Here is a 94,706-nt window from a genome sequence, read left to right as displayed (position 1 = left end):
CCGTACCGTTTGGTCAGCTGCCGTGCCTCGATCATGGGCGCTCTTCCTCTCGGACCCGGGCGCCCGTCGCGTCTGACGCCTCACCGGCCACGCTAAGTCCGCGACCGGCCGGATCCGGTGGTACCGAGGGCTGAACGGCGGCGGGCGGGTAGTACCGGGGTACTACACGCGGCGGTCGTGGCAGCGGCACCGGCAGCGGCTGGAGGGTCTTCTCCGTCGTCGGCTCCGCCGGCAGCGGCCTCGTCAGCCGACGATCGTCGGTTGGCTGAGCAGCGCGGGCTACGGCTTCATCTCCCCCGACGGCGCAGGCCCGGGCGTCTTCGCGCACTGCTCCGAGCTCCAGGGCAGCGACGGACAAGGCGGCCGCCGAGCGAGGCGGCCGCCTCCTCATGTCAGCCGGCTGATCACTCCTGCACCGGACCACGACGCTGCGAAGCAGAACGGGCCGGCGCCGGCGACGGTGACGTCCGGTGCTGTGGTCTCGTGACGCATGGTGCTCATCGACGGTACGCGGTGGCGGCGACGGCGGGCAGGAGGGCGAGGGAGAGGATGCCGCCGGTGAGGGCGAGGGCGGGGTAGCTCGTGGCGGCGGTCATGATGCCTGAGGCCATGCCGCCGGTGGCGCCGGCGATGGCTATGGAGACGTCGACCATGCCCTGGGTCCTGGCTCGGGTGGCGAGCGGCACGGTGTCCGTGATGATCGCGGTTCCGGATACGAGGCCGAAGTTCCAGCCGAGTCCCAGCAGGGCCAGGGCAAGCGCGAGGAGGGCGATGGAGTCACCGGGTGCCGTGGCGGCGAGGACGCCGGCGGCCAGCAGGGTGGTCGCGGAGGCGGCTGCGATCTTCATGCGGCCGTAGTGGTCGACGAGCCAGCCGGTCAGGGGGGAGGGCAGGTACATGGCGCCGATGTGGATGGCGATGACGAGGCCGGAGGCCGCGGTGCCGTGTCCATGGTCGTGCATGTGCACCGGCGTCATGGTCATGATCGCGACCATGACCAGCTGGGTGAGGATCATGACCAGCGCGCCCAGGACGACGCCTCCCCGGCCGTCCGTCGCGTCAGCGGCGTCGGAGGCGGCCGCGCGTGCAGGGGCAGCGGCTGCCTCGGCGCGGGCCACGGTGCGGGCCAGGAGCAGCGGGTCGGGGCGCAGCCGGAGAGCGAGGACGAGCGCGGCCAGCGCGTATGCGGCGCCGGAGAGCATGAAGGGGCCGGCGAGGTTCGGTAGGCCGAGGTGTTCCGCAAGGGTGCCGGTGGGAGCGGCGAGGTTCGGGCCGGCGACCCCGCCGAGGGTGGTGGCGACCAGGACGGTGGAGACGGACCGGGCCCGGTGGCCGGGTGCGGCGAGGTCGGCTCCGGCGTAGCGGGCCTGGAGGTTGGTGGCGGTGCCCGCGCCGTAGACGAACAGGGCGAGGAAGAGCAGGACCGGGTTGTCCAGGACGGCGGCGGTGATGACGCCGGCCGAGCCGACGGCACCGGTGAGGTATCCGGTGGCGAGACCGGGACGGCGGCCTCGGGCCTGGGAGATGCGGCCGACGGCGACAGCGGTCAGCGCTGAGCCGGCGGTGAAGAGGGCACTGGGCAGTCCGGCGAGGGTGGTTGAGCCGAGCATGTCCTGGGCGAGGAGGGCGCCGACGGTGACGCCTGCCGCGAGCCCCGCGCCGCTGAGGATCTGGGAGGCGACCAGGACGCGCAGGACACGGCGCTGTGCCTGTGCGGGGTCGGACATGTGGGTCGTCGCGTCGGCGGGTGCAGTGCTGGTCATGTCACTTCCCGGGCTGTGGGGCCGTGCACGGGAATCCGGGCACGGTGGAAGGGGCTTCCGGTATGTCGTACGCGTGCCGTGCGGCGGCCAACAGCCTTCGATGCCGGGCCTTGAACCCGCAGGCGGCACTCTCGGCCGGATCCGCTGCGCGCGCCCGACTCCTCGGCGCCGACAGCCGACGACGGCTGCATCGAAGTGGTGGTCGGTCCACGGAAGGGATTCTCATCCGGCGACGGTGGTGACGTCGATGCCGCATTCTGGGTGGCGCTGCGCGAAGGGGATCTGCACGTCCTCGTCCTGGGCCAGGCCGCGTGATGCCGGGTGCGGCCACGCGTGGTGAGGCGGCGAGCAGCCCCGTGCAGGCCGGCCGGTGTCTGTACCGCACCGGGTGCGCCCGCGGCGACGACGACGCGGGCGCCGAGCCGTCAGGCGGGGTGGACGGTGATGGTGCAGAGGCGCTTGGTGGCCCGGGTCAGGGCTACGTACAAGTCCCTTTCCCCACCGGGGCGGGCCGTGATGATTTCCTCGGGGTTCACGACGACGACCCCGTCGAATTCCAGGCCGCGTGCTTCGGACGCCGGCACGATGCGTGCGTGGTGAGCGATGCCCTGGCCCGTCAGCTCGCTCACCCTGGTGTCCGCGCAGATCACTCCCAGAAGTTCGCCCGGGTGCGCGGTGCTCTGGGCGCGGAGTTCCTGAAAGACGGCGGTGACCAACCCGTCCGGAGGTGTGGTCACGGTGCGAGGGCTCTCACCGCTTCGCAGTGACCGTGTGGGCTTCTGGTCCGGAGCGATCCGCGTGAGCAGGTCCCGGACGCTCTCCAGGATCTCCTGCGTGGTGCGGTAGCTGACGGTCAGGTTGTGCAGTTTGAACCGCGGTCCGACGTGGGGGCTCAGTGCTTCCTTCCAGTCGCGTGCTGTCGCGACCGGGCCTGCCTGGGCGAAGTCACCCACCAGCGTCATCGCCCTTGCCGGGCAGCGGCGGACGATCATCCGCCACTGCATGGCGGTCAGTTCCTGCGCCTCGTCGACGACGACGTGCCCGTACGTCCGCTCGGGGGGGCCGTCGACCAGGCTCGCCGCCTCGTCCAGCAACGGCACATCGGCATCGGTCCAGGGGTCGTCCGGACCGCGCAGCAGCAGGGACCGCTCCTGCGCGGTCAGGCGGGGCAGGCGCTCGGCGAGAGCGTCGGCGTTCGTCAGGAGCGCCTTCACGAGGTCACCGGGTAACAGCCGCGGCCACAGCACCTCGACCGCTCGGTCGACGCCGGCGTCGTCGAGGAGATCGGCTCGGATGGCGTCCAGGTCCAGTTCGTGGACCGGACCTGAGTCGGGCGCACCTTCGGCACGACGCTGGGCGGCTCCCGTGAACCGGTCGAGGTCGATGCCCGTCATCCTTTCGGCATCGGCGTCGATCTGCTCCAGGAGGTCACCCATGTCTCGTTGCATCGTGGCGGTGACGGCGTCGACCAAAAGCTCTTTGAACACCTGGCGCGCGGGGTTGTGCCCCGCTACGGCTGCCACGGCGGCGTCGCGCGCCGTGGCGACCTCCTCGCCGGAGAGGTGAACCAGTTCCTGTCCGACCCGGACGGTGAAGTCACCGGCGGGGGCTTGGTGGACGCGCAGCAGGCCGGCCAGGGCGTCGGCCAGGTCGGGGCTGCCCTTGAGACGCGCCGTGTCGAACGGCTCCACCGTGTCCGGGGCCACTCCGGCCAGCTCCGGGCAGGTCGCCAGAACGACGTCGTTCTCTCCGAGCGAGGGAAGGACATGGGAGATGTAGTCGAGGAACCGGGCGTTCGGGCCCACCACCAGGACACCTTCCTCCGCGGCGCGCGGGAACGCGTACAGGACATAGGCCGCCCGGTGCAGGGCGACCACCGTCTTGCCGGTGCCGGGCCCGCCCTGCACCACGCTCACCCCGCGGTGGGCGGAGCGGACGATCTCGTCCTGTTCGGCCTGCAGCGTCGCGACGGCCGCGCGCATCCTGCCCGTACGCCGTGCCGACAGAGCCTCGGTCAACGGGCCGTCCCCCACGACGTCCTCGTCGGTCGGGGCGGTCCCGTCCAGCAGTTCGTCGCTCACCGAGATGACCGTGCGCTCCTCGAGGCGCAGGTGCCGGCGCCGCCGCAGGCCCATCGGGTGGACCGGTGTCGCCTCGTAGAAGGGCCGCGCCGCGTTCGCGCGCCAGTCCACGAGCAGGGGCAGGTCATCCTCCTCCGTATGCAGTCCGATCCGTCCGATGCGCAGGGCCGTGCCGTCCGTCCAGTCGATACGCCCGAAGACCAGCCCCTTTTCGGCGCCCTCCAGCCGGCCTATTTCCTTGGCCAGACGCTCGGCGGCGATTTCTCTCTCGTATGCCTCACCGGCGCTGTGCGCCGGGGCCTTCAGCACGCTCGCCCGGTGGACTCGCGCCTCGGAAAGCCGCTCGGCGAGCAACTCGTACAGGGAGGACACATACTCCTGCTCCGATTCAACCGCACGCACAGCGGGATCAGTCATTTTCGACAACAGGGGGCTCCTTCGATTCGAGCCACACCATATGGTCAAGGTTCCTTAAAGGTAAGTCTTGACTTACTTGACGGAGCTATGCCCCCGCGACGGAATCCATGACGGCTGAGTGTATGGCGCATCATGCATTCCGTCGTGCCGTATATCGCTGATTGCACTCCCGATGCCCGCCTGCCTCATGGGCGAGCTCTGCTGACAGGCGTCCTGGGCCAGGGTGTATCGCTCGCCGGTCAGCGGAGGTGGGGCGCCGGCCTAGCCCTTCGAGTCCGGCTTCCAGTCCTGGACGAGGAGTCCGAGCACCACCTCGTCCAGGAACTCACCCAACACCCAGGCGGAGGAGCGCAGCACCCCTTCGCGGACGAAGCCGTTGCGCTCGGCGGAGCGCAACATCGCGGCGTTGTCCGACAGACCACGTCGTCGTAGAGCTCGGTCCGCAGGATCGGGATGTCTTCCTCATGGCGGGCCCTGAGCCCGACCCTTGCTGCCCTTCAGCATGCGAGCTCCCTGTCCGACCGCGTCGGTCGGCGGCAAACCGATAAGGAGGTCGTCCAAGACGTCCTGTCGGTCGGCCGGGGCGTCGTCGGGACCGAAGCGCGGGCGGACCGGCGGGACGCCCTCGAAGTGTGATGTCCACTCGTCACTGCCGCTGTTGAGCGGCACTGGGCCGCTTGAGAGGATCGGGGCATGGCGGACTCCCCCATGCACATCAACGCTCTCATCGTCGATGCCGCAGACCCCGAGCGGCTCGCCATGTTCTGGTCCGAACTGCTCGGCAGGCCGATCGTGGGCCGTATGGGCCCGTACGTCTGGCTGCGCCGGGAGAACGGCCTGGGTCTGGGCTTTCAGCAAACCGCCGAACCCAAGTCGGGCAAGAACCGGATGCACTTCGACATCACCTCTCCCGATCCCGCCGCCGAGCAGCAACGGATCGAGAGGCTCGGCGGGCGCAGGCTGACGCAGTACGCCGACGGCGGGTTCCTGGTGATGGCGGACCCCGAGGGCAATGAGTTCTGCATCATCCCGGAGGGTCCCTTCGAGCTCGACGACGAGGGGCGCGCCCACTACCTCGGCTGACGGTCGGGCTTCGACGACCCCTGCGGTCCTGCGTTTCCAGCCGGCGAATCCGGCCGAGGACCGGGATCCCGCCGGCCTCCGGCCGGCAGACCTGGACGCGCCGGCACCGCGCTGCTCGGATGCGTCGCGAGAGCACCGGATTCCCGGGCCGTACTGAGTGGCGGGCCTGCGGCGCCTTCGTTCCGAAGCAGCTCGGAACGGGGCTCTGCCGCAGGCCGACGTGGAGCTAAGCCGCCTTGGGCCGCGCCGCACGTATGCCCGAGGCGGACCCTTGTGCGTCTGCGTTCTCGGGAGGCCAGGTCTCGTCCTCCCCGAAGACAGGGGCCTGGAAGGGGTTGGTCGCCGGAGGCGGCGATGCCGCGGTGGAGAAGCGGGGTTGCACTTCCGGCGCGGAGAACAGCGACGTCGGGTCGATGGGGTAACTCTCTTTCGTTGCAGGCCCCTGAGGGGCCTGAGGGGCCTGGCGTGCCGTGACCGGGCAGCGGTCCTACAGCTTGGTCATCTTGGCGTACGGGCTCAAGATCCGCATTTGCGCCGAGCCGAAATCCACGAGCGCCGCGATTCCGTCCTCGATGCCGACCACTCGGCCGAGGCCGTACATGTCGTGTGTGACCTGGTCACCCACAGCGAAGTGCTTGGGAGCCGGTGTGACCGGGGCCTTGAAGGGGCTGGTGGGCAGATGACGCTTCGGCGCAGCGGGCTTTGTCATAGCTCAGTATGGGCCTACGCGAATCCGGTTTGCTGTGGCCATCGGCACAGATCCAGACGGAGCGCACCGCTTCACGCCGCTGACCTGGGGTTTCGAGTCCTGGTGAGCCGAAATTGGACCGCAGATCTCCTTCACTGATCGTGGTTGACCCCTGCATCCGGCAGGGCTGCGGAGCACACACCACGGCCGCACCTCTGATCAGTAGCCCTGGAGGAGGGCTGCCGGACCGACCGCCTACATGTCACGGCGGCCTCGCCAGAGTCCCGCGACGGGCGTCCTTCGGCATGAGCCTGCCACCCTGATAAATCGACCACATTTCCGCCAGAGTGTCCCGAAATGAATATGGCGCCGCACCATTTATTTCGGAGCGGCCCGAGTGACGATATTCGATTTTCCGGACAACTCACCTGACCGGAATTACAAGCCGCTGTTCGTCCGGACCGGCAAAGGATGCACCCCGCGGCCGAGCAGGCGGCTGAGTACGAATACTCATGTACGCCGCGACACCATCTGACAGGCTCCGCCACATGAATAGCGGGAGAGGGACACTCACGGCCCTGCATCTCTTCCTGGTCTGGGCCATGACGGCGACGATGGTGCCGACGCTGGGCTTCGAGCTGGTGGCATCGGCTTGGGGCGGTGGTGCGAAAGCGACGGTGCCGGTTCTCGCCTTGGGTGTGCCACTGGCAGTGGTCCTGCTGGGCATGGCGGGCATACCGGTGAAGACCCTCGTGCCGCTGTGCGGCTCCGCGCCGCGGCGTCTCGGCTGGGCGGTACTGGTCTTCGTCCTCGGCACGCTTGGCGTCCTGGCGGGTCTGGCGGCCTACAGCGGGGGCGTTGACCTGGGGAGCGCCACTACCAGGATCGCGCTGACGGGAGCACCGTACGCCGTGGCCGCGGCGCTCTTCGTGCCGAGCCGGTGGGTTCGGCTGGGGGCGCTGGCCGTGCCGGCGGCCGCTGTGGCCTACGGCGGCTTCGTCGGTCCGGCGCACGCCCAGCACCGTCGGCACGAGGCGCAGGTCGCGCGATACCGCGAGAGGCCGGAGTTGCTGTACCTGGGCACTGCGCCGCCCGGCATGCAGATTTCCCGTGCCGAGGTCGGCCCTGCGTCCTTCGCCGTCGACTACCGCTCCGTCCGGGAGGGGTACGAGACGGGGTACGTGGGACTCGTGGTGCGCCCGCCGGTCACGCCCGGACCCCGATGCCCCGAGCCCGTCGAGATGGGCGTGACCTGCACGGTGGACGCGCACGGTGAGATGGTCACGGTGCGCGACTTCCCCGGCGGGGCCCGCGAGGTCACCCTCACCCGCCGGCAGCGGAACGCGGAGGTCGAGGTCACCAGCCAGAGCATCGACGAGCTCGGGCTCCGCCGTCTCCTGGACACTCTGCACCCGCTGTCGGACACAGAGCTGGAGGAGCTGATGCGAGACAAGAAGATCGACCAGAGACTCTGAGCCGTGTCCGACGTGTCTCTCCGGCGCCGCCCCGACCGACACCCGCGACGGTCAGGTCGTGCGGGAAGGCAAGATCGATTGTCAGTGGTGCATGAGACGGTTGGAGCATCGAGTCGGAAAGAGGGGGAGCTGCCATGTCCGGAAGCCAGAACTACATCAATCACGTTGCTCTCGTGCTGGATGCCAGCTCGTCCATGTCGCACCTGCGCAGCAAGGTGGTCGAGGTCGCCGACCAGCAAATCGCGTATCTCGCCCGCCGATCGAGGGAGCTGGACCAGGAAACCCGGGTCACGGTGTACGTCTTCGCAGACGCAGTGGACTGCGTCATCTACGACAAGGACGTGCTGCGGATGCCCTCGCTGAAGCAGCTGTACCGGGTCGGGGGAATGACGGCTCTGCTGGCGGCGGCGCTGAAGTCACAGCGAGAGCTGGCGCAGACGGCTCAACTGTACGGCGACCACAGCTTCCTGACGTTCGTACTCACCGACGGGCAGGAGAACGCAAGTCATCGCTGCCCGGACGCCCCTGCCAGGCAACCGCGTGAACTGGTCGAGGCCGTGGCCGAGATGATCGCGACGCAGGAGGACAACTGGACGCTGGCGGTCCTCGTGCCGGACCAAATGGGGAGGCGCGAGGCCATGCAGTGCGGCTTCCCCAAGGACAACATCGCCATCTGGGATGCCACGAGCACGCAGGGTCTGGAGGAGGCCGGGCAGGTCATTCGGCAGGCCACCGAGAAGTTCATGGTGGGCCGCACCCGGGGCATCCGGGGATCACGGGCGGTGTTCTCCACCGGTGCTGAGGCAGTCAACAAGAACACCATCAAGGCGGCCGGCCTCACCCCGGTGCCTGCGTCGAAGTATCAGCTGATTCCGGTGGCTCGTGACGCGGCGATCCGGGACTGGGTCATCGAATGCGGGCACACCTACCGCACCGGCGGTGCGTTCTACCAGCTGAGCAAGTCGGAGAAGATCCAGGCCCAGAAGCAGATCGCGGTGCTGGAGAAGAAGACGGACCGGGTGTACACCGGCCCCGAGGCGCGGGCTCTACTGGGCCTGCCGAACGTCGAAGTTCGCGTCAAGCCCGACCACAACGACGACTTCACGATATTCGTGCAGAGCACCAGCGTGAACCGGAAGCTCGTCCCGAACACGCGTCTGCTGCTCATGCTCTGACACCTCGAACCCCTGGTGACATCCGGCCGTGAAAGTCCTGCGGTCTTCGGTCAGGTTCAGGGCGGCGGGCGTCGGGGTGGTGAGGGTCATGCCACGGCGCTCCCGCCGGAATCTCCCGGCTCGTGTTCGAGGAGGGGTCTACGGTACGCATATGCACCGCTGCCCGCGTCGGTCATGTGAGGAGGAGTCCTGTGCCATCACCCTGTGACCCCGAGTACGCTCCCGTCGGCGATGTCGGCGCAGCGCTCATGATGATCGACTCTCGGCTCAAAGCCGTCTACGACAGCAAGTCCGGGACCGACCCCGTACAGCAGCAGATGATGGAGCAGTTCGCCGCGTCCTTGGGCCCTGCGGGGATCGATGCGCTGCTGACCGGCACGTGCACGCTCATCTACATGCTCGTCAAGTGGCTGCGGACGGCCTGTGAGGAGCACGGCAAAGACGTCATCGAGTACGTGGTGCCCGCCCTCGTGGCCAGCATGCGCATGATGCCCAAGACCTTCCGTCCCGAGGTCATCCCCACCATGGCCGGCCTGCTCGTCGCCGCGGGCACCGGACTGAGCCCCAGTTTGTGGCGCGCGCAGCACGGACGCTGGACCGAGGCCGAGATGAACCCCCTGGAAGCCACGGCTGTCCTGCTCGCGGAACACATCAACCGGATCGCCGGCGACCACGACTTCGCCACCCGCCTGATCACCGAGGCTCTGTCCGACTCGGACGGGGAATGAGCCGCGGGGCTGCTCGTGCGAGAACGGAAGTCGTTCGCCGACGCTCAGGATGTCAGTTCCGTCTGGGCCGTTGCCGGGGCGACGGGAGTGTGCCGGATGTACCACTCGGTGGCGAACAGCCGCTCCCGCACTTCCGGCGGAAGGCGTGCGATCACGCCCGGTAGAGCACCCCGCTCCACCTCGGAACGGTGCGCCAGCACCGCGGCGATCTTCTGCCTCGTCCAAGGGCCGACGTCGACAGTTGCGGTGACCTGTTCGTCCGGAACGCTGTACACCGCCTTGCGCGCTCCGATCACTTCTCTCAGCGCCGGTACCGCCGAGTGCGGGTGTGTGGCCAGGTAGAGCGCGCTCGGCTGCCACGGGGCACCGGCGGCCGGGTGGAGACGTTCAAGCCCGGCGGCGTGAGCGGCGAGCAAGGTCACGCGATGGGTGTGCACGTGGTCGGGGTGACCGGGCAGGCCGCCATAGGCGTCATGGGTGACCATGATGTCCGGGCGGAATTCACGGATGTGCGCCACCAACCGCCCTACCGCCTCGTCGAGCGGCGCATCGCAGAACCGCAGGCAGCCTGGCGCCGACTGCGGTACGCGCTCATCGGCGTACCCGAGCATCCGCGGCTTGCCCGCCCCGAGGATCCGCAGCGCTTCGGCCAACTCCGCGGCCCGCTCGGTGTCAGCGGCCCAGGTTGTCGTGACTACTGCGGTACGTGCGCCCGCAGCCGCGTGACGAGCGAGCACTCCGCCGGCTGACAACGACTCGTCGTCCGGGTGGGCGAAAACCGCGAGCAGGCTCGGCACGGGCATGGGCATACCGCCTTCCAGCACGAAGGGAGCCCGATCGTATGCCACCCGATGCGGCGTGCCGCCGGCCCGGGCGGCCCTCGGCGATGGACGCGAGCCGGGCCATGGCGAGTTGAGGTGTCGTCGCCGGGTTGTGGCCCGAACACCCCGCTGCCGCAGGCGTTCTTCTCCGGCCACTTCTCCATCGGCCGTGGGCTTCCCGAGTATGACGCGGCCGCAGCCCAGCTGACACTCAGCTCCGCGGCCGGTCCCGTCCGCCTGCGCGCTCGAACCGAGACCGCTGAGGAACACCCACACACCGGGGTGTTCCGTGAATGGCGGCGTAACTGTGAACAAGCTGGGCCGTACCAGTGGGTATCCTGTGCGTTACAGCGACTGGTGGGTCCATGACCCGAACGGGGAGAGCCGCGTGAAAATTGCATTCCTCATCCATGACGTTTTCGGCTTGGGTGGGACAAACCGGACAACGATCAACCTGGCCTCGGCTCTGTCCGAACGCCACCAGGTAGAGATCGTCTCGGTGTTCCAGCCGAAGGATGCGCCGCTGTTCGCGATTGATCCGCGAGTCAAAGTCACCAGCCTGATCGACACGCGACAGATTCCCGAGGCCGAGCGGAACGAGCCGGCCCGAGTCTTCCCCGCGGCCGAGACCCGCTACCACCAGTACAGCACGGTGACCGACGAGCGGGCCGCCGACTACTTCCGCCAGAACCCCCCGGACGTGCTCATCGGAACACGCCCCGGCCTGAACGTGTATGTCGCGCGTTTCGCCGGCAAACGCACCCTGGGCATCGGCCAGGAGCACATCACCCTGGCGTCGCACCCGGAGGCGCTGCTGCCGGACATGAAGGAGAGCTACGCCCGCCTGGACGCCCTGGTCACGGTGTCCGAGGCCGACGCGGAGAACTACCGCAGGGACATGGCCATTCCTGGCCTGCGTGTCGTCTCCATACCCAACAGCATTCCGGCACCCTCGTTGCCCGCGGCCGACCCGACCGTCAAGACGGTCGTCGCGGCCGGGCGGCTCGCGGTCATCAAGCGGTACGACCTGCTCGTGCGGGCCTTCGGCAAGGTCGCCGCCAACCATCCCGACTGGCAGCTGCGGATCTACGGCGACGGCAGCCAGCGCGGCAAGCTGCGCACCTTGATCAACGACCTCGGCCTGTACAACCAGGTCCACCTGATGGGTCTGGCCTCCCCCATCGAGGCCGAGTGGGTCAAGGGTTCGATCGCCGCGGTGACTTCGGACAGCGAGTCCTTCGGCATGACCATCGTCGAGGCGATGCGCTGTGGCGTCCCGGTCGTGAGCACCGACTGCCCGCTCGGCCCGCGCGAGATCATCCACGACGGCGAGGACGGCCTGCTGGTCACACCGGGAGACGTCGATTCCATCGCCCAGGGTCTGCTGCGGCTGATCGACGACGACGAGGCGCGGGCCGCGATGGGGGCTGCGGCCCGTCGTAACTCCGAGCGGTTCGACCCCGCAGCAATCGCCCTGCGTTATGAGGACCTGTTCCGCGAGCTCGGCGCCCGCGACTCCACCGCGTCGCCGATGCGTGCCTCGTTCTTGAGCCGCCTGCTGCGGCCCCGATCCGGTCGGGCGGACGCGCTCCGCGCGGCGGAGGCAGCGTCGGCCCCGGTCACGGCGCCGATGAGCGGGGCCTTCCATGCCGACGCGGACGGCTCACTGCGCGTCGTGCTGTCGGCAACCGCTCCGGTCGACGACGGCGAACTGCTGCTGATCCGACGCGACGAGGACCGCACGACGCTGCGCGTGCCGCTGGGCCGCGACGACCGCGGCCGGGTCTGGGCCCCCGTCGAACGCACGCTGCCCCTGGGGAACGCGGTGTGGGACCTGTGGGTCGACCCGGCGAACGGGCCACGCAGGCGCCTGCACAGTGACCTGCTCGATCTGCGCGGCCTGACGACCTTCCGGCCCGACGCACAGCAGTCCCCGGTCCGAGCGCTCCTGCCGTACGAGACCGTGGACGGGTTCATCGCGCTGACCGCCCGAGAGGCCGACGTGCACGCGGAAGTCCAGCGCGTCGACATCTACACCGACAGCGACCAGATCGACGTGGCGGTACGGATGTTCGGACCCGCGGCCGACGTCGAGGGCTTCGAGTTGCGACACCGCGACCGCGCCGCCGACGCCGGTGCCCTGGAGCTGTCCTGGCACCGTGACGAGGACGGGGTGCTGCACGCGCGCGTGGTCTGCGCGGCCGTCGCTCGGCTCCACCACGCGGAGCAGGACCTGTGGGACCTGTGGGTGCGCATCGCCGACCGGGCCGAACCGGTGCGCGTCGGCGGCTGGTTCGGCGACGTCAAGGACCGTAAGAAGGTGTACGTGTATCCCGTGACCGTGTTCGAGGACACCCCGCGCGGGCGTGCCCGAGTACGGCCGTACTACACCGTGGACAACGACCTGTCCGTCAACGCCGTCGACCTGCCGTGAGAGTGCGGCGGGTGAGTCCTGCAGTCTGACTGTGGCGGTTGCTGCGTGCAGCGTCCGCGTCTTGGTTGCGGGGCGTCCGTGTAACCCATATGAGTGGTCACATGACATTGAGCTGGAAGCTGGTCATCGACAGCACGAACGCACCCGCCCTCGCGGACTTCTGGGCGGCGGCCCTGGGGTACGAGGTGGAAGACCCCAGCGCTCTCGTCGAACAGTTGCTGGCCGCCGGCCGGCTCGGCAAGGAGGCGGTCGCCGACCATCACGGCCGCAGGACCTTTCGCGGCTATGCCGCGATCCGCCACCCCGACGACCCGTTCGATCGGACCAGCGGCGTCGGTCGCGGCCGTCGACTGCTCTTCCAGGAGGTGCCCGAGGGCAAGACGGGCAAGAACCGCCTGCACCTGGACGTCCACAGCGAGCCTGGTGGCCTCGACAAACTGGTGACCCGGCTGGAAGACCTGGGGGCGACCCGCGTCCGCGAGGTCGACAAGGGCCCGGCCGGACACTGGTGGCTCATGCAGGACCCGGAAGGCAACGAATTCTGCGCGGCCTAGGTCCGGCCGCGGCCGGCGCGGAACATGGGGTCTCCGGTCCCGGGAGACCCCTCGTCCGCTGCTCAGTACGCCGATCCGACCGAGCCGTGGGGGTCGACTGCAAGGCTTTCGCGCCGGGCGCCGTGCGGCGGCCCCGGCAGTCGTCCTCCGGAGCATGAGCCCAGCGAGCTACCGAGCTGCTCAGCCCCGTGGGACACCGTCACGCGCCCACCCCCCTGCGGCCTTACCGGCCTTGACGCGAGTTCCGTGAGAGACAGGCGTGGTGATCTCCGGTTCACTCCGGCTTCGGGCGGGAGCGCAGGTGCCGCATCTGGGCGTGGCTGAGGTCGTGCGCCCGTCGCATGTGCCGGGTGATCACCTCGAGCTCGTCCTCGGTGTGGTCGTCGAGGAGCTCCTGCCAGGACCGGCCGAGGTCGTCCCACACCGCTGTGACACGGGCGATGCGCTCCGGCACGGGGGTGACCAGCACGCGGCGGCGGTCCTGCCGGTCGGGTGAGCGGACCACGTAGCCGTCACGTTCGAGCCGGTCGACGAGTCGCGTGGCGGAGCCCGTGGTCAGGCCCGTCATGTCGGCGATCTGCTTGACCGTGAGCGGCCCGGGCTCCGCTGTCAGCAGGCTCAGACACTGCACGTCGGTTGGATGCAGTCCGAGATGGTCGGCGATGGCCTGGTTGAACAGCACGTAGGCCGCCAGGTAGCGGCGCGACTCCCTCGACAACTCCTCGTACAGCCGGTCCCGACGCGAGTCTGTCATCTGGATCACACTCCAAATCACTGCACGACGCAGCGAATTCCCCTAATCTTCTGCGTGACGCAGTGAATGCGCCACGCAGTGATACTACCTTTTGGGGGACCCATGCTCACCGTCGCTGTCACCGGAGCCACCGGAGCCCAGGGCGGGGCCACCGCCCGAGCCCTGCTGGCCGCCGGTCATCAGGTGCGCGCGCTCACCCGCCGCCCCGACTCGCCCACCGCCGACGTCCTGCACCGCCTCGGCGCCGAGGTGCGCTACGCCGACTTCGACAACCGCCCTTCGCTCGAGGCAGCCCTCACCGGAGCGGACTCCCTGTTCGCGGTCACCAGCCCGTTCGACACCGACACCGCGACCGAAGTGCGACAGGGCAAGACCCTCGTCAGCGCCGCGGCAGAGGTGCGGCTGGGGCACATCGTGTTCACCTCCGCCGCCCACGCCGACCGGGGCACCGGCATCCCGCATTACGAGAGCAAGTACCTGGTCGAACAGCACCTCCGCGCTGTCGGGGTGCCCTGGACGGTGATCGCTCCGGCAGCGTTCATGGACAACTACGCCGGCGGCTGGGCCCTCGACGGGCTGCGCGACGGCACCTTCGCCTGGCCCATGCCTGCCGACCGGCCCCTCACTCTCATCCCCGCCTCGGACATCGGCGCGTTCGCCGCGCTGGTCCTCCGACGGCGTGAGGAGTTCGCCGGCCGCCGCATCGACATCGCCTCGGACGAACGCACGCCTGGCCAGATGGCGGAGATCCTCACGACCGCCATCGGCCGCCCGATCGCCCACCAGGAAGTACCCCTGTCCTACGTCCGGACTCGATCGGCCGACCTGGCGGCCATGTTCGAGTACTTCACCACCTTCGGCCTCGGCGTCGATGCCACCGCGTTGCGACGCGAGTACCCCGAAGTCGGCTGGCACAGCTTCACCGACTGGGCCGTCGCTCAGGAGTGGCCGGCACTCCTGTCCCGCACGCCCCCACATCACTGACAGCCTCCGTCCGCGCAGCCCCCGCCCTCATCACCACCACCGAAGGAGCACACGCATGAAGCCCATCGGTTACTGGCTCAACCGCACCGACAAGGCACTCACCCGCTACATGAACGACATGCTGGAGGGGTTCGGCCTCACACGAATCGCTTGGCAGGTTCTCAACCTCGTCCACGACGCTCCCGGAATCAGGGACAGCGCGGTCCTGTCGACCCTCGCCGCCAACGCCGACAGCGTTGTACTGACCGGCGCCATCGACACCGTTCTCGCCGACGGCTGGGCGGACCGTCCCGCACCGAACCGGCTCACCCTCACTCCTGGTGGCAGCCGCCGTCTGACCGACGTCACTGCGCGTGTCGACGCGTTTCGGGAGTTGTCCACGACCGGCATCTCCTCGGACGAGTACCGCACAACGGTGCGCGTCCTGGAGCGCATGAGCCGCAACCTGGAAACGGCGACGAGCATCGATCACTGATCACTGATCACGACGATCTTCAGGACGCGAGGAACACCCGCTCGCGGAGAAGGCCTGACTCGGCACGGCCGAACAACGAACACGACTCACCCCGAGGACACGGCTCACCCCGAGGGCCGGACCACCGCCGGGAGTTGAGACGCGTGGGCGGTGGCCCGACGACTGGTTCGGTAGCGGCCCGGGGTCGTTCCGATGATGTCGGTGAACGCTGCGATGAAGCTGCTGGGGTTGGCCCATCCGCAGGCGTAGGCGGTTCGGGTGGTGTCGTGTCCCTCGGCGAGGAGCACGAGCGCGTGGTGGATGCGTAGCTGCGTGCGCCACTCGTAGAAGGTCATGCCGAGTTCGTTGCGGAAGAGCCGGCTGAGGGTACGGGTGCTGGCTCCGATCGTCTTCCCGAGTTCGGCCAGCGTGGCGTTGTCCGCCGGCGTCTCGTGCAGTATCCGGGCAACGGCTCGCAGGCGGTCGTCCCGTGGCTCCGGCAGGTGCAGCGGCTGTTCGTGCGCTTCGCCGAGTTCATCGACGAGGACCCGAAGGAGGCGAGCGCGCGCGGAGCGGCTGTAGCCGGGCACGGCGTCGTCGTAGTTGCGGGGGCCGGTCAGGGCGAGCAGGACCTCGCGGGCGAGGTCGGAGGCCAGGAACACGACGGGATGGTCCGGTACGAGCCGGGCGAGGGACGGCTCGAGGAAGACGATCCGCATGTCGGTGTCGCCGTGGGCGCGGTGAAAGTGCGTGTACCCGGCGGGGGTCCAGGCGACCCGGTCGGCGGGAACGATCGACGTGCCGCGCTCCGTGTGAACTGCCAGAACGCCGCCGGCCGCGTACACCAGGTGTCCCCGTGCATGCGACTGCACCGCGCTGGTTGCGCCGGACGGCCAGAGGTGACGTCCGCCGGAGGGCCACACATGTGACGTCACACCGGCGATCGGGCGAGGTTGGCGGTGAACAGGCATCGGTTGGCACTCTAGCGGTGGCAAGCCACACCTTGCTCCGGTGAGACTTCCTTCCTGCGGAGTGGTCTTGAGTCGCGCGAAGCGCCTGACCGAACCACATGGCATCGAGCCGGCGTGCCTCGTACGCGGCTGGAGAGAAGGAGAAACGCATGGCGACGTTCGTTCTCGTGCCCGGAGGCTGGCACGGATCCTGGTCGTTCGAGGCGGTGGTTCCGCTGCTGGAGCGTGCCGGTCATGTCGTTCACGCCCTGACCCTGACCGGTCTGCGGCCGGACGACGACGACGCGACGGTCGCGACCGCCAACCTCGACACCCACGCCGACGACGTATTGCGGCTCCTCGATCGCACCCGCATCACCAGCGCGACGCTGGTCGGCCACAGCTACGGCGGGATGGTGATCGCCGCCGCCGCCGATCGCGCAGGCGGCCGGATCTCGCGACTGGTGCATCTCGACGCCTACGTACCAAGCGATGGCGAGTCGTGCTGGTCGTCGACGACCGAGCGCTACCGGGAAGCGTTCGCCGTCGGCGCCGCGGCCACCGGTTACGCCGTCCAGCCGCCGGAGGGCGGCGATCCCCGCCGCCGGCCCCATCCCCTCGCCTCGTTCCTGCAGACGATCCGGCTCACAGGCACGCTCGCCCAGGTCCCCCGTCGGGAGTTCATCTACTGCTCGGGATGGGAAGACCGGACGCCGTTCGCGGAACTCCGCACCCGGCTCCAAGCCGATCCCGAGTGGCAGGTCCACGACCTCCCGACCGGCCACGACGCGATGCATGAGGCCCCGGAGGCGGTCGCCGCACTGCTGCTCGGTGAATGCACCGCGGATGCGTCGGCGCTCAGACGACAGGCCTGCCCTTGAGGGCCGCACAAGCCCGGTCCATCCGGACCTCGATGGGGCTCGCCCGGGATCGTACGGTGCCGGTGTGCTGGTGTGCTGAGTCGTTGGGCCGGCCGGTGGTGCCGCCGGTGCGGCCCGAAGGACCGCCGCGCGACACGGCGCCCCGGCGGTCGGCGCACGAGCCGCTCGGCCGCGACCGGCTGATCGACCCTGGCACGTCCGCCGGACGCACCGAGGCCGTCAACGGCCGCCTCGAGCACCCGCGCGGCTCCGCCCGCGCCTCGACCACGCGCTCTTCGCGTCGTCAGGGGCGCGGCCAGGGATGGCCGAGACGCTCGGCAAACTCCTTCGAACCGCCGCAGACCTCGCCGACCTCGCGAGGGTCCTCGGCCGTGAGGTGCGCCTCAAGGTGCTCCGCTTGGTCGGTCGGGTCGCTCCCCTCCAGAATCCTGGCGACGGTGCGGGCCGGCCACTCCCAGCTGTGGTCCGTCGAAGCCCGGCGGACCTCCGCTTCGTACTGGTTGACGCCGAATCGAAGCTCCGGGAAATCGACATCATCCTCATCCGGGTTGCGCCAGCCGCTCCAGATGACGTGTTGCCTTTCGCGCCTGATGGTCACGTACAGGGCGCCGCAGCATCCTTCCGTGCACGCGGCCGCGGCGAGCCGAACCTCACGGGGCGTGTCTGTCGCGTGAAGCGGCGCATCCGGTCCCACGAGGTACCGAGGGTCAACTCCCGGGCCTTCGGCGAACACTTCGGCCAGGATGTCCCGTCCGTCGACGATCGGTCGGCATTCCACGGTGTCGTGTCGACTTCGCTGCGGTGGCACGACGATACGGAGGGACAGCAGATGCGATTCTGTGGCCACTGCCAGATGATCTCGGAGTCAGCGGCAGTTGTCCTGCGTGTTTCTCCTCCACCCGACCGCGGTCCAGGCGGCCGTCCCGGCCGAGCCCGCCAGTCGTAGGCGTGGCCGCCCGCGTTCGGACGGTCAGCCTGCCAGGGGCACGGCGGCCGCCATCACGTCCCGGTCCTTGCGGCTCACCAGCGGGAAGACGATCTTCAGGCCCTGCTCGTTCTCCGGTGAGGACACGACGAAGGACGAGTTGAGCAGGCGCTCCTTGATCTCCGTGCGCACGAGACCGGCGCGCGGGATCGTCATCAGATGCTCTTCCGGCCGGGCGAACGTGGGATTGGCCCGGAAGACGAAGACACGACGGTCGGTCATCGCCAGGTACATGGGCGTCGGCGCAGGGATCACGGTCATCCCACCACCGCTCATGATCGCCGACGCCGCCGCGAACGCGGCCGTCCGGCGCACCGAGACCGAACTCAGGTTCACGATGGTCGCCACTTCGACCTGCTCCCCGGGTTCGAGCATGGGGTCAACAGCGGCCAGCAGCAAGCGGCGGCGCTTTCCGTTCACGGGTGTACTCCTGCGATGTTGTGTGGAACCGGCCAGGGGGCTGCGCCCGCCCGGCCGGCAGCGGTCCGGATTCCGGGCCGCGATGTCAGCCCTTGAAAGAGGTCAGCCCTTGAGCTTCTCCGGGTCGATGACCTCGCCGGGCGGCGGAGGTGTGACGGTCACCGGCTCGTTGAACGCCGAGAAGTCGAACGAACCGGGCTCCTTGCCGCCCTCGGCTGTCAGCCGGAGCGCGTAGGGCTCGCCCTTGGCGGATATGAGGAGGGTCTGCGTCGCAGCGCCGTCCTTCCCCGTGAGCGTCACGGCGGGCGTGCCGTTGACCTCGGTGTCCGCTCCCCGGGTGAGGTGGCCTTCCTTCTCGTCCTTCTCGAACATCGTGTCGATGTCACAGAAGGGGAACTTGTCGTCCGCCTTCGCATCCTCCGCCGGCATCTTGAACCAGCGTCCCTTGAGCATCTCGGTGAGGGCGTCCGTCTCCTTGGACGACGAGCCCTCCCGGCTGCCCGTCTGCTGCCAGAACTTCTCGTCGCCCTTCATGAAGGTGTCGCCGCCGACCTGACGGATTTCGGCGGACGCACCCCCGGTGGTGAAGGTTCCGTGGCAGTTGCCCTTCGCGGCGACGGCGAAATCGAAGGTCATGTGCTCACCGTCGGTGGTCATGCCGCCCTTGACCTTGAACGAGTCCAGCTTCGTCATGGCGACTCGGGCCTTCTCGGAGATCTGAGCCGCAGTCAGCCCCTTGAAAGGCTCCACCGGCTTGGCGTCCGCCTTCTTGTCGTCTCCGCAGGCGGTGAGTGTCAGTACCGCCGTCACGCACAGGGCTGCGGTAGCCAGAAGAGTGCGATTGCCCATTTTGTTTCCCCTTTAACAAGACTGTTCGATGATCGGACTAGACGGCAGCACAAAGGGATGCAGGGACCGATACGTGATCTACCTCACACCTGACTCGGTTCACCTCACTTCCGCCGAGAGCAGTGGTGTGAGTACGTGCGCGTGTGCGCAGCTGAGTACGCGGCCCGATGCCCCGACCCGGGGGTGGTGATGGGGTGGTCGCATGCCTGACGACGACACGCAACCGAACGACGTACCGCCGCGCCTCGCCCACCGGACGTGGTGGAGGACGCCTGCCGTGGCGTCCCTGATCGGTCTGCCCTTCCTCGTGCTGGAATTCAGGTGGTTCCGGTCCGAGGACGGCCTCGGTGCCTTCGGAGGGGTGTTCTACTGGTCGTGCGGCCTGCTGGCCCTCTCCTGGGCGCTGCCGCACCGCCGGTCCCTACGGACACCACGCATGCTCGCCGCCGGCGCCGGACTCGGGTGCGTTCTCCTGCCGATGCTGTTCGCCCTCGCGCTGGGCGCCGCCCTGGCCGGCAGTTGAGCGGGCCGGGTACGGCCCCGCTCAGGCCGGCAGGGCCTCAGGCACTCGGCGCGCGGGCCCTGCCGGGAGGCGTTCGAGGAGTCCAGCCGGACGGTCGCCGGCCTCCCCGCCCACCGGGCCCGCCCACGGTGTGCGTCAACGGCAGCGGGTGGGCGGGCATCCGGGCCGCCCACCCACCCGCGCGGTTACTCCTGGCGGTCCGCTCCCGTGCATCCGAATCGGGCTGTGCCGTCGGCTTTCCCGGTGGGCGTGCTGTCGTACCGCTCGAAGCCGGCCTTCTCCAGGACGCGGGCAGAAGCCGGGTTCGCCGGATCCACGCCGGCGATCACGGTGTGGACGCCCTGCGCGGCGAGGGCGAACGCGGCGAGCTCCCGGGTGGCCTCGGTGGCGTAGCCCCGGCCACGCCGGGAGGCCACGACGCCGTAGCCGAGCTCGAGGACGCCCTCGCTGGGCGGCCGGAGAAGACCGATCGAGCCCACCACGAGGCCGCTGTCCCGTTCGACGATCAGCCGGTGGCCGTACGCGCCGAACCAGTCGGGGTGGTCATCGAAGAGGGCCGCGATGATGCGGTCGCCGTCGGCGGGGAAGTCGTCGGCCCAGTCGGCCGGCCGGAGTCCGTCGTCGGCGCGCACGGCGTCGGCCTCGGCCGTGGTCCACGGCCGCAGGGTGAGACGGTCGGTGATCAGTTCGCCGGTCAGCGATGAAGCGGAGGAATGCACGTGTGACTCCTGGTCGTCGGAACGACCCGGACCGCGTCGCGTCGCCGCGCCGGCCGGAAAAGGGCGTGCTGAGGACGGCCATCGACGGCCATATTCATCAACCGCCCTGTTCCGAGCCCCTGTTCATGCGCACCGTGCTCGATCGCGACGGTAGCAGGGACGGCGAGGACGAGAGCGGCTCGGCGCCGGCCGCTCCTGACAAAATGATCAATTGACGCGCGGTGTCAGGGCTGGGCCGTGTACGTTCAGTGCATGTTCGTTGTCACAGTGACCTACACGGCGCCGCTGAACGAAGTGGACCGGTGGAGACCGGCCCACGGCGATTGGCTGAACCAGGTCATCGCCCAGCGTCTGCTTCTCGTGGCGGGACGCCAAGTGCCCTTGACGGGCGGCGTCTACTTCGCCGCGGAGATGACGCCCGAGGAACTCGACCGCCTGCTCGCCACCGACCCTTACGTCGTCAACAACGTCGCCACGCACACCGTCGTGCGGTTCACGCCGCTGCTGGTCGCGCCCGGCCTGGAGGCGCTGAAGGACAGCTAGCGGGCCCGACCACCAGGGCGGTCGCCTCCACGGCAGGCCTGCACACTCGGGCTCAGGCATTCCTCCGCCCCTCGCGATCGGCTCGCCGATCCGACGAGCCGGAAGACCGGAAGACAGGAGTTGCCGCGCTTCTGCACGGGACGACACCGCGTGCCCGGGGCTTCCTCGGCGAAAACCGGGACTCCGAAGACGGAGACGCGATCTTCAAGTACGCGCTGCCCGAAGTGGATCTGTGGGCTATGACGGCCTGCTTGTGTGCTCACCGGTTCGCCTCCGCGCGACTTCCCGCCCGATGCCGATCCGGTCGCCGTCGTCCTGCGCGAGCCGGCGGTGCCCATACGTGACCGACTGCCCACTCTGCCACGCCGACTCGCCGCAGTCATCGACACTGCTCTCGTCGACGAGCCCCGTATCGCTCTCACGACCGCAGCCGAGTTGGCGGAAGCGATTGGACGAGCGGTTTGAGCGAGCGCCTCCCGACGGAGCGCCGTCGTCGTCAACGGGACCGAGGAGACAGGAACTAGGCGCCGCCGTCCGGGGTGGATGCCCGGGCGGTACGGCGGAAGGCGGCCCGGTAGGCGCTCGGGCGGTGGCCGGTGTGACGGGCGAAGAGAGCGGCGAAGGTGCCCGGGTCCTGGTAGCCGACGGCCGTGGCTACGGCGGCGACGGTGCGGTCGGTGGTCTCCAGGAGATGGCGGGCGCGGCGGACCCGGGAGGCCTGCAGATGGGCCAGCGGGCTGCGTCCGGTCTCTTCGGCGAAGCGGCGCAGCAGCGTACGGGTGCTGACCCGGAAGGCGTCCGCGAGCGAGGCGAGGTCGTACCGCTCGGCGAGGTTCTGGTCCAGCCGCCGCATGACCCGCTGGGAGAACTCCCGGCCGGGCTGCGGGAGGAGCCGTGTGTCGACGTACGGGGTCTGGGAGGTCCGCGCGTCGTCGACGAGCGTCAACCGTGCGGTGGTCCGTGCCACCCGGTCGCCGTCGTGTCGGCGAATCAGGTCCAGCGCGAAGTCGTACATGGCGCTGAAGGCGGCCGTGGTCGTCACGCCGGTGTCGGTGACGACCAGGTGCTCGGGCCGGATGTCGGCGACCGGGTAGCGCCTGGCCAGTTCGCCGGCGTGCAGCCAGGATGTGGTGGCCCGGCGCCGGTCGAGGAGCCCGGCCTCGGCGAGCAGGAAAGCGCCGACGCAGAGGGACACCACGGCGGTGCCGGCGGCGGCCTGCGCGCGGATCGCCGCGATCTCGGGGGCGAGCCGGGCCAGCCCCGCGTCCAGGTCGGTGTCCGGGCGTAGTTCGAAGCCGGGGACCACGAGGACGTCGACCTCGCGCAAGGGGCGTACGTCCAGAATGGCGCCGCCCGAGGCGGCGACCCGGCGGCGGGGCGAGACGACCGCCACCCGGTAGCCGGACGCCTCCGGTCCGGCGACATGTCCGGCCATTGTCAACAGGTCGGGGATGCCGAACACTTCGGACGCGAAGCAGCCCGGGTACGCCAGGACACCGACCCGCAGCGCACCCGGTCCTGCGCCAGGAACCACGCCGTGCTGCGCCTGCCGCGTCGTCACCGCCATCACGCCCCTGCCCCCTGGTGTCCCCGGCCCCGGGTCGCCGACCGCGTACCGCTCGCTGCCTCGCGTGTGGCGAGATTACCCTCTGTTTCGGCGATGCCGCCTCTCACCCGGTGGCCGGCCTCGAGGCCAGGCTGGTCCCATGAGCGACGACGATCCGATCACCGACTTCACCCGCCGGAGCGTGGCCGTGGAGGGGGTGGAGAAGACGGTGTATGTGGCCGGGGCCGGGCCCGCGGTCGTGGTGCTGCCCGAGATGCCGGGCATCAGTCCCGACGTCCTGCGGCTCGCGCGCTGGGTGCGGGACGCGGGCTTCACCGTCCACGTGCCCTCCCTTTTCGGGACGGACGGCGCCTTCCCCACGGTCGAGGGCGGCCGGGAGGTGGTCCGCCGCGCCTGTGTCAGCGCGGAGTTCCGCGCCTTCGCCGGAGGCGGCACCAGCCCGGTGACGCTCTGGCTGCGCGGCCTCGCGCGGCAGGCGCACACCGCGTGCGGTGGTTTGGGGGTGGGCGCCATCGGCCTGTGCTTCACCGGCAACTTCGCCCTCACCATGGCTCTGGAGCCGGCAGTGATCGCCCCGGTGGTCAACCATCCTTCGCTGCCGCTCGACGATCCCGGCGGGCTCGAACTCGACGCGGCGGACGCGCGTGCGGTGCGCGACCGGCTCGACCGCGACGGACTCACCGTGCTGGCCTACCGCTTCGAGGGCGACCGCTGGTGCACGGGGCAGCGCTTCGCCGCCTACCGCGCGCTGCTCGGCGATGCCTTCGACGGTCGCGTCCTGCCGGACAGCGCCGCCAACCCCGCCCCGCCGCCCTTCTTCGCCGACCTGGTCGGCACCCCGCACAGCGTCGTCACCGCCCATCTCGTCGACGAGGCCGGCCACCCGACGGTCCGGGCCCGCGACGAGATCCTCGCCTTCCTCACCGATCGCCTGCACCCGCACGGGAACCGACCGCTGCCCGCCGGCTGATGGGGCCCTGACCCTCCCGAATTCGAGTGATTTACTGTTTCTCCGGACAACCGGAGTCCCGTCAGCCAATGAAACGATCGGGAGCACGAGGGGGACCGAAGTGCCGTGGCGACCCAGCCGTCGACGCGAGGCGAGTGCAGGCGACGACCAGTCCTCCAGCACGGCCCCGCAGCCCGCCGGCCTCCTCGCGATGGAACTGTCGACGGTGGACTACCAGGCCCTCGTCCGGGTCATCGAGCACGCCCAGTCCTGTCTGGAAGCACACAGCGACAGCGATGCCGCCACCATTCGCAGTGCCGGCGGCGCCGAGTTGCTACCGCTTCTCTACCCACGTGCCGGCTTGGCCCTCGCCCGGGGAGTCGGAAACGTTCCCCTGCTCGAGTCCGAGATCCGGCACGTGGAGGCAGCCGTCATCAACTTGGAGTCCTACGGAGGGCACGAAACCGTGCTCTGCGAGGGCTACGGCCTCCTGCGACGGTTGACGGAACTCACCACGCGCGCCCGGGAGGCACATGTTCAGGACGGCGTACTGACCTTGTCCACGCCGTCCCAGCACGCGCCCTGCCGGCACTGCCACTAGTCGTTCTTCGCTACGCGGTGGAAACTGGTTCGGGTTGCGGTTCCGGACGATCCGCCGGTACTGCCTCCGGCTCCCACGTCTTGATGGCTCGTACGTAGCCGTAGACCACCGAGGTCATCGCCAGAACGAGCAGCGGGCCGAACACCCGCGGATGTTCGGCCATCTCCATCGGCAGGTAGCGGTACGACACCAGGAGCGCAGCGAAGATCGTCGTCCCGTAGCCGACCAGCTGGATTCCGGACCGGTCCCACCCACGGTCGATCGAGCGCAGCGCCGCCTCGACGGTGAGCGCGAACACCACGCCGGCGACGAGGTCCGCGCCGTAGTGGTAGCCGAATCCCAGCGTTGCGCCGAGCGTGGCGACGAGCCAGAACGCCCCTGCGAACCGAAGAAGCCGTGGGCCCTTGCGGGTATGGATGAAGATCGCGGTAGCCCACGCTGTGTGCAGACTGGGCATGCAATTGCGGGGGGTGATCTCGTCGTACGGCATCGGGTGCGGGGTGGTGATCGGTGGCGGCGTGTGGGGCCACAGGTTGGCGACCGCCCAGTGCACGCCGCCGGTGCCGGAGGCGCCGGGGCCGTAGGCGAAGACCGGACCGACCATCGGGAAGATCATGTAGATGGCGGGCCCGAGGAGGCCGATCATCAGGAAGGTGCGCACCAGATGGTGGCGTGGGAAACGGCCCTCGGCCGCCACGTTGCGCAGTTGGTACAGCGCGACGACCACCGCGGCCACCGCGAGCTGGGCGTAGACCAGGTGGAGAACATGGCCGCCGATCGGGCCGGTCGCGTCGAGAAACCGGCCCGCCACCCATGATGGATTCCCCAGCGCGTGATCGACGGTCGCCACATATTGGTCGAGCACCTGCGGGCGGGCCTTCGAGGTGATGAGCAGCCAGGTGTCGCCGGTTTTGCGGCCGGTCACCAACAGCAGACCCAGCCCGACGCCCTTCAGCAGCAGGACGCGTTCCTGGCCGGTACGGCGCGTGACAGCGATGACCGCACAGCCCAGCATCACCCACAACGCGCCGTTGCCGAAATAATGACCGTCGGCCACCTCGGCGTGCAGCGCCCAGCGCAGCAGCACGAAGACGGCGTCGATTCCGATCGCGACACCGACCGCGATGAACCGTTGCCGCCAGGTGAGCACCACCATCATCAACGCCAGACCGCCGTACAGCGGCCCCGGTTTGGGGGCGAATATCACCTCTCGTACCTGGCTGGTGATCGGCCCCGGCTGGCAGTAGTGACGTGCCACGATCTCCAGCGCGACGAGGAATCCGAGAGCCGTCGCACCGGCCAGGACCCACAGCTTCGCCCGTGGCCGACGCCACGCGGCGAACCCCTCTCCCCTGCTTGTCCGCGAGAACGCCCGCGCCGCTTTGGACATCAGCCGCTCGGCCGATGTGCTCGATCTGTATGAATGGGCGTCCCGGCGGGGCCACTGCTCGGAGACTGTCGGCGTCTCATCGGGCAGTCCGTTCGGGGATCGTCGGAAGAACCTTCTCAGCGATGTCGACGAGAACGTTGTCGTCCGGGAGGGCTCCGGACTTGCTCCACACGGTGATGTCGTAGGAACCACCCCGGTCCTTCTGGTCGAAGGCCACGGACAGCGTCCTGGCCAGGGGGCCCTGTTCCACCGGGCCACCGGATCCGCCACTTCCGAGATTGATCTCGAACTTCATGGTGTGGTCCGAGGAGAAAACCGCGGGCCGGCCGAGGACCGTGAGCGTCTTGACGTCCTTCTCGGCTCCGATCTTCAGCAGCTTCACGTACTGGGCGGTCGACAGCTTGTTGTAGGTGGCCGAGAGGTTCACGGTGTAGGTGTCGAACGAGATCTCGGCCTCCGGCTCGGCGACCTTCCCATCGGTCAGGGCAGCGGTGTTGCTGCTGCCGGAGGCCGTGGTCGCGGTCTCCCCGGGCGTTCCCAGGAGCTGGGCCAGGTCGGGCCGGTTGAGCGCCTCGCACAGCTCGTCACCGGTCACAGCCTCGGGCGTCTCCTCGTAGGCCTTCGGCAGCTTCTCGTGTTCCCCGTCCGAACACGAGGCGGACTGCGGCGTGCTGTCGTCGGACGGCAGCACGCGTGGGGCCAGCCACAGCGCGGCCGCGAGTGCCCCGAACACGGCCAGGGCCGCGACGGCCTGGCCCCATACGTTGGGCTCCTTCTCCTGGGGCTGAGCCTGAGCCGGTACCGGGGCCTGGGCGGGGGCTTGCGTCTGCACCTGGGCCGGGGCCTGGGTGCCGGCATCGACCGCCGTCGCCTCGGCGGAGGCCGCCAGGGCAGGGTTCCGGCGTGCGCGCAGGGCCCGGACCACCGTGTGGACGCGTATGGCAGTGAACACGAGGAACACCACGCCGAAACCAGCCGCTCCCCAGTCGTGATCGCGGACGGCGAGGTACATGAGGCGTACGCCGAGAACGGACCCGATCACGATGAACAGGGGCTCCCGCACCCAGAAGGGCAGGAGACGGAGGAGAAAACCGAGCATCCGGCGATCTCACCAGGAATAGATCACGTTCGCCGTGGTGGAGGTCACAGTTCCGGTCGGACCGTCGACAAGCCGACGTCACCTGCGGGCTTTAGGCCCGTTACGGGCCGTTTCCCGGCCCTCCTGTCCTGCGGCCTGTCGGGACGCTCCACAACACGCGACGCCGTGACTCCCGCGATCAGCGGTCGTTGCACACAGCACCGCGCCATGCAGGTCCGGTCCCCCGCGGACAGGCGGTGGACAATGCGAGTGGGGTTGCACGCGCTCGGCATCGGTGAGGGCGCCCGTCCCGACATCATCCGGGCGGTGGCCACAGCGGCAGAGGCGCACGGCTTCGCGAGACTCCGGTGCGGCGAGCATGTGGTGCTCGTGGACTCGCCCGCCTCCCGTTACCCGTACTCCGCGGACGGCCGGATCGCCGTGCCCGCGGACGCGGACTGGCTGGACCCACTGCCCGCCCTGAGCTTCGCGGCAGCGGTCACCAGCCGCATCGAGCTCGCCACCGGCGTGCTCCTGCTGCCCGAGCACAACCCCGTCGTGATCGCCAAGCAGGCCGCCACACTCGACGTGCTGTCCGCAGGACGGTTCACCCTCGGTGTCGGGGTCGGCTGGTCGGCTGGTCGGCTGGTCGGCTGGTCGGCTGGTCGGCCGAGGAGTTCACAGCGCTCCAAGTCCCCTTCGCCGGGCGCGGACGCCGCACCGAGGAGTACCTCGCCGCGATGCGTACGCTCTGGGCCGAGGACCCGGCCTCCTTCACGGGGGAGTTCACCCGCTTCGACGCGATCCGCGTCAACCCGAAGCCCCTGCGCGGCAGCCGGCTCCCGGTCGTGTTCGGTGGGAACAGTGACGCGGCCCTGCGCCGCGCGGTCACGCTCGCCGACGGCTGGTACGGCTTCAACGTCCCGGCGGCCGACGTCCCGGCGCGCGTCGCGGTCCTCGCCGACGAGTGCGCCCGCCATGGCCGCGACTTCGAGGAGCTCACGGTCGCCGTGGCGCTGAGCGACGGCACTCCGGAGCACCTCCCCGCACTCGGTGCGGCGGGCATCAGCGAACTCGTCGTCGGTGCGCCCCCGTCCGCTCCCGACGAGGCGGACACCTGGGCCGCCGAACTCGCCCGAACCTGGATTCGCCCGCGGAAGTGACCACGGCCCGCCGGGCAGCGGGCTCATGCTTCGCGGCCCAGGAGGGCGGGCCGCGACTGGTCGTCGCCCACCGGTGCCGCGACGACCCTGGACGCCCGGCCCTCGCCGTCTCGCGGGCGGGGCGGCGCACTCAGCCGGGAATCACCCAGCCCGGTGTCCAGGTGCCGGCCTCGTCGTGGCCGGGCGTCGTGGCGGCGAGGTGGGCACGGAGGGTGGCCAGTGCCGGGTGGGGGTTGTCGCGGTGCCAGAGCAGGCAGTGCGGGTAGACAGGAGTCGGGTCGGTCACCGGGATACGGCGCAGACCGTGGCCGGCGGGCCAGACGAGGCGGGTGTGCTCGCCCATGAAGGTGGCCAGGGCCGGGGTGTCGGCGACGGTGTCGAGGAGCGCGTCGGAGCCGAAGTTGGGACCGGTCGCCTCGATGGTGAGACCGAACCCGGCGACGAGGTCGTCGTAGTAGGCGGCCCACTCGGTGCCGGGGACGATGCCCGGCATCCAGATCCGGTGCCCGGCGAGCTGAGCGAGGGGGACCGACCGTGCGCCGGCCAACGCGTGGGCGGGGCCGGTGAGGAGCTGGAGCGGCTCGTCGAGCACCCGGACGGACTCGATGTCCTCGGGAAGGGGGCGCCCGGGCGCGGCGACGGCGCGGAAGGAGGCGTCGATCGCACCGGAGCGGATGGCGGTGACAGCCGTCTCGATGTCGAGCAGCATCACCACGTCGAGTTCGATCTCGGGGTGCGCGCGGTGGAAGCCGCGCATGAGGCCCGACGCCGCGCCGCGCGAGGCGATCACGTCGACACGCAGTGGACGGCGACCGGAACGGACGGACGCGACCGCGCGCTCGGCGACGCGTAGCAGCTCACGCGCGTGGGGCAGGAACGCCTGCCCGTCGATGGTGAGCTCGGCACCGCGCGCGGTGCGGGTGAACAGCCGCACGCCGAGGTTGCGCTCCAGCGTGGCGATGCGCTTGGAGACAGCCTGCTGGGTGACCGCCAGCCCGGCGGCGGCCTCTTGGAACCGCCCCGCGTCGGCGGCGGCGACGAAGGTTCGGACGGCGTCGAGATCCATATCCCGTTACCCTACGGGTACAACTGTCGGTTGTGACCGACGGCTCTGTAGTTGTTTGATCCCTGGTTGTGATGCTCGCTTTGATGCTTCCGGACGCGGATCGGTTGTGCGAGGGAAGGGCGAGGGGCGTCGGGCATGCGAAGCGGGCATCGACTGGGGCGGCGGTTCGGGTGGCTCTGGGGAGCGTACGGGACCAGCGCGCTCGGCACGTGGCTCGCCTTCGGCGCGTTCCCGCTGATCGCCATCCGGGTGCTGCACGCAGGACCGGCCGAGGTGGCCGCACTCTCCTCGGTGGGAGCTGCGGTGGGCGCGGCCGTCGCGGTGCCACTGGGCCCGTGGGTGGAGTTCCGCCGCAAGCGGCCCGTGCTGGTCGCGATGGACCTGGTGCGGTTCGCGGCGCTGCTGACGGTCCCCGCCGCGTTCGCGCTCGGCGTGCTCACCTTTCTTCAGCTCCTCCTGGTCTCGGTCGTCGTGGCGGCCGCCGACATCACCTTCCGCGCTGCGTCCGGCGCATACCTGAAGACACTGCTGCCGGCCGAGGACCTGCTCGTCGCCAACGCCCGGTTCGAGTCCACGACGTGGACGACGACGATCGTCGGACCGCCCCTGGGTGGCGTGGCGATCGGGCTCCTCGGTCCGGTGGCGACGGTGGTGGCCGACGCGGTCAGCTACCTGCTCTCGGCCCTGGGCATCCGGGCGACAGGCGGGCACGAGCCCCGGCCCGAGCGCCGAGAGGCCGCGCGCATGCGCGCCGGGGACCTGCTCGACGGTTGGCGGTACATCCTTGCCGACGCCACGCTGCGTCCGCTGTTCTTCAACACCGCCCTGTTCAACGGCCTGGTGATGGCCACCCAGCCGCTGCTGGCCGTCCTGATGCTCGGCCGACTCGGATTCGCACCCTGGGAGTACGGCCTCGCCTTCGCCGCACCCTCGATCGGCGGGCTGCTCGGCTCACGGCTGGCCCGACCTCTCGTCACCCGGTTCGGGCAGCACCGGGTCCTGGTCGTGACGGGGGCCCTGCGCGCCCTGTGGCCCATCGGCCTCGCCTTTCTGGGGCCGGGCACCGGGGGGCTGCTGCTGGTGATGGGCGTCGAGCTCGGGCTCATCTTCTGCTGCGCGGTCTTCAACCCCGTCTACACCACCTACCGCCTCGAGCGCACCGCGACCGAGCGGGTCACCCGCACGCTGTCCGCCTGGGCGGTGACGACCAAGGCTTCGGCCGCGCTCCTGACGGCCGTCTGGGGCATGCTGGGCGGCCTGCTCGGCCCTCGTACGGCCATCGGCCTGGCCGGCGTGCTGCTGCTGGCGACACCGCTGCTCCTCCCCCGACGCGCGGCGGCCCTCCCCTGCGAACCGGAGCCGGCACGGAGCCGCGCCTGACGGACCGCCACGGCCGCGTCGGTGGCGTCTTCGGCGTCGTCGGCGTCGGCGAACTCGCCGCCTCAGGTCCGAGTCCGACGGAATCCCTGCCGTCGGGCGTCCGGCCGATCCGTGGGGCGGGAGCCGGACGCAGCGGCCCCGCAGATTTAGGAGGAGCAGGGTTCCACTGCTGCTTCTGCGGGGCCGGTGCATGACTCACGTACCCTGCGATGCGTCCGATAAGCCCGATCTCTTCCAGCCACCTCAGTCGCAGTGTCCTCTCACACGGGTGGGGCCCGGTCGTCTCCGACCGGGCCCCACATCACATCCCGTGCGGGCGGCGTGCCGCTCGCAGTCAAGCGCCTTCGTCTACCAGCGGTACCAGCGGCCCTTGCGGCCTGCGCCGTCCGCGGACCGGACGACGAAGCCCAGCAGCCACACGATGAGCACGATCACGGCGATCCACCACAGCGCCTTGAGTGCGAATCCCGCACCGAAGAGGATCAGAGCCAGCAGAAGAACCAGAAGCAGGGGAACCATTGTTATCAACCTCCTGGCCATCGAATGCCCTTACTCCGGCCTTACAAGCACACAAAATATGAGTTACTTTCACGGGATGAAGGGCATGCGCGCGCCATGCACGGTTCCCCCTCCTCCGCATCTCACGCACCTCCGCCCTGCATGGATAGTCACTCAGCGCATTTCCTTGGCCTCTGGTTTACCGGCGTGGTGTGGGGTCATGCGCACCCCCAGCACCTGACACCGGAACCGAGGAGGGTGAGCAGCATGGCCGCCAGCGAGAAGGCCCGCGCCAAGGCCGAACAGGCAGTCGGCAAGGTCGCCCAGGCAGCCGGACGCGCCACCGGCAACGAGAAGCTGATCGCCAAGGGCCGCGCGGCCGAGGCCGCGGGTGACGCCCGCGAGGCCAAGGAGTCGCTCAAGGACACCGGCCGACCCTGACGGCGCACAGCACCTGCTCATGGGGGCGGTCCCGGCATCGGGGCCGCCCCCACGTCGTCCCGGGCCATCGGCACCGGAAGGACCGCCGCGTACTCTTCGTCACCGGGATCATCGTGAACGCCGGGATGCGACGACGGGCCGGTGCGACGACGCCAGGCCGTGCACGTACGCCATGGAACACGCCGAGCGCCCCGGAACAACCCTGGCCGTCACCACGAACCGGCCCCACGCCGGCAACTGGCTCGGGTTCTCGGGCGATCCGGTACTGCCCTCCGAAGTCGCCGACGCCATCGAGGCCGCCCTACGGCGACGGTGGGTGCCCACGCGTGCGGGCGCACCGTTCCACCTCGAGCAGTCCGCCCGCTTCTCTCCCCCCTCTGAACTGACCGGCGGCTCAGCATCGTCATGAAGTCGGCTCGTCCCGGTTGTCGGGGGCAGGCGCGAACATGGGGCCGGGGTTGTGCCACGTACAGCCTTCCTGCCGGTCGGGCTCGTCGAGCTTCGTGCATCACCGCGCGGCCACGGCCGTTCGCCGCCATCGGGATGAGGGCATGGTCACGACCGGGGCTGACAGTGGGCAGAGCACTGGTCCTCGGGCAGGGGGCGACCGTGCGGGACGGGCCGCCGTCGGCAGGCGTTGTTGTGATCGTCGCGCCTCATGGTCGTGCGGATTCAGGCAGGCCGGGCCAAGTCGGCCTCCTCGTCGAGCCGTTCCTCGATGAACCTCACCAGATCTGCGTTCATGGGGGGCATCATCGACGACGGACCGGCCGCGCTGCAGCTTTCTCGTTGCGGCGCCGGTGCGAGCAGGGCGTCGGAGCCGTCCCGGACGGGCCGCTCCGCCGGGCTCGCTCACCCCGTCGTACGGGAGCGGTTCTTCATCGTGCAGAACCTCGCCGTGTTCACCGGCTCTCGGGTTCCTGGGAGTCCTGGACGGCGAACGCGTTGACGCCGGTCAGTTCGGCCGACAGGTCCCACAGCCGCGCCGCCTGCCCCGGATCGATCGCCCAGTCCTTGACGCCGCTGCGCTCGTCGTCGTCCGTCGCCGGCTCGGCGATGTCACAGTCCTCCAGATAGACGCCGCCGAGCCCGTCCAGCTGCGGCGAGGTCGCCGCCCACACCTGGGTGGCCGCACCCTGCGGCGGAGTCTTGAAGCCCTCGGGGTTGAGCACGTTGCCGTCCTCGTCGATCCAGCCGCGCTCGATCATCTCCTCCTTGGGCAGGTGTCGTTGGAGCGGGGTGATGATGCCGCCGGGGTGCAGGGCGAAGGCACGGACGCCTGCGTCGCGGCCGAGCTTGTCGAGGTGGACGGCGAACAGGACGTTGGCGGTCTTGGCCTGGCCGTAGGCCTCCCACTTGTCGTAGCCGTGCCGCCAGTGGATGTCGTCCCAGCGCATGCCGGAGAAGTGATGGCCTCGGGAGGAGACGGAGACGACCCGGGCGCCGCCCGGTGCGATCGCGGGCCACAGACGGTTGACGAGGGCGAAGTGACCGAGGTGGTTGGTGGCGAACTGGGCCTCCCAGCCGGGCCCCACCCTCGTCTCCGGGCACGCCATGATCCCGGCGCTGTCGATCACTATGTCGATGGTGCGTCCGGAGGCGAGGAACCGCTCGGCGAAGCCGCGCACGCTCTCCAGGTCACCGAGGTCCAGCTCGTCCAGCTCGACGCCGGGGATGTCGGCCACCGCCTGTTCTGCGGTGACCGGGCGGCGCGCGGGCACGACCACGTGGGCGCCGGCCTTGACGAGCGAGCGGGTGGTCTCCAGGCCGATCCCCGAATAGCCGCCGGTGACCAGGGCGAGCTTTCCGGTCAGGTCGACGCCCTGCAGGACGTCGTCGGCGGTAGTGGTGGCGCCGAAACCGGAACCGATCTTGTGCTGTGCAGTCATACCCGGAACGCTACGAATTCGAGTGCTCTCCAAGTCAAGCGAGACCCCGCGCCGGACGGACCGGATTCCGTGGGCGTCGAGTAGCCGGAGGACGGTCGAGGCGTACAGCGGGGCCGGCGCGGCCGCCCGGGGTCACACCCCGACCGCTCCGTCGATGCGTTCGCGGATCAGGTCGGCGTGCCCGTTGTGACGGGCGTACTCCTCGATCATGTGGATGAGCACCCACCGCAGGGAGACCGTGCCCCGCCAGGAGTCGTGGCCCTCGATGTCGAGATGCGCGGCCTCGGCGACGAACGCCTGCGCGAAGGCGACTTCGGCGTGCCAGGCCGCCCAGGACGCCGCTACGACCTCGGGGTCGGGGCCGGCGCCGTCGAAGTCGCCCTCGGGAACGTCCGCGGAGGAGAAGCGCAGTTCGACGTCGTGCCCGGCGAGCACGGCCCGGAACCAGCGGCGCTCCACGTTGGTGAGGTGCCGTACGAGGCCGAGCAGGGAGAGCGAGGACGGGGACACGGACCGCAGGGCCAACTCGCCGCCCAGTCCTGAGCACTTCAGCTTCAGGGTGGCGCGCTGGGCGTCCAGCACAGCCACCAGCATGGTCCGTTCGTCGCCGGTCGCGGGGCCGCTGAACCGGTGCTCGCTGCCGGCGCCGGTGAACAGTTCGATCCGTCGGTCGGGAGTCTTCATGGCCACATCATGGGCTCCGGGTGACCGCCCCGGGAACCCGCCGCGGACGGTACGACGTGGTCAGTTCCAGACCAGGCGGCCGTCCCGGACCGCCCCGCACCCGTCTGCGTGGCCGGAGGAGACGGCTTCCATGTGGTCGGCTGTCTCGCCGAGGAACGCGGCCAGGGACGGGTACACGCCCTCGTCCGTGGACGACGCATGACCCCACCTGCCGATCTCGCCGGTACGGCCGTCGAGGAAGTGCCCGAAGAAGTAGTCGGACGTGGCGGCTGCGATGGGGATCCACTCCTTGCGCCAGAACGGATACGCGGGGTCGAGATCCGGGTTGTCCTCCTGAATCGCCCAGCGCCAGGCGTGCCAACGCTCGATGACGTGTATGCCGAGGTAGTCATGACCGTTGACATAGAACCCGTCGAGGCCGTACTCGTCCCCGGGGGTGTCGAGGCCGGACAGCGTCAAGAGCGTCCACAGCTCGGGCGGCAGGGCGGTGCCCATGCGCTCCTGAGCTTCGTCGATCACCTGCGGCGGCGCGGGCCGGTACAGGGTGGCCGCGGTCCGAGGGGCGTGGGCGTTCAGCCAGTCGGTGACGCGGGCCCACGTCTGTTCGATCTCTGGTACGGGCGTGAAGTCGCTGCGCACGGCTCTCTCCTTCGCTCAAAGGTCGCGCCGGTACGAAGGGTGCCAGGGGGTACTGACAACGCCCGATGAGGGTGCGGACCGCCCCCGCGCGGTGCTGATCGGTGTGGACGACCGGAGGCAGCCCGGTGCGTACCCTGGCGGCATGCGCATGCGCCCCACCCTCAGCTGGACCCCTGCGGAGGACCTGCCGCCGGGCACCACCGATCTGGAACCGGTCGCCGATGCGCTGGGCGCCGGCGGTGTGCTGGTGCTCAGCGGGGCGGGCATCTCCACCGACAGTGGGATTCCGTCAACGCATCCCGAGCACCCCGCGAGCATCGGCAGCGATGAGACGACTTCGGTGATGACCGGGCCTGGTGATCGCGAAGCGCTGTCTGCCGTAGGCGCAGTCAGTCGCTCGACGACGCGGAGCCAACCGGAGTACTCAGGGTAGATCGGCGATGTTGACGCCAGGGGGAGCTGTCAGCCGGGATGTGCTCCCTCTAGGTTCTGTCTCTTTGGTCAGCGTCGGGTCCAGATGAGGATGTTCGCGAGGTGGAGTGCGGCCTGGTAGGCGATCGCCAGCTTGTCGGTTCGTGTGGCCAGGCCGCGCCACTGCTTGAGGCGGTTGATGCACCGCTCGACGGTGTTCCGCTGTTTGTAGGCCTCGCTGTTGAAGCCAGGCGGACAGCCACCGAGTCGGCCTCGCCGCGGGCGGTGGCCCACCTGGTCTGACGGCTGTGGGACGACCGCACGGATGCCCCGACGCCGCAGGTGGGTGCGGATGGCACGTGAGGAATACGCGCGGTCGACCAGAACGGCCAGGGGCCGGGTCCTGGGCCTGCCCGGGCCGGTGCGAGGCACGCGGATGCGAGACATCACCGTTTCGAAGGCGGGTGCATCACCTGCCTGGCCTGCGGTGACGGTGAAGGCCAGGGGTCGAGAGCGGCCGTCCGCGGCCAAGTGGACCTTGGTGCTCAGCCCGCCGCGGGAGCGTCCCAGCGCATGCTCGGCGGGCTCTCCCAGGCGGGCCGCCCCCTTTTGCGTGCTCCGGCAGCGTGCTGATGGGCCCGCACAACGGTGGAGTCCACCGACACCGTCCAGTCGAGGTCGTCATCGGCGTCCGCTGCCGCCAGGACGGCGGCGAGGATCATCTCCCAGGTGCCGTCGACGGCCCATCGGATCAGCCGTTTGTGAGCGGTCTGGAACGAGCCCAGCTCGTCGGGAAGGTCTCGCCAGGGCGAATTGGTGCGGTACTTCCACGCGATGGCCTCGAGCGTGCGGCGGTGGTCGGCCCATCGCCGCCCGCGGACTGGATCGGCCGGCATCAGCGGCTCGATCCGGTCCCACATCGTATCGGTGATCACTAATCGGACGGACACATCCGATCAACTGACCAACCCATCAAGCAGACACGCTCTAGGCCGTGCTGGCAATGGCTGAAGCCGGCGGCCAGGCACCGGCCTCCTTGTTCCAGGCGGTGGCACCCCACACCGTCGCCCGGGTGTACCAGGTGACAGAGCCCTGCTCGTCGACGAGTTCGGTGGGGGCGCCGACCAGGTCGGTGATGATGGCGAAGAAACGGGAGTCCGTCTCCGTGTCGCCGAGGTGCTTGCGCTCGGTCTGGCACACCGGTCGCAACCCTCGGTGCTCCCAGGTCAGGGTGAGCGCCTGGTGACCGCTGCCCGGCGTCCGCGTCGTCTGTTCGGCGAGCGTGGTGCTGTCCCACAGGAAGTCGGTCTGCTCTGTGACGGTGCGGCCGTCCGGGGCAAGGTTCTGCTTGGCGATCCGTCGGCCCAGCGGGTCGTACCCGTATCGCCAGGTGATGCCGTCGGGCGTCACCACCTGTGTCAGTCGGTTCTCCACGTCCCAGGCGTAGCGCCACACTTCCGGCTTGCGAGACAGGCGGGTCCGGCGCCGTACGGTGATACGGCCCTCCGAGTCGTACTCGTACCGCACGTTGCCGGCGGTCCGGACCCGAGTGCCTTCATAGGTGCGACTGCCTGCGGCCTCCCGTCCGGGCATGCCCGTCGGCCACGTGGCCATGGTCTGGTTGCCCGCCGCGTCGTAGGCATATGCCTCGGTCCAGCCGTCGGCGTGTACAGCGGTGACGCGGCCGACCGGGTCGAGGTCGAACCGGCGGGCGCCTGAGCGGTGGTCATCGATGCCGGTCAGCAGGCCGTCGGACCGGTACACATAGCTGCGATCGAGCAGGCGCCGACTCCCGTGCCCTGTCAGTTCCTGCCGAGCCAACCGGCCGAGGGAGTCGTAGGCGCTGGTCAGAACCAGGGCGTCGCCGAGGCTGCGGGCAAGCTCCCGCCCGGCTCGATCGTGTGTGAAGGCGAGGGTACGCCCGGACGAGGTCAAGGAGACGGCGTTGCCGACCGCATCGTAGGACCAGGCAGAGGTGACCCCGGTAGGCGTGGTGCGGGTGAGGCGACGGCCAAGGGCGTCATAGGTGTAGTGCACAGTGCGCCCGTTCACGGTCTCGGCCCGCAGCCGCCCGGCCTCGTCCCAGTCGAGTATCAGTTCCGCATCGGGTCCCGTGGCACGGACGAGTTCGCCGACCGGCGAGTAGGTGAAGGACGTGACCGCTCCCGCTGCGTCCTTCCGTATCGTGCGTCCTCGGGCGTCCCGCTCGAAACGGATGGTGCCGCCGGCCGCCCCGGTTCGTGCGATCAACTGACCCGCAGCGTCGAGGTCATAGGTCACCCGCCGATCGTCGAAGTCGGTCTCGCTGATCAGACGGCCTGCCGCGTCGTACTCGTACTTCCAGGTCAGGCCGTGCGGGTCGGTGACCTTGGTCAACCGCCGCTCGGTGTCGTGCTCGAACTCGTAGCGGGCCCCGTCGGGGGCGACCCGGGCCGCGATCAGGTTGAAGTGGGTGAACTCGAAACCGGTGACAGCACCGGTGGCGTCGGTGTGCCGGATGCCGTTGCCCTCGCCGTCCCACTGCCACGTCTCGGTGCTGCCGTCCGGGACCGTGAGCCGTAGGGGCTTGCCCTCGGCCGACCATTCCATGGTCGTGGTGACGCCGAGCGGGTCGGTCAGGGCGGCGAGCCGGCCGAATGCATCACGGCTGTAAGTGGCGGTCGCTCCCAGCGGGTCCGTGACAGCGCGCGGAAGCCCGGCCGGGTTGTTCTGGATGGTGGTGGTGGGGCCCAGGGCATCGGTGAGCGTGGCCAGGGCCCCCGCCGCATCGTAGGTGTACCGGCTCGTGCTTCCGTCGGCCGCGGTCACCTCGATCAGATTGCCTTGCGCGTCGTGGGCCAGCCGAAGGGTGCTGCCGTCGGCCAGGGTGACCACGGAAGGAAGGTTGAGCGCGTCGTACGAGATGGTGGTGCGCGTCCCGTCCTCGTGCTCGGTCGTGAGGAGGTTTCCCTTCTCGTCGTAAGTGTGACGGAGGGTGTCGCCAAGGGGGTTGGTGCGGGACAGCAGACGGTCCTGGCGGTCCCAGGACTGCGTGGTGGTGTGGCCGAGCGGGTCGGTGATGGCAATGATCTGCCCGTGCCGGTTGGCTCGGTAACGGGTGGCATGGCCGAGGGAGTCGATGTACGTGACCGTCGTCGTGCCGTCGTCGTCCGGGCCGCCGTACTCCAGGCGGGACTCGAGGATGCCGCCGCTGCCGTGCGTGGCTACGACGCGATGCCGATCGTCGTAGGTGTAGGCGTAGGTGGTGCCGTTGGAATCGCGCCAGCCGGTGATGCGGTGGGCGTTGTCGTAGGTGAGGTGGAGGGAGGCCTCGACCGCGTTGCGTACTTCGGTCAAGTCCCCCGAGCCGTCGTAGCGGAACGTGCGGACACGGATCGCACCGTCGCCGGTGAGGACGTGGAGAGCGGTGACGCGCTTGACATCGGTATCGGCGTCGACGCGTACTCGGTAGCCGCCGGCGTGAGTGACCCCCGTCGGCACGTCGTCCTCACCACGCTCGATGGTGACGGTGTTGCCGTTGCCATCCTCGACAGCGGTCAGCCACCACACGCCGTTGCGCACCGTAGAGGATTCGAAATGACGCTTCACACCGGTGTGAGGGTCCTTCACGGTGAGGGTGTAGACGGTGCCCCGGGAGACGTAGGTGAGGGGCAGGCACGTGCCTGCCAGCGGTTCCACGCGATCGCCGACGAGGTCGGGCAGTCGGGGATAGACGAGGATCGAGCCGTCCTCTCGGTACCATCGCACGTCCCTCGACTCGCCGTTCTCTTCGAGACGTTCATCGAGGGTGGACGCCCATGACGGGCCGAAGAGGTTTCCCGATGCATAGCCGGACAGGTGAGTACGGCGCAGCGTCAGGGACAAGACGCCTGGCAGTTCGATGCGGGCATACCCGTCGACGCCCACGCGGCAGCCGGTTGAAGTCGTGCCGGCGGCGGGACGTCACCTGGAGTGGACCGCCCGCTCGGCACAGCTGTCCGGGAGGCGTCGGCGAGCGACCGCGCGGCCGTCGCCGCGCCGGCCGGCCCGTCCGCCCTGCGAATGTGATCGTTCCGCCGATGCAGCGGACCACCGGCGCGGCAGCCATGGTGGCGCGGCTGTCTGGCGCCCCCGCCGGTCAGACGCGCCCGCTGTCCGCGCTCGCACTCACGGATCCTCCGTTGCGCGGTTGTCCGGCTTTTCCCGCCGCCCGGACTGCTCGCCGGCCGCTGCCGCGGACTGTGCGGCGGCCAGCTGTGCGGCGGCGTCGTCCAGGAGGGTGTCCAGGACGACCGGGTAGGCGCTGTGGGGCATGCGGGCGGCCAGTAGGCGGGCGGTCGCCGCGATGTGGGGGTAGGACTCCGCGGGGAGCCGGGCGTAGGTGGAGGTCCACATCTCCTCGTCCGTCGCGCGGGCCTCTTCGGCGAGAGCGAGTGCGCCGGCGTCGAGGGCGGCGAAGGCGAGGCTCAGGTCGATGAAGGCGTGGTAGAGGCGGACCGCGGTGGTGTCCGGGAAGCCGGCGGTGCGCAGGATGCCGAGGATCGTCTCGTCGACCGCGATCTCCCGGGGCCGGCCGGTGACCCGGCTCGTGGTCAGGGCAGCGGCCTGCGGGTGGGCGAGGTACGAGGAGTGGATGGCGAGCCCCAGGGCGCGCAGGTCGGCCCGCCACTCGCCGGTGGCCGACCAGTTGTCCAGCGCTTGCCCCATCAGCTCCTCGCCGATGGCGCGGGTGAGGTCGTCCATGCCGGCGAAGTAGCGGTACAGCGTGCTGGGGTCCGCACCGAGGGCGGTGCCGAGCCGGCGCGCGGTCAGGCCGGTGACGCCGTGCTCCCGCAGTACCCGCAGGGCGGTGTGCACGATGAGCCTCTCGGACAGCACGGTGCCCGCTCGGGTCGGCCGTCGTCTGCGTCGTGCCCCTTCCGGCACCACTTGCTTGGCCACGCGGACCACTCCCCCTCCTGGCCGGGACCACACACGCGTCGCCGAGACGGCGAACCCCTCGGCGCCGTGTCGGGCGACCTTATGCCAACACGGTTGACTCTACATGGCGCGGTCCCGTTGCATCAGGGCGTCTCGTGAAGGTGTGCTCCAGGAGAAAGGTGTGTGACATGCGAGTACTGCTCGTGGGCGCGGGCGGGGTCGGGACCGCTGTGACCCGGATCGCGGCCCGTCGCGGTTTCCTGACCCACATGGTCGTGGCCGACTACGACCTGACCCGGGCCGAGGCGGCCGTCGCCGCGCTGAAGGAGGACGGGGACCGGTTCAGCGCGCGGCGCCTGGACGCCTCCGACGAGGACGGCGTGCGCCGGCTGCTCACCGAGGAGCGCTGTGACGTCCTGCTGAACGCCACCGACCCACGGTTCGTGATGTCCCTGTTCCGTGCGGCACTCGCGGCGGGTGCGCACTACGTGGACATGGCGATGTCCCTGTCCGCCCCGCACCCTGAGCGCCCGTACGAGGTGTGCGGCGTCAAGCTCGGCGACGGACAGTTCGAGCTGGCGGACCGCTGGGAGGCCTCAGGCCGGCTGGCCCTGGTCGGCATGGGGGTGGAACCCGGTCTGTCCGACGTCTTCGCCCGGTACGCCGCAGACGAACTCTTCGACGAGATCGAGGAGATCGGCGTCCGCGACGGCGCGAACCTGACCGTCGAGGGCTATGGCTTCGCCCCCTCCTTCAGCATCTGGACCACCATCGAGGAGTGCCTGAACCCTCCGGTGGTCTACGAGAGGGACCGGGGCTGGTTCACCACCGCGCCGTTCAGCGAGCCGGAGGTCTTCGACTTCCCCGAGGGCATCGGCCCGGTCGAGTGCGTGAACGTGGAACACGAGGAGGTGCTGCTGATACCGCGCTGGGTGGACGCCCGCCGGGTGACGTTCAAGTACGGGCTGGGCGACGACTTCATCGCCAAGCTCAAGGTCCTGCACGAGCTGGGCCTGGACTCCACGGCGAGGGTCACCGTCCCCGGCGACGGCGGGCCCGTCCGGGTCTCCCCGCGTGACGTGGTCGCCGCCTGCCTGCCCGACCCGGCCACCCTCGGCGAGCGGATGACCGGCAAGACGTGCGCGGGCACCTGGGTGAAGGGCACCAAGGACGGCGCTCCGCGTGAGGTGTACCTCTACCACGTGGTCGACAACCAGTGGTCGATGCGCGAGTACGACTCCCAGGCCGTGGTCTGGCAGACCGCCGTCAACCCGGTCGTCGCCCTCGAACTGCTCGCCACCGGCGTCTGGACCGGCCAGGGGGTCCTCGGCGCCGAGGCCCTTCCGCCCCGCCCCTTCCTCGACCTGCTCACCGAGTACGGCTCACCGTGGGGCCTGCGCGAACAGGGCTGACACCGGCCGGGCGGCACAGCGCCCGGTTCGAGGGGGAAGGGGCCGGGCGTCCGGTCGCCGCGGACCCCGAGCCGACCCGGCCGTCCGCTCGCCTCGCTCGTTGTCCCAGGTGGCGGGCGGCTCGTGTCACGATCGGTGGCTCACCGGCGTGACCGGGTGGAACCGGTCGTCGGCTCCTCCCCCAGCTTCTCCTTCTCCGCTTTGAGCTTGCGCCATACCGTGCCGAGGGCCGCGATGTCGTGCTCGTCGAGGAGGTCGGTGAAGACCGGCGCCAGGACCTCACGGCGGGTGGCGTCGGCCTGCTCGAAGAGGCGGCGGCCGTCGGCGGTGAGCGAGACCTCGACGGACCGGGCGTCGCGGACCGATGGCGTACGGGTCACCAGTCCCCGGTTCTGCAGGGCGTCCACGACCCGGGAGACCTGGCTGCGGCTGAGCATGGTGCTGTTGCCGAGGACGGAGGCAGGCACGGGTTCGGGGCTGGACGCCAGCCACAGCATCACCTCGAACCAGGAGACAGGCAGATCGTGCGCCTTGATCAGGGCTCGGTCCACGCGCTCGGTCATCACGGTGCCCGCCCAGACCAGCCCGTAGAAGGCGTAGTCCGCGGCGGGCATCTCGGCCTGGGGCAGCTTCTTCGGCATGGATCGAGTATAGGCGAGTTGCGTGCGCACACACATAAAGCTATGTTGTGTGTGCACGCACATAACCGGCTGTGAAAGGCTCCGCCATGTCCACCACCCCCCGCACCGTCCTGATCACCGGAACCTCCTCCGGCATCGGCCTCGCCGCCGCCGTTGCCGCCGCCCGGGCGGGCTGGCGCACGGTCGCCACGCTCCGCGACACCACCCGCGCCGGCGCTCTGCGCGAGGCTGCCGCCGCAGCAGGCGTGGAGCTCGACATCCGGCAGCTCGACGTGACCGACGAGGCGTCCGTCACCGCCGCCGTCGACGGCGTGATCGCCGACTACGGCCGCCTGGACGCCGTCGTCAACAACGCGGGCGCCGGCCACCTGGGCACCCTGGAGAACGACTCCGTGGAAGACATCCGCAACGTGATGGAGGTGAACTTCTTCGGCGTACTGAGCGTCTCCAAGGCGGCGCTGCCGCACCTGCGCGCCACCGGCGGACGCCTGATCACCGTCACCAGCGTCGGCGGCGTCGTCGGCCAGCCGTTCAACGAGGCCTACTGCGCGGCCAAGTTCGCGGTCGAGGGCTACATGGAGAGCCTGGCTCCCGTCGCGCGGAGTCTGGGCGTCAGCGTCACCGTCGTGGAACCCGGGGCCGTGGCCACCGAGTTCGTGAACAACATCGGCGTCGACCTCGCCGCCGACATCGACGCCGGCCCGTACACCGCCGCCCTGCGCCGGTACATCGACCGCACCGCCAAGCAGTTCCTGGACGGCAGTGCCCAGACCCCGGCCGGGGCGGCGGAGGCGGTCATGGAGGCTCTCGACGCCGAGCGGCCCGCCTTCCGCATCCAGACCACCGACTGGGCCCGCGCCTTCGTCGGCACCAAGCTGGCCGACGTCGACGGCTCCGCGGTCCAGGGCCTCACCGGCACCTGGGTCGCCTGAGCGACCCCGCGCCCCGCCCAGTCCCGCGACACCCCGAACCGAGCAGAACAGCAGGCACTTCGGGGCGCGCGGTCCGCCGCTGGGCCGCCGTCGTCGACGCCGGCCCAGCCGCCGCTCCCCCGGCCACGTCCCCGTCGCAGGGCGTCGGGACCGCGCCTCGGGACCGCGAGGCCCTGCCGGCCTGGTCGGCCGCGGCGACGCACCAGCTACGGGACGCGTCGCGCGAGGCCGGCCCGGACCGCGGTTGCCGGACGTGGTGCGGTCCGTCGGAGCCGCCGCAGACCTACGGGGCCGTCGCCCCGCACCAGGTGCAGGAGGCCATCGGGCTCAGCCTGCCGCCTTGACGGTCAAGTCACCGTTCGTCGTCGACAGATCCAGGCGGTACTTGCCCGACGGATCGTTCTTGAACGCCACCTTCTTGTCGCCGTGGGCGTCGCTCGCCGAGATCCGGTACCTGGCGGCCGGCGCCGTGACCGTGAGGCCGCCGCTGGTCGTGTGGGCCTCGATGTCCTGCGGGGTGGCCACCTGGATCGTCACCTCGCCGTTCGACGTCCGGGTGTCGATGCCGTCGCCCTCGACTCCCTCGACGTCGACGTCACCGTTGGACGTGCGTAGCTTCACCGGGCCCGAAGCGTTGTTCACCGCGATCTCACCGTTGGTCGTGTGCACATCGACCGCGCCGACATCGGTCAGGGCGAGGTCGCCGTTGGACGTGCCTCCCGTCACCGGAAGACCGGCGGGCACTTTGACGACGTAGTCGACGCCGCAGTCCCGGCCGCAGCCGGAGAGCATCAGAACGCCGTTCTCGACGTGGAAGGACGTGCCACTCGGCTTGTCACCGCGGTAGTTGACCTTGCGGTGCACGGAGATCGTGGAGGCGTCCGCCGAGGCGGTCACCTTCACCCCTCCGTTGCCGCTGTCGAGACGGATCGAGGTCACTTTCTGAGGGACTTTCGCGTCGTCCTGGAAGGTCTTGTGATCGACGACGGAGCACGCGGAGAGCCCGCCGACGGCAAGGGCAGCCGAGGCCGCTGCTGTAAGGACACGTGTCTGTGGGCGTCGCATTGAGGGTCCCCCGTGTTGTGAATCCAGTTGATCTTCAGTCACCGGGATCCTATCGAGCCGCAGTTCCGCTTCCGATGGGGAAAACCCCCATGCGGGGCCCGTAGCGCTCGCCGGTTGTCCGCAGCGAGCGGGCGTCGCAGGGGCGTGGCTGAGCTTTTCGGCGTACCGTCTCAAGGGCATTGATCACCACCGCACGCTGCACAGGGCAAAACGGTTCGCACGGCGACGCTGGATCACGAAGGAGCTGGACGCTGATGGCGCTGATCGACGTCACTCGGGTCCGTCAGGAGACGGCAGGGGTGGAGCGCGTGGCCCATCTCAACAACGCGGGGTCCGCGCTGCCGCCCCGCCAGGTGGTCGACGCGGTGGTCGAACACCTCCGCCTGGAGGAGCAGATCGGCGGTTACGAGGCGGCCGCGGCGCAGTCCGAGCGGATCGAGCACACCTACGACGCGCTGGCGCGCCTGCTGGGCGCCGGCCGGGACGACATCGCGGTGGTGGAGAATGCCACCCGCGCCTGGGACATGGCCTTCTACTCGCTGCCGTGGACGGCCGGCGACCGGGTTCTGACGGCCCGTGCCGAGTACGCGAGCAACGCGATCGCATTCTTGCAGGTGGCCCGCCGCCACGGCATCCGCGTCGATGTGGTGCCCGACGACGAGCACGGCCGGCTCGACGTGGACGCGCTGCGCTCCATGATCGACGATCGGGTCAGGCTGATCGCGATCACGCATGTGCCGACCCAGGGTGGTCTGGTCAATCCGGCTGCCGACATCGGCAAGGTGGCCCGCGAGGCCGGTGTGCCGTTCCTGCTGGACGCCTGCCAGTCGGTCGGGCAGATGCCCCTCGACGTGGAAGAGATCGGCTGCGACCTGCTCAGCGGAACCGGCCGCAAGTTCCTGCGGGGCCCTCGTGGCACCGGCTTCCTGTACTGCTCCCCGCGCATCCGTGAGCGGCTGGAGCCGCCTTTCCTGGATCTTCATGCCGCCACCTGGACGTCACCGGACACCTACCAGGTCCGCTCGGACGCCCGCCGGTTCGAGAACTGGGAGACCTCTGTCGCGGGCAAGATCGGCCTGGGTGTCGCCGTCGACCACGCCCTCGACCTCGGCCTGGAGGCGATCGAGGATCGCGTCACCCAGCTCGCCGCGGCCCTGCGCACACGCCTCCGCGACGTGCCCGGCGTCCAGATCCGCGACCGGGGGGTCCAGCAGTGCGGCATCGTGACCTTCACGGTCGACGGCCACGACAGCCACGACATCGCCCGCGCTCTGCGCGCCGGCGGAATCAACGTCTCGGTCTCGGTCGTGGACTCCGCACGCTGGGACTTCGAACCCCGCGCCCTCACCTCGGTGGTCCGCGCCTCCCCGCACTACTACAACACGGACGCCGAGATCGACCGACTGCTCAGCGCCCTTCCCGCACCCGGGCGCGGTCTCCGGTGATCCCGTCGAGTGGACCGCAAGCGGTTCGGAACTGTGGCTTCCACCACTGCATCAAAGGTACGGGCCTGCTCAGCTGGCTCGATGTTGATCAACGTGATTCTTCGTGTCCTGCCGTTCTGGATCCGTGAACCCCTGCTGATCGCCGTCAGCCTCTTCTTCGCCGGCCTCGGCCTCTACTGGTTCGCCGTTGTGGGTGGTTGGCAAAGAGTCGTCGTGGGTCTGGTGTTTCTCGGCGTCGCGGTCCTGCGGGTCTTCGTCCTGCGCCGGGAGTGGAGCTCTCGTCCAAGAGCAGGCCAAGGCGCATGACGCCGCACCCGGGTGCGGCGACGACGGCGCGGTGCTCGTCACCCTCGCTGGGAATCCACCCCGAGCGTCCGGGCGACGCGGCGACGGGTAATCGGGTTGTCAGGGGCGGCGATCGAGGTGATAGCTTGCAGTCGACCGTGACACCGGCCGAGGAGGTGAGACCCATGAACGCTGTATCGACGTGGGTGCTCCCCCTTCCCATCACGGCCGGCGATTGACGTAAGTGTCGCCGGGAGCGCCTCGACAACAAGGCACTCCCGAAAGGCAACACCGATGCACTCTCTGCAGTTCACTGCCGAATCTTCCTCGAACGGCGTGGTCGAACGCGACTTCACCGTGGGCGGTGTCCCCGGCGTTCTCTGGTCGCCGGCCTCCAGTAGGTCCGATCGCGCGCCCCTGGTCCTGCTGGCCCACGGCGGCGGCAACCACAAGAAGCATCCGGCGATGTCCGGCCGTGCGCGGCTCCTGGTGACGGGCTGCGGCTTCCACGTCGCCGTCATCGACGCGCCCGGTCACGGCGACCGGCCGCGCACGGCACACGACGAGGCGGAAATCGCCGAGTTGTTCCGGGCGCGGGCGGCGGGCGAGCCGGAAGGGCCGATCGTCGTCCGCTACAACGCCCACCTGGCGGATCTCGCCGTACCCGAGTACCGGGCGACCCTGGACGCCCTCCAGGAACTCCCGGAGATCGGCACCGACGGGCCGGTCGGCTTCTGGGGCCTCAACATGGGCACCGCGATCGGCATACCGTTCGTCGCGATCGAACCCAGGATCACCGCCGCTGTCTTCGGCCAGCACTGGCCCCACGTCCTGGCCGAGAAGGCGAAGCAGATCACCGTCCCGATCGAGTTCGACCTGCAGTGGGACGACGAGCACATCTCGCGCGAGGAGGGTCTCGCGCTGTTCGACGCCTTCGCCTCGAAGGAGAAGACGCTGCACGTGAACTCGGGCAGGCACAAGGAACTGCCCAGATTCGAGGCCGACAGCGCGGTCCGGTTCTTCGCCCGGCACTTCGGCCGGCCGGTCGCCTCACCGGCCTGATGTGAGCGGTTGCGGCGTCCGGCGGGGCGCCGCAGCCGTGGCTCGGGGCGAGCCGGCGTAACCCCTGCGCACCGTAAGGGGGCCGACCGGGTCGTGGCGACGGCCCGTCCGGGAAATACCCTCCTCGAGTCGAGTACATCCGGGACCATGAAGCATGCGCCCGGACGACTGGCACTTCACCGAAGACGTCGACGACTTGCTCGCCCGAGCCGGGGACTTCCTGCGTTCGCGCCCGGCCCTGCACAACACTCCGCTGACCACGATCGAGAGACTGCGGACACGCGGGGCGGACGCGTACGGCAGCGAAGCCACCGTCTTCGGCCTACTGGAGTCAGAGGGCGAGGTCCGCGCCGTCGGTTACCGCCTTCCGACCCACCGCCTGACCCTCACCACCTTCTCCCCCGAGCATGCCGACACCCTCGCCGCCCACCTGGCAGGTCTCGGCCACCCGCTCTCCGGCGTCACCGCGGACCACGACACCGCCACCGCCTTCGCCGAGGCGTGGCACCGGCACACGGGCTCTGCGCCGGTGGCCGACTGGCGGGGCCGTCTCCACCGTCTCGGCACGCTCACCCCACCGGAGCCACGCCCCGACGGCCGAGGTCGGGTCATGGACGTACAGGACCGTGAGCAAGTCATCGCCTGGTGCAACGAGTTCGCCGCCTCCGTCGGAGAGGCTTCCTCCATGGACGCCGAGGCGTGGACCCGGTCGCGCTTCGGCGACAAACACTTCACGTTCTGGGAGACCCCGGACGGTACTCCCGTCTCCATGGCGGGCTCGACGTCGATGGTCGGTGGCATGGTCCGGGTGGACCCCGTCTACACCCCGGCCCACCTCCGAGGTCGCGGCTACGCGGGCGCCGTGACGGTCGAGGTGAGCCGAGCCGCGCTGACCGCAGGCGCGACGGACGTGGTCCTGTTCACGAACCCCGCCAACCCCACCAGCAACGCCCTTTATCAGCGCATCGGATACGTCCCGGTCACGGACTTCTCCGGGTACCGCTTTTCCCACGACGCATCAAAGCCTCATCAGTCGCACGGGGAAGGCTGAGTCCGCGGAGCGGCTCCGAGCCGGGTGAGGGGAGAGGAACAGCGGCCACAGCAACGACGGATGTGGGGCCGTGGCTCCTCAGCGCAGTACGGCCGCCAGCAGGTCGGAGCCCAGCGCAGTCAGGTCGGGGAGGTTGAGGGTGTGACGGACGTATCGGCCCTGCCGCCGGGCCGTGAGCAGGCCCGCGCGGCGCAGGACAGCGAGGTGACGGGACACCTCCGGGGGTGAAAGTTCCCAGAAGTGGGCCAGTTCACCGGTGGTGTGCGGGCCGCGGGCCAGGGTGCGCAGCAGTCGCAGTCGTACCGGATGTGCGAGTGCTTCCAGCCGGAGGGTGACCGTCTCCAGCGACACCGGCTCCGACGGACTCGGCTCGGCCACGGGGTACTGCACCACCGGCTGCCACCCGGGCGCATGGACCGCCACCAGGTGCGGACGGCCGAAGACAGTGGGGATGAAGGTGACTCCGGCGCCGTGGGCGGTGGTCGCCTTGTCCTGCACCTTGTCCACGATGATGCAGTCGCCGTCCGGTGCCAGGGTGACCGCGCCGGAGACCGATGCGAGCGCCGCCCCGATGCCCTGGCGCCGCAACAGGTCGTTCTTCAGGCGCAGGTCGGTGGCGAGTTGTACGGCGACACCCGCCCAGGCGGCGTCGAAGAAGGCCTCCGCGCACTGTTCGAGGGTGTGGCGCACCCGCGCCCGCACCGCTGCCGGGTCCGCGAGGAGCCGCTCCGCGAAGGCCTCCTGCAGCGGGCCGCGGGCCTGGGCCACGTCCAGGGCCCGCTCCCGCGCAGTCGCGTCGGTGAGCGGCGACCGTGCGTTGAAGTGCAACCGGCTGGCGCCGCACGTGGTGACGAGCGCGGCGGTCACATACGTCTCGTCGTCGATCCGGTCCACGTCGTCCAACTCCTCGGCGAGGGTCGGCCGAGGCCGGGCCGGAATCATGAAGTCGGCCTGTGAGGAACGCCAGAGGAACTCCGCCTCCCGCAGCCGTTCCGCCAGCTCGGGCCGCAGCCCGGCCCAGACGTCCCCGGCCCAGCCGCCGTGCTGCGGATGGTGCCCGGGCTCGGCGAGCACGTGCAGCATCGCGGTCAGCTCGGCCAGTGGTGAGGCGGCGAACCGCAGCCGCTCGGACGGCGGGCCGCTGATGTCGATGCGAAGCGTCATCCACTCATCATCGCTGGCCGGGCGACCGGCGGTGGCGTCGGTTGACGGTCTCCGTCAACCCACGTGCCCCGCGCGGTGGGCGAACGCAGCGTGGGCGCCATGGCAACCACCCTCAGGCTCCAGCGCCGTACCCTCGTCCGTGCCTCCGGAGGCCCCCGCTATGCCGTCGCCCTCACCGTTGATGCGCTCGGCACCGGTCTGCTGCGGCCCTTTCTGCTGCTCTACGGGGTGACGGTGCTGAGGCTGTCCGCGCCGGTCACCGGCACCGCCATGACGGTCGGCGTCGTCGCGGGTCTGGTGTGCATGCCCTCGGTCGGCCGATGGCTGGACCGGGGTGCACGCAGCACGGTCGTGGCGGCGTCGATGCTGGTGCGGGTGCTGGGCGTCGCCCTGTTGCTGGCAGCGCCGGTCGAGCACGTCTGGCTGTTCGTGGCGGCGGCCCTCTTCCTCGGGATCGGCAACCAGGCATGGCCCGCCGCCCACGCCGCCCTCGTGGCCACGGTCGCCCACGGTCGGGAGCGCGACGCGGCCCTCGCGGCGGGCCGCGCCGTGCGCAACGCCGGCCTCGGCGTCGGCGCACTCATCGCCACCGTCTGCCTGGCAGGCGGCACCACCGGGTTGCGGGCGCTGGCCGCCGTCACCGGGCTCGCCTATCTCGCCGCGGCGGCCTTGGCGTGGTCGGTCCACCTGCGCGCCCATCCGGCCGCCGCCCCGGCCGAGGACGGGGACGCCGCTCCCGCACCACGGATGCGCGTGCTGCTGGCCGCCAACGTGGTCTACGTCTTCTGCCTCAACATCCCCGAAGTCGCGCTCCCGCTGATCCTGGTGACGCGGTTGCACGCCTCCTCCGTGTGGTCGGCAGCGATCTTCGTGGCCAACACGGTGCTGGTGGTCATCCTGCAGGTGCCGGTCACCGTGCTGATGTCGCGCTTCTCCCGGCAGGCGGTGCTGGCTCTGTCCGGCGTCGTACTCGCGGCGTCCTACCTGGGCTTCCTCGCGGCCACCTCGTTGGGAGACGGCTGGGGCGCCCCGGCCGTCGCCGCGGTGTCCGTGGCCTGCACCATCGGGGAGATCCTCTATGCCGGCAGCGCCACCGCGCTCGTCACCGCGCTCTCCCCGGCGCATGTCCTGGGACGCGCCCTCGCCCGCTTCGGGCTGTCCACGGGCTTCGGCCTCGCCGTCTCCCCCGCGGTCATCACCACGCTCGCACCCTACGGCCCGACCGCCCTCTGGGGCAGCCTGGCCGCTGCGACACTGCTCTCCGCCTCCGCCGTCGCCACCGAGAAGAGTCAGGAAGCCCAGTCCAGCCGTGGCTGCCGACGGGCGAGTTGGAGGCCGCGGGGGTCAGCGGCCCGGGTGCGATCGTGATCGCGAGCCACGATCGCCGGCCGCGCCGCCGCCGGCAGGGCCGACAGCTGCGGCTGGAGCCGGAAGGGCGGCAGCGGGAGGGCCGCGGCCCGTCCGCGAGGGTAGGCTTCGGCGACACCGGCTCGACCAGTGACGAGCCTTGCGCCGCACCCTAGTCACCTGTCAAGATGGTGATGTGAATCTTGACCACGTCTTCGTGTGCGGGCACCCGGCGCTCGACTTCGCGGCCACTCTTCGCGCCCGGCGCTCGACCCGGTTCGAGATGTTCGCGACGCCGGACCGGCTCACCGCCTGGTACCTGGAGTCCGGGCTCGTGGACGTGATCACACCCGGCGAGGAGGACGACGTCCGGCAGGCGATCGCGGTGCGCGAGGCCGTCTACCGGCTCGTCACCGACCGCCGCCTCGGCGAGGAGTTCGACCGGACGGCCCTCGCGGTGCTCAACGCCGCCGCGCGCCACGCCCCGGCGACACCGCAACTCACCCTGGCGGGCCGGCACACCGACGCGACGCCCGGGCAGGCCCTGGCGACCATCGCCCGGCAGGCCGTCGAACTGCTCAGCGGCCCGGACGTCCCCCTGCTCAAGGAGTGCGGCAACCCCGAGTGCACGCGCGTCTACATCGACCGCTCCCGGGGCATGCGGCGACAGTGGTGCGGCATGGAGTCCTGCGGCAACAAGATCAAGGCGGCGGCCTACCGCGCCCGCAAGAAGACGGCGCCCGCCGCGGCCGGGAACTGACCCGGCGTCCACCGGCATTCCGGGCTGCCGGGCACCTCGACAGCCGGCCGCCGGTACGGGCGCGTAGCCAACTCCTCCCGCAACCCCCGTGCCGGGCAAGACTCTTCACGGCCGCCGAGCAGCCGGAGGGGAAATCCACGGGCGAGGGCCGGCGCGCGTCGCCCTGCGCACCGGCCCGTACATGCACCGCCTTGACGGCGGCGGCCCCATCCCGCCGCAGCTGCCTACAGCCCCAGGTCGAGGGCGAGGCACGAGTAGTACTTCCATGACCCCTCGGGGTCGTACGAGCTCTCGGCCCCGCCCGGAGCGGCCACCACCTCTTCGGTCATGTCCTCGAAGCGGATGGGCTCGGGGAGGCTGCCGTAGCGTGCGCGCCGCACCGCCGCCGCAGCGGCGTCCGCCGCGAGTTCCTTGTTCATGGCCACACTCCGCTTCATCGATCTTGTGGTTGCCGAGTGGATCGCGTCCTGTCGTCACGTTCGGGCAGTCATCAGCATGCACCCTCCTTCGTCACCGGTCAAGGGGGTGACGAATGGCTGGGGTGCCGCCGGACGGCCCGGCGGCCGTCACACGGTGTTGGTCTTGTACTCGGTGGAGGCGCCGGGGCCCACCACGCCGCATTCGCGGCCGATGCCGCCGGCCTTGAAGCCGCCGAACGGGCCGTTGAAGGCGACGGGAGCGCCGTTGACCGTGACGGTGCCGGTGCGGATGCGGCGGGCGGCCTCCAGGGCGTGGGCCTCGTCGGAGGACCGGACACCGCCGGACAGGCCGTACGGGGAGTCGTTGGCGCTCCGCACGGCGTCGTCCTCGTCCTCGCAGGCGATGACGGCCAGGACCGGGCCGAAGATCTCCTCCTGCGCGACGCGCATCGACTTATCGACGTCGGCGAAGACGGTGGGGGGTGACGTAGGTGCCCTTCTCCAGGCCCACGGGGATCTGCGGGCCGCCCGCGACCAGGCGGGCACCCTCCTCGATGCCGAGCCGGATGCGGGCGCGCACCCGCTGCTGCTGGTCGGGGCGGATCATCGGGCCGATGAAGGTGTCGGGGTCGCTCGGGTCACCCACCTTCACCGACTCGACCAGTTCCTTCAGCGCCGCCACGACCTCCTCGTACCGGCTGCGCGGCGCGCGTATCCTGGTCTGGGTGATGCACGACTCGCCGGACGCGTGGCGGGTGAGCAACCGTCAGAGAGCCTTGCGCATGCGCACGCACATCGTCTCGTGCCGACGGATCGCCCCGTCGGGTCCCTCCTCGTCCCAGGCGTCCGGCTCGCGGCCGTAAGCGGTGTAGCCCAGGCGTTCGTACAGGGCACGAGCTCGCGGATTGCTCTCCTCCACGGCGAGTTCGGCCCTGCGCAGACCGCGATCCCGGATCCGCCGCTCGGCGGCCCGGATCAGCAGGGTTCCCAGGCCGCAGGATTGCAGCGCGGGATGCACGGCAAGCTGCCACAAGGTCCCGGCACTGTGCGAGACCGTGTAGTCGATGCCGCCGACGGCCACCGGCAGATTCGCGGGGCCACACACGGCCAGGTAGTCCACCTCACCTGTCGCGGCGCGCGCCAGCTCACGCTCGACGTGGCGGAGGTGGGTGGCCGAGCCGGACCAGGCGCACGCGGGCAGGTCCCGGGGCAGCAGGTCACGCACGCTCACCGGCAGGACGACGGTGGCAGCGGTGGATCCCTCTTCGGCGTTCATGGGCGACCCGGCAGTGGTCCGGTCACCGGTTGTGCAGCCAGATCCGCAGCGAACCGATCGGCTCGAAGCCATGGCGGACGGCCGCGGCCAGGTCGTCGCCCTGCTCGTAGCCGACCACCGGCAGGGTGGGGAACAGCGCCTGCACAGCGTCCAGGACGATCGGCCAGGCCGCGTCGGAGCCGCCGTCGAGCGCGAAGACATTGGAGATGCCGACCACTTCGTCGCTGCGGCTCGCCACCGCGCCGGCGATCACGCGGCCGTCGGGGGACAGTCCGGTGAGCACGAAGGTGGCGGGGTCGTCGAGCAGTCGGGGCCGGAAGAGGTCCGCGTTGCCCTGCCCGTGGTCCCAGGCGAGCGCCCAGGCGTGCAGCGCGCCCGGGTCGTCCGCCACGGACCAGGCGAATTCCGACGCGGGGGCGGGCGCACTCGCCGGGCGGTGGATCCACTGCGCCTCGAACAGCACGTGGAAGCCGGCCCCCGTCAGATCGAGGTCGGCGAAACTGTCCTTGATCGAAGCACCGGGCGCGGCGGTGTCGATACGGGAGGCCAGCGCGGTCGCGTCGGCGTCCGGCACCAGGGTCACCGCATCGGGGTAGTAGAGCGGCGTGCGGGAGGGAGCCACCCAGGCCTGTGCTCCGAACTCGCCCTCGACGCCATGGGATCGGCTCATCGCCGCACACCACTCGGCGTTGTTGCGGGAGGCGGCCCGGACCATCCTCTGCGTCACAGTCGTCACGAGTGGCGATCATGACAGTCCCCGCCTGACCCGTCGAACCGTTTTCCGTCCACTCCTCGGGCGGGGCGTGTCCCACGACAACTCCTAGGCGCCCGCGGAACGTCGGCTCAGGACGGGCTCGGCCAGCAGTCTCGCCATCGCGCAGAGGGTCTGGCCGTGCCGGGCGAAAAGCTCGTCGCGCGAGTCGAAGTGACCGAGGTCGGCCAGGACGTAGGCCGAGAGATCGCAGGCGCCGCCGACAGGGCAGACCGTCGCGCCGTCCCAGTCGATCGCCGTCCTGGACAAGGCCTCGAAGAGCGTCTCCGCGCCGGCGTTGGTGAAGCCGCCACCCCTGTCCTCGCTCAGCTCGTCGAGACCGCCGAAGAGTTCCGAGACGGTCAACCAGGGTGCGGCGAGGGAGTCGGTCGGCGACAGCCCGTCCAGGAGGAACTCCGGCCAGGCGAGCACGACTTGGTGCGGGACGAACCGATGAAGCCGCGGGAAGCGCGGATACCAGAACCTCCCGTCCACCAGCAGGCCGCGCACCCGCGTGGCCACCCCGGATGCCCGCGCCACCGACTCCAGTACCGCCAGCCGCTGACTGCACGAGCCGCGGCGGCGGCGAAGCACCTCCGACACGGGTCGCTCGTCGTCGACCGAGTACACCGGCTGCACAGCTTCAGCGATCCAGTGATGGGCCCGGCGCAAGGCTGCTGTCCGGTCGGCGGGAGCCGAGGCCTCCCCCGAGTCCCCCCGGACATCGAGCCGTCGGAGCAATGAGGAGACGTTCGGATGCCGCCAGTCGAGAATCCGCGTCGGAGCCGTGCTCCCCGCAGCCGTTCCCCTGTCGGCCGTGCGCAGACGGACGCGGCTTCGCGGCGTGAGGAGCGAACTCGTCATGACTGTGGTCCTCTCGCCCGGCGTCCTCCAGATGGCTGGACTCATCGTGGCAGGAAATTTGAACACGTTCAAGTGAGTGGCCCCCCGACGAGCCCATGCCCACCTGCGCCTCCGCCCGGCAGCCCGGCCGAGGGACGGACCCCCGGCCGGTTCCTTCCGCTAGGCCCTGTACCGGTAGCAGATCCGGCCGCGGGTGAGGTCGTAGGGGCTGAGTTCCACGAGCACCCGGTCGTACGGGAGGATCCTGATGTAGTTCTTCCGGATCTTCCCGCTGATGTGGGCGAGCACCGAGTGCCCGTTCTGGAGCTCCACCCTGAAGGTGGCATTGCGCAGGCACTCGGTGACGGTGCCCTCGACTTCTATGCCCCGTGATGCTTTCGTCATGATGTCTCACATTTCTGTTCTGTGACGGTGTAGTAGCGGCGAAGGCGATACGCCGTCGGGCGCGGTGCGGTCCCGGGGAGCGTCAGCGGTGGACGAACTCCAGGGTGCTGCCCGCTCGTCGCGCGCCGATGCCCTCGAACACGGCGGTGGCGGCCGCGTTGGACTCGTTCACCTCGGCCCATGCCGATGCGGTTCCAGAACGGTGCAGCGAACCCAGCGCGTGGGCCAGCAACGCGCGGGCGATGCCGCGGCGGTGCCTGTCGCCCCGGACGGCGATCAGCCCGATCCGCGGCTGCCGGAGCAGCGGCGCCACCCGGATCAGCCCCACGTACTGGTCCAGTTGCCGTGCCACCGCGTACTTCGACGCGTCGAGCAGGGTGGTGCCCGCCGGTCGGGGCAGCACCTCGGCCGGCATGGTCCGCCAGCCGACCGTGGCCTCGACCTCGTCGCGGATGATGCGGTCCAGGGCGCGCAACGGGCCCTCGTCCGCCGCCCCGGCGGGCACGATCGTCACGTCCGAAGGGGGCCGTACCGCACCGAGCCCGGTGACCTGCGGGTCGGTGGGCACGAGATAGCCCCACTCACGGCGCGCGGCGGTGAACCCGGCCCGTTCCCAAGCGGACGCCGAGTCCCGGTCGGCCTCGTCGACCACGGCGTACAACGGTGTCGGCAGGTCCGTCAGCATCGCGTCGGCGATACGATCGAAGACGGCGCCGTGCCACGCGTCGACGCTGATGAACAGTCGTCCGTCGGGGCGGCGCGAAATGTCACCGCGGCCGACCACCTGGTCGTCCTCCACGGCGTGCCACTGCAGCTCGGAAACCCGCGTGACCACCACCGCGTGGTTGCCCGCGCCCGAAGTGGAATGCAGAAAGTCCATGGGTGTTGCCTTTCAGGAGTGCCCTGCCAGAGGCGCTCCCGGCGACACCTACGTCAATCGCCCACCGTGACGACATGGGGGAGCACCCACACGCATACAGCCTTCATGGGTGTCACCTCCTCGTGTTCTCTCACGGCTGCCCGCACAGTACCCAATGCGGGACCGTCGGCTCAACTCATTTGCCGTCAACGGCCTTTCGCCGACCATGGAGATCGACGAGCATCGGGGCGCGCGGCGCCGCGGACTCGAGCCGGCCGGCGTCCAGGTGCGCCGACCACCCGGACACGGGACTGTGTTCTTGCCGCTCTTGCCAAAAGGATCTTGCTCGTGGATGATCGCGCCCGGTGGGACGTGGTGAGCTGACGGTGGCCTGGGGCCCGCCTCACTGCCCTACACCCGCCGCATGCACCTGCTTCACGCACCCGCCTCACATCGAGGCGGCTTCTTTCATCATCAGTAATTCCAGGGGGAACGATGTCTGCTCAGGATGCCATGAGCACGCCAAGATCACCGGACACGGGAGCACCGCCGGACGAACGCCCGCTGCCGCCTGCCCGGTCCAAGGGCAGCGCGGTTGGGGGCTGGGTCCTCACCATCGCACTGAACGTGGCGGCCCCGATCCTCACGTACAACGCCCTGCACGATCACGGATGGAGCGAGTTCGCCGCGCTGCTGGCCAGCTGTGTCTGGCCGGTGGTCGACAGCGCCGTGCACCTCGCGTGGCGGCGCCGCCTCGACGAGTTCGCCGTCGTGACCCTGGTGTTCCTGGTGATCACGGCCGTGGTCTCCCTCGTCGGCCCGCACTCGGCCGGAGCCCTTCTGATCAAGGACTCGGCCATCACCGGGCTCTTCGGCCTGCTGTGCCTGGCGACGCTGCTGGCTCCGCGCCCGCTCATGTTCTACTTCGGCCGCAAGTTCGCCACCGACGGCACCCCCGCGAGCACCTCCTGGTGGAACGGCCTCTGGCAGTTCGAGGGGTTCCGCACGACCGTCCGGACGATGACGACGGTCTGGGGCGCGGCCTACTGCCTCGAGGCACTGGTCCGCATCGCGCTGGCCTCCATGCTGAACACCGACACCATGGTGGCCCTCAGCCCCGTCCTGATCTACGGCGTCCTCGGCGGCCTTATCCTGTGGACGACCATGTACGGCAAGCGGGCGCGGCGCAGGGGCGAGGAGCACGCCGCCGCAGCCACCGCTCAGGGCTAGTACTCCAGCGGTAGATTGTGATCACGCCGGGGGCAGCGGCCTGGCGGTGGTAGTGGCTTGTTTGGGATCGGGCTTGGTGGCGGCGTCTCCAGTCGGCTCAGACCTCAACGACCGCACGGCCTGGGAACCGGCCGACCAGGCGGGTCTTCGCCAAGCCACCGATGCCGCAGAGCAGCTCCACCTCGCGTGGGAGACCGGATCCGACACGGTCTGAGCGCCGCCCGGCCCCGGCCCTACTGACAGCTCATTCGCGACCAGCCACCAACCGCCAGCAGGCCGTGCGGTCGTCAAGATCACGATCTACCGCTGGAGTACTAGGGCGCGTATCGAGTCTTGATCAGCGTGGTGCCCGGGATTTCCCCGTTCAGTTCTGCCTCTCGAGTCCCGCCAGCAGTGCGCGGGGGTCGAAGGTCGCCCGGATTCGGATGATCTTCCCGTCGTCCACGTGCATCCAGTTCGCCGTCGGGGTAGGTGGCGCAACGCTCGTGTACAGGTCGAACCAGCTGATCACTTCATCGCCTTCCGCTACCCGCACCTTCACGTCGATCTTCTCCAATACCTGACCGAGCCCCTTCAGCCCGGCGAGCGCCGCCTCTACCCCCGACGCCGTTCCCAGCGCTCCGACGAAGTCGACATTCTCGGCCAGCAACCCCCGCAAGGTATCGAAGTCGCCCGCCTCCCAAGCGGTGAAGTAGGTCTCGGCAAGCTCTCGCGCAGTCCTCGTCGTCATGCCTCCAGCCTCCAGTCATCCAATCCATCCGTCCAACAGATGAATCAGATGACACCTATCATTACTGGGTATGGAGATTCACCAGCTGCGCTACTTCGCCGCGATCATGGATGAGGGCACCTTCACCGCCGCAGCCCATCGCCTGCACGTAAGCCAGTCCGGCATCAGCACCCAAGTCGCCAAGCTGGAGTTGGAACTGGGCCAACAACTGCTCGACCGCTCCGGCCGACAAATCCGCCTCACCCCGGCCGGTAAAGCCGTTCTCCCCCTTGCGAGGAACGTCCTTGCCGCTCTTGAAGCCATCAAGCACACCGCCGACGAGTTCGCCGATGCCGTCCGCGGCCAGGTCCGTCTCGGCATGATCATGGGCTGCTCGATCCCGGCCTTCCTCGACACCATCGCCGACCTCGGCCATACTCACCCCGGCATCGAGCTCAGCCTTCACGAGGGCTACTCCGACGACCTTCAGACCCAGGTGCTTGCCGGCTCCCTCGATCTCGCCTTGATCGGCTACGCGGGCAGCGTCGCCCCAGGCCTGGAGGCGAGCATCGTCATTGACGAGCCGATTACCGCAGCCGTCCCTGCCGGGCACCCCCTCGACCGGCCGAACCTACGCCTCGGCGACCTACGGGGCGAGAAGATTCTCTGCCTCTGCCCGGGCACCGGCATTCGCGCCGCCTACGAAGACTCCTGCCGCAGGATCGGTCTCGGCCCACGCGTGGACATCGACGCCAGTTCTCCAGTCGCCCTACTCCGCCTCACCGAGCGCGGTGCGGGCGTCGCTGTGCTCAGCGCGTCCTCCATACAAGGCACCGGTCTGCAAACTGTCCCGCTCACCGACGCCGCCACGCACGCCCGGCTCGGACTTGTCACCCGCGGAGGTCAGCACTCCCCAGCTGCGCAGCTCCTGCGAACCAGGCTCCTCGCCGCTCTGCAAGCCTAGATATACACATATCGAACGGTGATCAACCTGCGGGACTCCCTCTCCCGCTGGCGTTTGATCCGGTATGCCAAACTGCGTGACGCGAGCGCAACTGACCGATGCTGAGTGGGAATTCATAGCTCCATACCTGCCGGTCGGCCGATGCGGACCATACCCCGAGCGGCTGCGGCAGCAGTTCGAGGGCGTGCCTGGCGGTACAGGACCGGCGGGCAGTGGCGGGAGGTGCCAACGGAGTTCGGTGCGTGGTCGACCATCCACAACCGCTTCCGACAGTGGCGCGACGCTGGCGTCTTCGAAACCCTGCCTGAGGGCATGATCGCGGAAGCCGCGAAGCGGCACGAGGTGGACCTGTCCCTGGTCAGCATCGATTCCACCACCGCGCGAGCCCATCACGACGCTGCCGGGATGCACCTGGACGAGGACTTCCTCACCGCTTTGGAGGAGGCTGCCGCTGCGGCGCAGAAGACCAGGCCAAAAGGGGCGGCTGCGACGAACAAACCGGCCAGGAAACCGAAGGAGATCCCAAGCGGGAAGAGCGACGGCGCATCCGGCGCCGACGCAAAATCCGGATGAAGGCCGCCCTGCTGGGACGCTCCAGAGGCGGACAGACCAGTAAGATCCACGTCGCTGGTGACCGGAAGTGCCGCCCACTGGCGCTCATCCTGACCGAGGGACAGGCCGCCGACAGCCCGCAGTTCATCCCCGTGCTGGGGAAGGTGAGGGTGCGCGGACCCGTCGGCCGTCCCCGTACCCGGCCCGGCGCAGTCGCCGGGGACAAGGCGTACTCGTCCCGTGGCAACCACGCCCACCTGCGTAAACGCCGCATGAAGGCGGTCATCCCGGAGAAGAAGGACCAGGCCGCCCATCGGAAGAACAGGGCAGCAGGGACGGTAGGCCCGTCAGCCACGACGCTGACCTCTACAAGGAACGGAACCCCGTCGAGCGGCTGATCAACAAGCTGAAGGCCTGGCGAGGCATAGCCACGCGCTACGACAAGACACCCGCCAGCTACCTCGCCGGCCTCCACCTTCGCGCCTCCATGATCTGGATCAAGGACCTCGCGCGGACCACCCTTTGATCACAACCAAATACGCGCCCTAGGTCCTTTCCCTTCGGTACATCGCAGGCTCGGCCCGGTGTGCCGCCGCGTGATGCCCATGGACGCGGATGCCACGACCATGGGCACCTCGGACGCCGCCGTCGAGCGGCCGTCGGTGCCGGGCGCGTGGTGGACGCGGCTGCGACGGCCGTCGTCAGCGGGCCGTGGGGGGCGGCCGAGAAGGAGCGTGCGGTCGGGATCGGTGCCGTCCAGGAAGGCGTGTCGGTCGCAGGATCGCCCACGCCGACCCGCTCCCCCGCACAAGGCGTTCGGTCCCAGCCCGACGCACCCCGACCACGACATCCGCTAGCGGAAACCGCTGTCACCGCAGGTCGGCCCTCGGCACGGACGCGCCGTCGGCACCGCTCAACGGCGACGCCTCGAAAACAGCGCGGTGAGCGTCGCGCACACCAGCGCCCCGAGCAGCAACCCGCCCCACGGCACTCCACCTGGCCGATGCGAAACCATCGCATACGCGAAGGCGCCCAGGCCGCCGCCCACCAGGAAGAATGCGAAGCCGCGCAGCGCGAACCGCCGTCGGGGCCGACCTGTCCCTGAAGTCACGCGGGCATTATCCACACTCGCCACACGTCGGCCACCGGCAGCGCCGAGGACGAGCCGCCGCCGGTGCGGACCGTGCTGCGTAGGGTCGGCAGGTCAGGACCGGGACGAGGCAGGTGCGTCGAGGCCGCGTGCGGCTACCAGCCGCGCGCTTCCGTCGGTCAGCCGGTAGCACAGGCCGATGACGGCGGTCCGGCCGGAGGCGACGCGCTCGGACAGGAGGCGGGAGCGGTCCAGCAGCAGGTCCACCGTGTGGCGGACGTGTTCTTCGAGGATGGCGTCGGCGTCGTGGTGCCCTGCGGCGTGAGCGGCAAGCACACTGGGGGTGACCCGTTCGACGACGTCCCGGACGTAGCCGGCCGGGGTCGTGCCGTCCTCGAGGGCCGTGCGGGCCGCCGCGACGGCCCCGCACGAGTCATGGCCGAGCACGACGACCAGTGGTGTCTCCAGCAGGCCGGCGCCGTACTCGATGCTTCCCAGGACCTCCGGTCCCATGACGTGACCGGCGGTGCGGACCACGAACAGGTCGCCGAGGCCGCGATCGAAGATGATCTCGGCGGCCAGGCGGGAGTCGGAGCAGCCGAAGAGGACGGCGAACGGGCGCTGGGCAGGAGCGATCTCCGTACGGCGCGCCGCGTCCTGGTTGGGGTGCTCGGAGCTGCCGGAGACGAAGCGCTGGTTCCCCTCCAGCAGCAGGTCGAGGGCTTCCTGGATGGTGAGAATCGGGGCGTCGGTCATGCCCGTAGGTTATGCCGACGCGGAGAGTCGCACCGGCGGGCCCTGCCTCCCGCGGGCTGTGCGCGGGGCGTCGGCCGTCGTCAGGCTGCGGCACCTCGCAGAGGGGCCGACGCACCCTGATCGCGGTCGGCTCGTACCGGCGCCGCCGGCCGCGAGGGAAGCCGTCGCCGGGAACCCTGGGGCAGGACATATCCGAGCCGGACCTCCCAGTAGCCGGCTTGCCGGGTGAGGGCGACCGCGGACAGCGGCGGCACGGTGAGGTGCCAGAAGGCCCTCGCCGGTACGGCCAGAGCGTGGATGAGCGCGGCCCGCACCACGGCTGCTTCGGTGATGGCCACCGCGTGGCCCGTGTCGGGCGGCACGCTGCGCAGCCAGTCCGCTGTACGGCGGCACAGCCGGCGTACGGACTCGCCTCCGTGTGGCGCGGCATCCGGGTCGGTGAGCCAGGCGCTGAACCCGTCGGGGTCGGTCGCGGCGACGTCGTCGAGCGTGCGGCCCCGCCATGCGCCCAGGTCGAGGTCGCGCAGGGCGGGCTCGGGTGCTGCCGTCAGGCCCATGGCGTCGGCGGTCTGCGAGCAGCGGACCGAGGGCGCCCGGACGGCCGCCTCGTGCGCGCGGAGCGCTGCTCTCGCAACGCCTGCCATCCGCAGGCCGCGCTCGTTCAGTGGCCCGTCCTCGAGGAGCGGATCGGCCTCACCGCCGGGCGGGCACAGAAACGTCAGGTGGATCGTCATGGGACCGACCTCCTTCTGGGCCCGGCACGGCTCCGGCTGGTGTGAGGCTCACCCGACAGGTGCGCGATCAGTCGGACCGGGAACCCGACCGTCGGGTGGACGGGGCAGCGAAGGCAACGGCCGACGCCACCTCGTCACTCACCTGCTCCACAGTCGGTGGAACGCCCCCCGCCGCACCATCCGCCAGGTGTCCGAAACCACCCCGCCACCCGGCCGACGCAGCCGCCTCCCGGTCCCCGCGGCCCGCCACCCGGCCGGCACGACGCGCCACCCCGCCCTCACAGCCCGTGCCCCCGGACGCGGGACCGGTCGCCCCCCGTGCGTCGCTCGGGCGACGGAGACCTGGGGGTACGACCGTCCGGCCGACGGGCGGCCGTGGCGGCAGAGGCCCTTCACCTGTTCCGTTCGACCGGCAGTTCCAGGCAGAGCTCGTAGCCTCCCTGCGCCGTGGGGCCGGAGGTGACGGTGCCGCCGAGCAGTTCGGCTCGTTGGGCCAGGCCGACCAGGCCGTGGTGGGCGCTCGGCAGGGCGAAGGCACGTCGGGTGGCGGCGGTGTTGGTGACGGTGGCGCGGAGGGCACCGCCCCGGTGGCTGATGCGCACGGTCGCAGAGGCGCCGGGGGCGTGTTTGCGGACGTTGGTCAGTGCTTCCTGCACGGTGCGGTAGACGGCGCGCTGGACCGTCGGTGGCAGCTCCTCGGGCAGGTCGGTCTCCAGCTTCGCCTCGATGCCGCTGGCCTCGACCAGCTGCTCCAGGTCGGCGAGGGAAGGTTGCGGGGTGAGCTCCGTGGGCCTGCTGCCGGAGGCCCGCAGAACGCTGACCATGTGCCGTAGTTCTTCCAGGGTCTGCACACTCAGACGGCGGATCGTGGCCGCGGCCTGTCTCGTCTCGGCGTCGTGGCTGCCCACCTGGAGCGCTCCGGCCTGTACGGCGATGAGACTGACCTGGTGGGAGACCACGTCGTGCATCTCCCGGGCGAGCTGGGCGCGCTCCTTCGCCAGCACGCTCTGGGCGGTCAGCAGCCGTTCGTGCTCGCGGGCCTCGGAGATGTCGGCGAGCCGCAGGGACAGTTCGCGTCGGGCCTGGACGAGCTGGCCGAGGAAGACGGGAGCGGCGGCGGTGGCCAGGGTGTAGCTCAGATGGAACAGGTTGTTCGTCTGCGACAGCTCGGTCGCGTCCAGGGAGGACCACGGCCACGGCATGAAGTCGATGACCGCGTAGGTCAGCGCGCAGCCGGCCAGCAGGAATCGGTGGCGGTTGAGCGAGGAGAGCGTGTACAGCGCGGCCATGGGGGCGACCACCGCGTCGGTGATGAGAGCGGTGGGGAGCGTGAGGGCGAAGGTCGTCAGTGGCAGCCGGTGACGCAGGAACAGGGAGACCGCGCCGAGCACCGCGCAGGCGGCAGCCGGTCGGTCCTCGAAGCCGACGTGAACCCATGCATCAGCCACCGCGAACCCGACGAGGGCGATGTCGAGCAGCAGAGCCGGCGGCCGTCGGGGACTCACCGGGCGCCCTCGTCCTGCGACGGACTGATCAGGCCCGCGCGCTCGGCGATCAGAGCCGCCTGGACGCGGCTGCTGACCTGCAGTTTGCCCAGCACGTTGGTGACATGGCCCTTGATGGTGCCGGTGCTCAGGTGCAGCCGTTCGCCGATGTCGGTGTTGGCGAGTCCTTCGGCCATGAGGACGAGCACGGCTCGCTCGCGCTCGGTCAGCCGAGCGGTGAGACGGATGGCGGTGGACTCACGAACGCTGTTGTCGAGGTAGCCGTCCACCACCAGTCGAGTGACCTTGGACGACAGCACGGTGCCTCCCTCGGCCAGGGTACGTACAAGGTGGGGAAGCTGCTCGGGATCGGTGTCCTTGAGCAGGAATCCGGCGGCACCCGACCGCAGAGCGGTCGCCACGTATTCGTCGGTGTCGAACGTGGTGAGCATGGCGATCACCGGAGCCTGCGGCATGCGGCGCAGGTCGGCCAGGATCGTGAGCCCGTCCACGTCCGGCATCCGGATGTCGAGCAGGACGACGTCGGGTTGCAGCTCCCGTGCGGTGCGCACGGCCTGGCCACCGGCTACCGCGGCGACGACTTCGATGTCGTCCGCCGCTTGGAGAATGTGCGTGAAGCCCGTGCGGATCAGGGCTTCGTCATCGACCACCAGTACCCGGATCACGTGCGCTCCGCTCGTCGCATGCCCCGATCGATGCCTACCCCCGCCGCGGCGTGCTCCCGGCGGCCGCAACGGAGAACCCGCCGGTTGGCGGTGTGCCCCGGCCGGTGGCCGGGGCACACCGGCCGGGCGCGAGTGACGCCGTCGAAGCGGTCCGGGCCGCGGGTACGACACCTCCCGGCGCCCGCCGGCAGCCACGGCGGCAGGCGTGACCGGCCTCGGTAAACAGCTCGCCTCGCCACCCGTGGCGCAGCCAGGACCTCGTCACTCGCGTCACTACTCTGAGCGACGGGACAGCACACGGCCCAGGACAGATCGGGAGACCATGGCCCTCGACCTCGACATCGACCGCATCCACCAACTCGTCGACGAAGGTGTCCGTGACAAGGTCTACCCCGGCGCCGTCTGGGCCGTCGGCGACCGCAACGGAAACATGGCCATCGGCACCCCGGGCGTCCTGGATCCCGACCGGCCCGACGAACCGATGCGGCACGACACCGTCTTCGACATCGCCGGCCTCACCCAGATCCTCGCGGTGTGGTCGTCCGTCGGATCACTCGTCGAGGACGGCGCCCTGCACCTCGACGAGCAGCTGGGGGACTTCTGGCCCGAGGTGAGCGGCCACCCCCTGGGCCGGGTGAACACGCGCCAACTGCTGACCCATTCCGCCGGCGTCCCGCCCCGAGCCGATCTCAAGGGCCGGTACGGCACCGACCCCAGGGCCATCCGCGAAGGCGTCCTGCACGAAGCCCTGCACCGTCCGCCCGGCGAGGCCACGGAGGGCACCGACCGCGCCGCCCTCATCCTCGGTTACCTCGCCGAGCACCTCTCCGGCCAGAGCCTCGACACTCTCGCTGCCACCCGCGTCTGGCAGCCCCTCGGCATGACACGTACCTGCTACGGCCCGCTGCCCGCCGAAACCGCCGCCCACTGCGCACCGACCGAACTCGACGACACCGCGGGATCCCACCTGAGGGGAACCGTCCAGGACGCCTCGGCGCGCCTGCTCGGCGGAGTCTGCGGCATCGCCGGAGTGTTCTCCGTCCTCCCCGACCTCGCGGCCTTCCTCCGCCACATGCTGCGGCCGGCCCGGGACGGCGGCCGGCCGGGCTTCGGCACCGGCTGGGTCCAGGAGTCGCTCCGGATCCAGACCGGCGGACTCGCCCCCGCCCGCGGGCTGCTGTGGCACCCCGCCCCGGGGACCGACCCCGCGAGCGACGACACCTGGGTGTACTACGGCTGCACGGGAACAGGAGCCTGGCTCTCCCCCAAGCACGGCCGCTGGGCGGCCCTGCTCACCAACAGGCTCCACTACACCAAGGACCGCGAGCCCCTCACCCGTGTCCGCAACGCATTCCGGTCACTCGCCTTCGCCTGACCGTCCGGAACGGGGAGTAGCCCGCACGGGGGAGGCAGGTCCTCCCTGCGGTTGATGCGGCCGATGGGGCGGTCCGGCGACGGTGGTCTCATGCTGATCAAGGACCCGTCGGCTGGCACGGCGCGACCGACCCCGTCCCGGGCGCTCGGTCGCCTGCGGGACGAATGGCCCGGGTACGCCGTTGCGATCTGGGGGTTCTCGTTCGCGGTCCCCAGCTTCGTCTGGGCCCTGGGCGGCACCTTCGGCGCGCGGTCGACGGTGTCCGCGTCGCTGGTGAAGCTGGCCCGCGACGGTGTGCCGTGGTTCCTTGCCGTCCTGTGGGTGACGGGCCTGCTCAAGCTCTTCGGGGCGGTGGTCGGCGTCGGCATGACGCGCCTGCGGGGCCCGCGGTTCAGCCGTTCCATGACGTTCTGCGGCGGCGGTGCGACGGTCCTGCTGGTCTGGCACGGCGCCCTCTTCGTCGTCCACGGCGTGCTGGTCGAGGCCGGCGCCGTCGCTGTCGAGTCAGGTCTGGTCGGGCTGACGCGCTGGTACCTGTACCTGTGGGGGCCGTGGTTCATCGTCGGCGGCCTGGCGTTCGCCGCCGCCGCGGCGCGATATGTGCACCGACTCCAAGTGGAGCGCACGGTACGGCTCTACGGTGCTGCGGGTGCCCTCGGCGCCCTGCTCCTCTCACTGGTGGCCACGGCCACCGGGATCGGCTAGGAGCAGGGAGGGAGCCGACGCGGGGCGTATTCCGTGCGCCGCTCGGGACCATGGCCGACCAGAAGCGGAACCAGACCGAGCATTTTTCGAGAAGCGCCGGCGCCGGGGCTGCCTCTACCTTCGACGGTATGACTTCCATCGACTCCGTCATTCTCGAAGTGGCCGACGCCACGGCTGCCGCCGGCTTCTACTCCACCGCCTTCGGACTGGACTCCTCTCAGGTACGCGTGCGCGCCTCCGAGGCACCGACGACCGGCTTCCGCGGTTTCACGCTGTCCCTCGTGGTCTCCCAGCCGGGCAACGTCGACGCCCTCTTCAATGCCGCCCTGGACGCCGGCGCCACCGTCCTCAAGCCCGCCTCGAAGTCGCTGTGGGGCTACGGCGGCAGTCTGCAGGCCCCGGACGGCACGATCTGGAAGATCGCCACGTCGAAGAAGAAGGACACCGTTCCGGTCAGCCGGTCCTTCGACGAGCTCGTGCTTCTGCTGGGCGTCGAGGACGTGAAGGCCAGCAAGCAGTTCTACGTCGAACAGGGTCTGAGCGTGGGCAAGAGTTTCGGCGGCAAGTACGTCGAGTTCGCCACCGACTCGGGTTCCGTGAAGCTGGCGCTGTACAAGCGCAGCGGTCTCGCCAAGGACGTCGGGGTGCCGGCCGACGGCTCCGGGTCGCACCGGCTCGCCCTCGCCAGCGCCGCCGGCCCGTTCAGCGACCCCGACGGGTTCGTCTGGGAAGCCACCGCCTCCGTGACCGCCAGCGCCTGAGCCCCCGGGCGGCCCGGACGGCGGGGCAGCGTGCACAGCGGGTCGCCTCGGGCGATCAGGTCCCCTGGCCTGCCGGGGGCCGGCGGCTGATCGGGTGACCGGCTGCGGGTGCCCGGGGCAGGGAGGCTCGGGCAGGACGAGCCGAGCATCCGGTGGGCCGAGCACCGGAACGACGACTGCCCCTGCAGGCCGACGCTCCAAGGCCCACCGAACTGATGCCGGGCAGCAGGCCCGACGCGGCGGGCCGCTGTCATGGGACGTTCCATGCGGAGAGGAACGGTTGCCCGTCCTCGGTGGCCGGAGAACGCAAGGTGCCGGGATGCGGGTGCCCCGACAGTCGGCTGTACGCCGCGTCCAGACCCGGCCAGCGCACGGTGAGCACGCGTGCCAGATGACCGTGAGCGACCACGGCGACATCACCGTCGCTCAGCAACGGCCTGATCCGGTCCAGCACCGCGTCCGTCCGCGCGGCCACCTGCTCGAGCCGCTCACCTGGATGGTCAGGGCCGCCTGGAATCACGCGTCCCGCCACAGGTCCCGACCCGGCCGGGTCCGACGGAGCTGCGCCGCGGTCATGCCCTCGTAGCCGCCGTAGTCCTACTCCACCAGGTCGGCATCGGGCCGGACACCGGTCAGTCCCGCCAGCTCGGCCGTCCGCAGGGCGCGGCCCAGCGGGCTGCTGAACACGGCGACCAGCGGACGTCGGGCCAGCCGCGGAGCGAGCGCCTCGGCGGCGGCCTCACCCGCGTCGGTCAACGGGACATCGGTGCGTCCCGCGTGCCGGCCCGACAGGCTCCACTCGGACTGGCCGTGCCGGATCACTATCAATCCCCCCTCGGGTGCGCACGCTATCCGATCATGTGACACGGCGCGCCGCTTCACGGGACAGCCCCGGCCGGGGAGAAGGCGGCAGAGGGGAGCCGTCGAGTGTGTCGTACCGGTGTGGTCACTTTTTGCGGATCGACAACCGCCGGCCGGTCGTTCCGTCGGTCACGGTCCTCGTCCCGAGGACGGTGTGCAGGGTCGCGCGGGCCGGGCCGATGCGCGCGTCTGCCGGACAGACGACCCCCGGTCCCGTGCGGGTGGTGATGCGCACGGTGAGCACGACGGACTTTGGTGTCTCGGACACGTGGAGCCGGGGCAGGCTGTCGCACCCGCCGGACTCCGCGACGACGGTGAGCGTGCGATCGTCTCCGCTCACCCTGACCGGGCGGGTGATCGCCTCGTTCCTCGTGACCGTTTTCGCTCCCGGCGCTGTGGATGTCGAACATCCCGTCAGGACGACCAGGACCGCGACGGTCACCGACACAGCGCGACGATCAAACTTGTGGGTCTTCATAGTCAACAGACGCCGCTACGAACGGATTCGTTCGACCGTGGCAGGGGTGCTGCCGAGCCCGATCTGCCACGTCCGAACGGGCGACCATGACATCCTGCTCCGCGTGATCGATTCCTCCGCCGACGACTGGTCCTTCGCAACCGCGCGCGAGCCGGCCCGATTCGGCGCGGGCGAGCGCGACGATGTCCCCGGCGTCGAGCACGCCATGACGGCCGGCGGAACGTTGTGCGGCCTCCCGGAGGACCAGGTCACCCGCTACAGGCACCTGTTCGCGCCGCGGGACCCCCTGGCGTGTCCGCAGTGCCGTCGGCAGGCTGCCGCCGCGCCGGCAGAGCCGAGTGCCCAGGAACGACTGCACGACCTGGTGCTGGCAGCCGCCCCCGGGACGGCTCGAGACGACCTCCTCGCCGGGCTGGCGAAAGGCGCGAAAGTCGGCCTGTGGCTCCACGGCCCTTCCGCGGCCCTGGCCCGGCACTACGCCGAGCTCGACACCCTCACCGAGGGCGTGGGCCCCGTAGCCGAGGCATTCGACGCCGCCACCACGATCGGCCTGGCTCGTGTCGAGGACGGCTCCTGGCGCTTCCTGGTCGTCCTGCCGGACGACGGCGGCCGCCCGCTCGTCGCACGCGGGCGGCACGAGACGGGCTGACGACGTCCGGGCAGCCGGCCCCTACCGCTCCGTGACGGTGGCCGTGGGGTCGGTGGCTGCCTGTACGAGGTTCTCCTCCAGGCGTTCCAGCGTGCGCAGGGCCGCTGTGCACTCCTCGTCCGAGAGACCCGTCGTCGAGAGGGCCTCGAGCCGGCTCCAGACCCTCTCGACCTCGCTGCGCAGGGCGTGGCTCGCGGCTGTGGGTTCGATCAGGGAGGCGCGCTTGTCGGTGGGGTCGGGGCGGCGGCGGACGAAGCCGGCCTGTTCCAGGCGCCGGACGGTGCGGGTCATGGTGGCGGCGTCGGAGTCCAGCAGGCGCACCAGGGCGGCCTGCCGCTGGGGGCCGAGCTCCCACAGGTGCATCATGACCAGCTCCTGACCCGGATGCAGGCCGATGCGGCGCAGCAGCTGTCCGGCGAACATGCGGTGCAGACGAGCCAGCCGGAAGATCGCGTGGCTGATGGGACCGCCGCCCGCTGCGGCCGGCACCGGGACAGTGGCCTTCTGAGCCGCGCCTGCGTGCCCCGTGTCGGGGTCCGGCGTGGACTGTGTCATCTTCTTTCCTCGCTTCCCTGCCCGATCAATCGATTCTAGCCTCCAGGCCGGGCGGCTCCTCCCTTACGCGACCCCGCGCCTGAAAAAGGGCAGATCGCGCGGCGTGTCGCCCATCACAGTCCTCTCCGGGAATGGACGCGGACCGGTTACCTGTTCGGACAGGTGATTTACTTGTTCGGACAGGCAATCGACCGGTGTGGCCCGATGAGATCGGGCCGCAGCGCACCACTCACCCCGAGGAAGAGGCCATGACCACTGCTTTCGATCCGATCGACCTGGGCGGCAAGCGCCTGACCAGCCGCGTCGTGATGGCGCCGATGACCCGCAGCCGCGCCTACGGGCCCGGCGCCGAGCCGACCGAGCTGATGGCGACGTACTACGCGCAGCGCGCCGGCGCGGGGCTGATCGTCACGGAGGGCATCCAGCCCTCGCCGGTCGGACAGGGTTACCCCGACACCCCCGGCCTGCACACGGCCGGGCAGGTGCGGGCCTGGCGGACGGTGACCGACGCCGTGCACCGTGAGGGCGGCGTGATCTTCGCTCAGTTGATGCACACCGGCCGGATCGGTCACCCGAGCCTGCTGCCCGACGGTCTCGTACCGGTGGCACCGTCGGCGGTGGCCGCCGAGGGCCAGGTCTTCACCCACGCGGGCCCCCAGGACTTCGTGACCCCGAGGGAGCTGAGCGAGGCGGAGATCCGCCAGACCGTCGACGACTTCACCGACGCGGCCCGCAACGCCGTCGACGCCGGGTTCGACGGCGTGGAGATCCACGGCGCCAACGGCTACCTGGTCCACCAGTTCCTCGCCTCCAACACCAACCGGCGCACCGACGCCTGGGGCGGCGGCACCGAAGCCGGATCCGCTTCCCCGTCGAGGTCGTCACGGCCGTGACCCAGGCGATCGGCAGCCACCGGGTCGGTCTGCGGATCTCGCCCGGGAACCCGTTCAACGACATCTCCGAGGACAACCCGGCCGAGGTCTACCCCGCGCTGCTCGACCGGATCGCCGACCTGGACCTGGCCTACCTGCACCTGATGGAGGGGCCGGACCGCGACCTGACCTCCCGGCTGCGCAAGGCCTGGCCCGGGACGTTCGTCCTCAACCCGTTCACCCACCCCGACGCCACTGGCCCCGACGCACTCCGGCTGATCGAGGACGGCAGCGCGGACATGGTGGCCTACGGAGCGCTGTTCCTGGCCAACCCCGACCTGCCCCGGCGTCTCGCCGCGGGCGGCCCGTTCAACACGCCGGATCCGTCCACCTTCTACGGCGGCGACCACCGCGGCTACACCGACTACCCCACCCTCACCGACTGAGCGACGGCCCGCGCGAGAGGGCCGCACGGTGAGTCGGAGGCGTGCGGCCCTCTTCTCCACCGGCCGGTGGCCACGTCCGAGGCGCTGACCTGGTAGGTCGCCGCGGAGCGGGTGAAGGCCGCGGCGCCGCAGGGAGTCGACCTCGCCTTCGACGCCTCCGGGCGGGCGTGCCGGCCGACTCGGTCACCCTGCGGCAAGGTCGTCCTGCTGCCCTGATCCCGCTCCCGAACAGCCCGGGGCGCCGCCGTACGACGGGCGGCGCCCCTTTCGGGTCAGCGGGCCTTGACCTCGTCCGCGTCCAGACCGCGGTCGATGCCGTGGGAGACGACCGCCTGACCCGGCTCGAGGCGCAGACGCTCGCCGTCGGGACGCACCTCGACCTTGTCCGCCTCGAACGACACCAGGTCGCCGATCCGGTCGACCTCCCGGTAGGCGGGGCGCAGCCGGGTCTCGTCGATGTCGGCGCGCGGGACGTACCAGCGCGGGGCGAATCCGGCCTCGTAGAGCACGACGGGGTGCTCGGACCGGGCGATCACGGTGTCACCGAGGCGGACTTCCAGGGTGCGGGAGGTGTCGCGGCTGTCGAGGCGGTGGTAGGGGTCCGCCGCGTGTCCGAGGACGCATTCGTCTTCCTCGTAGAAGGCGTCCATGGCGCGCCATGGCGAACGCGACGCGGCCCTTCAGCTCGGCGACGTGCCGGGGCGGCACGCTGAATTCCCAGGCGGCGCGCTCGGTCGTGCGGTCACCGGCATGCACCGCGTACCAGGTGGTGTCGCCGAGGTCCTCGTGGTGGGTGACCTTGTCGCCGGCGGCCAGGGCCTTGTCGTCGACGTCTTCGCGGGGGAAGCAGGCGACGGGACAGCGGCCGGGTTCGTGCCGCAGGACGAGTTCTCGCTGTCGGCGATCCAGGTGCCGTTGAACTTCACGCGCATACGGCGGCGCAGCCGCTCGGCGAACAGGAGGCGCTCGGGCACGGGCTCGGGGGTCAGGAAGTGTCCGACCGCGCCGGCGGAGAGGGGGCCTTGTTGCCAGGACAGTCCCATGGCGGTTCCTTACGGTGGAAGCGTGTGCGGGTGGCTGCGCCCCGGAGGGCTGTTCGCAGAGGCCGCTACGTCCTGGGTGTCAGGCGAGGACGCGGGCGAGGAAGTCGCGGATGTGCGCGGTGATGGTGTCCAGGTGGCTCTCCAGGGCGAAATGCCCGGACTCCAACAGGTGGATCTCGGCTTCCGGCAGGTCCTGGCGGAACGCGGTCGCGCCGTCGGAGCCGAAGATCTCGTCGTTGGCGCCCCAGACCGCCAGGAGCGGGACCTGGGAGTCGCGGAAGTACCGGTGGACCTTGGGGTGGAGGTCCACGTTGGTGGGGCAGTCGCGGAAGAGCTTGAGCTGGATCCCGTCGTTGCCGGGCCGGTCGAACAGCGCCTGGTCGTGGAGCCAGTTGTCGGGGCTGACCAGGCTGGGGTCGGCGACTCCGTTCACGTACTGCCGACGGGTGGTCTCGAGGGTCAAGTCCTGCACGTACATGGCGAACCGGTCGATGCCGAGCTGCTGGAGCAGGCCGGAGGTGACCTCGGTGAGGGCATCGAAGGTGTAGGGGAAGTCCTGCGGCGAGGGCATCGCGGACTGGCCGAACCCGATGTGGTCGGGAGCGACCACGTGGTAGCGGTCGGCGAGCGCCGGGATCAGATGCCGGAACATGTGCGAGCTGGTCGGGAAGCCGTGCAGGAGGACCATGGCGGGCGCGTTCGGATCGCCTGCCTCCCGGTAGAAGACCTGGAGTCCGTCGACGGTGGCAGTGCGGTGGTGAACTGCGGGAACCATTCTCCTAACCCCTATTCGATGCGTTACCGGTTACACATCCAGTGGAGCAGGCTCTACCTAACCTTTCAATGCGCATTCACTGGTTATAGGGGTCGGGGGGCGTCGCCCCCGAGCAGCGGGAGGGCGATCGCAACGACGGCGTCACCGAACACAGGAGGTCCGCGATGGCGACGCTGATGTCCGTCAACGTAGGGATGCCCGAGGACGTCGCCTGGCAGGGAAGGACCGTCCACACCGGGGCCTGGAAGTCTCCGGTGGCCGGCCCCCGGATGGTGCGGCGGCTGAACGTCGACGGGGACGGCCAGGGCGACCTGGCCGGGCACGGCGGCGAGATCCGTGCCGTTCTCGTCTACCAACTGCAGTCGTACCAGTACTGGCAGAGACAACTCGGCCGCGACGACCTGGCGTTCGGGATGTTCGGGGAGAACTTCACCGTCGACGGCCTGCCCGACGACGAAGTGTGCATCGGTGACCGGTACCGCATCGGCGAGGCCGAGTTCGAAGTCACCCAGCCGCGCGTCACCTGTTACCGCGTGGGCATGCGCCTGGGCGAACCCGCCATGGCCGCCCTGCTGGTGGCCCACCACCGGCCGGGCTTCTACCTGCGGGTGATCACCGAGGGACGCGTGCAGGCCGGCGACGAGATCACCCTGACCCGCAAAGGCCCCGAAGAACTCAGCGTCGCGGACACCGACGCGCTGCTCTACCTCCCCGACCGCGATCCCGCGAAGTTGCGCAGTGCACTGAACATCCCCGCGCTCAGCCCCGGATGGCAGCGGTCGTTCCGTGAACTCGCCGCCGCCCGGCAGCCCGGAGCAGAGCCTGCGTGGCCGGGCTTCAAGTCGATGCGCATCGCGCGCATCGTCCGTGAGACCCCCACCGTCTCGTCGATCTACCTCAACACCACCGACGGCACACCGCTACCAGAGGCCCGCCCGGGCCAGTACCTCTCCGTCCGCCTCGCCATCGGCGATGCCGCTCCCACAGTGCGCAGCTACTCCCTGTCCTCCGCTCCGTCGGCCGACACGTACCGCATCAGCGTGAAGAACGAGCCCCATGGCAAGGTCAGCAGCTACATCCACGCCGCCCTCCACCCCGGGGACCTCGTGGAGATCGCCGCCCCCCGCGGGACGTTCGTGCTCGAAGCGGGCACCCGCCCGATCGTCCTCGTCTCCGCGGGGATCGGCGCCACCCCCGTACTGGCCATGCTGCACCGACTCGCCGCCGCACGAGACCCACGCCCCCTCTGGTGGATCCACACCGCGCACGACCGCGTCCACCACGCCTTCGCGGACGAGACCCACACGCTCCTGGCCCAACTCCCCCACGCTCACGAGTACGTGTACTACACCGCCGCAGCCGCCCCCCACTCCCAGTTCGACGAACCCCACATCACCCAGGGACGGCCGACCGCCCGGTCACTCGCGGCCATGGGCCTTCCCACCGACGCCGACGCCTACGTCTGCGGGCCGACCGCCTTCATGGACGACATCGGCGGCTACCTGCGCGAGCACGGTCTGCGCCCCGAGAGGATCCGTACGGAAGAGTTCAGCGCCCTGCCCGCCATCAATCCGGGTGTCACCCCCGGTGCGGCGGTGCGGCCCCACCGACCCCCCGGTCCTCCGGGCACCGGCCCCCTCGTCACCTTCGCCCGCAGCGGCATCACCACCCCGTGGTCATCCGCCCGCGCGTCGCTCCTCGAGCTCGCCGAAGCCTGCGACATCCCCACCCGCTGGTCCTGTCGCACGGGCGTCTGCCACACCTGCGTCACCCACCTCGTGGCGGGCGGCACCACCTACACCACCCCGCCCCTCGAACTCCCCGAGCCCGGCACCATCCTGGTCTGCTGCAGCCGACCCACCAGCGAAGTCGTCCTCGACCTGTAGCCGGACCGACTCTCACCTCCGGGGCTCCCTAGCCGTCCTCCCGGTGCAGGTCCAGGCTCGTCGACAGGTGGATCTGGGCCGTCACCCAGTGCGGGGCGGCGGCGGGGCCACCCCGGTCGTGGAGGATGCGGACCAGGTCGTCCAGGTGCCGCGCGGCGGTCCGCAGGCCCGTGCGGCGCAGGTGGTCGGCGCTGTCGGCCAGGGCGGCGCGGGTCGCGGGCGTCAGGTGGCGCAGACCCCGGTGGGCGGCGTCCGCCAGGGCGGTGAGCGCGGTCTCCAGGGCCGCGGTGACCGGGTCGGTCGTACGGTGCACGCTCGTTCTCAGCGTGATGCCGCCCGCGCCGGGGGCCAGATCGGGGACGGTCACTCCCGCGGCGGTCAGCAGGGCGAGCGGGTCCAGCACGGTACGGCCACGGTCCCGGCCCAGCGTGCCGCTGACCGCGCGGATCCCGCCGTCGGTCAGCGCGGCGGCCAGCGCGTCCAGGCCGCCCGGGCACAGCGGGTTGTACTCGGCGTGCAGGTGGACGCCGTTCCCGGCCGGGTCGCGCAGGACCGCTTCGAGGCGTTGTGCGGCGGGGTCGTAGCCGATCTCCTCGACGGCCTCGACCATGACCACCCGTACGGCGTCCGCCGCGACCCGCGGTCGGAGCAGCCGTGGCGGGCGCTCGGCGGCCGCCCTCAGGTGTGCGGCGGTGTCGCGCAGCAGCAGGCTCTCCGGGAGTTCCGTCCAGGCCGAGCCGACCGGTGTCACGCTCGTCGCCGCGATCCGGCCGCGGGTGAGGGTGACCGTGCGGTCGGCGGCGCGCGTGGTGTGTTCGCTGACGACGTTCGCGGTGGCCAGCGCGTGCAGCGGGGAGCCGAGCAGACGTCGCCTGGACAGGTCGTGGCCTGTCGGCGACTGGTCCTCCGCCAGCTCCCAGCGCTTGCGGAGCACCAGGGCGAGGCCGGCGTCGGCGTGTGCGAAGTACGTGTCCGCCGTACGGTCCCGCGCGGTGCCGCCGATCCGGCAGCCGAGCGCCACCAGCCGTACGCGCCGCAGCGGTGTCTCCGGCGCCTCCGCGGTGCCCAGCACCCCGACCGGGTCGTGGCCGGCGGCACGGTACCGGGCGTGGAGTTCCGCGAGGAGCAGGGCCAGGCGTTCGGGTGTGTAACGGGTCGCGCGGGCCGTGTACGCGTCGAGTTGTTCCCGCAGCTCGGCCACCGCGCCCGCGGGCCAGTGCTGGGACGTGCCGGCCAGCGCCCGCCCGGCACGGCGGAGCGAGCCGGTGAACACCGGGCCCGCCTGCTGCACGCCGTCCAGGAGAAGTTCGTCGGCGAGCGCGACGGCCGCGCGCAGTGCCTCGTCGGCGGCGGCCGTGAGAGTCGTACGGCCGCCCACCGTACGACCGCCCGCCGCACGGCCCTCCACCGTCCGGCCTCCGACGGACACTTCGGTCGTCTGTTCGGCGTCCGCGGTGCGGAAGGCCCACACGGCCAGGATGATGACCTCGCCGCGCGGTGCGGCCGCCGCGTCGGTGAGGGCGTAGCCCAGCTCGCGCGGGACCGGAAAGCGGACGGTGCAGGTGGGCAGCTCCACGCGGGGCGCCGGGTCTTCTGCGGTGGGGCGGTGCACCCGGGCGGTGTAGCCGCGGGCGCGGGTGCGGTGGGCGGCCGTCAGGGCGGTGCGGCCCAGCGCGGCGGCCAGCTCGTCGTCGTCGAACTCGCCGGGCGACCACTCCACCAGGGGCTCCCCGGCCGACTGCGCCTCGTGCTGCGCGCCGTGCCGGTACGCCAGCACCAGTCCGATCCGGTGCCGGCACACCCCCGCCGCCGCGCACGTGCAGTCGGCCGTGTCCAGGCCGCGGCCCGGGGGCAGCGCGGTCTCGGTGCCGTCCGGGAAGGTGCCGCGTACGGTGCCGTCGTCGCCGGTCGTCACCACCGGACCGGAGCCCGCCGCCAGGTCCTTCTCGGCGCGCTTGACCAGGCCCCGGTTGGCGAGCGAGGCGAGCGTGTCGGGTGTCAGCGCCAGGAGGTCCGCGCGGGTCATCGGGCCTGCCCTCCGCGGCCGACCTGCTCCGCGACGAACTCCGCGAGCCGCCCCGGCGTCATCGCTCCGACCGGGGCACCCACAGCGGCCAGCCGTCCGGCCAGGTTGCGGTCGTAGACCGGGTCGGCGGCCTCGTCGAGGGCGGCCAGGCAGAGCACGGTGGTGCCCTGCTCGACCAGTTGCCGCACGGTGCGCACCAGGCGGTACGGGTCACCGCCCTCGTAGAAGTCGGAGATGAGGGCGATGATCGTGCGCCGTGGGTTCTCCACGAGCGAGGCGCCGTGGTCGACGGCACGTGCGATGTCGGTACCGCCGCCGAGCTGGACCCGCATCAGCAGTTCCACCGGGTCGGTGACGTCGGAGGTCAGGTCGACCACCGACGTGTCGAACGCGACCAGATGGGTCTTCAGGCCCGGCAGACTCCACAGGCAGGCGGCCGTGACCGCCGAGTGGATCACCGAGCCGGCCATGGAGCCGGACTGGTCCACCAGCAGGACCAGTTGCCACTGCTCCAGGTGGCGGCGGGTGCGGGAGTGGAAGTGCGGCCGCTGGATGAGGATGCGGCGTTCCTCGGGCTGGTAGTGGGCGAGGTTGGCACGGATGGTGGTGCGGAAGTCGAAGTCGCGGGCGAGCGGCAGCCGGCTGGGGCGGCGGGAGCGGGAGCCGGTGAACGCCCGGCGCACCTCCGGCTGAAGACGTTCCATCAGCTCCCGTACGACCGTCTCGACGATCCGCCGGGCTGCCGCCAGCACCTGGGGGTTCATCAGGTGCTTGGTGCGCAGGACGGCACGCAGCAGGGTCTGGCTGGGCTCGACGCGGGCGAGGACGTCCGGGTCGGTGACGACGTCGTGGATCTCGTACTGCTCCACCGCGTCGCGTTCCAGCCGCTCCACGGTCTCCTTCGGGAACAGGCGGTGGATGTCGTCGAGCCAGTCCACGGCGGTCAGCTGGGACGGCCCGCTGCCACCTCGGCGGGAGTCGGTCGCCCCGCGGCGCACCCCTCGGCGGCGCAGGTCCTCGTCCCGGCCGTACAGCCACTCCAGCGCGGCGTCCCGGGCCGCGGACGCGCCGTGCAGGGAGCCGGTGGAGCGTTCGGCGGCGGCACCGAGCACGAGCCGCCAGCGCTCCAGCCCCGGGTCGGGGACGGGCGGGGCGGTAGCCGGCGCGAGGGCCGGCGCAGGGCCGGGCGGTGGCGGAGTCGGGTCGGGGCGGGGGTTCATCGGCCTGCCTCCGGATGCGGGGCGGGGACCGCTCCGTGCACGGATGCCGCCCCCAGTCCGTGGCGGTCGAGCAGTTTGATCACGTTCTCCTCCAGGGCTCTGGCGCGGCCCAGCAGCAGGGGGTCGGCGGGTGCGCGCAGCAGGGAGCGGGCCGAGCCGCGCAGTCCGCGGCGCCGCAGCAGGCGCTCGGCGATGCGCTCGCGCTCGCGCGGCGGGAAGAAGGCGAAGGCCTGGCGGAGCGCGGGCAGCCCGACGAGGAAGTCGGCCTCGGGCAACGCCGAAACGACGCCGTCGAGGATGTCGATCAGGGAGTGTTCCTCGGCCGCGGTGCCGTGCGCGACCTCCTCGCGGGCCACCACGAACAGGCCGGTCAGCCAGTCGCCGAGGGAGTCCTGCGGGGCGGCGGTGAGCGCCTGGACCACCGGCGCGGGGTCGTCCGGGACGCCCAGCGCCCAGCGCAGGCCGAAGGCGGCGCCGCGCAGACCGGCCGGGGCGTGCGGGTCGCGGCTGACGCGGGCCGCGGACTCGACGGCGGCCTCCCGGGTGACCGACAGCAGACGGGGAGCGTGCCGCAGCGCATCCCGTGCGGCCGCCAGCGCGCGCAGTGCGGGCAGGTCCACTCCGGGGCCGCCGTGCAGGCCCTCCGCCAGCCAGAGCACCCGGTCGGCGGCGCCGCCCACCACTGCGCCCAGCAACCGGTCCTGTGCCACACCGAACACCCGGTCGTGCCGCCACAGGCCCAGCGTGGCCGACAGCACCTCGCCGAGCGGTCCGAGATCGTTGACCTGGTTCACCTGGGCCGCGAGCGCCGCCAGCAGGTCGGCGCAGAGCGGACCGATCCCGCACAGCACGGCGTCGAACAGCAGCCCGGCCGACGGCCCGGTCTGCGTGCCCGCGGCGCGCATGCGCTCGCCGAGCAGCGCCGCGGCCGCCTCGTCCAGGCGTGCCCCGTAGGCGCCGGCCTCGATCAGGGCGGCCTCCCGGGCGGCCGCCGCCGGGCGGGGCTCCCACACCTCGCTGTACACCGGGTCGGCGCCGTCGGCCGGGCCCGAGACCCGGGTGAAGCCCGGGATGCCCAGGACACGCAGCCGGTGCAGGGCGCGGCTGCCGGCCAGACCCTGATCTTTCGTCAGGTCCAGGGTGACCGGCGCGTCGGCGTCGGCCAGCCCGAGGTGAGCGAGATGTGTGGCCACGTCGTGGACCAGCGGGGGCAGCGGCGTGTCCGGGTGCAGCCGGCCCATGGCCTCGCCGGTGCAGGCGGCGATCATCTCCACCACCACCGGATGGCTTCCCGCGCCCAGGCCGTCCCGCGTCGTCCAGGGCAGCGGCCGGTCCAGGTCGTCGGTGATCAGCGCGCCGGCCAGGCCGTCGAGGACGTCCACCCGCGTCTCGTACGGGTGGCCGCGCAGCCGGGCCAGCCCCTGGGACAGGGAGCGGGCGGCGATCAGGTCGGCCGTGGACAGCGGGGTTCTGCTGTCGCGCAGGCGCCCGGTGACCGCGCGCAGCAGGTGCTGCCCGGCAGCCGACGGGCCCGCCTCCCACAACCGTTGGTAGTAGCCGGGCGAGGGCATGCCGGACTGGTATCCGGCGAAGGCGTCCAACTGGTGGAAGGAGTACGGCACGAGGAAGCTGCCGCCGAGTGCGCCGTCGGGCGGCTCGGGCACCGCGGGCCAGTCGGCCGGGGCCGCGCAGTCCACCCCCCGTGCGGACAGTGCGCGCAGGGCCGGCTGGTGGAAGCCTCCGGTGACCACCAGTACCGGGCGGTCGCCGGCGCGGGACACCGCGGGGCGCACCCAGGACGCCATGTACTCCTCGCGCGCCCGGTCCCCGGCGTCCGCCTCCGCGTCGCCGCGCACCAGGTCGAAGTAGGCGTCGAGGCGGGCATGCAGCTTCCCCAGGTCCTCGTCCGGCTCCGTGACCTCGAACAGCCCGTCCCACAAGGCGTCCACGGAGTCGACGGCGAAGTGCTCGCACAGCCTGCGTGTGGCCTCGGCGTACCGCGCCTCCGCGTCCGCGTAGCGGTTGGCGTAGCGGTCGGTGCGGTCGGCGACGGCCGGGTGCCAGGCGGGCAGATCCACGAACCGCACCTCGGCACCGGCCGCGTGCCCCTCCCGCAGCGCGATCCACTCCGGGGAGTAGTCGCACAGCGGCGTCCAGGACGTGGCGACGCGCTGGTCGTCGCGGTAGTGGCTGAACACGGCGACGGGCAGCGTGTGTCCGAGCAGCAGTTCGTCCAGCCGGTCGTTCATGTCCGCCGGGCCCTCCACCAGGACGAACGCCGGCCGCAGCGTCCGGATCGTGTGGGCGACCAGACGCGCGCAGGCCGGGGAGTGGTGACGCACCCCGAGGAAGACGGCGGACGGAGGCGGGGGCGGCATCAGTCCGCCAGCAGGTGACGGGCCTCGTGCAGGGCCTGCCACTGCGGGCCCGGCCGCCGCCGTGCCTCCTGCTCCAGGAAGCGGCGCAACCTGGCCAGGTCCTCGGGACTGTCCTTCGCGGCCGTACCCGCCAGACAGGCCACCACGTCGGCGGCGCTGCCCGGCTCGCCGCGCAGGAACCAGGCCCGCACGCCGACCGCGTGCGCCACGGACACGGCTTCCGCGGTGCTCATCACCGTCGACATCCGCTCGCCCTGCGCCGCGTTGCCCCGCAGTTCCCGGAAGGTGCCGACCAGAACCTCCAGCACGTCCCGGCGCGGCGGCGGCTCCACCCCGGACTGTCGCAGCAGCGCCGCGGCCTCGGCCTCCACCAGGCCCAGTTCGGTCTCGAAGTCGGCGATGGGGAACACCGTTTCGAAGTTGAAGCGCCGTTTGAGGGCGGCGCTCATCTCGTTGACGCCCCGGTCTCGGGTGTTGGCGGTGGCGATGACGTTGAAGCCCTGCCGGGCGAAGACCAGGCCCTGCGGCCCGTCCAGTTCGGGCAGGGTGATGACCCGGTCGGAGAGCAGGGAGAGCAGACAGTCCTGCACCTCCAGCGGGCAGCGGGTGATCTCCTCGAACCGCACGATCCGCCCCTCGGCCATGCCGCGCAGCATCGGCGCGGGCACCAGGGAGCGTTCGGAGGGGCCCTCGGAGACCAGCAGCGCGTAGTTCCACGAGTACTTGATCTGGTCCTCGGTGGTGGCCGCGCCGCCCTGCACGGTGAGCGCGCTGCTGCCACTGACGGCCGCCGCGATCAGCTCCGACAGCAGCGACTTGGCGGTGCCGGGCTCACCCACGAGCATCAGGCCCCGGTTGGTCGCCAGCGTCACCAGGGCACGCTCCACCAGGGAGACGTTGCCCACGAACTTGCGGCTGATGCCCGCCTGTTCGTCGCCGACGATGAAGCGGCGGGCCGCGCGCAGGCTCAGCTGCCAGCCCGGGGGGCGGGGATCGGGGTCCGCGGCGCGCAGGGCGGCCAGTTCGTCGGCGTGACGGACCTCGGCGGGCGGGCGCTGGAGCAGCGCCTCGCCGGTTTCTTCGACGGTGGCGGTCACTTGGCGGTCACCTCCGTGAGGTCGGCGAGGACCTCGGAGGCGATGACCGGGTCGAGGTCGCCGAGGCGCAGCGGGTACGTGCGGCTCGACCAGTAGTCGCCCGGCTTGGAGTCGAGCCAGACGTTCTCGAAGGTCTGGTCGGGGAACACGTCGAGCGCGCCGACGGCGATGCCCTCGTCGAGTCCGATGACCAGGTAGTGGTCGTCGTCGATCCGCCGGTGGAACCAACGCTCCACGCCCGCGTCCTGCGGTTCGCCGCGCTCCCAGCCCCGCTTGGTGAGACCCAGCAGCTTGCCGACCGGTACGGTCGCGCCCTCGAACCGGGTCAGCCGGTGCCCGGCGGCCTCCTCCTCGGTCAGCGCGTGCACGTCCCGGCCCAGCTGCGGGAACGGCTGGAGGATCTCGTAGTCGGCGAACAGCTCCGACCAGGCGTCGAGGTCGTCCGTCAGGTGCAGCGGGTGCGCCACGCGGACCGTCGCCTCCTCGGGCAGCGTCAGCTCGTCGTCGTGGACGTCGGCGAAGGTGCGGTCCTCCGCCACCCGGAAGGCCGTCACCACGCCGCCGGCGTCGCCGATCCAGACCAGGCGGCGCACCAGGTGCCACACCAACGGGTGGGCGACGAACAGTTCCTGGAACTCCGCGGCCGTCCAGGTGCGCTGGGTCACCATCGCCGACTCCAGGCGCCGTACCTGGTCGCCGGCGACGGTACGGACGTCCTTCTTCAGCGCGGCGAACCGCTTCCGCTCGGCCGGTGCCAGCGCCTGGTCGTCCTTGGTGCCGGGTGCGGGCAGCGCCTTGCGGTGCTTGCCGTCGGCGTCCCGGACGTAGGGGCGCAGCTGCTCGTCGAAGCCGACGGTGAATTGCCGGGGGCCGTAGTCGATGACGGTGGTGCCGTCCGCGTCCAGGCCGAAGTCGGGCACGAGCCGGTCCCCCAGCTGTTCGCCGGTCAGGCCCAGGCCCTCGGCGACCTCGGCGATCTTCTCCTGGGCGCGCAGCTTGAGCGCCTTGAAGGGCACCCGCTGGGATATGCCGTGCAGATGCATCAGCGCCACATCGGTGCCGATCGTCGCGAGCACGCTCAGGCCCTCCACGGCGCGGTGGTGGCCGCCCTCGCCGGGCCAGGCCCGCACGACGGGCGTGAGCCGGCGCACGGTGTCGTCGTCACCGAGCCAGCCGAGCGCGTGCAGTGCCCAGCTGTCCTTGGCCGGCATGCCGGCCAGCCGCCACTGCTCGAACAGGCCCCAGGCGAACCCTGCGAGGGACTCGGCGGTGCAGTGCGCGGTCAGCACCTCCAGGCCCGGGTAGACCTCACCGGGCTTGGACAGCACCAGCAGCATCAGGGCGTTGCGCACCGCCTCGGCGGGCAGGGCGCCGCCCTCCGTGAGCAGGATCTGCGGCAGCAGCGCCGGGTCCGCCCAGGCGCCGACCGCAGGCGTGCGCGCGGGCAGGGCGCTGACCAGCGGATCGACGGCCAGGATCTCCTCGACGATGCCCGCAACCTCCTCGCCGCACCCCGCGACGGCCGCCGAGACCGCCGCGCCGCCGTGGGCGTCCGCCAGCAGCCGCAACGCCCTCTCCGCGCCGCGCCTGACCGTGCCGACCGGTCCCACCGCGTGCGGGACGAGGAACGGCACCGCGGCCAGACCGTGCCGGGTCAGCCACACGCGGGCGGTGGCGTCGGCGGACTTCAGCCGCGCCAGCCAGTCGCACACCAGCGCGGTGACCTCGACGTCCCGACAGGGCAGCACGAGCTGCCCGAGGGTGCCCGGGTGGCGGGCGGCGGCACGCCGCATCAGCGGCAGGGCCGCCGGACCGTGCTTCGCGGCAACCCGCTTCAGCACCGCCTCGCCGTCCCAGTAGTCCTCGGGAGCGCAGTCGGCGAGCAGGGGTCGTACGACGTCCTCGGGGCCAGTGACGAACAGGAGCACGTCCCGGACGCTCCCGAGTTGCCCGGTCCGCTTCAGGTACTCGATCTCTCGGGACCAGTCGTAGTCCACGCGCCACCTGGCGTACCAGGTGTCCGCGTGGGCCCACGCGTCCTGCTCGCCGGGCTGCCACACCCATTCCGGCTCCGGAGCCGCGGGTGCCTCGGCGGCCACACGCGCCTTACGGGCCGTGCGCTTCTGCGCCCACGGCGGGCTGACCAGCAGTGCGGGCAGTGCCTCGGCGGGGGCCTCGGGCACCCGGTCGACGCGGGTGAGGTGGGGCGCGACGAGGTCGGCGATCTCGGCCGGCAGATCCGGCAGCACGGCTGCGGTCAGGTCGGGGTGCGCGTGGACGTGCGCGACGAGCAGTTGCCCGGCCGTCGGCGCGTTCTCGCCCGGCCCGGTCGCCGCCGCGCCCAGCAGGCGCAGGGCGCGCACCGGGTACCGGCGCATCGCCTCCAACAGGTGCGGGCGCACGTGCTTGTTGTTGATGCGGTTCAGCAGAAGGCGGAACGCGTCGTCCGTCGGCAGTTCGACCAGGACGTTCGCGAAGGTCTTGATCAGCTCGGTGTTGTAGGCCCGGTCGAGGGGCTCGTCGAGGAGCGGGGCGAAAGCCTTGCCGGTGCCCTCGGCGAGGGTGGCGACGAGCGCCGTCGTCCAGCCGCTCGAGCCGAGGCCTGTCCGGGCGGGGAAGTGCTTCAGCTGCTCCGGGGAGTTCAGCGAGCACAGCAGCAATGCCCGCAGCGTCCCGTCTGCCCGAGCGGCGTCGAGGCAGCACTCGTCGACCCAGTCCTGCTCGGCGGGCAGCAGGTAGGACACGACGATACGGCGGCGTACGGTGGTGCGGCAGCCGGCGAGCGCCGCGACCGTCTGCTGGTAGGAGTCCTCGTCGGCCACGCACAGCAGGTCACGCATGCGATCGGCGAACTTCGACCGCGCCTCGTGGGAGCCCGTGGCCGGCGCGTGGTGGAAGCCGATCCAGGGGTCCTCGCGGCGCGTGCCGGACTGGTGGTAGTGCGGCTCGACGTCGAAGTACTCCACCACCGCCTGCGCGGCGAAGGCCAGTCCGTACGCGCGGACCCACTCGTCGACGTAGATGCCGTCCGGGTACTGCCAATGGAAGGTCAGCGCGGCGAGCACCGCCGCGCCCAGCGGATTGTGACGGCCGCTCATGTGGGCACGGGTGGCCTCGACGATCCGCGGGTCGCTCTTCGGGGCGGTGAGCATCGCCTCGATCCAGTCCGCCTCCTCGTGCAGCCGGAACGCCGTCCGCCGCTCGGCCTCGGGATGCAGCCCGGCGACGCTCCGCTCGATCCCGCCGCGCCGCTGATACACCGTCCGCCGCCAGGCGGCCGGCATCCGGAACGTCTCCTCGTCGGGCAGCACGAACGACTCCTCCGCCGCCGGCTGCCCGACGGCCTCGGGCGCCTTCCCCTCGACCGCTCCGCTTGCCGAGCCCTCCCCGACCGACTCCGTGCGCCGCACAGTCCCTCCTCCGTCGACCCTGGTGGCTGGATCGATAGCTTGATCAGATGGCTGTCACGTTATCCGGAGCCACTGACAACGCCCCCGGCGCCCGAGGGGCACCTGCGGCGCGCTGCCGGCCGGCAGGAAAAGGCCGTCGCTTCCTTCACCTCCGCGTTCTACGGTGGCCCGGTGGGAAGCGATCGACGCGTCCGACGCCTCGTGGTGGACGGGACGGGCTGGTTCTGGACCGTCCGGCAGCGGGTGAGGCCTGCCTACGCCGACTGCCGTCCGACGCTTTCTTCACGGTGACGAGGCGTCAGGACGCTCGACGCCGACTGGCCCTGGTGTTCGCCCCGGGGCCGAACCGCATCGTTTCGAACTCGTACTTCGAGACGGGCACGGTCGTACGCCTCCCCGACCGCGCTGTCTGAACCTCTACGAGCCGGGAACGGCCCGGCGGCTGCTCGACGCCGCGGCGCCCGTGCTGGAGAACCGGCCACTGGAGCGGAGCCTCCCAGTGGCCGGGTGGCTCTACTTCGCGGAAGTCGCGGACGCGGTGTCGTAGCCCGGGCTCTTACGCGGTCCCGCCCGGCACACCGTGAGTCACCGCTGCGGCTCCGGCTGCTCGGTGACGGTGCCGTTCGGAGGGGGAGGCTCGAAGCGCAGCCCGTTCCCGTCGAGGGCGTCGAAGGCAGTCACTCGGCCTGTCTCGAACGCGAGGCTCGCAGCGACGTTCCCCTGAACGAGATCATCGCCCGTCCACCATCCACACCCTCGTGGGGGGGGCCGGAAGGTCAGTCCCACTGCTCGTCCGCGAGCGAGCCGACCGGCTGCGGCTTTCCGATCACGGCCAGGGCGATGAAGAAGTTGATCTGGCCGATCGCGATGGTCAGGGTGGCCAGCGCCCTGTCGTCGTAGTGCTTGGCCACCTCGGCGTACAGTTCGTCGGACACCCGCTGCCTGCCGTACGGCGCCGGCTGAAGAGTGGCCTCCACCAGGGCGAGGGCCGCACGTTCGGCGTCGCTGAAGTACGGGGCGTCCTGCCACGAGGACACGGCGGTGATGCGTTCCTCGGACACGCCGGCCTTCCGCAGGAAGCCCGTGTTCAGGATCGTCAGGTAGGTGTTGCCCACGATCTGGCCGGCCCGCAGATGAACCAGGCTCATGGTGGTCCGCGGCACGGAGCGGTTACCCGTGGCCCGGAACAGTGCGGCACTGATGTCGTTCAGCTCGGGCACGAACTCCGCGGGGTTCGGCATCCGGGAGATCGAGGGGTTCGTCATCACTGGACTCCTTCACATCGGCCTGATCAACCACTTCACCGCACTGACGAACCGGCTCACGAAGATGTGACACCCCCCCGACAATTTTTCCGCTGCAGCGCCAGCGGGCTGCTGACGACGCCTGAAGCGGACCACTTCACGGCCGAAGTACCAGGTCGCGCTGATACCAAGTGCCTGCCTTGCCGCCGAGGTCGGCCGGGGCGGCTGGTCCGACCGGGACGAACCCGGCTTTGGTCAGCACCTTCTGGGAGGCGACGTTCGTGTGGGCCGCCGCCGCCCGCAGTGTGCGCAGCCCGTGCCGCGCCACCGCCAGCCGGCACAGCTCCCGGACGGTGGCGGTGGCCACGCCATGGCCGGCGACGTGCTGAGCGACCCGGTAGCCGAGCTGCGCTGTGCCGTCCACCAGGTCGACCAGGTTGAACCTGCCGAGTATCGAACCGTCCTCGCCGACGAGCACGTAGAAAGCGCAGATTCCGGCGTCCTGCTCAGCCAGCAAGGCGTGGAACCGGTCGGTGAACTGGTCGAAGAAATCGTCCCCGCGGTCGGAGACCGAGGCGGCGAACCAGGTGCGGTTGGCCAGTTCGAAGGCCAGGACCGCCGGAGCATGGTCGGCACGCAGTTGCCTCAGCGCCGGCATTGCTCGATGTCCGAGGTGTCCGTCGGAATCTGGAAGGAGCTGGTCCGGTAACGACTGCGGAATTCGGCCAGCAGCTCATCGGACGCTTCGGCCCCGGAGCTCACGGCGGCATGGACATCGCGGAAATAGTCTTCGTAGCCCGCGGGGGTGTAGAGGCACAGGGCGCGGGCGACGACGGGCCCTGCGTTGCGGAAGCCGTGCGGGGTGCCGCGGACCGCCGCGAGCAGATGGCCGGGTCCGGCCGTCACCTCACCGTCCCCGGTGTGGAGCGTCAACTCGCCTTCGAGGACGTAGAAGTACTCGTCGTGTCCCTCATGCACGTGCGGCCTGGCACCGATGGTCCCGGGGTCGAGGCTGAACTCCTCGAAGGCGAAGTGCCCACCCGTGTGCTCGCCGGTGAGCCGGAAGAAGTGTGCGACACCGGCGACGTCTATCAGTTCACCGTCCGAGGGGCGGCGCAGCAACGGGCGGGCGGCGACACGGGCCTGATCATCAGTCATGGGGAAAGTGTGCCCGAGGCAGTGGGGTGAGCGGGAACCGCCAGTTGTTGGAGCGAATGAAGTTCCCCGGCGGATACTCGAACGTGCACTCCCCCACCCATGCGAAGCCTGCTTTCCGGCATACGGCGTTGGATGCCCCGTGGTGCACGGAGGGGAAAGCGTGCAGCCACGGGCGCGAGCCGTCCCGGCCGGCCCGCTCAGCGCAGAGCCGAAGCGCCTCGACCGCGAAGCCCCGGCCCTGGTACTCGGGAAGAATGCCGTAGCCGGTCTCGAAGACCGGCTCTCCGTCCCACTCCCGCGGCCAGTACCCGATCGACCCGATCACCCGGCCGTCCAGGGCGACGAGGAACATCTGACCGTCGGCGAGGCCGAGATACCGCTCATGACGGCGCCGAAGCTGCTCATCGGTCTCCGGGCCTCCGAGGTGTTCGGTCAACTCGGGAGTGTTCTGCCGACGAAGCAGGTCGAGCCCTTGACCGGACCACGGGGCGAGGCTGAGTGATGTCATGCGTCGACGCTAGTACCCGAGTCCGACAATCGGGCCGAGGAAGCGGAGGATCCGCGACGCCCCGGGTCCCCGTGTCGCCCTGCGGCGGGCGCGGTGGACGGCGACGGTGGTCCGGCCGGCGCCTGGCTCACGGCACCTACACCCTCACATCCCGGCAACCCGGCGGCAGCAGAGTCTCGTTCACATACGCCTGGACGCGCGCCCCTCTCCCCGACCGCCTGCTGGCGCCCGTGGTCCGGGCCGCGATGCGGCGTGCCAACCGCACGGTGATGCACCGCCTCGCCGCCGAGTTGGCCCGCCACACATAAGCGCACCCGAGCCGCCTCTGCAATGGGCCACTGAACTAGGCACCGATTGGGACTGCCCAGCGGCCCACCCGGCCTCCAGCATCAAGGGTGTGACCAATCGACCGCGGCGTCTCCTGACCCTCGCCCAGCTCGCCAACTCTCTGGGGGACGGCGCCTATTACGTGACTTCGGCGCTGTACTTCACCGAGGTCCTCGGACTCGCCCCCGCACGCGTGGGGCTCGGGCTCACTCTCGCCTGGGCGCTCGGTTCGCTGGTCGGGCTGCCACTCGGGCGGCTCGCGGACCGGCGCGGGCCTCGCGGCACGTCGGTCCTGCTGGCGCTGGGTACCTCCGCGGCGGTCGCGTCGTTCCTCGTCGTCCGGGGAACGGTGCCGTTCGTCCTCACGGCATGTCTCTATGCCTCCGCGCAGTCGGGGCTCGCGGCGGCCCGGCAGGCACTGCTGGCCGGGCTGGTGCCGGCGCGGGAGCGGACGGGGCTGCTCGCGCGGCTCCAGTCGACGCTGAACGGCGGACTCGCGGCGGGTGCGGCAGTCGGCGGCCTTGCGCTGGGTGCCGGGAGTGCGGCGGCGTATCGGGGTGCGCTCGCGCTGGATGCCCTCTGCTTCCTGGTGTGCGCCCTGCTCCTGCTGCGCCTGCCCGCTGTGACCGCCGCCGCCGTCGTCGGCACGGTCACCGGCGGCCGCCGGTTCGCGGTGCTACGGGACCGGCCGTACGCCCTGGTCGCGCTCCTCAACGCCGTCCTGCTGCTGCGGCTGCCGTTGCTCAGCCTCGCGCTGCCGCTGTGGATCACCGAGCGGACCGGGGCGCCGGCCTGGCTGGCCTCGGGACTGTTCGTACTCAACACGCTGGCGGTGACGCTGTTCCAGGTGCGGGCGGCCAGGGCCGTGACAGGGCTCGGCAGCGCCCTGCGGGTGCTGCGCCGGTCCGGACTCGTGATGCTCGCGTCCTGCGCGGTGTTCGCGCTGTCGGCGGGACGGTCGGCCTGGCCCGCGGGGGCGATCCTGATCGCCGGTGCGGTGCTGCAGGTCGTGGCGGAGATGCAGCAGTCGGCGGGCTCCTGGCAGCTCTCCTTCGACCTGGCGCCGGCCGATCGGACAGGCGAGTACCAGGGCCTCTTCGGCACCGGCGTGACCGTCGCCCGCACCCTGGGGCCGGGCGTGGTGACCTGGCTGCTGCTGGACTGGGGTACGCCTGGCTGGCTGCTGCTGGGCGTGCTGATGCCGGTCGCGTCATACGCGATGGGGCCCGCCGCACGCCGGGCGGCCGGCCGCCGTACGCCCCGCGAGGCCGTCCGGCCCGCGCTCGCGGGCGACTGCCGCTGACCGACGCAGGAGATCCTGCGCATCGATGGAACCCGGCGCCGACGGCGCCACGACGGTGCGTCTCGCCTCCGGCGGCCATCCTCCGGCGCTCGCCCTGCGGGCCGGCGGATGCCCATGCCGAAGGCCGAGGTCACCACCACGACGTCGGCGTCACCCGCCAGGAAGGCCTCGTGGACCCGCTCGCGTTCGGCGGCGCGCATGCCCGCGTGGTACGCCTCCGCGGCGAGTCCGAGGGAGGTCAGCTCCGCGGCGTAGTACTCGCTGTCCTTGCGGGTCGCCGCGGAGACGATGCCGGGCTTCGGTTCGGCGGCGGCCTGTTCCACGACGATGCGCCGCCGTTCGGCGTCGTCCAGATGGCGGTGCGCCTCGAGTCCGATGTCGGGGCGGTCGAACCCGGTGACGAGTTGGCGCGGCCGGTCCATGCCGAGCCGTTCGAGGATGTCCTGCCGTACGGGTGGCGCCGCGGTCGCGGTGAGCGCGAGGACCGGTGACCGGTGCAGGCGCCGCGCCGCCTGCGCCAGCCGCAGGTAGTCGGGCCGGAAGTCGTGACCCCAGGAGGACACGCACTGCGCCTCGTCCACCACGAACAGGGCAGGGCGGGCGTCGGCGAGCCGTTGCACGACCTCGTCCTTGGCCAGTTGCTCGGGTGAGACGTAGACGTAGCGGACCGAGCCGTCACGCACCGCCGCCCAGGCGTCCTCCTCCTCGGCGGCACCGAGGTCGGAGTTCACGGCGACGGCGCCGGGGGCGCGGTGGCCGCCGGGCAGTCCGGCGATCTGGTCCCGTTGCAGGGCCAGCAGCGGCGACACGACCACGACCGGTCCGGACAGCAGCAGAGCGGGCACCTGGTAGACGGCGGACTTGCCTGATCCCGTCGGCATGACCACGAGGGTGTCCCGTCCCTGGAGCACCCACTCCATGGCGGTGAGCTGTTCCGGACGCAGCTCGTCCCAGCCGAACACCTCGGCGGCGGTCTCGCGCAGCCGCCGAGCTCCGCCTCCGCCGTTCCGCGATCCCTGTCCGGTCATGGCCCGCTCCTTCGCCCGCGCGCCGGAACCGTACGACGTGACCAGCGCTCGCCCTCCGCGTCCCACCGACACCCCCCGGCGCCGCCCGACGCCGCCACCGCAGGGCGCCGCGTCCCGGCATGGGCCACCCGGGCGCCCTGCCGGATCGGCGGCATGCCCGGGGGATGCGGCCCGGGTGCAACCCGATGACCAGCCGGACTGTCGCCCCCGACCGGCGACCGGGTTGATCCGCACCCCACCGGGCAGGCGCCGCCGACCGTCCCGGGAAGTGTGCTCACCCTGCGTACGCGGCGCCGCCCTGGGTACTCCGGACGGGTCCGCTCCCCGTCGACAGACGGGCCTCGTCCCGTCGGGCAAGGACCGCCATGGCTGCCTACGACGACGCCCTGGACCTGCACTTCATCGGCACCGCGACAGTCCTCCTGCGGTACGGCGACCTGACCTTGCTGACCGATCCCAACTTCCTGCACCACGGCGAACGCGCCCACCTGGGGTACGGGCTCACGAGTCCGCGGCTCACCGAGCCCGCTCTGGACGTCACCCAGCTGCCGCCGCTGGACGCCGTGGTCCTCTCCCACCTCCACGGCGACCACTGGGACCGCCGGGCCAGGCGACACCTCGACCGCTCGGTGCCGATCGTCACCACCCCGCACGCCGCGCGCCACCTGCGTACGTGGCAGGGGTTCCGCCGCGCGGGCGGCCTGCGCACCTGGGAGCGCTGCACGGTGCGGGAGGGCAGGTCACAGGTCCGGATCACGGCCCTGCCCGGTCGGCACTCCCTGCACCCCGTGCTGCGCCGGCTGCTGCCGCCGGTCATGGGAACCATGCTGGAGTTCGGCCGGCGCGACGGGACCGTCGCCCTACGGCTGTACGTTTCCGGCGACACGCTCGTGTACGACGGGCTCGACGAGATCGCCCGCCGTTTCCCCGGCGCCGACCTGGCCGTACTCCACCTCGGCGGTACCCGACTGCCCGGTGGCTTCGTCGTCACCATGGACGGCGCGCAGGGCGCCGAACTCGCCCGCCGCCTCGGCCATCCCCGTGTCATGCCGATCCACTACGACGACTACGCGGTCTTCCGCTCGCCGCTCGAGGACTTCCTCACCGAGGCCGACCGGCTCGGGCTGCGCGAGCGGCTGGTCCTCTGCGCTCGTGGGCAGCACGCGCTCGTCACGCCCCACGGCGACCGGCCCCTGGTCCGCTGACATCCGCTGAGCGCACCGCGCGGGTGGCACCCGCGCGGTACGACTACGCGTGCCGTGCCGCCCTGCGGGCAACCGGAAGCACAGGGAGAGCCAGTACGACCGGGGCATGGCTGCAGAGGAGGTCGGTGATGGTGTGGTGGGGCTGGGTTGTCCTACTGATCGCGGTGATCGTACTGAGTGCCGCGACGGCACTGGCGGTTCAGGCCAAACGCCGGGCCGGGACGGTGATCGCGGTGCGCGACGGGCGACGGTCCGGCCGAGGAGGGCTGCGGTGACCACCCTCATGCTCGCCTCCGACGTGACCAAGAGGGAGGTCGTGACCCTGGGCGGCGAGGCGGTGGCGCGGATCAAGGACACCGTCTTCGATGCCGCGGCGGGCCGGATCGTCGGCTTCACCCTCAGTGGCAGGGGGCTGCTGGCCGGACCGTTGAAGCGGAGTCTGCCGTTCTCCGCGGTGCACGCCGTCGGGCCCTCGGCCGTGATGATCCCGAGTGAGGAGGTCCTCGAGGACCGGGACGCGGTCGTGGCGTCCGAGGGGGCCGGACAGGGCCAGGTTATCGGGGCGCCGGTGGTCACCGACCAGGGCACCGGCATCGGTACGGTACGCGACGTGGTGATCGAGGCCGGTACGAGCGGGCGCGTCGTCGGCTTCGAGGTCGACGCCGACGACAACCTCGACCGCAGGCACCGCCGGGTGTTCGTCCCCCGCGGGCAGACACTGGCCGTCTCCGGCTCCGCCGTGGTCGTCCCCGCGCGGGCCGGCCACTTCGTCGCCGAGGACCTGCCCAGCTTCGAGGCGCAGGTCGAGGCCTTCCACGCGCGTGCCGACCACCCGGCCCCGGACATGCCCGCACCCGGCGAAGGAGGCCTCGCATGAAGCTCTTCACACAGGTCCGGGGACTTCCGGTGATCACCGCGGAGGAGGCGGCGACCCTGGGCACGGTGAGGGATCTGACCATCGATGCCCGTACCCGCTGTATCGCCTGCCTGCGCCTGTCCGGGGCACCGAAGGGTGCGGCGGTCATCGACTGGGACGAGGTGGAGGCGGTGGGGCAGGACGCCGTGATCGTGCGCTCGCGCGCCGCCGCCGAGTCCGGATCCGAAGGGGCGCCCGAGCACCATGAAGCAGTCGGAAGCCGCGTCCTGACCGAGTACGGCAGTGAGCACGGCACCGTCAAGGATGTCGCGTTCGACCCTGTGTCCGGACGGATCCTGACCCTCTACACGGCGCTCGGCGACATCGCGGGAGAGCGCCTCATCGGCCTTGGTTCCTACGCCACGGTCGTCCACGCGGAACGCTCGCCGGTCGGCTTCTCGGCTCGTTGACGCGCGCCGGGCACAGCGCGGCCACGCGCCCGGGCAGATCTGTGGAACCGGGGCCTTCTCGTTGCGGGCCGGAGCCTGTCCCCACCCCGCACTTCGGTGACGCCGAGGCCCCGTGCCCCGGCGTCACCGCGTCCGTGGGGAGCTACAGCGCCCGTTCCAGCCGGTCCGCCATCAGTCGGACGAACCGGGCCGGCTCCTTCGGCTGGCCGCCCTCGGCGAGCACCGCCAGGCCGTGGAGGAGCTCGGTGGTCTCGGTGAGCTCCGTGCGGTCCTCACGTTCCTTGTAGGCCTGGTTGAGGCCCTTCACCAGCTGGTGGTCCGGGTTGAGCTCCAGGATCCGCTTGGCGCGGGGCACCTCCTGGCCCATCGCGCGGTACATGTTCTCCAACGCCGGGGTCAGGTCGTGGGCGTCGGAGACGACACAGGCCGGGGAGACGGTGAGCCGGGAGGACAGCCGTACCTCCTTGATGTCCTCGTCCAGTTGCTCCGTCATCCAGCCGAGCAGTCCGGCGTACTCCTCCGCCTGGTGCTCCCGCTCGCCGTCGGAGGTCCCCGTCTCCTCGGCGTCGAGGTCGATCTGCCCCTTGGCGACGGACCTCAGCTTCTTGCCCTCGAACTCCCCGACGGCGTCGGCCCACACCTCGTCGACGGGGTCGGTGAGCAGCAGCACCTCGATGCCCCGGTCCCGGAACGCCTCCATGTGGGGGGAGTTCTCGATGCTCTGGCGGGACTCACCGGTCAGGTAGTAGATGTCGTCCTGACCCTCCTTCATCCGCTCCACGTACTGCTTGAGCGTGGTCGGCTCGGTGTCGTGGTGCGTGCTCGCGAACGAGGCGACGGCGAGGACGGCGTCGCGGTTCTCGGAGTCGGTGACCAGTCCCTCCTTCAGGACCGTGCCGAACTCCCGCCAGAACGTGGCGTACCGGTCCTGGTCCTTGGCCGCCATGTCCTTGAGCGTGGACAGGACCTTCTTCGTCAGCCGCCGCCGCATCATCTCGATGTGGCGGTCCTGCTGGAGGATCTCGCGGGACACGTTGAGCGAGAGGTCCGCCGCGTCGACGACACCCTTGACGAAGCGGAGGTACGGCGGCAGCAGCGCCTCGCAGTCGTCCATGATCAGCACGCGCCTGACGTACAGCTGCAGGCCACGCTGGTAGTCCCGCGTGAACAGGTCGTAAGGGGCGTGCGCCGGCAGGAACAGCAGGGCCTGGTACTCGAAGGTGCCCTCCGCCTGGAGGCGAATGGTCTCCAGCGGGTCGCGCCAGTCGTGGCCGATGTGCTTGTACAGCTCGTGGTACTCGTCGTCGGACACCTGGTCGCGGGGCCTCGCCCACAGCGCCTTCATGGAGTTGAGCGTCTCGGGTGCGGGCGCCTCGTCGCTCGTGCCGGCCGTGCCGGAGTCCTCGGGGAGCATCCGGATGGGCCAGGTGATGAAGTCCGAGTACCGCTTGATGATCTCCCTGACCTTCCAGGGGGCGGTGTAGTCGTGGAGCTGGTTCTCCGGGTCGGCCGGTTTGAGGTGGAGCGTGACCGAGGTGCCCTGCGGCGCGCGGTCCACCCTCTCCAGCGTGTACGTGCCCTCCCCTCGGGACGACCAGCGGGTGCCGTGACCCTCGCCCGCGCGCCGGGTCACCAGGCTGACCTCGTCCGCCACCATGAAACCGGAGTAGAAGCCGACGCCGAACTGGCCGATGAGCCCCTCGGCTCCGGCCTCGTCCTTGCTCTCCCGCAGCTCCTGCAGGAACTTCGCGGTGCCCGAGTGGGCGATCGTGCCGATGAGCTGCACGACCTCGTCGTACGACATACCGATGCCGTTGTCCCGCACGGTGAGGGTGCGGGCGTCCTTGTCGATGTCGATCTCGATGTGCGGATCGGAGACGTCGGCGTCGAGCGAGTCGTCGCGCAGCTTCTCCAGGCGCAGCTTGTCCAGCGCGTCGGAGGCGTTGGAGACGAGCTCCCGCAGGAAGACGTCCTTGTTCGAGTAGACCGAGTGGATCATCAGCTGGAGCAGCTGACGGGCCTCCACCTGAAACTCATGAGTTTCAGTCGCCATGTTCGCGAATACCTCACAGGTCCTAACGCCGGATCTGACGGCAGACACTGTAAAACACCATGTCAGAGGTCGTTTTCCCCTTGAGTGTGGTGCTCTGGGTTGCTTTTTTCTGCCTGTCGACGTGCTGCTGGTGAGGCTGTGGTGACGCTTTTGCGTGCT

Annotated in this window: 86 protein-coding genes and 8 pseudogenes; 40 read left to right on the top strand and 54 right to left on the bottom strand. The window is 70.7% G+C overall.

Features of this window, described 5'->3' with window-relative positions; all coding sequences use genetic code 11:
• Positions 1 to 497: 497 nt before the first annotated feature.
• From ACIHEJ_RS38750 to ACIHEJ_RS38740, 3 genes and pseudogenes are all read right to left on the bottom strand, one after another.
• On the bottom strand, positions 498 to 1,763 hold the full coding sequence (locus ACIHEJ_RS38750) for an MFS transporter (protein ID WP_400142554.1): 1,266 nt from the start codon (positions 1,761 to 1,763) through the stop codon (positions 498 to 500).
• Positions 1,764 to 2,188: 425 nt separating this feature from the next.
• Positions 2,189 to 4,216: a HelD family protein gene (locus ACIHEJ_RS38745; RefSeq protein ID WP_400142553.1), complete on the bottom strand. Its 2,028-nt coding sequence runs from the start codon at positions 4,214 to 4,216 to the stop codon at positions 2,189 to 2,191.
• Between the two features lie 306 nt (positions 4,217 to 4,522).
• Positions 4,523 to 4,678 (bottom strand): annotated as a pseudogene (locus tag ACIHEJ_RS38740) (GNAT family N-acetyltransferase); the annotation flags it as partial.
• Between the two features lie 276 nt (positions 4,679 to 4,954).
• Between ACIHEJ_RS38740 and ACIHEJ_RS38735 the strand changes: the two are divergent.
• Positions 4,955 to 5,344: a VOC family protein gene (locus tag ACIHEJ_RS38735; RefSeq protein ID WP_400142552.1), complete on the top strand. Its 390-nt coding sequence runs from the start codon at positions 4,955 to 4,957 to the stop codon at positions 5,342 to 5,344.
• A 487-nt stretch (positions 5,345 to 5,831) separates the two neighbouring features.
• On the opposite strand, the gene ACIHEJ_RS38730 is transcribed toward ACIHEJ_RS38735, so the two are convergent.
• Positions 5,832 to 6,053 (bottom strand): CarD family transcriptional regulator, encoded by a 222-nt coding sequence (locus ACIHEJ_RS38730; RefSeq protein WP_400142551.1) that lies wholly within the window; start codon positions 6,051 to 6,053, stop codon positions 5,832 to 5,834.
• Positions 6,054 to 6,580: 527 nt separating this feature from the next.
• On the opposite strand from ACIHEJ_RS38730, the gene ACIHEJ_RS38725 reads away from it, so the two are divergent.
• The 3 genes from ACIHEJ_RS38725 (at position 6,581) to ACIHEJ_RS38715 (ending at position 9,410) form a co-directional block, all read left to right on the top strand.
• Positions 6,581 to 7,507: a hypothetical protein gene (locus ACIHEJ_RS38725; RefSeq protein WP_400142550.1), complete on the top strand. Its 927-nt coding sequence runs from the start codon at positions 6,581 to 6,583 to the stop codon at positions 7,505 to 7,507.
• A 134-nt stretch (positions 7,508 to 7,641) separates the two neighbouring features.
• A complete protein-coding gene (locus ACIHEJ_RS38720) occupies positions 7,642 to 8,682 on the top strand; it encodes a vWA domain-containing protein (protein ID WP_400142549.1) in 1,041 nt (346 codons plus the stop codon).
• 191 nt (positions 8,683 to 8,873) lie between these two features.
• Positions 8,874 to 9,410, top strand: a complete 537-nt coding sequence (locus ACIHEJ_RS38715; RefSeq protein WP_400142548.1) for a hypothetical protein — start codon at positions 8,874 to 8,876, stop codon at positions 9,408 to 9,410.
• Between the two features lie 44 nt (positions 9,411 to 9,454).
• On the opposite strand, the gene ACIHEJ_RS38710 is transcribed toward ACIHEJ_RS38715, so the two are convergent.
• On the bottom strand, positions 9,455 to 10,213 hold the full coding sequence (locus ACIHEJ_RS38710; RefSeq protein ID WP_400142547.1) for a PIG-L family deacetylase: 759 nt from the start codon (positions 10,211 to 10,213) through the stop codon (positions 9,455 to 9,457).
• Positions 10,214 to 10,655: 442 nt separating this feature from the next.
• Here ACIHEJ_RS38710 and ACIHEJ_RS38705 point away from each other — a divergent pair, with 442 nt between their 5' ends.
• Both ACIHEJ_RS38705 and ACIHEJ_RS38700 read left to right on the top strand, forming a co-directional pair.
• Positions 10,656 to 12,665 carry a glycosyltransferase family 4 protein gene (locus ACIHEJ_RS38705; protein ID WP_400142546.1) on the top strand — a complete coding sequence of 670 codons (2,010 nt, stop codon included), beginning with the start codon at positions 10,656 to 10,658 and terminating at the stop codon, positions 12,663 to 12,665.
• A 101-nt stretch (positions 12,666 to 12,766) separates the two neighbouring features.
• Positions 12,767 to 13,219 (top strand): VOC family protein, encoded by a 453-nt coding sequence (locus ACIHEJ_RS38700; RefSeq protein ID WP_400142545.1) that lies wholly within the window; start codon positions 12,767 to 12,769, stop codon positions 13,217 to 13,219.
• Positions 13,220 to 13,493: 274 nt separating this feature from the next.
• On the opposite strand, the gene ACIHEJ_RS38695 is transcribed toward ACIHEJ_RS38700, so the two are convergent.
• Positions 13,494 to 13,973 (bottom strand): MarR family winged helix-turn-helix transcriptional regulator, encoded by a 480-nt coding sequence (locus ACIHEJ_RS38695; RefSeq protein WP_400142544.1) that lies wholly within the window; start codon positions 13,971 to 13,973, stop codon positions 13,494 to 13,496.
• A 102-nt stretch (positions 13,974 to 14,075) separates the two neighbouring features.
• Here ACIHEJ_RS38695 and ACIHEJ_RS38690 point away from each other — a divergent pair, with 102 nt between their 5' ends.
• Positions 14,076 to 14,957, top strand: a complete 882-nt coding sequence (locus tag ACIHEJ_RS38690; RefSeq protein WP_400142543.1) for an NmrA/HSCARG family protein — start codon at positions 14,076 to 14,078, stop codon at positions 14,955 to 14,957.
• 55 nt (positions 14,958 to 15,012) lie between these two features.
• Positions 15,013 to 15,432: a MarR family winged helix-turn-helix transcriptional regulator gene (locus ACIHEJ_RS38685; RefSeq protein ID WP_400142542.1), complete on the top strand. Its 420-nt coding sequence runs from the start codon at positions 15,013 to 15,015 to the stop codon at positions 15,430 to 15,432.
• 104 nt (positions 15,433 to 15,536) lie between these two features.
• Here the strand turns inward: ACIHEJ_RS38685 and ACIHEJ_RS38680 are convergent, their stop codons facing one another.
• Positions 15,537 to 16,283: an AraC family transcriptional regulator gene (locus ACIHEJ_RS38680; protein WP_400142541.1), complete on the bottom strand. Its 747-nt coding sequence runs from the start codon at positions 16,281 to 16,283 to the stop codon at positions 15,537 to 15,539.
• Positions 16,284 to 16,531: 248 nt separating this feature from the next.
• Between ACIHEJ_RS38680 and ACIHEJ_RS38675 the strand changes: the two genes are divergently transcribed.
• The gene (locus tag ACIHEJ_RS38675) at positions 16,532 to 17,242 is read left to right on the top strand and encodes an alpha/beta fold hydrolase (protein WP_400142540.1); all 711 of its coding nucleotides are present in this window, start codon (positions 16,532 to 16,534) and stop codon (positions 17,240 to 17,242) included.
• Between the two features lie 283 nt (positions 17,243 to 17,525).
• On the opposite strand, the gene ACIHEJ_RS38670 is transcribed toward ACIHEJ_RS38675, so the two are convergent.
• From ACIHEJ_RS38670 to ACIHEJ_RS38660, 3 genes are all read right to left on the bottom strand, one after another.
• Positions 17,526 to 18,089, bottom strand: a complete 564-nt coding sequence (locus ACIHEJ_RS38670; protein ID WP_400142539.1) for a hypothetical protein — start codon at positions 18,087 to 18,089, stop codon at positions 17,526 to 17,528.
• 123 nt (positions 18,090 to 18,212) lie between these two features.
• Positions 18,213 to 18,647, bottom strand: coding sequence for a hypothetical protein (locus ACIHEJ_RS38665; protein WP_400142538.1), 435 nt, complete (start codon positions 18,645 to 18,647; stop codon positions 18,213 to 18,215).
• A 102-nt stretch (positions 18,648 to 18,749) separates the two neighbouring features.
• A complete protein-coding gene (locus ACIHEJ_RS38660; protein WP_400142537.1) occupies positions 18,750 to 19,496 on the bottom strand; it encodes a hypothetical protein in 747 nt (248 codons plus the stop codon).
• A 202-nt stretch (positions 19,497 to 19,698) separates the two neighbouring features.
• Here ACIHEJ_RS38660 and ACIHEJ_RS38655 point away from each other — a divergent pair, with 202 nt between their 5' ends.
• Positions 19,699 to 20,019, top strand: a complete 321-nt coding sequence (locus ACIHEJ_RS38655) for a hypothetical protein (protein ID WP_400142536.1) — start codon at positions 19,699 to 19,701, stop codon at positions 20,017 to 20,019.
• 185 nt (positions 20,020 to 20,204) lie between these two features.
• Here the strand turns inward: ACIHEJ_RS38655 and ACIHEJ_RS38650 are convergent, their stop codons facing one another.
• Entirely contained in the window at positions 20,205 to 20,738 is a 534-nt protein-coding gene (locus ACIHEJ_RS38650; RefSeq protein ID WP_400142535.1) for a GNAT family N-acetyltransferase, read from the bottom strand.
• Between the two features lie 2 nt (positions 20,739 to 20,740).
• Between ACIHEJ_RS38650 and ACIHEJ_RS38645 the strand changes: the two genes are divergently transcribed.
• The gene (locus ACIHEJ_RS38645; RefSeq protein ID WP_400142534.1) at positions 20,741 to 20,953 is read left to right on the top strand and encodes a hypothetical protein; all 213 of its coding nucleotides are present in this window, start codon (positions 20,741 to 20,743) and stop codon (positions 20,951 to 20,953) included.
• A gap of 37 nt (positions 20,954 to 20,990) precedes the next feature.
• Positions 20,991 to 21,281 (top strand): YciI family protein, encoded by a 291-nt coding sequence (locus tag ACIHEJ_RS38640; protein ID WP_400142533.1) that lies wholly within the window; start codon positions 20,991 to 20,993, stop codon positions 21,279 to 21,281.
• Positions 21,282 to 21,801: 520 nt separating this feature from the next.
• Here the strand turns inward: ACIHEJ_RS38640 and ACIHEJ_RS38635 are convergent.
• A complete protein-coding gene (locus tag ACIHEJ_RS38635; protein ID WP_400142532.1) occupies positions 21,802 to 22,848 on the bottom strand; it encodes a GlxA family transcriptional regulator in 1,047 nt (348 codons plus the stop codon).
• Between the two features lie 139 nt (positions 22,849 to 22,987).
• On the opposite strand from ACIHEJ_RS38635, the gene ACIHEJ_RS38630 reads away from it, so the two are divergent.
• Positions 22,988 to 23,818, top strand: coding sequence for a dienelactone hydrolase family protein (locus ACIHEJ_RS38630; protein ID WP_400142531.1), 831 nt, complete (start codon positions 22,988 to 22,990; stop codon positions 23,816 to 23,818).
• Positions 23,819 to 23,918: 100 nt separating this feature from the next.
• Positions 23,919 to 24,398: a hypothetical protein gene (locus ACIHEJ_RS38625; RefSeq protein WP_400142530.1), complete on the top strand. Its 480-nt coding sequence runs from the start codon at positions 23,919 to 23,921 to the stop codon at positions 24,396 to 24,398.
• A gap of 10 nt (positions 24,399 to 24,408) precedes the next feature.
• On the opposite strand, the gene ACIHEJ_RS38620 is transcribed toward ACIHEJ_RS38625, so the two are convergent.
• The gene (locus ACIHEJ_RS38620) at positions 24,409 to 25,788 is read right to left on the bottom strand and encodes a phosphatase PAP2 family protein (RefSeq protein ID WP_400142529.1); all 1,380 of its coding nucleotides are present in this window, start codon (positions 25,786 to 25,788) and stop codon (positions 24,409 to 24,411) included.
• Positions 25,789 to 25,864: 76 nt separating this feature from the next.
• Complete coding sequence (locus ACIHEJ_RS38615) at positions 25,865 to 26,887, bottom strand: DUF6215 domain-containing protein (protein WP_400142528.1); 1,023 nt, start codon at positions 26,885 to 26,887, stop codon at positions 25,865 to 25,867.
• A gap of 207 nt (positions 26,888 to 27,094) precedes the next feature.
• Between ACIHEJ_RS38615 and ACIHEJ_RS38610 the strand changes: the two are divergent.
• Positions 27,095 to 27,445 (top strand): annotated as a pseudogene (locus tag ACIHEJ_RS38610) (LLM class flavin-dependent oxidoreductase); the annotation flags it as partial.
• 50 nt (positions 27,446 to 27,495) lie between these two features.
• Positions 27,496 to 28,029 carry an LLM class flavin-dependent oxidoreductase gene (locus ACIHEJ_RS38605; protein ID WP_400142558.1) on the top strand — a complete coding sequence of 178 codons (534 nt, stop codon included), beginning with the start codon at positions 27,496 to 27,498 and terminating at the stop codon, positions 28,027 to 28,029.
• Positions 28,030 to 28,159: 130 nt separating this feature from the next.
• On the opposite strand, the gene ACIHEJ_RS38600 is transcribed toward ACIHEJ_RS38605, so the two are convergent.
• Positions 28,160 to 29,095: a LysR family transcriptional regulator gene (locus ACIHEJ_RS38600; RefSeq protein WP_400142527.1), complete on the bottom strand. Its 936-nt coding sequence runs from the start codon at positions 29,093 to 29,095 to the stop codon at positions 28,160 to 28,162.
• Between the two features lie 135 nt (positions 29,096 to 29,230).
• Here ACIHEJ_RS38600 and ACIHEJ_RS38595 point away from each other — a divergent pair, with 135 nt between their 5' ends.
• Complete coding sequence (locus ACIHEJ_RS38595; RefSeq protein WP_400142526.1) at positions 29,231 to 30,475, top strand: MFS transporter; 1,245 nt, start codon at positions 29,231 to 29,233, stop codon at positions 30,473 to 30,475.
• 348 nt (positions 30,476 to 30,823) lie between these two features.
• Here ACIHEJ_RS38595 and ACIHEJ_RS38590 read toward each other — a convergent pair whose 3' ends face one another.
• Complete coding sequence (locus tag ACIHEJ_RS38590; RefSeq protein WP_121790737.1) at positions 30,824 to 30,994, bottom strand: hydrophobic protein; 171 nt, start codon at positions 30,992 to 30,994, stop codon at positions 30,824 to 30,826.
• A 246-nt stretch (positions 30,995 to 31,240) separates the two neighbouring features.
• On the opposite strand from ACIHEJ_RS38590, the gene ACIHEJ_RS38585 reads away from it, so the two are divergent.
• On the top strand, positions 31,241 to 31,414 hold the full coding sequence (locus tag ACIHEJ_RS38585) for a CsbD family protein (RefSeq protein WP_400142525.1): 174 nt from the start codon (positions 31,241 to 31,243) through the stop codon (positions 31,412 to 31,414).
• 902 nt (positions 31,415 to 32,316) lie between these two features.
• Here the strand turns inward: ACIHEJ_RS38585 and ACIHEJ_RS38580 are convergent.
• The 3 genes from ACIHEJ_RS38580 to ACIHEJ_RS38570 all read right to left on the bottom strand — a co-directional run bounded on the left by ACIHEJ_RS38580 (position 32,317) and on the right by ACIHEJ_RS38570 (position 34,626).
• Entirely contained in the window at positions 32,317 to 33,303 is a 987-nt protein-coding gene (locus ACIHEJ_RS38580; protein WP_400142524.1) for an SDR family NAD(P)-dependent oxidoreductase, read from the bottom strand.
• Between the two features lie 132 nt (positions 33,304 to 33,435).
• Positions 33,436 to 33,987 carry a DinB family protein gene (locus ACIHEJ_RS38575; RefSeq protein WP_400142523.1) on the bottom strand — a complete coding sequence of 184 codons (552 nt, stop codon included), beginning with the start codon at positions 33,985 to 33,987 and terminating at the stop codon, positions 33,436 to 33,438.
• Positions 33,988 to 34,047: 60 nt separating this feature from the next.
• Positions 34,048 to 34,626 (bottom strand): SMI1/KNR4 family protein, encoded by a 579-nt coding sequence (locus ACIHEJ_RS38570; protein ID WP_400142522.1) that lies wholly within the window; start codon positions 34,624 to 34,626, stop codon positions 34,048 to 34,050.
• A gap of 142 nt (positions 34,627 to 34,768) precedes the next feature.
• Here ACIHEJ_RS38570 and ACIHEJ_RS38565 point away from each other — a divergent pair.
• A pseudogene (locus tag ACIHEJ_RS38565) lies at positions 34,769 to 34,930 on the top strand (NAD-dependent protein deacetylase 1); the annotation flags it as partial.
• A gap of 197 nt (positions 34,931 to 35,127) precedes the next feature.
• Here ACIHEJ_RS38565 and ACIHEJ_RS38560 read toward each other — a convergent pair.
• The 3 genes from ACIHEJ_RS38560 to ACIHEJ_RS38550 all read right to left on the bottom strand — a co-directional run bounded on the left by ACIHEJ_RS38560 (position 35,128) and on the right by ACIHEJ_RS38550 (position 39,957).
• A protein-coding gene (locus ACIHEJ_RS38560) for an IS5 family transposase (RefSeq protein WP_400142557.1) occupies positions 35,128 to 35,957 on the bottom strand; the annotation gives its coding sequence in 2 pieces (ribosomal slippage) (positions 35,128 to 35,616 and positions 35,619 to 35,957; 828 coding nt in all).
• A 67-nt stretch (positions 35,958 to 36,024) separates the two neighbouring features.
• On the bottom strand, positions 36,025 to 38,943 hold the full coding sequence (locus ACIHEJ_RS38555; RefSeq protein ID WP_400142521.1) for a DUF6531 domain-containing protein: 2,919 nt from the start codon (positions 38,941 to 38,943) through the stop codon (positions 36,025 to 36,027).
• Between the two features lie 240 nt (positions 38,944 to 39,183).
• Positions 39,184 to 39,957: a TetR/AcrR family transcriptional regulator gene (locus tag ACIHEJ_RS38550; protein WP_400142520.1), complete on the bottom strand. Its 774-nt coding sequence runs from the start codon at positions 39,955 to 39,957 to the stop codon at positions 39,184 to 39,186.
• 167 nt (positions 39,958 to 40,124) lie between these two features.
• Here ACIHEJ_RS38550 and ACIHEJ_RS38545 point away from each other — a divergent pair, with 167 nt between their 5' ends.
• A complete protein-coding gene (locus tag ACIHEJ_RS38545) occupies positions 40,125 to 41,348 on the top strand; it encodes a saccharopine dehydrogenase family protein (protein ID WP_400142519.1) in 1,224 nt (407 codons plus the stop codon).
• A 140-nt stretch (positions 41,349 to 41,488) separates the two neighbouring features.
• Here the strand turns inward: ACIHEJ_RS38545 and ACIHEJ_RS38540 are convergent, their stop codons facing one another.
• The gene (locus tag ACIHEJ_RS38540; protein ID WP_400142518.1) at positions 41,489 to 41,989 is read right to left on the bottom strand and encodes a MarR family winged helix-turn-helix transcriptional regulator; all 501 of its coding nucleotides are present in this window, start codon (positions 41,987 to 41,989) and stop codon (positions 41,489 to 41,491) included.
• 86 nt (positions 41,990 to 42,075) lie between these two features.
• Here ACIHEJ_RS38540 and ACIHEJ_RS38535 point away from each other — a divergent pair, with 86 nt between their 5' ends.
• Positions 42,076 to 42,921, top strand: coding sequence for an SDR family NAD(P)-dependent oxidoreductase (locus ACIHEJ_RS38535; protein WP_400142517.1), 846 nt, complete (start codon positions 42,076 to 42,078; stop codon positions 42,919 to 42,921).
• Positions 42,922 to 43,248: 327 nt separating this feature from the next.
• On the opposite strand, the gene ACIHEJ_RS38530 is transcribed toward ACIHEJ_RS38535, so the two are convergent.
• Positions 43,249 to 43,986 carry a DUF4097 family beta strand repeat-containing protein gene (locus ACIHEJ_RS38530; protein WP_400142516.1) on the bottom strand — a complete coding sequence of 246 codons (738 nt, stop codon included), beginning with the start codon at positions 43,984 to 43,986 and terminating at the stop codon, positions 43,249 to 43,251.
• Positions 43,987 to 44,240: 254 nt separating this feature from the next.
• Between ACIHEJ_RS38530 and ACIHEJ_RS38525 the strand changes: the two genes are divergently transcribed.
• The 4 genes from ACIHEJ_RS38525 to ACIHEJ_RS38510 all read left to right on the top strand — a co-directional run bounded on the left by ACIHEJ_RS38525 (position 44,241) and on the right by ACIHEJ_RS38510 (position 47,829).
• A complete protein-coding gene (locus tag ACIHEJ_RS38525) occupies positions 44,241 to 45,431 on the top strand; it encodes an aminotransferase class V-fold PLP-dependent enzyme (protein WP_400142515.1) in 1,191 nt (396 codons plus the stop codon).
• A gap of 81 nt (positions 45,432 to 45,512) precedes the next feature.
• Positions 45,513 to 45,737: a hypothetical protein gene (locus tag ACIHEJ_RS38520; protein WP_400142514.1), complete on the top strand. Its 225-nt coding sequence runs from the start codon at positions 45,513 to 45,515 to the stop codon at positions 45,735 to 45,737.
• A gap of 273 nt (positions 45,738 to 46,010) precedes the next feature.
• The gene (locus tag ACIHEJ_RS38515) at positions 46,011 to 46,778 is read left to right on the top strand and encodes an alpha/beta hydrolase (RefSeq protein ID WP_400142513.1); all 768 of its coding nucleotides are present in this window, start codon (positions 46,011 to 46,013) and stop codon (positions 46,776 to 46,778) included.
• 154 nt (positions 46,779 to 46,932) lie between these two features.
• The gene (locus ACIHEJ_RS38510; RefSeq protein WP_400142512.1) at positions 46,933 to 47,829 is read left to right on the top strand and encodes a GNAT family N-acetyltransferase; all 897 of its coding nucleotides are present in this window, start codon (positions 46,933 to 46,935) and stop codon (positions 47,827 to 47,829) included.
• 78 nt (positions 47,830 to 47,907) lie between these two features.
• Here the strand turns inward: ACIHEJ_RS38510 and ACIHEJ_RS38505 are convergent, their stop codons facing one another.
• Entirely contained in the window at positions 47,908 to 48,993 is a 1,086-nt protein-coding gene (locus ACIHEJ_RS38505; protein WP_400142511.1) for a DUF5937 family protein, read from the bottom strand.
• A 99-nt stretch (positions 48,994 to 49,092) separates the two neighbouring features.
• Here ACIHEJ_RS38505 and ACIHEJ_RS38500 point away from each other — a divergent pair, with 99 nt between their 5' ends.
• Together ACIHEJ_RS38500 and ACIHEJ_RS38495 are read left to right on the top strand one after the other, a co-directional pair.
• Complete coding sequence (locus ACIHEJ_RS38500) at positions 49,093 to 50,361, top strand: MFS transporter (protein ID WP_400142510.1); 1,269 nt, start codon at positions 49,093 to 49,095, stop codon at positions 50,359 to 50,361.
• 175 nt (positions 50,362 to 50,536) lie between these two features.
• The gene (locus ACIHEJ_RS38495; RefSeq protein WP_400142509.1) at positions 50,537 to 51,100 is read left to right on the top strand and encodes a CGNR zinc finger domain-containing protein; all 564 of its coding nucleotides are present in this window, start codon (positions 50,537 to 50,539) and stop codon (positions 51,098 to 51,100) included.
• Positions 51,101 to 51,324: 224 nt separating this feature from the next.
• Here the strand turns inward: ACIHEJ_RS38495 and ACIHEJ_RS38490 are convergent, their stop codons facing one another.
• The 7 genes and pseudogenes from ACIHEJ_RS38490 to ACIHEJ_RS38460 form a co-directional block, all read right to left on the bottom strand.
• Positions 51,325 to 51,519 (bottom strand): hypothetical protein, encoded by a 195-nt coding sequence (locus tag ACIHEJ_RS38490; protein WP_400142508.1) that lies wholly within the window; start codon positions 51,517 to 51,519, stop codon positions 51,325 to 51,327.
• A gap of 147 nt (positions 51,520 to 51,666) precedes the next feature.
• Positions 51,667 to 52,264 (bottom strand): annotated as a pseudogene (locus ACIHEJ_RS38485) (aldehyde dehydrogenase family protein); the annotation flags it as partial.
• Between the two features lie 21 nt (positions 52,265 to 52,285).
• Positions 52,286 to 52,795 (bottom strand): GNAT family N-acetyltransferase, encoded by a 510-nt coding sequence (locus ACIHEJ_RS38480; protein ID WP_400142507.1) that lies wholly within the window; start codon positions 52,793 to 52,795, stop codon positions 52,286 to 52,288.
• 22 nt (positions 52,796 to 52,817) lie between these two features.
• On the bottom strand, positions 52,818 to 53,510 hold the full coding sequence (locus tag ACIHEJ_RS38475; protein WP_400142556.1) for a hypothetical protein: 693 nt from the start codon (positions 53,508 to 53,510) through the stop codon (positions 52,818 to 52,820).
• A 105-nt stretch (positions 53,511 to 53,615) separates the two neighbouring features.
• The gene (locus ACIHEJ_RS38470; RefSeq protein WP_400142506.1) at positions 53,616 to 54,410 is read right to left on the bottom strand and encodes a transglutaminase domain-containing protein; all 795 of its coding nucleotides are present in this window, start codon (positions 54,408 to 54,410) and stop codon (positions 53,616 to 53,618) included.
• 159 nt (positions 54,411 to 54,569) lie between these two features.
• Positions 54,570 to 54,794 carry a translation initiation factor IF-1 gene (gene infA / locus ACIHEJ_RS38465; RefSeq protein ID WP_400142505.1) on the bottom strand — a complete coding sequence of 75 codons (225 nt, stop codon included), beginning with the start codon at positions 54,792 to 54,794 and terminating at the stop codon, positions 54,570 to 54,572.
• 82 nt (positions 54,795 to 54,876) lie between these two features.
• A complete protein-coding gene (locus ACIHEJ_RS38460; protein WP_400142504.1) occupies positions 54,877 to 55,674 on the bottom strand; it encodes a GNAT family N-acetyltransferase in 798 nt (265 codons plus the stop codon).
• A 492-nt stretch (positions 55,675 to 56,166) separates the two neighbouring features.
• Here ACIHEJ_RS38460 and ACIHEJ_RS38455 point away from each other — a divergent pair, with 492 nt between their 5' ends.
• Complete coding sequence (locus tag ACIHEJ_RS38455) at positions 56,167 to 56,883, top strand: VC0807 family protein (protein WP_400142503.1); 717 nt, start codon at positions 56,167 to 56,169, stop codon at positions 56,881 to 56,883.
• A 364-nt stretch (positions 56,884 to 57,247) separates the two neighbouring features.
• Here the strand turns inward: ACIHEJ_RS38455 and ACIHEJ_RS38450 are convergent, their stop codons facing one another.
• Positions 57,248 to 57,613, bottom strand: a complete 366-nt coding sequence (locus tag ACIHEJ_RS38450) for a nuclear transport factor 2 family protein (RefSeq protein WP_400142502.1) — start codon at positions 57,611 to 57,613, stop codon at positions 57,248 to 57,250.
• Positions 57,614 to 57,683: 70 nt separating this feature from the next.
• Here ACIHEJ_RS38450 and ACIHEJ_RS38445 point away from each other — a divergent pair, with 70 nt between their 5' ends.
• Positions 57,684 to 58,556 (top strand): LysR family transcriptional regulator, encoded by an 873-nt coding sequence (locus tag ACIHEJ_RS38445; protein WP_400142501.1) that lies wholly within the window; start codon positions 57,684 to 57,686, stop codon positions 58,554 to 58,556.
• Between the two features lie 76 nt (positions 58,557 to 58,632).
• A pseudogene (locus ACIHEJ_RS38440) lies at positions 58,633 to 59,634 on the top strand (IS5 family transposase).
• Positions 59,635 to 60,312: 678 nt separating this feature from the next.
• Here the strand turns inward: ACIHEJ_RS38440 and ACIHEJ_RS38435 are convergent.
• The 4 genes from ACIHEJ_RS38435 to ACIHEJ_RS38420 form a co-directional block, all read right to left on the bottom strand.
• Positions 60,313 to 60,954, bottom strand: a complete 642-nt coding sequence (locus ACIHEJ_RS38435) for a carbonic anhydrase (RefSeq protein WP_400142500.1) — start codon at positions 60,952 to 60,954, stop codon at positions 60,313 to 60,315.
• Between the two features lie 80 nt (positions 60,955 to 61,034).
• On the bottom strand, positions 61,035 to 61,688 hold the full coding sequence (locus ACIHEJ_RS38430; RefSeq protein ID WP_400142499.1) for a histidine phosphatase family protein: 654 nt from the start codon (positions 61,686 to 61,688) through the stop codon (positions 61,035 to 61,037).
• Positions 61,689 to 62,080: 392 nt separating this feature from the next.
• Positions 62,081 to 63,193 (bottom strand): sensor histidine kinase, encoded by a 1,113-nt coding sequence (locus ACIHEJ_RS38425; protein ID WP_400142498.1) that lies wholly within the window; start codon positions 63,191 to 63,193, stop codon positions 62,081 to 62,083.
• Entirely contained in the window at positions 63,190 to 63,858 is a 669-nt protein-coding gene (locus tag ACIHEJ_RS38420) for a response regulator (RefSeq protein WP_400142497.1), read from the bottom strand. Before ACIHEJ_RS38420 ends, ACIHEJ_RS38425 begins: the two co-directional genes overlap by 4 nt.
• 322 nt (positions 63,859 to 64,180) lie before the next feature.
• Here ACIHEJ_RS38420 and ACIHEJ_RS38415 point away from each other — a divergent pair, with 322 nt between their 5' ends.
• From ACIHEJ_RS38415 to ACIHEJ_RS38405, 3 genes are all read left to right on the top strand, one after another.
• Positions 64,181 to 65,233 (top strand): serine hydrolase domain-containing protein, encoded by a 1,053-nt coding sequence (locus ACIHEJ_RS38415; RefSeq protein ID WP_400142496.1) that lies wholly within the window; start codon positions 64,181 to 64,183, stop codon positions 65,231 to 65,233.
• A 90-nt stretch (positions 65,234 to 65,323) separates the two neighbouring features.
• Complete coding sequence (locus ACIHEJ_RS38410) at positions 65,324 to 65,938, top strand: DUF3995 domain-containing protein (RefSeq protein ID WP_400142495.1); 615 nt, start codon at positions 65,324 to 65,326, stop codon at positions 65,936 to 65,938.
• 128 nt (positions 65,939 to 66,066) lie between these two features.
• On the top strand, positions 66,067 to 66,699 hold the full coding sequence (locus tag ACIHEJ_RS38405) for a glyoxalase (RefSeq protein ID WP_400142494.1): 633 nt from the start codon (positions 66,067 to 66,069) through the stop codon (positions 66,697 to 66,699).
• 250 nt (positions 66,700 to 66,949) lie between these two features.
• Here the strand turns inward: ACIHEJ_RS38405 and ACIHEJ_RS38400 are convergent.
• A pseudogene (locus tag ACIHEJ_RS38400) lies at positions 66,950 to 67,551 on the bottom strand (histidine phosphatase family protein).
• Between the two features lie 94 nt (positions 67,552 to 67,645).
• Complete coding sequence (locus ACIHEJ_RS38395; protein ID WP_400142493.1) at positions 67,646 to 68,038, bottom strand: hypothetical protein; 393 nt, start codon at positions 68,036 to 68,038, stop codon at positions 67,646 to 67,648.
• Between the two features lie 103 nt (positions 68,039 to 68,141).
• On the opposite strand from ACIHEJ_RS38395, the gene ACIHEJ_RS38390 reads away from it, so the two are divergent.
• Complete coding sequence (locus tag ACIHEJ_RS38390) at positions 68,142 to 68,687, top strand: hypothetical protein (RefSeq protein WP_400142492.1); 546 nt, start codon at positions 68,142 to 68,144, stop codon at positions 68,685 to 68,687.
• 21 nt (positions 68,688 to 68,708) lie between these two features.
• On the opposite strand, the gene ACIHEJ_RS38385 is transcribed toward ACIHEJ_RS38390, so the two are convergent.
• On the bottom strand, positions 68,709 to 69,242 hold the full coding sequence (locus tag ACIHEJ_RS38385; RefSeq protein ID WP_400142491.1) for a MarR family winged helix-turn-helix transcriptional regulator: 534 nt from the start codon (positions 69,240 to 69,242) through the stop codon (positions 68,709 to 68,711).
• Between the two features lie 248 nt (positions 69,243 to 69,490).
• Here ACIHEJ_RS38385 and ACIHEJ_RS38380 point away from each other — a divergent pair.
• Positions 69,491 to 70,560: pseudogene (locus ACIHEJ_RS38380) on the top strand (alkene reductase).
• Between the two features lie 272 nt (positions 70,561 to 70,832).
• On the opposite strand, the gene ACIHEJ_RS38375 reads toward ACIHEJ_RS38380, so the two are convergent.
• The 3 genes from ACIHEJ_RS38375 to ACIHEJ_RS38365 form a co-directional block, all read right to left on the bottom strand.
• Positions 70,833 to 71,210, bottom strand: a complete 378-nt coding sequence (locus ACIHEJ_RS38375; RefSeq protein WP_400142490.1) for a DUF427 domain-containing protein — start codon at positions 71,208 to 71,210, stop codon at positions 70,833 to 70,835.
• Positions 71,101 to 71,376 (bottom strand): DUF427 domain-containing protein, encoded by a 276-nt coding sequence (locus ACIHEJ_RS38370; RefSeq protein WP_400142555.1) that lies wholly within the window; start codon positions 71,374 to 71,376, stop codon positions 71,101 to 71,103. The genes ACIHEJ_RS38375 and ACIHEJ_RS38370 overlap by 110 nt, the downstream gene beginning before the upstream one ends.
• Positions 71,377 to 71,682: 306 nt before the next feature.
• Complete coding sequence (locus ACIHEJ_RS38365; protein ID WP_400142489.1) at positions 71,683 to 72,378, bottom strand: alpha/beta fold hydrolase; 696 nt, start codon at positions 72,376 to 72,378, stop codon at positions 71,683 to 71,685.
• 164 nt (positions 72,379 to 72,542) lie between these two features.
• Here ACIHEJ_RS38365 and ACIHEJ_RS38360 point away from each other — a divergent pair, with 164 nt between their 5' ends.
• The gene (locus ACIHEJ_RS38360) at positions 72,543 to 74,264 is read left to right on the top strand and encodes an MOSC domain-containing protein (protein ID WP_400142488.1); all 1,722 of its coding nucleotides are present in this window, start codon (positions 72,543 to 72,545) and stop codon (positions 74,262 to 74,264) included.
• A 28-nt stretch (positions 74,265 to 74,292) separates the two neighbouring features.
• On the opposite strand, the gene ACIHEJ_RS38355 is transcribed toward ACIHEJ_RS38360, so the two are convergent.
• The 9 genes from ACIHEJ_RS38355 to ACIHEJ_RS38315 form a co-directional block, all read right to left on the bottom strand.
• The gene (locus tag ACIHEJ_RS38355; RefSeq protein WP_400142487.1) at positions 74,293 to 76,290 is read right to left on the bottom strand and encodes a hypothetical protein; all 1,998 of its coding nucleotides are present in this window, start codon (positions 76,288 to 76,290) and stop codon (positions 74,293 to 74,295) included.
• Complete coding sequence (locus ACIHEJ_RS38350; protein ID WP_400142486.1) at positions 76,287 to 77,510, bottom strand: VWA domain-containing protein; 1,224 nt, start codon at positions 77,508 to 77,510, stop codon at positions 76,287 to 76,289. The genes ACIHEJ_RS38355 and ACIHEJ_RS38350 overlap by 4 nt, the downstream gene beginning before the upstream one ends.
• The gene (locus ACIHEJ_RS38345) at positions 77,507 to 79,888 is read right to left on the bottom strand and encodes a DUF5682 family protein (protein WP_400142485.1); all 2,382 of its coding nucleotides are present in this window, start codon (positions 79,886 to 79,888) and stop codon (positions 77,507 to 77,509) included. Before ACIHEJ_RS38345 ends, ACIHEJ_RS38350 begins: the two co-directional genes overlap by 4 nt.
• Positions 79,888 to 80,985 carry an AAA family ATPase gene (locus ACIHEJ_RS38340; protein ID WP_400142484.1) on the bottom strand — a complete coding sequence of 366 codons (1,098 nt, stop codon included), beginning with the start codon at positions 80,983 to 80,985 and terminating at the stop codon, positions 79,888 to 79,890. The genes ACIHEJ_RS38345 and ACIHEJ_RS38340 overlap by 1 nt, the downstream gene beginning before the upstream one ends.
• A complete protein-coding gene (locus tag ACIHEJ_RS38335; RefSeq protein ID WP_400142483.1) occupies positions 80,982 to 84,395 on the bottom strand; it encodes a DUF4132 domain-containing protein in 3,414 nt (1,137 codons plus the stop codon). The genes ACIHEJ_RS38340 and ACIHEJ_RS38335 overlap by 4 nt, the downstream gene beginning before the upstream one ends.
• A 776-nt stretch (positions 84,396 to 85,171) precedes the next feature.
• Positions 85,172 to 85,660: a carboxymuconolactone decarboxylase family protein gene (locus ACIHEJ_RS38330; RefSeq protein WP_400142482.1), complete on the bottom strand. Its 489-nt coding sequence runs from the start codon at positions 85,658 to 85,660 to the stop codon at positions 85,172 to 85,174.
• A gap of 136 nt (positions 85,661 to 85,796) precedes the next feature.
• Positions 85,797 to 86,297 (bottom strand): GNAT family N-acetyltransferase, encoded by a 501-nt coding sequence (locus ACIHEJ_RS38325; RefSeq protein WP_400142481.1) that lies wholly within the window; start codon positions 86,295 to 86,297, stop codon positions 85,797 to 85,799.
• On the bottom strand, positions 86,285 to 86,797 hold the full coding sequence (locus ACIHEJ_RS38320) for a cupin domain-containing protein (RefSeq protein WP_400142480.1): 513 nt from the start codon (positions 86,795 to 86,797) through the stop codon (positions 86,285 to 86,287). The genes ACIHEJ_RS38325 and ACIHEJ_RS38320 overlap by 13 nt, the downstream gene beginning before the upstream one ends.
• Entirely contained in the window at positions 86,790 to 87,305 is a 516-nt protein-coding gene (locus tag ACIHEJ_RS38315; protein WP_400142479.1) for a GNAT family N-acetyltransferase, read from the bottom strand. Before ACIHEJ_RS38315 ends, ACIHEJ_RS38320 begins: the two co-directional genes overlap by 8 nt.
• A gap of 397 nt (positions 87,306 to 87,702) precedes the next feature.
• Between ACIHEJ_RS38315 and ACIHEJ_RS38310 the strand changes: the two genes are divergently transcribed.
• Positions 87,703 to 88,935, top strand: coding sequence for an MFS transporter (locus ACIHEJ_RS38310; RefSeq protein ID WP_400142478.1), 1,233 nt, complete (start codon positions 87,703 to 87,705; stop codon positions 88,933 to 88,935).
• A gap of 107 nt (positions 88,936 to 89,042) precedes the next feature.
• Here the strand turns inward: ACIHEJ_RS38310 and ACIHEJ_RS38305 are convergent.
• Positions 89,043 to 89,963, bottom strand: a pseudogene (locus ACIHEJ_RS38305) (RecQ family ATP-dependent DNA helicase); the annotation flags it as partial.
• Between the two features lie 365 nt (positions 89,964 to 90,328).
• Here ACIHEJ_RS38305 and ACIHEJ_RS38300 point away from each other — a divergent pair.
• The 3 genes from ACIHEJ_RS38300 (at position 90,329) to ACIHEJ_RS38290 (ending at position 92,494) form a co-directional block, all read left to right on the top strand.
• Positions 90,329 to 91,168 carry an MBL fold metallo-hydrolase gene (locus ACIHEJ_RS38300; protein WP_400142477.1) on the top strand — a complete coding sequence of 280 codons (840 nt, stop codon included), beginning with the start codon at positions 90,329 to 90,331 and terminating at the stop codon, positions 91,166 to 91,168.
• 271 nt (positions 91,169 to 91,439) lie between these two features.
• On the top strand, positions 91,440 to 92,045 hold the full coding sequence (locus tag ACIHEJ_RS38295) for a PRC-barrel domain-containing protein (protein ID WP_400142476.1): 606 nt from the start codon (positions 91,440 to 91,442) through the stop codon (positions 92,043 to 92,045).
• Positions 92,042 to 92,494: a PRC-barrel domain-containing protein gene (locus ACIHEJ_RS38290; protein ID WP_400142475.1), complete on the top strand. Its 453-nt coding sequence runs from the start codon at positions 92,042 to 92,044 to the stop codon at positions 92,492 to 92,494. Before ACIHEJ_RS38295 ends, ACIHEJ_RS38290 begins: the two co-directional genes overlap by 4 nt.
• A gap of 142 nt (positions 92,495 to 92,636) precedes the next feature.
• Here ACIHEJ_RS38290 and htpG read toward each other — a convergent pair whose 3' ends face one another.
• Positions 92,637 to 94,547 (bottom strand): molecular chaperone HtpG, encoded by a 1,911-nt coding sequence (gene htpG, locus ACIHEJ_RS38285; protein ID WP_400142474.1) that lies wholly within the window; start codon positions 94,545 to 94,547, stop codon positions 92,637 to 92,639.
• Positions 94,548 to 94,706 lie beyond the last annotated feature (159 nt).

Source organism: Streptomyces sp. NPDC052301 (assembly GCF_044593395.1).
In the GTDB taxonomy this organism is placed as follows: domain Bacteria; phylum Actinomycetota; class Actinomycetes; order Streptomycetales; family Streptomycetaceae; genus Streptomyces.
This window is presented reverse-complemented; position numbering and strand designations above follow the sequence as displayed.

Excerpts from the sequence above, each read along its gene's own strand:
- ACIHEJ_RS38750 (WP_400142554.1), bottom strand. The coding sequence starts at position 1,763 with ATGACCAGCACTGCACCCGCCGACGCGACGACCCACATGTCCGACCCC.
- ACIHEJ_RS38735 (WP_400142552.1), top strand. The coding sequence starts at position 4,955 with ATGGCGGACTCCCCCATGCACATCAACGCTCTCATCGTCGATGCCGCA.
- ACIHEJ_RS38730 (WP_400142551.1), bottom strand. The coding sequence starts at position 6,053 with ATGACAAAGCCCGCTGCGCCGAAGCGTCATCTGCCCACCAGCCCCTTC.
- ACIHEJ_RS38725 (WP_400142550.1), top strand. The coding sequence starts at position 6,581 with ATGAATAGCGGGAGAGGGACACTCACGGCCCTGCATCTCTTCCTGGTC.
- ACIHEJ_RS38720 (WP_400142549.1), top strand. The coding sequence starts at position 7,642 with ATGTCCGGAAGCCAGAACTACATCAATCACGTTGCTCTCGTGCTGGAT.
- ACIHEJ_RS38710 (WP_400142547.1), bottom strand. The coding sequence starts at position 10,213 with ATGCCCGTGCCGAGCCTGCTCGCGGTTTTCGCCCACCCGGACGACGAG.
- ACIHEJ_RS38700 (WP_400142545.1), top strand. The coding sequence starts at position 12,767 with ATGACATTGAGCTGGAAGCTGGTCATCGACAGCACGAACGCACCCGCC.
- ACIHEJ_RS38695 (WP_400142544.1), bottom strand. The coding sequence starts at position 13,973 with ATGACAGACTCGCGTCGGGACCGGCTGTACGAGGAGTTGTCGAGGGAG.
- ACIHEJ_RS38690 (WP_400142543.1), top strand. The coding sequence starts at position 14,076 with ATGCTCACCGTCGCTGTCACCGGAGCCACCGGAGCCCAGGGCGGGGCC.
- ACIHEJ_RS38685 (WP_400142542.1), top strand. The coding sequence starts at position 15,013 with ATGAAGCCCATCGGTTACTGGCTCAACCGCACCGACAAGGCACTCACC.
- ACIHEJ_RS38675 (WP_400142540.1), top strand. The coding sequence starts at position 16,532 with ATGGCGACGTTCGTTCTCGTGCCCGGAGGCTGGCACGGATCCTGGTCG.
- ACIHEJ_RS38660 (WP_400142537.1), bottom strand. The coding sequence starts at position 19,496 with ATGGGCAATCGCACTCTTCTGGCTACCGCAGCCCTGTGCGTGACGGCG.
- ACIHEJ_RS38655 (WP_400142536.1), top strand. The coding sequence starts at position 19,699 with ATGCCTGACGACGACACGCAACCGAACGACGTACCGCCGCGCCTCGCC.
- ACIHEJ_RS38640 (WP_400142533.1), top strand. The coding sequence starts at position 20,991 with ATGTTCGTTGTCACAGTGACCTACACGGCGCCGCTGAACGAAGTGGAC.
- ACIHEJ_RS38635 (WP_400142532.1), bottom strand. The coding sequence starts at position 22,848 with ATGGCGGTGACGACGCGGCAGGCGCAGCACGGCGTGGTTCCTGGCGCA.
- ACIHEJ_RS38630 (WP_400142531.1), top strand. The coding sequence starts at position 22,988 with ATGAGCGACGACGATCCGATCACCGACTTCACCCGCCGGAGCGTGGCC.
- ACIHEJ_RS38620 (WP_400142529.1), bottom strand. The coding sequence starts at position 25,788 with ATGTCCAAAGCGGCGCGGGCGTTCTCGCGGACAAGCAGGGGAGAGGGG.
- ACIHEJ_RS38615 (WP_400142528.1), bottom strand. The coding sequence starts at position 26,887 with ATGCTCGGTTTTCTCCTCCGTCTCCTGCCCTTCTGGGTGCGGGAGCCC.
- ACIHEJ_RS38600 (WP_400142527.1), bottom strand. The coding sequence starts at position 29,095 with ATGGATCTCGACGCCGTCCGAACCTTCGTCGCCGCCGCCGACGCGGGG.
- ACIHEJ_RS38595 (WP_400142526.1), top strand. The coding sequence starts at position 29,231 with ATGCGAAGCGGGCATCGACTGGGGCGGCGGTTCGGGTGGCTCTGGGGA.
- ACIHEJ_RS38590 (WP_121790737.1), bottom strand. The coding sequence starts at position 30,994 with ATGGTTCCCCTGCTTCTGGTTCTTCTGCTGGCTCTGATCCTCTTCGGT.
- ACIHEJ_RS38585 (WP_400142525.1), top strand. The coding sequence starts at position 31,241 with ATGGCCGCCAGCGAGAAGGCCCGCGCCAAGGCCGAACAGGCAGTCGGC.
- ACIHEJ_RS38580 (WP_400142524.1), bottom strand. The coding sequence starts at position 33,303 with ATGACTGCACAGCACAAGATCGGTTCCGGTTTCGGCGCCACCACTACC.
- ACIHEJ_RS38575 (WP_400142523.1), bottom strand. The coding sequence starts at position 33,987 with ATGAAGACTCCCGACCGACGGATCGAACTGTTCACCGGCGCCGGCAGC.
- ACIHEJ_RS38545 (WP_400142519.1), top strand. The coding sequence starts at position 40,125 with ATGCGAGTACTGCTCGTGGGCGCGGGCGGGGTCGGGACCGCTGTGACC.
- ACIHEJ_RS38540 (WP_400142518.1), bottom strand. The coding sequence starts at position 41,989 with ATGCCGAAGAAGCTGCCCCAGGCCGAGATGCCCGCCGCGGACTACGCC.
- ACIHEJ_RS38535 (WP_400142517.1), top strand. The coding sequence starts at position 42,076 with ATGTCCACCACCCCCCGCACCGTCCTGATCACCGGAACCTCCTCCGGC.
- ACIHEJ_RS38530 (WP_400142516.1), bottom strand. The coding sequence starts at position 43,986 with ATGCGACGCCCACAGACACGTGTCCTTACAGCAGCGGCCTCGGCTGCC.
- ACIHEJ_RS38525 (WP_400142515.1), top strand. The coding sequence starts at position 44,241 with ATGGCGCTGATCGACGTCACTCGGGTCCGTCAGGAGACGGCAGGGGTG.
- ACIHEJ_RS38520 (WP_400142514.1), top strand. The coding sequence starts at position 45,513 with ATGTTGATCAACGTGATTCTTCGTGTCCTGCCGTTCTGGATCCGTGAA.
- ACIHEJ_RS38515 (WP_400142513.1), top strand. The coding sequence starts at position 46,011 with ATGCACTCTCTGCAGTTCACTGCCGAATCTTCCTCGAACGGCGTGGTC.
- ACIHEJ_RS38510 (WP_400142512.1), top strand. The coding sequence starts at position 46,933 with ATGCGCCCGGACGACTGGCACTTCACCGAAGACGTCGACGACTTGCTC.
- ACIHEJ_RS38505 (WP_400142511.1), bottom strand. The coding sequence starts at position 48,993 with ATGACGCTTCGCATCGACATCAGCGGCCCGCCGTCCGAGCGGCTGCGG.
- ACIHEJ_RS38500 (WP_400142510.1), top strand. The coding sequence starts at position 49,093 with ATGGCAACCACCCTCAGGCTCCAGCGCCGTACCCTCGTCCGTGCCTCC.
- ACIHEJ_RS38490 (WP_400142508.1), bottom strand. The coding sequence starts at position 51,519 with ATGAACAAGGAACTCGCGGCGGACGCCGCTGCGGCGGCGGTGCGGCGC.
- ACIHEJ_RS38480 (WP_400142507.1), bottom strand. The coding sequence starts at position 52,795 with ATGAACGCCGAAGAGGGATCCACCGCTGCCACCGTCGTCCTGCCGGTG.
- ACIHEJ_RS38475 (WP_400142556.1), bottom strand. The coding sequence starts at position 53,510 with ATGGTCCGGGCCGCCTCCCGCAACAACGCCGAGTGGTGTGCGGCGATG.
- ACIHEJ_RS38470 (WP_400142506.1), bottom strand. The coding sequence starts at position 54,410 with ATGACGAGTTCGCTCCTCACGCCGCGAAGCCGCGTCCGTCTGCGCACG.
- infA (WP_400142505.1), bottom strand. The coding sequence starts at position 54,794 with ATGACGAAAGCATCACGGGGCATAGAAGTCGAGGGCACCGTCACCGAG.
- ACIHEJ_RS38460 (WP_400142504.1), bottom strand. The coding sequence starts at position 55,674 with ATGGACTTTCTGCATTCCACTTCGGGCGCGGGCAACCACGCGGTGGTG.
- ACIHEJ_RS38455 (WP_400142503.1), top strand. The coding sequence starts at position 56,167 with ATGAGCACGCCAAGATCACCGGACACGGGAGCACCGCCGGACGAACGC.
- ACIHEJ_RS38450 (WP_400142502.1), bottom strand. The coding sequence starts at position 57,613 with ATGACGACGAGGACTGCGCGAGAGCTTGCCGAGACCTACTTCACCGCT.
- ACIHEJ_RS38445 (WP_400142501.1), top strand. The coding sequence starts at position 57,684 with ATGGAGATTCACCAGCTGCGCTACTTCGCCGCGATCATGGATGAGGGC.
- ACIHEJ_RS38435 (WP_400142500.1), bottom strand. The coding sequence starts at position 60,954 with ATGACCGACGCCCCGATTCTCACCATCCAGGAAGCCCTCGACCTGCTG.
- ACIHEJ_RS38430 (WP_400142499.1), bottom strand. The coding sequence starts at position 61,688 with ATGACGATCCACCTGACGTTTCTGTGCCCGCCCGGCGGTGAGGCCGAT.
- ACIHEJ_RS38415 (WP_400142496.1), top strand. The coding sequence starts at position 64,181 with ATGGCCCTCGACCTCGACATCGACCGCATCCACCAACTCGTCGACGAA.
- ACIHEJ_RS38410 (WP_400142495.1), top strand. The coding sequence starts at position 65,324 with ATGCTGATCAAGGACCCGTCGGCTGGCACGGCGCGACCGACCCCGTCC.
- ACIHEJ_RS38405 (WP_400142494.1), top strand. The coding sequence starts at position 66,067 with ATGACTTCCATCGACTCCGTCATTCTCGAAGTGGCCGACGCCACGGCT.
- ACIHEJ_RS38395 (WP_400142493.1), bottom strand. The coding sequence starts at position 68,038 with ATGAAGACCCACAAGTTTGATCGTCGCGCTGTGTCGGTGACCGTCGCG.
- ACIHEJ_RS38385 (WP_400142491.1), bottom strand. The coding sequence starts at position 69,242 with ATGACACAGTCCACGCCGGACCCCGACACGGGGCACGCAGGCGCGGCT.
- ACIHEJ_RS38375 (WP_400142490.1), bottom strand. The coding sequence starts at position 71,210 with ATGGACGCCTTCTACGAGGAAGACGAATGCGTCCTCGGACACGCGGCG.
- ACIHEJ_RS38365 (WP_400142489.1), bottom strand. The coding sequence starts at position 72,378 with ATGGTTCCCGCAGTTCACCACCGCACTGCCACCGTCGACGGACTCCAG.
- ACIHEJ_RS38360 (WP_400142488.1), top strand. The coding sequence starts at position 72,543 with ATGGCGACGCTGATGTCCGTCAACGTAGGGATGCCCGAGGACGTCGCC.
- ACIHEJ_RS38355 (WP_400142487.1), bottom strand. The coding sequence starts at position 76,290 with ATGACCCGCGCGGACCTCCTGGCGCTGACACCCGACACGCTCGCCTCG.
- ACIHEJ_RS38350 (WP_400142486.1), bottom strand. The coding sequence starts at position 77,510 with ATGAACCCCCGCCCCGACCCGACTCCGCCACCGCCCGGCCCTGCGCCG.
- ACIHEJ_RS38345 (WP_400142485.1), bottom strand. The coding sequence starts at position 79,888 with ATGCCGCCCCCGCCTCCGTCCGCCGTCTTCCTCGGGGTGCGTCACCAC.
- ACIHEJ_RS38330 (WP_400142482.1), bottom strand. The coding sequence starts at position 85,660 with ATGACGAACCCCTCGATCTCCCGGATGCCGAACCCCGCGGAGTTCGTG.
- ACIHEJ_RS38325 (WP_400142481.1), bottom strand. The coding sequence starts at position 86,297 with ATGCCGGCGCTGAGGCAACTGCGTGCCGACCATGCTCCGGCGGTCCTG.
- ACIHEJ_RS38320 (WP_400142480.1), bottom strand. The coding sequence starts at position 86,797 with ATGACTGATGATCAGGCCCGTGTCGCCGCCCGCCCGTTGCTGCGCCGC.
- ACIHEJ_RS38315 (WP_400142479.1), bottom strand. The coding sequence starts at position 87,305 with ATGACATCACTCAGCCTCGCCCCGTGGTCCGGTCAAGGGCTCGACCTG.
- ACIHEJ_RS38300 (WP_400142477.1), top strand. The coding sequence starts at position 90,329 with ATGGCTGCCTACGACGACGCCCTGGACCTGCACTTCATCGGCACCGCG.
- ACIHEJ_RS38290 (WP_400142475.1), top strand. The coding sequence starts at position 92,042 with ATGAAGCTCTTCACACAGGTCCGGGGACTTCCGGTGATCACCGCGGAG.
- htpG (WP_400142474.1), bottom strand. The coding sequence starts at position 94,547 with ATGGCGACTGAAACTCATGAGTTTCAGGTGGAGGCCCGTCAGCTGCTC.